The sequence below is a fragment of the Paenibacillus sp. 11B genome (assembly GCF_030487755.1).
Taxonomy (GTDB): domain Bacteria; phylum Bacillota; class Bacilli; order Paenibacillales; family Paenibacillaceae; genus Paenibacillus; species Paenibacillus vandeheii.
The window spans coordinates 1-115,343 of sequence record NZ_JAUKNS010000007.1; the positions used below are offsets into that span (position 1 = coordinate 1).

Below are 115,343 nucleotides of genomic sequence, written 5' to 3' on the forward strand. Positions count from 1 at the left end.
GATACATCGCAAGTTTCGTTTCGGATCTAGTTTTCAGAGAATAATCTCTGAAGCATATTCCCTGATAGCTCAGTTGGTAGAGCACTCGACTGTTAATCGAGTTGTCACAGGTTCGAGCCCTGTTCGGGGAGCCATATGGAGAGGTGTCCGAGCTGGCCGAAGGAGCACGATTGGAAATCGTGTAGGCGTCACAAGCGTCTCGAGGGTTCGAATCCCTCTCTCTCCGCCATAGTAAGGCCCGTTGGTCAAGGGGTTAAGACACCTCCCTTTCACGGAGGTAACAGGGGTTCGAATCCCCTACGGGTCATATTTAACTTCAAAAAATGAAGTTGATTTTCACAGCAGTTTTATGATAAGATCATAAATGTGTTGTTCGGAGGCTTAGCTCAGCTGGGAGAGCATCTGCCTTACAAGCAGAGGGTCGGGGGTTCGAACCCCTCAGCCTCCACCATATTACTTTTAATAACGACGCGGGGTGGAGCAGCCCGGTAGCTCGTCGGGCTCATAACCCGAAGGCCGCAGGTTCAAATCCTGCCCCCGCAATTATACTTTCTTTCAAGAAAGTGATCTGGAACCGTGGTGTAGTTGGCCTAACATGCCTGCCTGTCACGCAGGAGATCGCGGGTTCGAATCCCGTCGGTTCCGCCATTTTAATCTTTACATGAGGAAGCTGTTCACTAAATCTGCTATATGGCACCGAACGCCCTAGATAAAGTGTAACGTTTCAAGATTAAACTTTATTAAGGCTCGGTAGCTCAGTCGGTAGAGCAGAGGACTGAAAATCCTCGTGTCGGCGGTTCGATTCCGTCCCGAGCCACCATTTTTATCACAACTTAATACGCCGGTGTAGCTCAACTGGTAGAGCAACTGACTTGTAATCAGTAGGTTGGGGGTTCAAGTCCTCTCGCCGGCACCACTTATGGAGGATTAGCGAAGTGGCCAAACGCATCAGACTGTAAATCTGCTCCCGTACGGGTTCGGTGGTTCGAATCCATCATCCTCCACCAGTTTTTAGGGGCATAGTTTAAAGGTAGAACAACGGTCTCCAAAACCGTTGGTGTGGGTTCAATTCCTGCTGCCCCTGCCAATTAACTTTTAAGAACAATTTGTATTATGGCGATCGTGGCGAAGTGGTTAACGCACCGGTTTGTGGATCCGGCATTCGGGGGTTCAATTCCCCTCGATCGCCCTTTTGTTTTTTGGGGATTAGCCAAGCGGTAAGGCAACGGACTTTGACTCCGTCATGCATAGGTTCAAATCCTATATCCCCAGCCATTATGCGGACGTGGCTCAGCGGTAGAGCATCGCCTTGCCAAGGCGAGGGTCGCGGGTTCGATTCCCGTCGTCCGCTCCAAAATGTGGCGCCATAGCCAAGTGGTAAGGCACAGCTCTGCAAAAGCTTTATCCCCAGTTCGAATCTGGGTGGCGCCTCCAGTATATTTTCACAAAAACATCATATGCCGGCGTGGCGGAATGGCAGACGCGCTCGACTCAAAATCGAGTGGGAAACCGTGGAGGTTCGAGTCCTCTCGCCGGTATTCAAGCAAGTAAAAGCTCATTAGATGCAAAATCTAATGAGCTTTTTTTATTTGCAGATATTATTTGGATTATAGTTTGTAGAAGGAGAAGGAAATATTTTTGTTTATGTATTGACGCATACCACTAATAAGTATATTGTAGACATGTAAAGTCTTTTAATTTATTTCGTTTAATCGTGGATATTGAAGCTCCCTTAAATTCACATAAAGAAATGTTTAACCAAAAAGAAATTATTCTTTTTGAAATTTTATATTTTATACAAAGAAATGGAGTGAAGTAACATGTCCGAGGAAAAACAGGTATCTACGCATTCTGATATTTTATTTGATCTTTCTGTATGGGAAGAGGCGTGGAGAAATCAGTCCACAACTTTAAAATACAATATGAAAAACGCAGCGTTTTACGCGACAGAGGCATTTGAACAATGGGCCAGAGAATATCATCAACAGTCGTTTACTGAGAAGGGAAAGCAGCGAACCGACCGCATCATAGGCTGGATTGAAAATCAGGGAGTGGATTTTAACGATTTATCCATATTAGACATTGGAGCAGCATCAGGAATCTTTACGATCCCTTTTTCAATCAAAGGAGCGACCGTTACAGCTGTAGAGCCATCAGAACTGCTCAATTCATTAATGAAAGAAGCAATTCCTCCCTCCTTGCAATCCAGTATAGATATTGTGTCAGAACGGTTTGAGGAAATATCGATTCACGATAAGGGCTGGGAAAAGAAATATGACTTCGCATTTGCTTCCATGTGCCCGGCCATGTCAGATTGGGAAACAATTGAACAAGCAATCAGCACTGCTCGAAAGTATGTTTATATCAGCACAATGGCTGGGCCAAAAGAAGACACATTAGTAGATGAGCTTAAAGAGGTACTAGGTGTCTATCCGTCCTACAGTCAGGGGGACATGGTTTATATACAACAGCTGCTGTACCTGAAAGACTATTCCTACACCACCTTGATTACTAAAGAAACAAGTTATTTTGAGATGTCTGTGGAAGAAGTCGTTGATAAGCTTCAGGAATGGCTAAGCACGCACGAATTGCCAACGGATGAAGGTTCACTTGCCCTAGCTGAGCAATATATCAGAGACACGTATAAAGAGGGAGTGGTTGCATTCTCACGCGGAGGGAAGTTTGGTAAAATCCTGATTCAATTGGAGCAGCCGAATATGAAAGTGGTACGTACCAAAGACCAGTAAAATATTTGAGCAGTATATGTGATTCTTATTTATTACATTCAATAGTAGTTGCAAGGGAGCCGTTTTACAGGCTCCCTTTTGTATGATCATATATAGAACAACTTTCTATGGCTAAATTATAGCAGTACATCTTTCATAGTTAGATTAGATAATCCGTCTATTTCATCCTCATAAGAGCTGCTTACTGCTTCATGGATACATTTGACTTCTGCTTACGTTCCCGGTATTGGCCGGGCGTAATCCCTTCCCATTTTCGAAAAGAACGGATAAAGTTCTGCGGGTTGTTATAACGAAGCCGTGCGGCGATATCCTTGACCGTTAACTCGCTTTCGTCGAGCCACTTTTTAGCCATAGTAAAGCGGTATTTCGTCAGATACTCACTGAATGCACAGCCTGTTTCCTTGCGGAACACACTACTTAGGTAGTTCGCGTTGTAGTGAAGTCTGGATGCACATTCCTCCAACGTTAGATCTTTATCGTATTCTTGTTGAATCATGGCAATCATTTTCTCGGATATGTGCTGATATTGGGCGTACTGTCTTTCCTTCAAGATGAGAATGATCGGTATGATGATATGTTCTGTAAACCATTGCTCAACCTCAGCTGCGTACTGAAGACCATGAAGTTCATTGAAAATAGACCCATGGCCTTTGGAGATCTGCCCCAGTCGTATACCGGATTCCTGCATCATCTGTAAAATATGTGTTAACAATCGGGTAAGGGCTACCTGATATTCTTCCGGTGTGCATTCCAAGCCAAACAGCACTCCAAGCAACTGATGGAGATGAGAGAGGGCCAGGGCTTCATCGGCGTTTTGGATACTTTGAATCAGCGTATACTCCAGTGATTCGGGATAAGGCAGCGCCCAATGCGAAGTATGGTTATCTATTGTCTCAAATTGAATGATAATGCCTGCCCCCAGCTTCATTCGATGTTTAAGCGCTTCAAGGGCCTCCGTATAAGCCTGCGGTATGTGAAATGGGGAGGCGTGGGGCTGACTAAAGCCAATGCTTACCTGAAGACTAAGGCTCTCACTGATCTGATGTTGGAGTTGTTCCGTTAACGTATACAGATGCTGTGAAAAACGAACACGATCTTGTTCAGCGGTACCGATGATTGTAACTACAGCCTGCTCGTATACCACAGGAAGTAACTGTTGTTCCGCATGAATACTCTCCTCCAGTATATTCTGAACGGCAAACAGCAACAGATCACGATCCTTGGCATTATATTTGGTATGATTCACGAGATCGGCCTGGACTGCAATGACGGCTATTTGTTGCCACTCTTGAAGCTGCGAACCATAACCATTGTCTATGATCATGTCATGAAGAGTCGACGGTGCAATTTTGCCCAGGACCAGGTTAATTAGAAAATGAGTGCGGATCTGCAGCTTATATTGATTTAATTTGTTTTCAAGCTGGGATTGGGATGCGGATAGCTGGGAAACGCCGGCTCTGATTTGCTCGAATTCATCCATATGAAGTGCAGACTTGATTTCAAGGCGATCTTTAGGTAAGCGTTTGTCACCGAGTTGTATAAGAAGTTTGCGAATCGGAATATGCATTTGTTTCGAACCAATCCATGAGAGCAGCACTGAAAGCACTAACAAGGCAGCACTGATATATATGGTGTGTAACCCAATCCGAACATACTCGTGAGTTAGAATATTCGTAGGCGAAATGAGAATATATGTCCACCCTTTTAGAGCAGAATGCGTATAGAACAGCGAGTAATGTGTATCTGCAATACGTACCTCCCGTTGGCCTGAAGAGGCAGCAAATCCACGTATGGATAACAGCTCACTAAAATTGGTTCCCGATTCGCTATCTTTTATTCCTGCTGCAGCCACTGGTTGACCTATATATTTGGGATCGGGATGGACCATGATCCGTTGTTCACGATTCAAAATGATGAGTCCGGCGGCAGCGTTGTCTGGAGAATCCTCTTCCAGTGGTTTTTGCAGTGTACATGCAGGAATTCCCGCAATCAGGGCAGCATCAGAAGCATTTACATTGGGTATCGATCTGGCAAGTGCAATATGGTAGATGCAGCCTGAATGCACTGCGCGTTCATTATTGTTAAACACGGATGAAGGTGTAAGCTGCCAACCGGACGTAAGTGTGTTCGATAACAAGTCTTTCATAGGCAAAGCCATTGGAAAATCAGCATTAAGGTAAAGGCCAGCATGATCGATAAGCCAATCCTGTGTCTGATTTACGAGTGTAATATCCATTAGAGGCTCCCATGATCTCATATTCTTGAATTCAGTCTGTAACTTCTCGGCAAACAAAGGACCGGTGCCTTGTACCGACGAAGAGGAGGACAGAGAATGGAGCGTGTCCGGTGACCGAACGGCCTGATCGAGCATATAGCTTACGGTTGCAAGTTTGTGCTCCACATTGGTTTGCATTTGGATTAACAGTTGTTTATTGGCTTGAGCACGATGCAGCTCCGTTTGTTTCGAAGAATACATAAAAGCGGTGACTCCAGTCAACAGAATGGGCAAGGTACTTAACAGAATTCCGAAGACTTTCATTTTATGTAGATAGCTGAATGATCGCACAGGTCCACTCCTGACTTTTGGATTAGTAACACTTCCTATTTTAGAAAACGCTTACATATATAATAATCTAAATTTTGTTTATTTGGATAAAAAAGTAATAAAAATCTTTGGGGAATTGAGATGAGGAATAAGGTTCAAAAATGTATTTCGGTTTGTCTGACTTTTATGGAAGGTGTAATGGGAAACGTCAGTTGAGGAAGAACGTAGATAAGAGGTATAGACGTCATATTTATACGGGGTGAGACGGGTTCGAAGAAAGCTAATAGAGATATCTAAGGCATTTATTCGGTACAGTAGTCGTTGGTCTGATCCAGGGACAGTCAAAGGTCCAACCTGATCCCCGACCTGAGTCTAGGATGAAAAACCGTCCACGGTCTGTTTTGAAAAGTCGCAGTTTACCCTAGAATAAGGACATAAGGTTAAACAAGAAACAAACGAACTAACAAACACACAAATCAAAATTAATGAACCGAAAGGGTGGTGAACAATAATTATGAGATGGAATAAAGGAAATGGCTGGGCGATTGTACTGATCGCACTGGGTGCACTCCTCCTTTTCGGAAAGTTAACTCCTCTACTTGGACATTTAATGGGTTATCTCATTCCGATTCTGATGATTGCGCTTGGGTATTACGGAGTTAAACGAGGAAATGTACTGATTGGATGGATTGTTCTCTTCATCGGTATCCTCTCATTGCTGGGTAAACTGGCCTGGCTGATCGGACCGATCATCGCGATTGGGTTAATTATCTTCGGATTCTCCATGTTGAGTAATAATCGCAGTCGTCGTGGCCGTTACTAAGCTTTCACGATTATGAAAAGGAGGACAGAACAAAATGAGTGTATTTCGTCGAATGCGGGATATTACCGTAGCTAATTTGAATGAACATTTGGAGCAAAGTCAGGATCCAGTCAAACTGATTGATCAGTTTCTGGTCTCGACCCGCCAAGACATCGGTGAAGCCGAGAAGCTTCGTCATCAATATGCAACCCATACCAGACAAATGAAACAACAAGCGGATCAGGCAGCAGGTATGGTACACAAACGGGAAGAACAAGCTTCCATGGCTCTGAAAGCAGGCGAGGAGCATTTAGCTAAACTGGCTTTGCAGGAGAAAATCCTCCACGAGGAAAAAATGGAGCAATACAATGAATTGTATGCACAAAGCAATGCGGCCTTACAGGAGCTAGATGAACAGATCGACCAGCTGAAAGTGGAGTATCAGAATGTATACAGCAAGCGCCAATATTATTACGCTCGTATGCAGACGATCCAATTGCAGCAACGAATGAATCAGAGAGGTCATTACAACGGTCAGAATGTACCCCGTATGTTCAACCGACTGGACGACCAGGTTTCTGATCTCGAATATGAGGCACAAAGTCTCCGGGATTTACGGCGTATGAGTCAGGATGGGGCAGGAACTTCTGGCACTATGTCATCCTCTACGCTGGATAAAGAACTGGAGCGGCTGAAACAAAAGCTAAACAATGACAGAAAGGAGTAGACACATGAATAAACTTTACCGCTCATCGCGCAATCGTATGCTGACAGGTTTGATCGGCGGCATCTCTGAAAACCTTGGATTTAGTTCCACGCTGCTGCGTATCATTTTCTTCATCAGTATTTTCGCTACGGGGGGTACATCATTGCTGATCTACTTCATCGCTGCATTGGTAGTGCCAAAAGAATCCCAACACGCTGATCCATACACTTATGGTGCTGATCACGTAAGAGGATACAAGTAAACGAAAGGAGTAAGCACATGAGCAAATTATACCGCTCAACGCGTGACCGAATGATGACCGGCTTGATTGGCGGAATCTCTGAAGCCATCGGCATGGATTCCACGCTGCTACGGATCATCTTCGTCATCAGTATCTTCGTCACTGGCGGCACGTCGTTGTTAATCTACTTCATCGCAGCACTGGTGGTACCGAAAGAACCGTATCCACCTTATGATCCATACGGCCCGGGCCCCGGTCCTGGTAGAGGATACAACAACTACGATCATGAGCCGCCAAGAGGTCCTTTCCAAAACAACCGTAACCAAGGTCCTGGAAACTTCGGTCCGGGCCCAGGCTACAACAGCAGACCTCAGTCTGGCCCACGTTCTTACGACAATAACGCTTACGGAGCAGGGTCACAGCAAGAGAGTGAACTTGATTCCATGATGAAAGATATTGAGAAAAAAGCATTGAAAAAAGAAGTGGAAGAGCTTCGCCAAAAATTATCTCGTTACGAGAAGGGAGAAAAGTAAAATGGGAGTATTTAAACGGATTAAGGATATGACTAAAGCGTCGGTAAATGATATGTTGGATAAAGTGGAAGACCCGATTGTAATGTTGAACCAGTACTTGCGTGATATGGAGGCTGAAATTCATGAGGCAGAGGTAACCGTCGCCAAACAAATGGCGAACGAGCGTCGCATGAAACAACGTCTGGACGAAGCAGAGCGCACATCGGTACAACGTGAGTCTCAGGCAGAGGCTGCACTGGCTAATGGTCAGGAAGAAGTGGCACGTAAATTGCTGGAAGAGAAAATCTACTTCGATCAAAAAATCACGGAGTACAGAGAACTTCATGCACAGTCTGAAGCTCAAGCGAAAGATTTGCTGCAGCAGCTGCATGACATGAAAGATGAGTTCTATAAAATGCGTAACAAACGTAATGAACTCGTATCCCGTGCACAAATGGCGAAAGCCAAAAAACAAATGTCTCAAATCAACAGCTTGCACTCCATTGAGAGTGGTGGCGCATCCCTTGGATTCCACCGCATGGAAGAGAAAATCATGCAAATGGAAGCAGAAGCTGATGTGATCCGCGCACCTTATCGTAATACACAATCTACGTACACCAATCCTGTTGATACTGAAAAACAATTCAAAGTGGATCAACAACTGCAAGCTCTGAAAAACAAAATCGGCAATGGTGCCAAGAATGAAACGGGCGGTACTTCAAAAGAATAACTGTTCGCTCAGCAGACAATATGATATTCTATAAATCGTGAATAAAGAACGGTTTCTAGAACAAAGGTTAAGCCATACAGGTGTTCAATGCCTGATATGGCTTTTCCGTCGAATTGGGAAGATTAACTTACAGAGGAGGTGCGGCAGAGATGAATAAGAAGGGTCAATGGCTTGCTGTTGTAATCATTGTCATCGGCATGCTCATGTTACTGAACCGAAATATTAACCTGCTAACCGTCGCCGCACTGATTCTGTTAACGATAGGTATGGTACAAGTTCGAAAGGGTGACACACACAAAGGCTATCGATGTCTGGGTATTGGAGCCGCTCTGCTGCTGCTCGATAATCTAATGATTGTATTTTTGATGGTACTCGCTTCACTGGCCTATTTTTATTCCAAAAATAAAAAGATTCATCTGCATGGGAATGTCATGCGCAAACAAAATTTTATGGCTCGTTACTATTGGGATCAGACACCTTGGACATTGCGAAGCATGAGTCTATGGCATGCCTTGGGTGAAGTTAATGCGGATTTGTCCCTGTCCATTCCGGAAGAAAAACAAACGATTGTACTTTTGCAAGGTGTTATGGGAAATGTTCGTCTGACGCTGCCTGAAGATTATGGTGTTGAGATTGAGGCGACGGTACTTTTTGGGCGGATAAGTGTCAATGGCGAACAGGATAGTGGCATGATGAACAAATTGGTATGGAGAACTCCTGGATATGAGTCCAGTGAACATAAAGCAAAATTTGTCATTTCTTATATTGTTGGCGACCTAAACATCAGTAATCCGTAATAAGTTAAATAGGTGAAGAAGGAGGAGACCCGGATGAAGACAAAACGACATACCGACATGGTAACCCGAAGTATGGGTGAAGGGATCCTCCTTGTTTTCATTGTGCTCGTTGTAATCTTGTATGTATTGTATACATATGGTTATCTTGCCCCGTTTGCAGGGTGGAGGCATCTGATTCAATCGGGCCTGGCCTTGCTGCTACTCTTGATCGGTATGGGTGCGGCGTTTGGATTCTATCAGAGTTATCGGGTCAAACGAAGGCTTGAACTGTTGCGAGAGACGCTGCTGCAATGGGAAAAGGGGTCACTCTCACGTACTGTGCCGGACCTCGGCATTGATGATGTCGGCCGATTAAGTGAACAGCTTGGACGAATCGGCAAAAAGTGGGAAGATCAGGTCTCTTCTCTGCAAAGACTGTCTACCAATAATGCGCAGCTGGCTGAACAGGCCAGAATAACGGCCATTGTGGAGGAACGGCAGCGGCTGGCACGGGAGTTGCATGATGCGGTATCGCAGCAGCTATTCGCTATTTCAATGACCGCTACAGCGGTTGGACGCAGAATGGAAAAGGATTTTGCACGTGCCCAGCGCCAGGTGGCCCTGATTGAAGAGATGGCGTCGGTAGCCCAGTCCGAGATGCGAGCGTTGCTGTTGCATTTACGACCTGTCTATCTGGAGGGCAAACATCTGGAGCAAGGTTTGCGTGATCTGGTGATGGAGTTAAAAACAAAAGTACCTATGGATATCGTGCTCGAAATGGATGAAGAGATTCATTTGATCAAAGGCATTGAAAATCATCTGTTCCGTATTATTCAGGAAGCGATGTCCAATACATTACGTCATGCAAAGGCGGAAAAGATGGAAATTCGGATTCAGCGCCGGATGGATGCCATTCGGGTACTGATTCGTGATGATGGTCAGGGATTTGATCTCGACGATCAGAAACAGGCTTCCTATGGTCTGACCAATATGCGTGAACGTGTAACTGAAATTGGCGGAGCCATTCAATTTGTAACGGCGCCGGGCAAAGGGACACGAATTGAGATTACAATACCTTTGATGAACGATGAAAGCGAGGAAGAACATGTCAATGGAGATGGGAATAGAGACGGAAGCGGAAACGTCGATCAAAGTGTTGCTCGTGGATGATCATGAGATGGTACGCATTGGCCTCGCTGCGGTACTGGATACCGAAGATGGTATTGAAGTGGTGGGGGAAGCTGGCAGCGGTGAGGAAGGCATCCGACTGGCACAGGAGTATAAACCTGATGTAGTCCTGATGGATCTTGTGATGGAAGGAATGGACGGGATTGAAGCCACCCGGCAGCTGCTCAAAATGTATCCGGAATGCAAGGTCATTGTGCTGACCAGTTATCTGGATGATGAAAAAATGTATCCGGTCATTGAGGCAGGAGCTTTCAGCTATCTGCTGAAAACATCCAGAGCCAATGAGGTAGCAGATGCGATCCGTGCTGCAGCTCGGGGGCAGTCGGTTCTGGAGTCACAAGTGGCTTCCAAAATGATGAATCGTTTCCGACAGCCACAGGCAGCCACACCTGCTCATGAGGAATTGACTGATCGGGAGATGGATGTACTTCGGTTGGTTGCCAAAGGTAAGTCAAACCAAGACATCGCAGATGATCTGATTATTGGAATCAAGACGGTCAAGTTCCATGTGACGAACATACTTGCCAAACTTGGCGTGGATGACCGTACACAGGCAGCCATTTATGCATATAAGAATGGACTTGCGGAGTAGGACGTGAAGTGCTCGTTTTAAGCATGCTCCATTGGATATTAGAGTAGTTCAGGGAACGAAGTGAACCGAGGGAAATCGCATGCGGAAGCATTGTTCTACCCATGCTTTGTTATTAGAGGTCCGATCAGCCAGGAAAGAGGGGTGATGGGGCTTTTTTTGTATGTCAAAAAGAAGTTTAGCAAATGAGGAATGGGGGCATGCTGTTGATAGATTCATAGAATGCAAGAAAGAGCGGAGGATTCGAATGTTAAATCGATGGATGACGGCAGGCATACTGGCATTGGCAATCATTATACTTGTAGGCATGACTCATGTGTACGCTGAAAAGACGGAATCCGAAGCAGACAAGCTGGAGCAATTGATAAAGACCGCAGATACAGCCATTGATTATGTGGAGCGTCTAGTCATCAAATGGCAAGGTGAAGGCCATGGAGACGCAAAGGAGCAAGCGGAACTGCTCGCTCACCAGCTGGGCTTGCAACAGCCTGAACGCGTTCTTCAGACAGGGCATGATGTGTATCGCAGTGAGCGGGTTGCTGATGCTCATCAGGCAGGTATTCTGGTCAATGTTGTCGTTACAGGGGAAAACGAATATTACGCTATCGTTCAGTTATCAGGCAATGAATATACAGACCGGCGTTTATTGACCGCATTACATGAACAGGTATCCCAGTTGCTTACAGACTCAGGAATGAAGGCAGCATGGAATTTCGCTGTACAAGGCACAGAGGCAACAGTAAGTGACGCCAGCGGTCAAGTGCAGCATATCGAGGAACAATTGTCTGGAGATATGGACATGCGAGCGTTAGAACGTTATACGGATAACAGCACTGCCAGCGTATCTTATGAGGCATCGGATCTGCCCATAGCGATCAGGAGCGGTTCGCATCACTTGAACATGCAGCTGGCGGTACACCAGGATGACGAGCAAGGAATTAATCGAGTTACAATAGGTTTCCCGGTAATCACGATTGAATATTAATACCATATTAAAGCGAATTTATAAGCTTGATCATGAATTTTTATAGATGAAATTTCCATGAATAGTGGAAAAATATTGATAAAATTTCTCGGGAAAATTAGTGCAAGCCTGTGGGCTTTATGCTAAAATGGCATCACATCCAAGAAGGAAATTTGCTGGTAATTGACGGTTGTATGTTGCGTATATAACACCATTACATAGCTCGGGGAGAGTATGGAGATGTCTTCCCGGAAAGAAAGAGGAGCCCATGGTCGAAAAACAAATGCAAGATGAAGTGCAGACACCAGGTGCAGTATTTTTCATTTTTGGAGCAACGGGTGATTTGGCCCGCCGGAAGCTGTTTCCGGCGATCTACAGTCTCTACCGCGAAGGCAAGTTAGCCGAAGACTTTGCGGTTATTGGCGTAGCACGTCGTCCGAGGTCACCAGAAGAATTCCGGGAAGACATCTATGAATCCATTAAAGAGTTCTGTCGCTATCCAGCGGGGGAACCTGATGAATGGAATGCTTTTGTCGAACATTTTGAGTATAAATCACTAGATATCAAGAACGTGGACGGGTTCAAAGAATTGCGTGAGCAGACTGAGCGTCTGGAAGCGAAGTTTAATACACCGGGTAACCGCCTGTTCTATCTGGCGCTGGCACCTGAGTTGTTTGGTAGCGTCTCATATAGTTTACGTGATGGCGGAATGCTGGAGAGCCACGGATGGAATCGACTTGTGATTGAGAAACCATTTGGATATGATCTGCAATCTGCAGAGCATCTGAATGAGCAGATCCGTGAAGTGTTCCGTGAGGAAGAGATTTATCGGATTGACCACTATCTGGGCAAGGAAATGGTGCAGAATATCGAAGTGATACGCTTTGGAAATGCCTTTTTCGAGCCGCTTTGGAACAATAAACATATTGCCAATGTTCAGATTACCTTGGGTGAGACGGTCGGTGTGGAAGAACGCGGTGGGTACTACGATCACTCGGGTGCATTGCGCGATATGGGACAGAACCATATGCTGCAGATGCTGACGATGATTGCTATGGAGCCGCCAAGTCGTCTGTTCCCGGAGGACATTCGCGATGAGAAGGTCAAAGTACTGCGTTCTCTGCGTGCGTTTACCTCTAACGAAGAAGTGAGCACTAACGTTGTGCGCGGGCAGTATACCGAAGGGGAGTATCGCGGAAAGCAGCTTCCCGGTTATCGTCAGGAGGACAAGGTTGATCCGGAATCCAATACGGAAACGTACTTTGCCGCACGTGTATTTGTGGATAATTTCCGCTGGGCCGGTGTGCCATTCTATATTCGGACAGGCAAGCGTCTGCCGGTGAAAACGACGGAGATCGTGGTTGAATTCAAATCCATGCCGAGCAACGTCTATCTGGGCAAAAAGTACAAGCTGGAGCCGAATTTGCTCGTGATTCGGGTAAATCCGATGGAAGGCATTTATATTAAAATCAATGCCAAGAAGCCGGGTTCGGATTCCGAGATTCAGCCGCTTGCAATGGACTTCTGTCAGAGCTGCATGATTGGAATCAACTCGCCGGAGGCGTATGAACGTCTACTGCATGATGCAGCAGAAGGAGACTCCACTTATTTTACCCGTTGGGATGAAGTTGCTACAGCATGGTCCTTCGTTGACCGGATCGCGGCGGCTTGGGCAGAGAACCACGGAGAGCTGCGCACGTATCCAGCAGGTACGTGGGGGCCGGAAGCGACTGGAAAACTACTCGAGCAGGACGGGTTCCACTGGTGGCCGGTGAACGGTCAGGACGAGGACAGCGTCGTCTGGCAAGTGAACAATTAAATGCTGAGTTAAGGCTTGGGAAGGACGCGATAAGCGAACTTTCCAGGCTTTTTTTGTGATGGAGACATGAGAGTATAAAAAGGTTAAAATAATTAAAATTAAGTTGTTGACAAAAAGTAAGTATATAACTTATACTCAACAAAGAGATAAAGAAATTACGCAAAGACATACGAAACCCGATGAATCCATCGGCTAAGTAATCATTCATGAGATAAAGTGTGAACCAGGTGAAGGGGTTACGAACTACATCATGAGGAAAAAAATTTAGCATAATATCTTTAATCTAAGAATACTATTTTGTATATATTGAATGGAGGAAAAGAAAATGTTGGATGTAGGATTGTTGTTGATTCGTTTGGTGATTGGATTGTCGTTCATGGCGCACGGGGCTCAGAAACTGTTTGGATGGTTCGGGGGATACGGCATCAAGGGAACAGGTGGATGGTTTGAATCGATGGGGATGAAGCCCGGCGCATTGGTAGCACTGCTGGCAGGTTTGGCTGAATTCGGCGGTGGATTGCTGTTGGCTCTGGGTCTGCTTACACCGGTAGGCGGCATTCTGATTGCTCTGACTATGGTCATTGCCATTGTGAAGGTTCATGGTGCGAATGGATACTGGTCCACACAGAACGGGTTTGAATATAACCTCGCAATTCTGGTAATTGGTGTAGCACTGGCTTTGACAGGTGGAGGACAATACGCACTGGACGCATTAATTTTCTAAGAGTGAGAAGCGAAATGAATAATGAGTACCTGGATGCCATAATGATGGCGGAAGGGTGCTCTTTTTTTGCAATCGGAAAAGAGATGAATCTGCTGTACGTAATCGGTTATTTTCGGTAAAGATTATGGTACAATAGGAAAGTTGGATTATAATTCAGGTCTACGGCATGAATGGAAGCACAATGCTTAGGGAGGATGAACTCCGTTGTAAATGTGTAAAATTAACATAGGATGCTAAATGCCTAGTGAGCGAAATGCGAAATGTACAATCAACCGGCATAGCCGGATTGCATAAAGATTGAATGGCAGACCGGCCTCGCCGGATTAACGTGAATGAACGGACGAAAGGGATAGAATCTATGAGCAAAGCTGCAGATAACCTTCTTCAACAGGAAGTGGACAAACGCCGGACGTTTGCCATTATCTCTCACCCGGATGCGGGTAAAACGACATTGACCGAGAAACTGTTGCTGTTCGGGGGCGCGATTCGCCTTGCCGGTACAGTAAAAGCTCGGAAAGCAAGCAAACATGCAACAAGTGACTGGATGGAAATTGAGAAACAACGGGGGATATCGGTAACCTCTTCCGTTATGCAGTTTGATTACCTGGGTCATCGCATTAATATCTTGGATACACCGGGTCACCAGGACTTCAGTGAAGATACGTATCGTACACTGACAGCTGCCGATAGCGCGGTCATGTTGATTGACGTGGCAAAAGGCGTCGAGGCGCAAACGATCAAATTGTTCCAGGTTTGTGCGAAGCGCGGTATTCCGATCTTTACATTCATCAACAAGCTGGACCGTGAAGGACAAAGTCCATTTGATCTGATGGAAGAACTCGAAAACGTACTGGGGATTCGCTCCGTACCGATGAATTGGCCGATTGGTACAGGTCGTGAGCTGTGTGGTGTGTATGACCGGATGAAAAGTCAGGTGGAGTTGTTCCAAGGGGACGATCACTCGACGATTAAAGTTCAAAAGGTAGAAGGTTATGAAGATCCGATCATTCGTGAGATGGCAGGAGATTATCTGCATGATCAACTGTGTCAGGACCTGGAGCTTCTGGATGTTGCAGGAGACCAGTTCGATATGGAGAAGGTACAGCGCGGTGAACTGACCCCTGTATTCTTCGGTAGTGCGATCAATAACTTCGGCGTGCAGACGTTCCTGGAGAACTTCCTGCAGCTCGCACCGAAGCCGGAACCACGTCGCAGCACAGCGGGTGAGATTGAGCCGACGAATGAGAAATTCAGCGGTTACGTCTTCAAAATCCAGGCAAACATGAACCCGGCACACCGGGATCGTATCGCATTCCTGCGGATCGTATCCGGTAAGTTCCAACGCGGTATGAGTGTGAAGCATAATCGTGTGGGTAAAGAGATCAAACTGTCACAGCCACAGCAATTCTTGGCACAGGATCGGGATATTATAGAAGAGGCTTATGCAGGGGATATTATTGGTCTATTCGATCCGGGTATCTTCCGGATTGGCGATTCATTGAGCCAAGGCAGCGAGGTTATTTTCGACGAATTGCCTACGTTCTCACCTGAGATTTTTGCCAAAGTTACCGTTAAAAATGCATTGAAACATAAACAGTATCAAAAAGGGATTGACCAGTTGACCGAAGAAGGTACGATTCAGGTGTTCAACACGGTGAGCTTCGACGAGACATTGCTCGGCGTAGTAGGTCAGCTGCAATTCGAGGTATTTGAATACCGGATGAAAGGCGAATATGGGGTAGACGTGCAGTTACAGCGTATGCCTTATCAATTCGCTCGCTGGATCGTGGACGAGAATCTGGACCCAAGTAAATTCCGGATCAACTCCGCTCTGGTGAAAGATAAAAAGGGGAACTATGTTGTACTGTTCGAAAATGAATACGCGATGAGAACCGCAATGGACAAAAATCCGACAGCGAAATTCCTGGAGACAGCTCCATAAGCCGATTTTTCCTACAATACTAAAGACAGCAGAAGAAAATGACCTAAATTCCTGATTCGAGGGGGTTAGGTCATTTTTGTCGTTCAATTTTAGCTCTATGTATTACTCAGGCTTCAAGTAAAAGGGAGAAGAGAGAATAACATTCAGTCATCATTCAGTCTGCTCTCAGGTTAAATTCAGTTTGGCTGCCGATGAAATTGGAGTGTACGGTACGGCTACTCATTTATGTACACAGAGAGAGGAGAACTATTTGTCACTATCCATTAACAGGCATGCGATCACAACGTCCTATGATCATTCAGTAAAGGCAAACGAAAACAAGTTAAATAGCCTGGACTACGACACTGCACAAAGAAAGGCCGCTGATTCACTTGAATTAAGTAAAGAATTTGCAGAATATGCCGGAGGGGTACAGTCCCCACTCTCAACAGAAAACTACAGCAGAACGTACAATCGAAGCGAGGACGCGTTTATACTGACTACGGATCAACAGAAATCACTGTTATCTGATCTGCAAAGTTACCTGACTTCATCGGGCGCTTCAGCAGCAACAGATGACAGTGCTGACAGCACGGTGAACCCGTTGGTTTCAATATCTGACTTGTTATCCAGTCAGGATCTCTCAGCAGCAACGGACGAGGATATATCCGATCTATTTGATCAGGTAGCTGAAATGCTCCAAAGTCAACGTCCTGAACCTCCACCCGCAAATGATTCGTTGCGTTCGGATCGCAATGGAACACCTCCAATGATGCAAGCTATGGGAGGGATTATGCCGCCATTTGCATGGAATATTCAAGACACTGCTAACGAGGAAAATGAAGATAGCACATTGAACAATAAGCTTACTGTGGATGAACAGAAATCTTTGCTGCGTGAGTTGCAAAATCTCATTTCCAGCGTGGGATCAGAGTCAGCATCTTCGGGTGAGGATGAAGAAAATGATCTGATTTCTGCACTTAAGAACGTATGGGGAAATACGGACACCACCACTGCTGGGGATGAAGAAATATCGGCATTGTTTGATAAAATCGCTAAATTATTTAATTGATCATCTTTTTCCAGCGGCGACTGATTTTCTTAGGAGCATCAGACATATACAAACAAGGTACAGCTTCCTGAGTTTTTCTCAGTGGCTGTACCTTGTTTGGGTTAGGGGAGCCTAATTAGTCTACGGGGGATTAATTACCTTGCTCTTGGAGCAGGGTATGATCCAGACCAATGAGACAAAAGCTTTCTTTTGCAGACAGAACAACGTGATGATGGTACCTTTCCCTCCAAGGCTTCAGTTAACTGATGGGTTGAACGGGAATGGTGTGCAGATGCTCCTGCGCGATTTGGATTAATTCTTCCTGCTTCGCAGGTTCGGTGTTCTTCCAGATCATTTCGAAAATGGCACCAAGTCCGGGTAATGCTGCTTCCGGTCCATCTACAGAACCTTCGATCATCTCCCGGAGCTGATCATCACTTTTGTCATGAACCTTATGAACAATCGCTTCACGCAGGCTTAATGTAATTGGCATCGCAAGTCCCTCCTCGTATATTCGGCTGCTCTAATACTGTTCCCTAGGAAGCGTGAGCGCATTCAAGTTTATTGGGCTTTGTGGTATACTACGAAGGATATTTAAGTGAATATTCACCCCTTAATTGAAAAGCGACTAACAATAGATGCGTAATGCTGAAGTGCAGCGGGAGGTTAGACCCTAATGGCAAAGAAACAATATGCCGTAATTGGCATGGGACGGTTTGGTTCAAGTGTAGCCAATGCGCTGAGCGGTATGGGATTCGACGTACTGGCAATTGATGCGGACGAGCAGCGGACACAGGAAATGTCCAATGTGGTGACACATGCCGTATCGGCAGATTCAACGGATGAAGAAGCGCTGCGGGCGCTGGGCATACGGAATTTTGATGTCGTCGTTGTGGCGATTGGTGAAGATATTCAGTCGAGTATTCTTACGACCCTTATTCTGAAGGATATGGGTGTGCCTGTTCTCATCGTAAAAGCACAAAATGAGCTTCATGGTAAAGTATTGCAGAAGATCGGTGCGGACAAGGTCATTTACCCTGAGCGGGATATGGGACTGCGTGTAGCCCATCATCTGACATCTCCCAATATTCTTGATTACATTGAGTTATCTGAGGATTACAGCATTCTGGAGATGAGAGCGTCTGAGCAAATGATTGGTAAAAATCTGCTGGAGCTCAATATTCGTGCACGTTTTGGATGTAACGTAATGGCGATCCGCAGTGGAAATTCGATGAATATCTCTCCGTATGCCGAGGATCGGATCGAGGATGGGGATGTGCTGATCATCGTTGGTCACAAGGACCATTTGACGAAAATGGAGCTGGCGTATCCAAAGTGATAAGTCTAATGATGGGATGATGGAGCAATCTTTAGGCGGGAAATTTTAATTCGTCATGTAACATGTTGATAAAAAATCCCGCAGACGGGAAGGATGGAAAGATGGATATTGTATCACCGCAAAATACACGTGTGAAGGAATGGGCACAGCTGCTGGAGAAAAAGCATCGTACCCGTCAACATAAATATATTATTGAAGGCATTCATCTCGTACAGGAAGCGCTGCGTGCCGGGGCAGATCTGGAATGTGTCGTTTACGATGGGGAGCAGGGTGTACCCAAGGAACTGGCTGGACTGGAGGCTCCACTTCAGCGTGTGGAATGGGTCAGTGTATCTCCTGCGGTTATTGCCAAGTGTACGGATACGATGACACCCCAGCCTGTATTTGCCGTTGTACATAAAGGTCGTGAGCCGCTGCAAAGCTTGTTGTCTTCTTCCAAGGGGTTAGTCGTGGTATTGGACAATGTGCAGGACCCTGGTAATGTAGGAACGATCATTCGCAGTGCGGATGCAGCAGGAGCGGCAGGTGTAGTGCTCGGTGCGGGTTGTGCCGATGTCTATAATCCGAAAACGATTCGTTCGACGATGGGGTCATTGTTCCATTTGCCAATCGTAGAAGGACAGTTAGAATCATTGCTGCCTGAAGCGAAGGCTGCGGGTGTAAAGTTGGTTAGTACGTCTTTGCAGGCAGAGTATTCCTGCTACAGCTATGACTTTACACAATCAGTGTGGCTAGTGATCGGTAATGAGGGAAAGGGCATATCAGAATCCACGGCACGGCTGGTGGATGATGCGATTACGATTCCGATGCAGGGACAGGCTGAGTCGCTTAATGCCGCGATGGCAGCCACGATTTTGTTGTTCGAGGCGATGAGGCAGCGGATGGTTTAGCCCATGAATAATTTACTTCAATATCGTATAAGTGAAAGATATAAGCTTATTCCAACTCGAACGATGAGTGAGGAATAGGCTTTTTTTGCTTGGTCATGGAAAGTTGAAATAAATAAATCGAACGATATGGAGCTGGTATGCCAATATTATAGTGTAAGGAGGAAGGGGATGGATAATGAGTGAGGCGGAAAAGTACATAAAACTTGTGGATTTAACCCGGGCTGGGGACTATGAAGCTTATGGCGAGTTATATGAGCTGACGGTGATGGATGTGTATCGAACTGTTCGTTTTCTGATTCGTGACCCTTCTGAAGCTGAAGACTTGGTACAGGAAATCTATATTCAGGCATACAGGTCATTAGAGCGTTACGATTCGGAGAGAGCGTTTCGTCCATGGTTAATGGGTGTGACGATGCGGCAGGTCCGAAGTTACCGGCGTAGACGATTGACGCAGTTTCGTTTTAACAAGCGGATGGAGAAGTCTGATACGGGGCTGGAGTATGATTTTTCCGGTGAATTAATCAACAAACTCGCAAATCGTCCTCTGCTCGAACAGGTGCACCGATTGCCGTACAAGCTGCAGCAGGCCATCACTCTTCACTATTTGAACGAGTACACACAAGAGGAGATTTCATGCATATTGGGAATTCCACTAGGAACGGTGAAATCACGTATTCATGCGGCATTAACCAAGCTGAGGCAGAATCAGAAGTTAAATCCGGGTATTCGGGGAAAGGTGGAGGAACTGCATGAATCTAGATGAACAGTTGCGAGCATCCTTCCAGGAAGACACGAAAGATTGGAACATTCCTGAGAGAACAAAACATAAAGTCATGAATGCGATTCGAAGTGAATCACGTCTCAAAAACCATCGAAAAAAATGGCTAGTTACTATGCTGCTGGCTGCTGTACTCATCATTCCTACGGGAGCTTATGCGGGGTATACCTTTCTTGTTGACGGAATGTATGGTTCACAGCAGAATATATCAGCGGTGGGTGGAACATCAGAGGATTATATGAGACTGGAAGCAAAGCTGCAGACAGCCAAGGCATATTTAAGCGCAGAGGAATTCAATCAATTTATGGGTCTGATGAAGCAAATGGGGCAAATGGCTTTGAAGTATGCGGATCAAAAAGGTGAGCTGCACCCCGAGCAATGGAGTGTCACAGAACAGATGGAGTTTAAACGTCTTACTGCAGAACTGGAACCTTTTTTCGAAAAGTTGGAAGCAGCAAGTGTAGACTCTCCAAAAGAACCTTTAGCCCAAGAGCAATTTTGGGAGGAACAGTTAGCAATGGCAGAGACGAAGTTTTCCAAGGAGCAGTTTACCGAGTTCAAGCTGTTGTATGAACAGATGAAGCAATATGAAGCCATGGTGATGGATCAGGATGGAAGCATTCATGAAGATCGGTTGTCTGCAAAGCAGAAGGAAGAACTGCAGCAGGTACGCGAGCAGATTTATCCCTTCTTGGAGAAGTTGGGACTGGATGTACGCCAGCCGGGCGAGTAACTTAACAATGTTAAGGAAGCGGAGGAGCGAAGGAAGCCATTCCTTTTGCTCCTTTCGTTTTGTAGGATATCTTCTTATCTGCTCTGCACATTAAGTCGATACTGATGCGGCGTGGTGCCTGTTGCATTGCGGAAAACTTTGCAAAAGTAAGATGGGCTGGACATACCTACACGGTGGCCTATTTCCGGAACAGTATGTGTGGTGCTCGTGAGTAACACGCAAGCATGCCGAATACGGGTGGCCTGAGCGTAAGCAACGATGGTGGTACCGGTAGCTTTTTTAAATATATGGGACAGATGATAAGGCGAGAGATGCAGAGTGTCTGCGATATCTTCCAGACGAAAAGCTTCATTGAAATGCTCTTCAATCCACTGCATGACAGCTTCGGCATGAGGATGCAGAACGGGAGGACTTTTTGGGAGCGTATTAGAGCTGGGATACTGCCTGTCTTTCCAAAGGTAGCGAAGCTGTGCGAGCAGTGCAAGTAAAAAGAGTCGTGTATCTTCTTCCGCTTCATGTGGAAGCAACGTAGGCAGAATATCGGCAAATTGCTCAATCATCTGAACTAGCGGGGATGAAGCGGCAAGACGGATCGGTTGAAGCGGAGAAGTTTGCCCGAGAAGGTCCATTGTAAAACGATTGGAAACGGCAAATTGCCGAGAGTGGGGATTCAGCAGGTGCGGCTCATACATTAGTACGCTGCGAATAAAGGGATGCTCTTTCGTGACTTGAATCAGAATCTGATGCAGTTGAAATGGACGGAAAATCACCAGTGTACCCGGTTCGAGGTGGAATGCCTGTCCCTCTGTTATCAACTGTCCATATCCATCATGAATATACGTGATCTCTATCTGTGAATGAGCGTGAAAAACCTCTCGAAATGCAGTCGTGGAGGTACGACGGTATGCCAAATTAAATTGATCTTCGGTGATGATGGGCATTAGGAATGCCTCCTCTTCAAGAGCGCAATATAGTTTTATTTTATCACAAGATGAACGCATAAAAGCGCTTTATTATTGTGTATTGTGAAGGGAAAAGGGAGGTATGCATCGATGTTGAAAGTGGCCATTATTGGAGCAGGCGCAATCAGTACAGCGCATATTACAGCGTATTTGGCATTTCCTGAACGATGCCAGATCGTAGCTGTAGTGGATATGTACGCGGAAAAAGCACAGAAGCGAATTAACGATTATGGATTGGAGGGGGCACAAGCTGTTACCGATTACCATGAATTACTGGATCAAAACATTGATTTGGTCTCGATCTGTACCCCTCCGTACACACATGCACCGATCACATGTGATTTTCTTCATGGTGGTACGCATGTGTTGGTCGAAAAACCCATGGCCTCTTCCCTACAAGAAGCGGATATGATGCTGGAAGCGGCACAAGAGAGTGGTAAGTTGCTGTCAGTTGTGGCGCAGAATCGTTTTACGACACCGATGATGAAACTCAAAGATGTGCTGGATAGCAAACTTATGGGTCCCATTGTCCACGTACAGGTCGATTCGTTCTGGTGGCGAGGCCATAGTTATTATGATCTGTGGTGGCGTGGTACATGGGAAAAAGAAGGCGGCGGTTGTACACTTAATCATGCGGTCCATCATATTGATGCCATGCTTTGGATGATGGGTCCCCCTGTGGAATTGCAGGCCATGATGGCGAATACGTCACATGATAATGCCGAAGTAGAGGATATTTCCATGGCGATGCTTCGTTTCCAAGAAGGAGCACTTGGTATGATTACCAGCTCCGTGGTACACCACGGAGAGGAACAGCAGTTGATTTTTCAGGGCAAAGAAGCAATGGTATCTGCACCTTGGAAGGTCATTGCTTCAACGGCTCGGAGTAACGGATTTCCGGAATCGAATACAGAACTGGAACAACAAATTCAGAAACTCGCTGACGAATTACCTGATGTTATTCATGCAGGACATGCCGGGCAAGTGGAGAATGTGCTAGACGCGATTGTGACTGGATCACCCCTTTTGGTGGATGGACAAAGTGGTCGAAATACGCTGGAGTTGATCGTAGGGATATATAAATCGTCCAGTACTGGAGAGAAGGTAACTTTCCCTTTGAAGGTGGAGGATGCTTTTTATACAAGGGAAGGGATGATGCAACATGCGGTGCACTTTTATGAAAAAAAGAAGGCGGTGGAGAACTTCGAGGATTTGAGTATTACCCTGGGGGGCAAGTTCGAGTCTTAGTTGTATAACATCAAATGAGGCCAGATCCACAGATATTGTGAGATCTGGACTCATTTGATGGAATTCTACTCACAAAACAAAATCAATACACCCGATTTTTCCATCCATTCAACTTCGCGATGGCTTCCAGATAATAATAATCTCCATAGATCAGGGAAACATCGATGAAGGAATTGCCGCTGCCTGTGGCGTGCAGCAAAATCGATTCATGCTCTGGCTGATCCCAGACCGCATAGTTCTCTGTTAAGGAGCGCAGAATTCGTTCGGCTGCATCTGCGTAGAGGCGTTTTTCGCCTTCAGGAACGACGGCGGCCAGCTCCAGCAGACCGGATGCGGCGATTGCTGCGGCAGAGCTGTCCCGGGATTGACCATCCAGAGAAGGAAGTCTGAAATCCCAGTAAGGTACATGATCCTCTGGCAGCGCAGCAATAAAGTAATGTGCAATCCGTTTCGCTGTGTTCAGGAAACGCTCATCCTGGGTATAACGATACGTATTAGCGAATCCATATAACCCCCATGAGGTACCACGACTCCAAGAGGATTCAGGAGCATATCCCTGTCCGCCAAAACATTCAATATAACGACCATCCTCCGGGTCAAAGGAAAGGATATGTTTGGTTGATCCGTCTTCACGAACACCATATTGCATCGTCGTCTCTGCATGACTAATGGCAATATGTTTGTAGCGGGGGTCTCCCGTCACTTCTGAAGCCCAGAACAACAAAGAGATATTCATCATGCAATCAATGATTGCCCAGCCATATTTGTCTTCATTCCACGCATGAATGAATTTGCCTGCTGGATTATAGCGTCCTGCAAGGAAATTGGCTGCTTCCAGACCACGTCTACGTGCGTCCTCATCCCCTGTAATTTTGTGTTTGATGACAGCAGTTGAGAGAAACTGGAAACCGACATCATGATGAAGCTCTGCGGTCGGTTTTATAAACCATTGCTCCAACGTTTCATCCCACGACCATGCCGCCTCCCGATAGCTTTCCTCTCCTGTCATATCGTACATAATCCACAGCATACCCGGCCAGAAACCTGAAACCCACCAATCGGTATTGATGTTATCATACTTGCCATCATCGCCGGCAAAATGAGGACATTTATCCCTAATATTATTTTTCAACTCGGGCAATTTGTTTTCCAGCTTCTGCATGACTTCCTGCCAATATGTCGTAGTTACAGTGGATTCTGCCTTGGCCATGAGATAACCTCCTTAGGTTTAATTAGAAAGTAAAGATAACGCTTTCCTATAAGGAGATTATATCTTTTTAAAAACCTTAAAAGTTGTGTTAGGATATGAAGAAATGTTGCTCTGTTGTCATTGTGAAGAAGGGGGAACGAGAGTGTTTGAACGTGTGGAATTCGAAGGGAATACTTTGGTATGGGATTATCAAATTAAATCGGTGAAAGACTTCAAAGGATACTATCATTGGCATCAATGTGGGGAAATCCTCTATGTCCATGAAGGGCAAGGCATTGTGGTTTTGAATAATCATACCTATCCCATTCGTAAAGGCATGCTCTTCTTTTTTCAGCCATATCAGCTGCATCATGTCTATGCCGAGGTTCATCCAGATACTCCGTATGAAAGGAATATTTTCTATGTAGAACCGATTGTAATGGATCGATATTTGGAAGCGTTCCCCCATCGCCGTGCTTTTTTTTCGAGGTTGTGGAAAGGAAGAAATCAACAGCAGGTTTTTGATTTAAGTTCATCTATGGATCAGCTGGATTGGGTATACAGAAGTTATCACCAGTCACGCAGTCGGGTTGGGGGAGAATGGGAGGAATCGGTGCTGTTTTTGCTACAACTATTGAATGTTATGGATCAACAAAATGATGGGGAACAGGCGAGTCAACCACACTTGGTCGAATCACGTCAATTAAGGCATGCGGAGAAGATGATGCATTGGATTGAAGAGCACTACATAGATGAAATCAGACTGGATCATATGGCGAATGATATTCATTTATCCAAGTCTTATGCTTCCCGTATCTTTCAGCAAGAAACAGGAAGCAGTATTACGGACTACGTCACAGCCCGAAGACTCAAGCAGGCTTATCTTCTGCTGGAAACGACAACTCTTCCCGTTGATGAGGTTGGCAGACGGGCTGGATTTCCCAATGGATCTTATTTCATTCAATTATTTCGCAAGTCGGCGGGAACCACTCCGCTACAGTATCGGCAGCATTTTGAACGCAGCAGCAGACATTAAATCACATGAGGGTAACTGCTGATGTTAATAAAAGTTGCGTCAGTAGTGCTACAGCCACTTATCGGCCCATCGTTCCACGGCGCTTAATGCGCGCCCCAGTTCTGTGCCTTTGCGGGACAACATATATTCTGTCCGAACAGGGCGCTCCGTAACCACATGACGCACGACCAGTCCCTCTTCCTCCAGTTCCTTCATCCGTTCATTAAGTACCCGTTTGCTCAGGTCCGGGATATAAGCGTGAATTTCACTGAATCGTTTGGGTTCTTCCATTAATGTATGAATAATGAGGGCTACCCATTTCCGGCCAATGATCTGATAAGACTGTTCCACCTTTTCGCATATTTGCTTGGCATTCTCATCATCGCTCATAATAAGTGCTCCTTTGGTTTAGTTATGCTTATTATAGCATTAGTATACTTATTGTAACCTGAGTGTCCACAAGCCCTATGTGTAAAATGTCACATACCAATTGTTCTTAATGTTACCACATAAAGCGTTAACATTAAATAAAAACCCTATAAACACTGGTGTTCACAGGTTGGACACGATTGTTGACGAATTGTGACGACAGGTGTAATATGGGTAACGTCAATTCAATTGGTTACAATTTATAACCTTGATTAAGGTTGTGGAGAGAAGGAATGTTCCATGTTTAATTCAGGTCGGATACACAAGCGGAGGTAAGGCGGGGAACTCCCCCACTAATTCCGTCTTTTGTCATGCTTGGATTTGAACATTTTGCATCATCATATACTATACTGCACAGATCACAGGAGGCACTCCAATGGACGCAATGACATTTGTCCTCTTCGGGGCAACAGGCGATTTAGCCAAACGCAAGATTTATCCTGCACTATATAATTTGTACATCGATTCAAAAATGCCAAAATCCTTCTCCGTTATCGGTCTTGGACGGCGCGAATTGTCGGATGCTGACTTCCAAGCGAATGTTGAAAAGTCACTGCATACCTTCTCCCGTCAAACACCGGAAGAAGAAGCTCAGGTTCGCGATTTCATTGGAGCTTTCCGTTATTGTTCTTTAAATAATACGAAGCTTGAAGATTACACCAAATTGCTGGAACTGGTTCAGAAGCGTGAACAAGAGCTGAATATTCCCGAAAATCGCATGTTCTACATGTCGGTAGCACCGGAATTCTTTGAGCCCATCGCCCTGAACATTCAAGAAAGCGGCTTGGGTAACACCAAAGGCTGGAAGAAACTCATCATCGAAAAACCATTCGGACACGATCTGCAATCTGCGCGTGAACTGAATGAGAAACTCAGCAATACTTTTGCAGAAGAAGAAATTTACCGTATTGACCATTTCCTTGGTAAACCGATGGTACAAAATATTGAAACTCTTACCTACGCAAATCCGGTCATTCAGGCTTTGTGGTCCAACCGTTACATTGCCAATGTACAGATTACGGCGAGTGAAACGGTTGGCGTGGAAGAACGTGCCGCGTATTACGACCAAAGCGGTGCCCTTCGTGACATGTTCCAAAACCATATGCTTCAATTGCTGATGATGATTGGTTTGCATCTGCCAAAACGCTGCACACCTGAAGAAATTCAATTCAAAAAGCAGAAGATCGCTGAAGCTCTTCGTCCATTGACGAAAGAGAATATCGCATCCGAAGTCGTTCGTGCCCAATATGGAGCAGGCGAACTGCAAGGTACTCCTGTTGTTGGATATTTGGACGAGCCTGGCATTCCAGCTGGTTCTCAGAACGAGACATATGTTGCCGCAAGACTGTGGATCGATGATCCATTCTGGAGCGAAGTTCCAATTTACATTCGTACAGGCAAACGCCTGGCTGAAAAATCGACCAGAATTGTTGTTGAATTCAAGGCTCCACTCAAAACAGGTCATGAATCCGAAAATACAACGGAGCCTAACCTGCTGACGATTGAAATTGGTCCGAAGGAAAGTATCTCGCTTCAATTGAATGCGAAAAACCCACTCAACCAAGGCGAAGTGGAACCAATGCATATGAACTTCAACTCAGGTGAGCGCAACATTCCAGAAGCTTACGAAAACCTGATCTTTGACGCAATGCGTGGCGATTCTACATTCTTCGCTCACTGGAACGAAGTTGAACTGGCTTGGCAGTGGGTACAACCGATCCTGGAAGCATTCCAGGAAGGCAGTGTGCCACTGGATACGTACAGCGCAGGTTCGCAAGGACCTGAGTCAGCAGATCGTCTGATCGCAGAGAACGGCTACCGTTGGTGGTAAGTGAAACGAAAAAGTGAGCATATGAAAAAATAACGTACAATTCGTTTTGCTCGATAATATGCAAATTTTAATAAAGTACACCGTTCCAATTTTGCATAAGTCCTTCCGGTAATACCCGGAAGGCAGCGAAAATTTTTGATATAGATTAGCGGCTCAATCTAAATCAGTTCATAACAATTACGCGCGAGTAGTGAAGGGGACGAAATCGATTCTGAAGAAGCGAAGCGTTCGCCTTTGTCTCTATATTTTAAGAATTAACATTATTAATCAAAAAAAATGGAGACAACAGCGATCGAAAGAACGATTCGTAACCGGAACGGCTGCTGCGCCACATGGTTAAGCACTTATTTTGGAATTGGCCAGATAAAATTAGAAATGTTCATAACAGGAGGAACTTAGCAATGAAACTTGGACTTATTGGATTAGGTAAAATGGGATTGAACTTGGGTAGAAACCTGATTGACCACAAGCATGAAGTGGTTGCTTTTGACCTTAACGCTGAAGCTGTAAATGAAATGAAAGAATACGGCGCAACAGGTGTATCTTCCTATGCAGAAATGGTGGCTTCCCTTGAATCCCCACGTGTATTGTGGATCATGGTTCCCCATAACGTGGTTGACGCTGTACTGGCTGAAGTAAGCCCACTGTTGTCCCAAGGCGACATCATCATTGAAGCGGGTAACTCACACTACAAAGAGTCCATCCGTCGTTACGAAGAAATGAAACCTAAAGGCATTCACTACATGGATGCTGGTACATCCGGTGGTATGGAAGGCGCGCGTAATGGCGCATGTTACATGATCGGTGGCGATCCTGAGGCTTGGGCAGTAGTTGAGCCTGCGTTCAAGGATACTTCCGTTGAAAATGGTTACCTGTATGCTGGTAAAGCAGGTAGCGGTCACTTCCTGAAAATGGTTCACAACGGTATCGAGTACGGTATGATGGCTTCCATTGGTGAAGGCTTCGACGTATTGGAGAAAAGCGGCTTTGATTTCGACTTCGAAAAAGTGGCTCGTGTATGGAACAACGGTTCCGTTATCCGTTCTTGGTTGATGGAATTGACAGAGCGTGCATTCTCCAAAGATGCGAACCTGGATGAAATCAAAGGGGTTATGCATTCTTCCGGTGAAGGACGTTGGACAGTTGAAACAGCATTTGACCTGCAAACTGCTACGCCAGTTATCGCCTTGTCCCTGTTGATGCGTTATCGTTCCCTGGAAACAGACACATTCACAGGTAAAGTTGTCGCAGCATTGCGTAATGAATTCGGCGGCCACGCTGTAGAAAAAAATTAATTCATATATAACTGTTAACATATACGGATAATCGGGTAATGATAAGTATAGCTGTTTACAAAATTCATCAAGTGGAGGGAACATATCATGAAATTTTTCTTGGATACAGGTAATGTTGAAGAAATCAAACGGATCGAACGTCTTGGTCTGGTAGATGGAGTCACCACCAACCCGTCTTTGATTGCCAAAGAAGGTCGCGTATTTAAAGAAGTGATTCAGGAGATCTGTGGCGTTGTGAAAGGCCCGGTCAGTGCTGAAGTGATCGGACTTAAAGCCGAGGATATGTTGAAGGAAGCTTATGAAATTGCTGAGTGGGCACCGAATGTAGTGATTAAACTACCGATGACCGAAGATGGACTCTATGCTTGTCATGAACTGACTCAAAAAGGAATTAAAACGAATGTAACGCTGATCTTCTCTGCAGCACAGGGTCTGATGGCGGCGAAAGCTGGTGCAACGTACATCAGTCCATTTGTTGGCCGTCTGGATGATATTGCGGTGGATGGCATGAAGCTAATTCGAGATCTGCGTCTCATTCTGGATACGTACGATCTGCCTTCCGAAATTATTGCAGCAAGCATTCGTAATATCAAACATGTGGAGGATGCAGCACTTTCCGGTGCGCATATCGCCACTATTCCGGGCTCGCTCCTGCCAACATTGTGGAAACACCCACTGACTGACAGCGGCATTGAGCGCTTCCTCAAAGATTGGGAATCCGTTCCGAAATAATAAAATGTGGACAGTGGCCTGAATTTCTCAGAGCCATATTCCATAAAAAAGCCTTCCGTTTTGCAGACCAAATCTGCTGGCGGAAGGCTTTTTTGGTTGTGCATGATGATATCCGCGTACGAGCAGGTGCTGTCCTTCTTTTTCGGAACAACAGTGCATAAGGATAGTATATAGCCTATAGCTCATCCCGCAGGGGAGGGACGCCCGATGATGAGAAGACGATGGCGAAGCCGAAGACGCCGCAAGCCGCCAAGTGGCAGGCGCAAAATGTGGTTGATTATCGTATTGGTAACAGCGTTCTGTTTGATGCAGGGTTTTGCTTATGTCGATAAGAAAATGAAACCGCCCATCATGCATCTGGCCAAGATCAGAGTAAAGCAAATTGCAACGGAAGCGATCAACAAGGCCATTACAGCGCAGGTTTCCGAAGGCAAATCCACCGAAGGACTGATCGACTGGAAAACCGATACGGCTGGGAAAGTGTCCGGATTTATGCTGAATTACGATGAGCATATGCGGATCACCGCTAGTACGATGAACATTGTGCAGTCCACTTTGCAGAACGTGCATATGTTAAAAGAAAAAATTCCGCTGGGGCAGGCGTTGGGTAGTCCGGTACTGGCCTCCTTTGGTCCAAGTATACCGGTTCGTATTGAGCCTCAGGGAGCCGTTAAGGTGGATCTGAACACACGTCAGCAGAATGCGGGAATTAACATGATTCTGGTGGAAGTGTACATTCACATCATTGCCGAAGTAGCGGTGGTGGTGCCCTTTGACATGGAACCTGAGACCGTTGATACGGAAATTCCGATATCCTACCTGCTGGTAGTAGGCGATGTGCCAATGTACTACTACGATAATCAGGGCAAGCCGGTGGGCAGCAACGGCAGCAATGCACCCGCTATAGCACTGCCATCAGGTCAGACGGGTGTGTCCAGTGGTCATGGAGGGACGCCTAATTCAACCTCTCCCAATCAACAGCAGGCTCCAGCAAACGGTCTGAACGGAAATGGACTGGAGGTTGAGCCGGATTTGTCAGATCCAAATGCGGGATTGCAGCTTGACGTGGATGTGAACCACTAATGAATCAAAGGCAAATATTGAATAAAAAAACGGGGCCTCTATAATGGAGGTCCCGCTTTTCATTAAACATCATTTATTGTGAAATATGCAGTTTCATCATTTATCCAGATTTAGCTCATTGGTTTTTGTCTTTCTTCTGTTTACGTTCTTCCTGCTCCCAGTGCCTCAGATGCGGATAGGGGTCGAATGACCATTCGTGTAACCCACTGTCCCGATAGATGCCATAATGCAAATGAGGAGGGAACTTGCCCTGGGTACCCGGTTTTCCATACCCTGAGCTGCCTACCCAGCCCAAAATCTGACCAGGGGTAACCACTTCGCCGATATGAGCGTTTTTATCAAAACCCGATAAATGAGCGTAATAGTGGTAATGGTTGTTCAAATCACGAATGCCGATACGCCAGCCGCCAAACGGATTCCAGCCTTTGATTTCCACAACGCCGTAACAGGTGCTGCGCACAGGCAGTCCATGTGGTGCAAAAATATCCGTGCCTTCATGAATACGGTACCCGCCCCAGCTGCGTTTGGTGCCCCAAGTGCTGCGATACGAATAGTTGGTTCCGAGCGGGACGGGAAAGGCGTGTCCAAACAGATTGAGGCTGTCAAAATGCTCATATAATTTCGCGAATTGCTGAATGCGCTGCACAGCTCTGGAGTTATGATAATATTCCCACAGAGCGATGTTGAAGTCCTCCGGCTTGGTCCCATAATTCTGAATAATGGAGGCCATGCTGTAAAGTACATCCAGATCGTTATTGGCATCTGCTACACCGTCACCGGAACCGTCACGACCATACCCATTAAAAAAGACAATTGAACCCGGATGTTGATCCGTCTCGTCAGGATTTAGCCAGCCTCTCCAGGCTGGGGAGGTCATGAATATGCCAGTCAGCCTTTCCGGGTGTTTACGATCCTTCGGATGTGCACGCGAGATCGTTCGTTCATATTGATCGATTGCCGCGAGCCTGTACCAGGGAATGTGGGTCATCTGACCAATGCTTTCATACAGATGTCGGCGCGCAGCGAAAATGTCCTCTGGTTTCTGCTCTACAGCCTGAGGTTTGGAATCAGCGGCGGTGGGTTCACCGTAAACATCAACAGGCAAGAATGGGAGAAGCAGTGTGCCTGCAAGCAATGTTTTGATCCAAAAGGAATAAGTTAACCGCGATGTAAAGCCATCTTGCACAGGGAAGCAGCCCCCTTTCCATTGAGATGATGCACATGGTGCCCGATGAACCAAGCTATAACCTAGCGTTCTTCAAAAGTCTTCATTTTATCCATGTAAGACATGAATGCACAAGATGTGACAAATGGGGGTTTTTCCAACGCTTTCATGGTATAATATGTTCCGAGCAACAGCCTAACTTCAGTAGAAAGAAGGTTTATGCATTGGCTAAACGTGTTAAAGAACCGAAACCGGACTGGATTCGGATCAAATTGACAACCGGCGATAACTATCAGGAAATGAAAACGATGATGCGTTCCAAAACGCTGCATACAGTATGTGAGGAAGCACGGTGCCCGAATATTTACGAATGTTGGGCCAATCGGACGGCTACATTTATGATTTTGGGCGACATTTGCACACGGGCATGCCGTTTTTGCGCGGTGAATACCGGCTTGCCAACGGAACTTGATCTGCAGGAACCAGAACGCGTGGCAGAAGCAGCAGAACAGATGAATCTTCAGCACTGCGTAATTACGAGTGTAGCGCGTGACGACCTGAAGGATGGAGGAGCAACGATTTTTGCAGAGACGGTAAAGGCGGTTCGTCGTCGTTTGCCTTTATGCAGCGTAGAAGTGCTGATTCCGGACTTTTTGGGTGATCGGGATTCCTTGCAGATCGTGATGGATGCCAAACCGGACATCTTGAACCATAACATCGAGACAGTAGAGCGGCTATCGGACAAAGTCCGTGCCAAGGCGAAATACAAGCGTTCACTCGAACTGCTTGCTCGTGCCAAGGAAATGCAGCCAAATATCCCAACGAAATCGAGCATCATGCTTGGTGTAGGTGAGGAATATCATGAAATTTTGCAAACGATGGATGATCTGCGTGCTGTGGATTGTGATATTATGACGATTGGTCAATACTTGCAGCCATCAGAGAAGCATCTGTTTGTGGAGAAGTATTATCCGCCAGAAGAGTTCGCGGCATTGAAGCAGGAAGGACTGAAGCGAGGATTCAGCCACGTCGAATCCGGACCTATGGTCCGCAGCTCCTACCACGCCCATGAACAAGTGAAATCCGCTGCGAAAAATACGGAAAAATCAGCATCTCACGCATGATGGAGGAGACAGGTTTGGAAGAAGAAAAAAGTTCAGAACAGATTCAGGAATCGGTTCAGGAGCCTGTACAGGACAAACCCCAAGAACCGGTTATTGTTCAAATCGGCGGAAAGAATTATGAAATTGTGCAGAACCACAAAGACGGCTGGAATCCTGAAGTCTTCCGTGACCGTTACAGCGAAGTGCTGGAGCGGTACGATTACATTATTGGGGACTGGGGTTACAGCCAGCTGCGGTTGAAAGGTTTTTACCGGGACAACCATCCTAAAGCAACGAAGGATTCCACGATCTCCAGCATGGTGGACTATATCAATGAATATTGCAACTTTGGCTGTGCGTACTTTGTACTTCAGAAGAGCAAAGATCAGCCTCAAGCCAAAGCAAAAAGCGGTTCCTGAAAAGGACCGCTTTTTCTTTTGCATATGATTAGTCCAAAAAAGCTGTACGAACCCTGTTCCAAAACGGATAGGGACGGAAACGGGCAAAGCTGACCTTATGGCGGGCCACCTGACAGCGTACCGATATGAGATCTTCCACCATAACGTTTACGTGGTCAATGGTAAGCAATAACCGCTGATCCTTGCGTGAGAAGATATCACAGTGATGGTGCTTGGGCAAAATAACCGGTGAACCCAGCGTCCGATAGACGCGGTTATTGATTGAAGCGATCTCGGCGATTTGAATAGCCTCGATCGTGGGATGCACCATGGCGCCGCCAAGCGCCTTGTTGTATGCCGTACTGCCCGAAGGTGTAGATACACAAATTCCGTCTCCCCGGAACATCTCAAACGTAACGTCGTTAATGTCGACCTGCGCGACGACTGTACCGTCTACACCTTTTAACGTAAATTCGTTCAGTGCGATATAAGAGGTGTTGCCCGACTTTTTACGAATCTCAAGCTCCAGCAGCGGATACTCCACAATTCGGGGTTTGAGTCGTTCGGGGTCTCCTTTACCACTCATCAATCGAACCAATTCACGCAATTCTTCCTTCTTCCAATCGGCATAAAAGCCGAGATGGCCTGTATGAACCCCAACAAAAGCAATGTCCGGGATGCGGTCGATGAAATTGTGAAATGCTTGCAGCATCGTACCATCGCCTCCGATGGAGATGACAATCTCCGGCGATTCTGCATCCAGCTTAAACCCTTCCTCTTTGGCCAGCGCATGAAACTGCTGACTGAGATCAATCGATAACTGGTCTCCGCGGTCTTGAACATAGTATCTCAAGATGAAAGCTCCTTTGTGGTCATTATACTACCGATGATAATCAATTCCAGAGAAGAACACAATGTCGGATTGATATTCATTTGAATATAAACGCACTGGAAGGCTCATTTTTTCATACGTCGGGGTAAGAAAAAGGGACTCATCAGAGAAAGCATCAGCAGTAAAAGGATTATGCCTCCCCATACAGCCGCCCCTGAAAACAGGATCTGTCCCCAGTCTGGTGTATACAAAGATAATTCCGGCATGACACCGGTTTGGAACAAAACAGGCGATTCCAAATCACCCATCATCGGTATCCATAGCAAAAGTACAAGTATGGGTGCAATCAGAGCATGGATGGCTCTGGCAAACAGAAAGGGTCCATATCTCATTGGAGTGCTGCTCAGGACACTCATAATTTGGGCATGAACGGATAATCCTCCCCAGGAAAGGACGAAGGCAGCAGCAGCAGCTTTATACACGAGTGGAATGGATATGCCGGCCCCCCCTGCTTCTTTGGCTCCCAAAGTGACTTCGAATAATCCGCCTACAAGGCTATGGGATAAGGCTGGGGGAAATCCCGTATATAGAAGCAATTGTTCCGTAATCGCATATAATCCGCCGAGCCATCCGGTTTGCACGAGTAACTCCATCATGACGGAGAAGAATACAACTAACCCTCCTACGATAATAATAAGGCGAAGGGATGAGGAGATGGCTTGGCGCAACAATTCACCAAATGCCCGTCCATCCGCCTTTCTTGCCTCGTGCATTGCATAAATGGCTCGGATCAGCCTGTTTCTGTGAACCTCTTTGGAGGCGGAGGGAGAATCGATAATTGACGGTTGTTCCTTAACAGAGTCGCCGCCATGGAACCGCATAAGCAGGCCCACAAGAAAAGCAGCACCATAATGCGATGTGACCAGTATTGGAGCGATAGCAACATTATGAAAAAAACCGACCGATACGGCTCCAATCATGAAAATGGGATCGGATGATGTGGTGAAGGCAACGAGGCGTTCACCTTCTTCCCGAGTAACCAATTTTTGCTCCCACAATTGTGCGGTCAATTTGGCTCCAGTGGGATAACCGGAAGCACAGCTGACGGCAAACACAAAGCCGCCGCTCCCGGGAACACGAAATAGCGGACGCATAAGTGGATTTAAGAGGGTACCCAAAAAATGAACAATGCCGAATCCGAGGAGCAGCTCGGATAGCACCAGAAAGGGAAAAAGGGAGGGGAAAAGTACGTCCCACCAAATGGATAGTCCACGAACACCTGCATGCCAGGTTTCCGCCGGAAACAGCACCATCAGCACACACAGGATCAGGAGAGCTAGTGGGATCAGGACATGGGTGATTCGTTGTGAAGCGGCCATGAATTCTTCTCCTTTATTTTTGGAATGGTCAGTGTGCAGCAGAGCGTTCGTGCTTTTGCCATCAATATATGAGACAAAGCGGACAAACAGTACAAATTAATGTTTAGAAAGCGCTTGCAAAAGTGGCTGTGTTTTTAAGAGATGTATGCTAAAATAATAAAAACGCCTGAACGTCACCTCATATGTTCTAGAAGGTGGAATTAAATCGGATGGAGTGATGATTATGAGTCTTGTCACCGGAATCCTGGTTTGTGCTTTTGTTTATGTTATACGTGCCTCGCTTGTGCGCTCTGAAGAAGAGGACTGGCGAAGTTATTAATGAAATATCTGGTGCGCCAAACCTCACGTTTGGCGCTTTTTTTGTGCCTTCAGTACGAGATAGACCTGTACGAGTCATGGCTATGTGGAACCATAACCCTTTCATGTTATATAGGACTTTTGGGATTTTTTTGATAGAATGAAGATAAAGGCGTTCTTGGCCTTGTTCTTGAATCTCCTTTCATAATTAAGCATGGGAGTGTAATATATGTCAAAATTCGACACTGAAAGGAGGGGAAACAATGAATCCTAGTTTGAGCATCTACGACAATCTCGGTGGGGAGGCAGGCGTTCGCGCACTGGTTGAAGCTTTTTATCCGATTGTTCAGCAGAATGAGAAGCTGGCACCTCTTTTTCCAGAGAATATTCAGCCGGTAATCGACAAGCAATACATGTTTTTGTCTCAGTTCTTCGGTGGACCAGCATTATTTTCCGAGGCTTTTGGTCATCCAATGATGCGTGCCCGCCATATGCATTTTGAAGTGACGGTTGAACGGGCAGAAGCTTGGCTCGCATGTATGGATCAAGCGTTGACACAGGTCGGTGTGGAAGAACCGTTGCATTCTTTCGTCCTGCAGCGATTGTCGGGGCCAGCACATCATTTTGTGAATACACCTTAGTTCCGATTACACGCATATGGGAGAGGGATGGACGGAGTGGAATTAGAGCCCCTGTATAAGGTAAAGGTGAAATGTCATTATTGCGAGACCGAGTATGACACCTCACGCGTAAGACCAAGCTTGAAACGGCCATACCGGACGGATTCCGATTTTTGTGCTTACTACAAGCGGGAGAATCCGGATTTCTATGTTGTACGAATCTGTCCGACTTGTGGATTCGCTTCGACGGAGAATTCGACAGAACAATTAAACGATAAACAGCGCAAGGATTTTAAGGAGCAAATCGGCAATCGCTGGGTGAAACGAGACTATAGCGGTGCGCGGACACTTGAACAGGCGATGGATTCATACAAGCTTGGATTGTTGTGTGCTCAGGTTATTCAGGAGAAAGATCGTGTCGTTGCGGGTCTGCTGCATCATATTGCCTGGCTTTATCGGTATATGGAGGATCATACCCAGGAAAACCGCTTTCTCGAATTTAGCCTGGATGCTTACGTAAAGGTTTTTGAACGGGAAGGCACTGGCGGTAATGAAGCCAAGCTGTTGTATCTGCTGGGGGAGTTGAATCGCAGGGTAGGTCGTTTCCATGAGGCTGTAAAATGGTTCGGCCGAGTCATTCATGACAAGCGCATTACCGATGCTGCCATGATTCGTTCTTCACGGGAGCAGTGGGCATTGCTGCGGGAACAGATGATTTCGGGCAAAATGGAGCTGCCAGCTGAAATGATTGAAGCAGACAAAGAGGCTACGAAACGTAGCCCCATTTGATAAGTGACAGTTGTTCTCTAATTGCGGACAGGACGACTGGATAGCAAGTAATCACTATCGTTGTCGACGACAGTCATACTGGTATTACAACAAGGAAAGACCAGCAATTTCTTTTTGCCTTCACGAATGCGTACAAGCTCCTTCGGTTTGAGTGGCAGCAGTACATTGTTCGCATGGCAGTACGGACATTGCTGTACATAAATGTCCCCCATTACAATATCGTAAGGCCAGCTGTTTTCAAAGGGAATCATTCTTGCTCGCCTTCCGTAGAGGCAGGTTTAGCCGCTTCTTGTTTGGCCAGTTCGGCGATTTTCTGCATCAGGATATGCTGCGGCATATGCATCAGATGTTCGAGGGGAACACCCAGAGATTCTGCTAATTTGACGGCTGTGTCAGCCGAGACTTGTAAAGGTTTCATACGATGACCTCCTGAAATAGCTTAAACTATTTCTCTAGTATAGAGATATAGCGCTTATAAAACCAGTTCTAATTCAAGGTTAATTATACATTCTACTGAGAGAGGGGCCTTATTTAAATGAAAACACCATTACAACCCGTCTGGGATCTGGAGTCCATTTTTAGTGGAGGATCTGCCTCCGAATCTTTCGCTGCTTATTTAATTGAGCTGGAGCAGGATGTACGCAAGCTGCAAGTCCTTTTGAAGGAAACACCTGCGCCCAAGTCGCTGGAAGAAACAAATGCGTTCGACCCGATCCTGGAACTGCTGCAGAGCTGTTATATGCGAATTTCGGAAGGGTCTGCATTTGTCTCCTGTCTTTCTTCACAAAACCAAAATGATAAAAAGGCAATTCAGCTTCAGGGAACCATGAGTTCTCTTGGCGCGATGTTGAACAGTACCAAGTCCCAATTCGATAATGTACTTAGCCAGACGACAGACTCGGTGTGGGAAGCATGGATTGCCCGGGAGAATATTCAGCCGCTTGCCTTTGCACTGAACGAGAGCCGTACGCAAGCTCGTGAGAAGCTGTCTCCGGAGCTTGAAGGACTTGCACTTGATCTCGGCGTAGATGGTTACCATGGCTGGGGCAAATTCTATAACACCATTGTAAGCAAGGTTAACATTCCATTTGAACAAAATGGTGAAACGGTAATGCTGTCTGCAGGTCAGGCTGCCAACAAGCTGAGCGACAGTGACCGTAATGTACGCGAAACTGTATTCGCTAACTGGGAACAGGCTTGGACTGATGTCGAAGACTTCTGCGCAGATACATTGAATCATCTCGCTGGCTTCCGTCTCAAATTGTATGAGAAGCGTGGTTGGGATGACATTCTCAAAGAACCATTGGCGATTAACCGGATGTCGCGTCAGACGCTCGATACGATGTGGAACGTAATTAATGGTGCTAAACCTGCATTGGTTCAATATTTGGAACGCAAGGCGAAACTGCTCGGTGTAGAGAAACTCAGCTGGAGTGACGTTGATGCACCAGTAGGCAAGTCGGGTGGAAAAGTCACCTATGATGAGGCGGCCATCAATATTGTTGATCAATTCGCCAAGTTTAGTCCCAAACTTTCCAAATTTGCAGAGATGGCGTTTGAGAAACGCTGGATTGAAGCAGAGGACCGTCCTGGCAAGCGTCCAGGAGGATTCTGTACTTCATTGCCACTCAGCAAAGCAACACGTATTTTCATGACCTTCTCTGGGACGCCGTCGAATGTGTCGACACTTGCCCATGAACTCGGTCATGGCTATCATCAGCATATTATGGAAGAGCTGCCGGCCTTGAATCAACGATACGCCATGAATGTGGCGGAGACGGCATCTACCTTTGCTGAACTGATTGTAGCGGATGCCCTGGTTCAGTCCGCAACGGATGAGCAAGAGAAGCTCGCTCTGCTTGAAGACAAGATTCAACGAAGTGTTGCGTTCTTCATGAATATTCACGCTCGTTTCCTGTTCGAGAATCGGTTCTATGAGCAACGCAAAAAAGGTTTGGTGAATGCAGATGAGCTGTCCAAGCTCATGGTGGAGGCACAGCAGGAAGCGTTCTGTGGTGCACTTGCATCCGATCATCCGCATTTCTGGGCATCCAAGCTTCATTTCTATCTGACAGGTGTACCATTCTACAACTTCCCGTATACGTTCGGATATATGTTCAGTGCAGGCATCTATGCCAGAGCGCAGGAAGAAGGCACGGCATTTGCCGATAAATACGATGATTTGCTGCGGGATACGGGCCGAATGACGGTAGAAGAACTGGCTCAGAAACATCTGGGTACGGATCTCACGCAACCTGATTTCTGGCAAAATGCTGCGAACCTGGTCATTGCCGATATTGATCAATTTCTTAAGATGACAGAATCCGCTAAATAGGATGCCTATATATGTAACGGGGCTGCAAAACTGTGTAAACGCACACAGGTTTGCAGTCTTTTTTGTCCTTTTTTTATATTTGTCTTCTGCTAAATAATTTGTCGCAATTAAGAGAAATAACTCGCTTGAAGGACGCAAAATGGCAATTAATTGTGCAAATTATAGTTATATTTACCCAAGTTTGTTTGTCTTTGTTGAATGACCACATATGTTGTCATATAATGAGTCGTAAGTCCTTGTTTTGTAGGATGAAGTGCACAAAGGAGGAGCGTTATGGTAAAAATTGACCAGCTTTCATTAGCACGACAATTGGATTTGGTGTTCAAAGAGCTTGATCATGAATTATCAGGTTTAGATTCAGGTGTAGTTTTTGTGCAAATACGAAATAATGTTATTGGGAAGTTTGGAATTCGACATAATCCGATAACCGGACGTGATGGTCAAATGGAAGTGGAGGACGGTGGATTAAACGAAAACCAGCGCTCTTCTTTCCGTGCAATGGCACTGGAGACTTTAAAATTCAAGCGTAATTGGACTCATGGAGAAATTGCATATGACTTTACAGTAAGACAAGGGATGATTTTGGTTGATGCCACGATGGAGTCCAACTATAATATGGCGAACCTGATGATTCGTTATCCTAGAACCAATACATACATGGATTCAGGCATGGAGTCGACTTCTTAATTGTGATGAGCACACAGGAAAGCGGCACTTCCGAGGAAGGCCGCTTTTTGTTGTTGCATATACGAGCGCGAATTACGAGCTTACGAACGACCCGATAATTGCTGCTCAGCGATTTGGACCAGACGTTTAGTGATGTAACCACCCAGAGAACCTGTCTCACGGGAAGTGTAGTTACCGTAGTAACCGTCTTGGGGAATTGTTACACCCAGCTCTTGTGCAGCTTCCATTTTCAATTGTTGCAAAGCTGCAGTAGCTTGAGGAACAACCAAATTGTTTGAAGAATTTCTATTTCCTTGGTTTTGACCTCCGTACATGTGTGTCACCTCCTTATGGCTTGGTGATGTTAGTATGGTTAGAGAATAAGGAAATATGCATGATATGGAGTAAGGTAAAATTTGGATAAACAAGATGAGAGATAACATGAAAAAAGCCGACCCAGTATGGATCGGCTACGCAAATAAATGGTAAATAAAGGGGCAATATCCCATAGAAAAATCTTGAGAGTACAAGATTATTTCTCGGTTGGCGGAACAATCTCAATACGTGTAAAAAGCTCAACGGGCTGTTGAGGTTCCAAACGAATCAGTCCCGTTTGCTCATCTGTTAAATGCAAATTGGGTGCATCAGGGAGCCAGGTGTAGGGTTCAATGCACAGAAATTGATCGGATTCGCCCTTTGTGAAGAGGACCCAATGTTTGAAAAATGCTTCATCTGCTGAATATTTCAACATATATCCGTCCTGCCTGCGCAAGTGAGCTACCGCGGATTGTCCTTCTGCAGCTTTCAAAATAGTATCCCAGTTTCGTCCTTGCATGTTCATGGCTTCGTTCAAAGCTGACCATTCACCGAGAGGTTCAATCTCTCCTGTGGGAAGTTGCTCTTCATTCAGGCCGTAGATTCCGGAAACAGGAAGTTGAAGTGTCCATTCGGCAGGTTTGCCGTCAAGCAGAAACCATGTATGATATCCCATTCCAAAAGGAGCAGGAGTGGAGCTCAGATTGGTTACTCGCAGACGCTGGCTTAACACAGCGTTTTGCAGTCTGAACGTCATCTCAAGCTTCAGAGGAATTGGAAATTGAGCCATCCAATGCTCTTCATTTTCAGTTAATAATTCCGTTGTAATTGCACAACCGTCTTCATCTTCTTCGATGTCGCTGACACACCAGGACTGGCTGCGGTGGAGGCCGTGAATATGGTTGTCATTGGCCGTATTCTGATCGAATTGGTAATGGACTCCCTCATAATCGAATTGTCCTCGATGAATGCGGCCTGGCGGAACCAGCAGCGGAACGCCGAAGTGATACGGCTTCTGCAAGTAAAAAGCAAGTTCATCTTCTTTCGGACTGCGAACGACTTCGCGGCCCTGCACGAGATCGCGAATCGAAATAATATTGTTTCCAAGACGCGGCAGCAGGGTAATCTCCAATTCACGGCTATGTAGGATATACGTGTCGTAACCATTCCATTGGCCTTTGGTCACTTGTTTCATATCGATGCTCCTTTTCCCACTTGAAATCTGTCTGCAAACGGCTATGCCTATCTGCCGTTGCAGGCGTGTCATTGTGTACATGCCACTTATCCGATTAGCATTCCGAATGAATGCTGGTGATCAGGATAAGCAATTCCATCATAACAGATTTCGGCGGAGTGGGTAAAAAAAGCTCTTTCCATTTTGACATTCTGGTCTCGGCGCATTAAGATGGAATTCTGAAAGCTGTGTTTTATCCAACGAATAATAATTAAAACGATGACAGGGATAAGTAAGTCATGAGAACTCTCTTCAGAAAGCCGGTGGGTGATGTGAACCGGTGGGAACTCTTTACCGAATGGACCCTTGAGTGCTGATTTGAACAGGCGCAGTCTGATCTTAGACTATCCATAGTAGAATCGGACGTATCCTCCACGTTACGGAGAAATGAAGGCATTTCTTCCACATGATCTAATCAGGTCTAGAGGAATGGAGAAATGCGAATAAGGGTGGCACCACGGTCTCACGTCCCTTGCGGATGTGAGGCCTTTTTGCGTCCGCTGAGAATAGAAGAATAGCTGGATGCCGCCAAAGGTTTAGAAATATACCCATTTGGTCATCCATAACTAGACACAGGGAGGCGTTATGTGAAATGAAAACAGTACTTTCCGGAATTCAGCCAAGTGGCAAGCTCACATTGGGCAACTACATCGGGGCAATTAAAAACTTTGTGAAATTGCAGCATGACTACCAATGTCACTTTATGGTAGTTGATCTTCACGCTGTAACAGTAGCTCAAGAGCCGGCAGCGCTGCGTGAGCAGTCCGAGGCGGTAGCTGCATTGTTTATTGCAGCTGGAATCGATCCTGCGAAATCTAATGTGTTTCTGCAATCCCATGTACCCCAGCACGCGGAATTGGGCTGGTTGATGACCACTCTGACTTCGATGGGTGAACTCGAACGCATGACTCAATTCAAGGACAAATCCTCCGGTAAAGATTCCGTTGGCGCCGGACTATTCGTATATCCTTCATTAATGGCTGCTGATATTTTGCTGTATAATGCTGACCTTGTTCCAGTAGGCGAGGACCAGAAGCAGCATTTGGAACTGACACGCGATCTGGCAGGACGCTTTAACCACCGTTATGGGGAGTATTTCACGATTCCAGACCCTTATATTCCACAGGTGGGTGCTCGTGTAATGTCTCTGGACGATGCTTCTTCCAAAATGAGCAAAAGTAATCCCAATGCAGGCAGCTACATTGCCTTGCTTGATCCGCCGGATGTGATCCGCAAAAAAATTAGCCGTGCCACAACGGATTCCGGTACTGAAGTTGTATATGATCCGGCAAACAAACCTGAAGTCAGCAATCTGATGAGTATCTACGCTGAATGCGCAGGCCTGACCTTGAAGGAAGTAGCGGAACGCTATGAAGGCAAAATGTATGGTCCGTTCAAAAAAGAACTGGCTGAAGTGGTAGTATCCGTTATCGAACCTCTACAGGAACGGTATCGTGAGATTCGCGAGTCTGGCGAATTGGCCGATATTCTAGAAACCTCAGCTCGTCGTGCAGAAGCGGTGGCTTCTCAAACACTTCATGCAGTTAAAGATCGTATGGGGTTTGTTCCTAGACGTACGCTGTAGTAGAACGAGGCAAGTGGCCTAAAGTAAATGAATTGTTCACATACTAAAGAGGAGCCCTGACAGGGCTCCTCTTTAGTATCGTTTCGTACTACCTAACCTAGAAGTTTGAAGTTTACAGGGTCAAGAAGTGGTTTCCGAAGTGGTCCGACCTTCCCGACGCTCTTTCTTTGCGCGAATAACGAATCCCCAGCCGATGTTGGCAACGGATACGACAAACAGCAGCGAAGCCAACCAGCCAGAGTACGAGATCATGATCGCCGTAACCGCTAACAACATAATCGAAGAGAATGCAAACCATAATGATAAACCCTTGCTCATTGGGAAAAACCTCCATACAAATATTTAATGAGATTCCGTATAACCTGAAGCGTACGAGCCATAATAACCTTGCAAGCTTGCAATACATTACAGACACAGATTGAAGGGAGATTTTAAATATGGCTCAAGGATCTCGTTCTAACAACTTGGTGGTACCTCAAGCAAATTCAGCACTGCAACAATTGAAAATGGAAGCTGCACAAGAACTGGGTGTAACTATTCCACAAGACGGTTACTACGGTAACTACACTTCCCGTGAAACAGGATCTCTGGGCGGGTACATCACCAAACGTCTGGTACAAATCGCTGAGCAGTCTTTGGCTGGGTCTGGCAAATAATTCATTATAACCAAACAGCAACAAGCAGAAGCCCGGAGCGGAAACGCTCCGGGCTTTCTCGCGCATCAGTTCCTATGTCTGATTGTGCCCTTCCATGCACCTTTCGTCAAGAGCGTGCGGATAAAAGTTTTTTATCCATTTTCTCGTCACTTAACCATCCGACATACGTATCAATCGTCTCGAAATTTCGGTCCATAACGACCACAGCGACAAAGGGGTACTGTTTGCGGTGTCGATAACGCACATCTGCCCAGCGTACCTTATATCCTGCTGGTAATTCTTCCACCTCTGCGACAGCATAGGACGTGAAGTACAGAAATGCAGTGACTTCAGGAGATTTGCGTGAGGCGGCAACAGCGGCATGAGTGGAAGATGAAGCATGGAGATTCCAGGTTAGGACGGAATGATCCATCTTGCCAATCTCATAACTGCCGTCTGCATATCTTTTCACTACATGCCATCGGTTCCAGGATATCGTAGGGATCACCATATAATGAGCCTCAGCATTATATTTGTCGATTCGCTTCACCTGTCTAACAGCCATAGCACGTGCTATCGTGCGCCATACATAATACAAGCCAATCAAAATATACAGTGAAACAAAGAGTGGAGCAGGGGCGATCAGATCGAAGGCCCATAACAAAATGGCCAGCACATGTGTAGTAAACAGAAACGGATCAAAAATATGAATGATGTTCCAGGCAATCCAGCGTTCTGTAAAAGGTCGTGCTGCCTGGGTTCCATAGGTATTGAACAAATCCGTAAAAACGTGAACGCATACGGCGACAGCAGTCCAGGCCGCGACGTGTCCAACAGCGACACCGGGAAAGATCAGTGCAATGACGCCGGTGATGAGTAGAACCCATAACAGGAGAAATGGCAGTGAATGGGACATGCCCCGGTGATTCCGGATATAGAGCGAGTTGCTTTTGAGACGCAACGCAGTATCGATGTCAGGGGCCTGCGAGCCTGCAATGGTGCCAACCATGACCGCGGCTGCAAGCATGGGACTCGTCGCGACAACAGGATCGACATAAGCCAGACCGGCCAAACCAATCCCCATGACAAAATGTGTAGAAGTATCCATAAACGTCTCCTTTGTGTGGTGTATCGTTAATGCGTATTGCCTCTCTATCTAGGTGATACCCATATATAGTGTATATTATCCGCCTACCGGGAAGCAAAACACCTAATTTCCAAAGATATGACAAGAACCTGCTCAATTGACAGCAATTGTACGATCATTGTCAAACTCTTTTTCCTTTTCCTGTGATAAACTTTATATCGGAGGCAGAGAGAGAAACCTCCATGAGATCAAAAGCAAGGGGGATCTGCAAGCGTGGACAATCCATTGAGATACCAGGCTTCTTCCGATTCGGCATCACGATCTGCGCCTCCGACGAAATCGGGGACTTGGAAAGATTTTATCCATATTACGAAACCGGGCATTCTTCGAACCAACCTTATTGCGGTTTTTGGTGGCTTTTGGCTTGCATCCCAGTGGGACATCGACTATGGCAAATTGATGCTGACCCTGCTCGGAACGGTACTGATTATGGCTTCTTCTTGTGTATTTAATAATTACTTTGACCTTGAACTGGATCTCAAAATGGAACGTACTCGCAACAGGTCCTTGCCAACAGGACGTTTAACACCCAAAGTTGTTCTATCCTATGCCATTATATTGGGTGTGCTTGGATTATTCGTACTCTTTTCCTTTTCCGGGGCACTTGCCGGATTATGCGGCATGTTTGGCATGTTTGTCTATGTGATTATGTACACCCTCTGGTTGAAGCGTTCGTCGACATGGAGCACCTCCATTGGTGGTCTGTCTGGTGCTATGCCGCAGTCATCGGGTATGTCGAGGTAACCGGACGTTTGGATCTTGGCGCTTGGCTGCTTCTGGCCATGTTGTTTCTATGGCAGCCTCCACACTTCTGGGCGCTGGCGATCCGCAGGGTGGAAGATTATCGGGCTGGCGGATTTCCGCTATTGCCGGTTGTGAAAGGTATTGAACGGACCAAGATTCAGATGATTCCATATCTGGTTTTGCAGATCTTTGTCCCGATTCTCATGTATGCCTACGGGTACGCAGGAATCTTCTATCTTACCGTTTCACTGATACTTTCTGTGCTGTGGCTGTACTACGCACTCATAGGCTTTCGTGCAAAAAATACAGATGCTTGGGCCAAAAAGGTATTCCTTTACTCCATTAACTATCTATCCTTGAGTTTTATATTGATGATTCTGGATACAGTGCACAAATAAGCAGCATGAAATACTGTAAAAACAAATACATGGGCACATGTCCGCGGAACCGTTACAATAACATGGGAGCCCATTGTCGGTTGGGTTCTTCGTATACATATGCATCAGAGTGGTGTGGGAATGAGGAATTATCATAAAAATCAGGATTCAAGAGTCCATGAATTTTATCGAAAACCGTTAAAGTTTTATGTATGCGTATTCATATGATCTGATATCGGAAGGGACGATAATGATGCTGGAAAAGTATAAATGGACGTGGATGCTGCTAGGGCTTGCACTGATTATGGCAGTGTATTTAATGTGGGGCACCGTATTCGCCAGCAAGGAAAAATTACCCGAAATTCGGGAGATTCAATCCTTTTCAATGGAAAATGTGGATGGAAGCACAATATCTCTGGATGATACCAAAGGCAAGGTGCGTTTGTTCTACTTTTATTTCACCAGCTGTCCAGATGTGTGCCCAATTACGACGTTTACGTTATCTCAGGTGCAGGACCTGTTGAAAGAGGACGATACCTTTGGCAAGGATGTTTCGTTTGTGTCCATCTCGTTTGACCCGAAAGTGGATACCAAGGAGAAAATCAAGGAATTTGCAGATCGATTCCACGCGGATTATGAAGGCTGGTACTTCCTGCGGGGGGATATGGATAAAACGAAGCAGCTCGCCAAGGACTCATTCCAGATCCTCATTGAGGGTGAGAACAAGGATGATTTTGCCCATATGAACATGATTGGACTGGTGGATCGGAATAACCAGCTGCGGAAGGTATACAACGCGTTTAATACAGAGGATGTTGAACCCGCAGTCATTGCGGAGGATATACGCAATCTGATCAAGGAATAAATGTGTTCATCATGGACAAACCAAATAAAGAGGCTGCTTCTTGGGTTGAATGAATACCCAGGAGCAGCCTCTTTCTGTTTTTTCTAAAACGAGGGGAATTCAGGATATTGGATATACGATTCTAATCCTGCTTTCTCCAGCTGGGCGATAATGTATTCGTCAGGGGTTCCTTCCACACCCGCATAACCGCGGCGCGTATACATCTGTACAGCATCCGGGAAGGCATCTCGGAGAACACCTCTGATTTTCTTGCCTGAACTGTCATTATCCATAAATAAGTAGACCTCATCATAACCAACCTGTTTGCGCAGCGACTCAAGCTTGAGCGAATTCAGTGTTCCAAACGTGCACAAAATGTTGATTTCGGGTCCTACAAGACGTTTTAGTTTGCTGCGGTCATTCTTACCTTCCACAATGACATGAATAGGCATCATATTCACCTCTTGATCGAGAGCTTATGTCGACATTCCCCGGGAAATGTTGCAGCGAAAATCGACTGGATTATATAAAATGGACCTTCTAATTTTCACACGAGCGACACCTGACAGAAACACCTCTGATTTCTAACTTTTTTTCACATCTGAAGGGAATGCCTAACCAACAGTGGCCGTTCCGGTTACGGATCGTTCTTCCGATCGCTGTTGTCTCCAAATGTTCTGAATTTACTCTTCAAAGGTATAACATTTCGGAGACAAAGGCGAACGCTACCGCTTCTTCAGAATCGATTCCGTCCCCTTCACTACTATCTTCCACTGATCATCCATTCCTAATTTAAGAAAGAGAAATCTTGAAGATGAAGAAGGTTATGCTCCAGAAGTCACTTCGTTCGTGTGTAAAACATCAGTCCATTTTATATAGTTTAGCTGTAAATGGGGGAATGATGCAAAGCCAAGAAAAAACAAGCTTTTCTGTTGTCAAAGGGTCAGATATAGATCATCATCTTGATACGGTTAACCAAGTATGCTTTTGGGATCAGACAGGGAAGCTTCACGTCTGGCTGTGAAGTAAGGGAGCAGCATGATACCAATCATCAATAATACAAAGGCAATGAAATATGGAGACAGACCCACACGCAGCTGCCCTGCGGTGATCGGACCAATAAAAGAGCCGATGGAGGTAGCAATGGATTGCAATGAGAAGATGCGCCCCAGCTTGTTTCCCCCGCTTAAGCGGATAAAGAGTGTTGCCATGGCAGGGAAAATAATTCCTTTAGACATCCCCAGAACGAAGAGTACGGAAGACAACGGAATCTGTGGTATCGCCGCCATAGCAAAGAAACATAAAGACATCAGCAGCACACCCGCAATCAACCGCAGTTTGGGGGAATATCGGTTGAGAAACAGCATGCTTAGGGTAAATAATGCTCCAATGCTGATAATAGAAAACAAAAGTCCGGTAGACATCATGGACGAATGTCCGCCTCCGCGCAGAGGCAGTTCAAAAAATAGGATTCCTTGGGCACAAGCAATGACAAGAGGCAGAGCAAAGTATCGCCAGGATACAGGCAGGAACTTTCTTTTCTCTTCAACTGGGTTGCTAGGCTTGGCGGGCTCGGTCACTTTTTCATGTTGAACTTCAGGAACGCCTTTGGGCATGGATAACCATGCGATAACGCCAGACAGAATGAGCAGATAACCTAGACTTGCAAAGGTGGCGGAAAATCCAAGAGCTCCGACAATTAGTGCGCCTGCGGCGGGGGATACCACGGATGCGAGTGTATGTACAACGCCATGGCCTGACATATACTTGCCTTGCTTAATCGGATCACTTGATAATTGTGCAAGCAGTGCGAGACAGGCTGGAGACAGAAAAGCAAGTACAAATCCGCTGATGGCCCGCAGGGCGAGCAGCTGCCAAGGCGTGTGAATTTGTGCTTGAATAAGCAAAATGATCCCTGCGCCCAGCAAACTGAATACAATGTAACGACGACTGCCATGTTTGTCGATTTGGGTTCCGGCGATCAGATTGCCTGGGAGATGAGTCAAGGAATAGATGCCCATCATCCAGCCGATGAAGGTAGGGGCTGCCCCGAGCGAGATAGCGAAAGGGGTCAAAATTGGATACTGGGCGTGCAGATCAAAAACAGCAAGGAACAAAAATAGATATAGCCAGATGGCCGTTTTCACATAAGCCCCTCCTTGTTAAGCGATGCATATTCAATAACTGGTCATGACATGTTCCCCGTTCCTTGGACAGAACCTCATGGTACTACTTGTACGCCCGGCGGGACGAACTTAGACCGTTTATTTTTACATAGGAGGGCTTAGCTGACAGCAGCTTCGGAAATCATGTATAATATTCGGGAAGTGTTAATAATCAACTCTAATACGGAAGGTGTAGTCATGAACATAGAAGTAATCAAAGAGTTTGTGATGCAGAACTGGCTGGTGATCGTGGTTGCGTTGATCATTTTGTTCTTTGTTCTGAATGTGGTCAAAACCGTATTGAAATGGGCGATTGCCATCATCATTATTGCGGCTCTACTGATATACAGCGGCATCTCCATCGATCAGATCAAACAGACAGTTACTGATGTACAATCGAGTACAATGGACACATTGAAGAAGGAAGCGACCAGCATGATGCTCAAGGAAGCTTCCAAAGCGACATACATCAAAGGGCAGGATGGTGCATACACCATCACAAGCCCCAATGTGGAGATTAAAGGCAGAACGAATTCGGATAAAGTCGATGTTACATTTCGGGGGATCTCACTGGGTGAATGGAAGGTCGACAATGAAACGATACGAACTTTTGTCAAACAGGCACAGGAGAACGGAACAGCACCGACTTCGTAGTAAAGGAGGAATGGATACGTGCTGCAAAATTGGCTGGACAGTCTGAAAGAATTCAATGGCATAACGATTATGCTGTTGCTGATTGTGGCCGCTTCATTGCTTCAGGGATGGTCCAGAGGTGCTTCGCGTTCTGCGGGAAGACTCTTTGGATTCCTCATGGATGGCATTATGGCGGTCATCGGTATTCTATTATCCATCGGTTTAACATTATGGCTTGCGCCATATGTTCAGCAATGGTTGTCTGTGCATGTCGCAGACATGCCAAACCGTGAGCTGAACCGGTGGGAACAGATGTATTATACATTGATTACGGCCATCGCTGATTTTCCGCTCATGCGGTTTGCCGTGTTGTTTGTGCTTAGTTATGGCTTCATCCGCTTGCTTCTCGGCTTGCTCTCTTCCCTTATTTTCCGAAGAAGATACAGTTCAGCAGAGCAAGAGAGCAGACCAAAAGGATTTTTCAGCCGCTTTACGGGTGCTGTGATTGGTACAGTCATTGGCTCCGTGCGCGGGATGATTGTGATTGCCGTACTGTTCATGATAGTCAGTCTCTATCCGGGCAGCATGTTTAGTCGATACGTGGAGGCTTCGCCCATTTATATGCAAGGAGCCAAATCGGTCATAGAGCCATTATCCGGTACATTTATCAAGGACAAGCTGCCCGTGTTTACCCAAGCCGTCCAAAAGGAACTGGGCGCCATCCTGCAACGCAAGTATGAAGTCGTTGACCATAACATTCCTGCGGATATTGAATCTGCGGCAAAAGAAATTGTGAAAGGCCAAACGACAGATGAAGCCAAAGCCAGGGCATTATATGACTGGGTAGGTTCTCGCATTCAATATGACTATGGTAAAGTGGATGACTATGAGCAAAAGGGCATATGGCACGAGCAGACGCCGCAAAATACATTTGATACACGTGAAGGCGTATGTATTGATTACGCTCGTCTATATGCGGTCATGGCTCGTTCACAGGGGCTGGAAGTCAAAGTGGTTACAGGCCTTGGTTATAACGGGCAGGGTGGATATGGTCCACATGCCTGGAATGAAATATATTTGAGTGATTCGGAAAGCTGGATTCCGCTTGACCCCACGTGGGCAATCAGTGGCGATTGGTTCAATCCTCCTAACTTTGCCGATACCCATCTGAAAGATCAATCAGCTTAACATTACGCCGGACAGGGGTCCGGGAGATGACGACGTTGCCAGGTTATCATGCCGGGGCTGTATAGTCTGGACGGTATGCATCAAGTCATGAAAGAGGTAGGATGAATGAACAATCATTCAAAAGAGAAGGACGAACTTACGGACAAGCGGCGCTTCAGTTACCGGATGAACGTATTTTTCTTCGCTTCCTTTGTTATTTTTAGCGTTATTATTGTGCGGCTGGCATTTTTGCAATTCGTGGAAGGGCCTGAGCTGAGTCAGGAGGAAGCGAGCAACATTACCAAAGATGTACCGCTCGCTCCCGTGAGAGGCACTATCTATGATTCCACGGGCGAGGTGAAGCTGGCTTACTCCAAGCCGATTCAATCCTTGTATCTGACCTTATACAAAAATTATGGGGATGTGGATGGCAAGCCTAATCCGAATATAGCGGAAGTGGAGGACATCGCCACCCGGCTGCATGATGTTTTTGAGCAGTATAAGAAAAAAGATTCCGAGGCCCTTACGGTCGATAACATCTTAGAAGCCATGGATCTCAATTCGCGTAAAGCAAACGGGTTCATGCCACGTCTGATCAAGAGTGATCTGTCCGATGAGGAAGTAGCCTATTTTCTGCAGCACAAGGATGAATTCAAGGGAATTCAGATTGTAGAGGAAAGTGTGCGCTACTATGATCCGGATACGGTAGCTGTGCAGACGATTGGTTATCTCAAAAAGTTCAAAAGCTCCAAAACACTCAATAAATACAAAGAGGTCGATGAGGCCAATAAAAAGCAAACTGACCCAGGTCTTGTATATACCGAAAATGAGTTTGTTGGCTTTGATGGACTGGAACTGCAATATCAGGATGTTCTGCGGGGGAAAAGCGGTTATAACTCCGTTGATGTTGATTTGCGGAACTTGCCTGAAGGTGTAGCAGGCTCTACCCCACCCGAAAAAGGGTATGACCTAATTACAACCATTAACAAAAATGTTCAGGTGAAGACAGAACAGGCGATAATGGATCAACTAAGCTGGCTGCATACACATCAGGTCTCCGGTAAGCTGCATCCCAATGCAAAAACAGGTTTTGCAGTCGCAATGGAAGTGGATACAGGGAAGATTGTTGCTGCTGCCAGTATGCCAGATTACGACACTAATGTGTGGAGAACTGGCGGTATAAGTACTGAAGATTACGATAGAATAAAATATATTTATCAAAATGGTACCATTCGTGGCTTCCCGCCAGACGATTCGGGTAAACGGGCGGAATCTGTTGTATTGCTTGGTTCCACAATCAAACCGCTCAGTGTATTGATTGGTTTGAAGGAAGGTTTCTTCACTACAAATACAGTTTATTCAGACAGAGGTTCAACGACTTTTGGTGGGGATAACCGCAGAGTACAGAACTCCTCCGGTCACGTGTATGGTTCGTTAACTCCTCGTGATGCGATTCGTCATTCTTCTAACGTGTTTATGATTGACGAAATTGGTAAGAAGCTGTACTCCAAGTATGGCGCCAAGGGAATTGGCGTATGGGATAAGTACATGGAGCAATTCGGTCTTGGTGTGTCTACAGGGGTAGACTTGCCTAATGAGAAGTCTGGTCTCAAAGAATATGAGAATGAATTGGAGAGTTCTTTAACACGTCTGGTATATGCCTCCTTTGGACAACAAGGGAAGTATACAACAATGCAGCTGGCACAGTATGCTACGATGCTAGCGAATAAAGGAAAACGAATGCAGCCACAATTAGTCAGTGAGTTCCGTGATTCAGAAGGCAATGTGGTTGAGAAAATGAAACCGAAAGTGCTCAGCACAGTCGATTTTAATGATGCTTACTGGAATGAAGTACAGCGGGGCATGGCAACCGAAGTAACAGCGTTTAGTGGATTCCCTTATGACTTTGCAAGAAAAACAGGTACATCCACACAGTTAGTCGGAGGCAAATTGGTGGATAACGGGGTATTTATCGCTTATGCACCACGTAACAATCCGAAGCTGGCTGTAGCTGTGGTTATCCCTGAAGGGGGCTTTGGTTCGAGCAGTGCGGCTCCGGTAGCTCGTGCGATCTTCGATGCGTATGACGAGGAGTTTGGTCTGGACGGTGTACCAAAAAAAGATAAAAATAAAGAATCAAATACACAGTAATGTGAGTCTTTGAATCCAAAGAGAGGACCCTTTCGAGGGGCCTCTCTTTTACGTTTTCCAGGACTGAGAGTCCTTTTGCTCATAAGCTGATGCAAATCAATATGTAACAAACATCGTGCATGCCACGTTTTTATAATAGAATGAAAATTTATTTCAGGATTAAAGAGATTAACGATATGTCTGTATTGACATCGTCTCGAAAGAATCCGCATATGTCTCTTCTGTTTACGAAAATGTAACCAAAATCTGGAGGACATGGCAGTTGACCTTTGATAGACTTGTATGAAGAAAGGATGTTATTTGAGTTGAATGATGCAAAACGTGCTGATCGATTAATCTACTTTTACATAAGAACGGAGAGGTTTATCCCATGTTTAACCGATTGAGGAAAAGGAAAATGTCCAATGAAGATCCGCCGGTCAACAAGCCGTCTAGTGTAAGAATGAACATGTTTTTTTTCGCTGCGTTTGTTATATTTAGTATCCTTATTTTCAGGCTGGCTTTTGTGCAATTTGTCGAGGGACCTGAACTGACTTATATGGAGACCAGCCGTAATACTAAAGATATTCCGCTTGCACCTGTGCGTGGCCCCATCTATGATGCGACAGGGAAGGTCGCGCTCGCTTATTCGGAGCCTGTGCAGTCCCTTTATGTGTTGTTGTATGAGGATTATAGAAATGATGACCGCAAGCAGGAAGCGCAGGAACTTGCTGATGAACTGGCGGCTGTATTTAAGAAGTTTAACCCGGGGGACAAAGAACAACCAGATGCAGAAGAGATTGTGAGGCGACTGGATTTGGATTATCAGAAGACATTTGGATATGTACCAAGGTTGGTCAAATCCGATTTAACAACCAAAGAGATCGCCTATTTCATGGAGAAAAAAGCGGAATTTCCGGGTGTTATGGTCCTTGAGGAAAATGTCCGAAAATACGATCCGGATGGGGTAGCCGTTCAGGTGGTCGGCTATACAAGAGAATTCAAGCGGGCACCGGACACCCTTAAAAAATATAAAGCCATTCGTGAATCTGCAAGTACCCTGCGTGACCCGGGTCTTGTTTATCACGAAGAAGAGAAGGTAGGCTTTGACGGATTGGAACTGCAATATCAGGAGGAACTTCGTGGACGTAGTGGCTACCAGTCCATTGATATTGATGCACGCAATTTGCCAGACGGAACGATGAATCTGACCCCACCTGAAAAGGGGTATAGTCTAATTACAACCATCAACAAGGAGATTCAGATGGTTGCACAACAAGCTATTACAGATGAATTGAGGAAGTTGCCTAAGGCCATTACGGGATATGCGGTAGCCATGGAAGTGGATACAGGCAACGTAGTGGCTATGGCGAGTATGCCGGACTATGATCCGAATGATTGGGACTATGACAAGATCAAGTATGTATTCCGCAACGGAACCACGGAGTCGTTCCCTCCTAATGAATCAGGTAAAAAGGCCGAGTCCGTTGTTTTGTTGGGTTCCGTTATTAAGCCTCTTAGTGTACTAATTGGATTGAAAGAAGGTTTGTTCAGTACAGGGCAAACCTATTATGACCAAGGCTATGCTACATTAGGTAAAGATGGAAGAAAGGTTAGGAATTCACACTCGGCATTTAACGGCTCTATTACGGCTAGAAGAGCGATTGAAAAATCTTCCAATGCTTTTATGATCGATATGGTGGGTAAGGGCCTTTATAACAAATATGGGGCGACCAAGGGTGTAAAAGTGTGGGACGAACATATGAAAGAGTTCGGTTTGGGAGTATCTACAGGAGTGGATCTTCCGAAAGAGTATCTAGGTACTTTGGAATATAATAGTAAAAATGACGAATCAGGTCTTACACGTCTCGCGTTTGCCTCATTTGGACAGCAAGGTAAATATACAACGCTTCAACTCGCGCAATATACCACAATGCTTGCGAATAAGGGTAAACGGATGGAACCTCATTTGGTAAAAGAAATTCGTGACGCTGATGGCAATGTGGTCAAGAAAATCAAACCAAAAGTGTTAAACGAGGTTGATTTTGCTGATGCATACTGGAATGAAGTGCATAAGGGCATGGTCACCAGAGTAAGTTCGTTTGAAGGTTTTCCCTACGATTATGCGAGAAAAACAGGAACCTCGGAGCAGGGAACAGGACCGAACAAGAAGGAAAACGGGGTGTTTATCGCATTTGCACCACGGGATAATCCGAAGCTGGCTATAGCCGTTGTTGTACCCGAAGGTGGTTTTGGATCGGTCAGTGCATCTCCGATTGCACGCAAAATTTTCGATGCATACGATGAAGTTTATGGCCTTGATGGGACTCCAAAAGGGAAGAAAGATCAGGCGAAAGATACAGAGTAACGTGAAGCAGCGCAGAAGAATTAGGACAGATAAGCAAAAAAGACAAACAAGCTAATTAAATGGCCATCATACTCATTTGGACAGGCAGGGGAAATTATCCCTTGCCTTTTTTTTTTGCATCAGCTAAAATTTGCACAAGGGAAACATTATTAGTCGTGTATAAATTTTAATACCTTGTACAACAAAATTAGATTAGGACAATTATGTTAGTAGAGGGAAAGGGGAGATTTAGATTGTTAATGGTGAAGATGAGGAGCATTCAGAGAGGTTTGATGACGCTTGCTGCTGTTGTATTGGTGATCGTACTAACGGCCTGCTCAAGTACAGCGGAAACGGAAGGCAGTGAGGGGAAGGTACAGGTTACAGCCACAACAGGCATGATTGCGGATGTAGCGCGTGAGGTCGGAGGGGCATATGTTGACGTAACCGGGCTGATGGGCCCCGGTGTCGATCCTCACTTGTACAAGGCTTCGCAGGGAGATATTCGGAAGCTGGAGCAAGCGAAAGTCGTTTTTTACAACGGACTGCACCTCGAAGGTAAAATGACAGACATTTTGGAGAAAATGTCCAAGAGCAAAATAGTAACGGCTGTATCGGAGAAAATTCCGGCGGATGAATTGCGATCAGGAGAAGATACAGGCGGCACCGAATACGATCCACACGTTTGGTTTGATGTCAGCCACTGGATGCATGCGGCAGAGGCTGTGCGCGATACACTCGTGGAAGCAGATCCGGAACATGCAGAGGAGTACAAGACCCAGGCAGAGCAATATCTAGCGAAACTGGAAGCATTGGATAACGAAGTGCGGGAAAAAATCCAGGAGATTCCGGAAGCCAGTCGAGTATTGGTTACGGCGCATGATGCCTTTAGTTACTTTGGCCAAGCCTATGGCATGAAAGTGATGGGGCTTCAAGGAATCAGTACAGCAGCCGAGTATGGTGCGAGGGATGTTAGTGAGCTGCGGGATTACCTCGTGGATAACCATATCAAGGCTGTATTTGTAGAATCCAGCGTACCGGCAAAGGCAATGGAAGCGATTATTGCCGGGGCAGCCGAAAAAGGACATACGGTAAGCATTGGTGGAGAACTGTTCTCGGATGCAATGGGTGCTGAGGGAACGGAAGAAGGAACGTATATCGGCATGATTCGCCACAACACTAAGACGATTGTAGAAGCATTAAAGTGATAAATCATATAAGAGAGGAGTAAAAGAATATGAGTGAAGCAATTTTATCGGAAAAATCTCAGTCACAACCTAGTGCTAACCATTTGCAGGGAACGCAACCTACATCAGCTCCTCTTAGTGTTCGGGATCTGGCGGTAGCTTACCATAAAAAACCGGTGCTTAGTGGGGTATCTTTTGACATTCCAGAAGGTCAGTTGATTGGCATTTTGGGTCCCAATGGGGCCGGGAAATCAACCTTGATTAAAGCCGTTCTGGGACTAGTTCCTAAAATGCACGGTAAGGTGAAAATTTTTGGTCAGTCCTACCGAGAACAACGTCGCCGGATCGGCTATGTGCCTCAGCGGGAATCCGTGGATTGGGATTTCCCGACTCACGCGCTCGATGTTGTCATGATGGGGCGATATGGACATCTGGGCTGGTTCCGTCGTCCAGGCAAAAAAGAACGGGATCTGGCAGCTCACTGCCTGGAGCAAGTGGGAATGGGCGACTATATGCACCGCCAGATCAGTCAGCTGTCCGGCGGACAACAGCAGCGTGTCTTTCTGGCACGGGCACTGGTACAGGATGCCGATCTGTATTTCATGGATGAGCCATTTGCAGGCGTGGATGCCACAACGGAAAAAGCCATCATTTCACTGTTGGAACAGTTGAAGAAGCAAGGCAAGACCGTACTGGTTGTTCACCATGATCTGGCGACAGTAGAGGAATATTTTGATCATGTGTTACTCCTCAATGGACGGCTGGTTGCAGGTGGACCAACGAATGAAGTATTTGTACCGGATACTTTGCAAGAGACGTACGGAGGCCGGATCGCGATGATCGGAAGCCGGACGGAGAAAGGCCAGGTGTAGTGCATGTGGAACTGGATTGTAGCTATCGTGTCCGACCCCAATACACGCTGGATATTGCTTGGCTGCTTATTGCTTGGATTCAGTAGTGGAATTATAGGTTCCTTTACATTTTTGCGTCGTCAGAGTCTTATGGGGGATACGCTGGCTCATGCAGCTCTGCCAGGGATTTGTATCGCGTTTATGTTGACGGAAACCAAATCCGTAGGATTATTTCTGTTCGGTGCGCTCGTCGCTGGAATTGTGGCGACCTTCGGCATATCGTGGATTACACGGAATTCCCGGATCAAGCAGGATGCGGCGATGGGGATTGTGCTGACTGTATTTTTCGGAATTGGCGTAGTGTTGCTTACTCGGATTCAGCACAGTGCCAGCGGTAGTCAAAGTGGACTCGATAAATACTTGTTTGGTCAGGCCGCATCCATGGTGATGACGGATGTGTATGTGATGGGCGGTGTCTGTCTTGTATTGTTGATTGCCTGTCTTGCATGGTTCAAGGAATTCAAGCTGGTGAGCTTTGACCCGGGCTTTGCACGGGGGATGGGACTGCCAGTTGGCATGCTGGAACAACTGATTCTGCTGTTGACCGTTATAGCGGTTGTTGCGGGGATTCAGGCGGTGGGTGTGGTGCTTGTCGCTGCTTTGCTGGTGACCCCTGCAGCAGCGGCCCGCTGCTGGACGGACTCGCTCTCGCTTATGGTAGTGTTGGCCGGCGTATTTGGAGCACTGAGCGGTGCGACAGGTACGATCTTCAGCACACTTGTGCCTAATCTGCCAACTGGGCCTGTGACGGTATTGGCAGCTACAGTATTATTTGCCGGCTCCGCACTGCTTGCCCCGCGTCGTGGAATATTAGCTCGCCGTTTGCGCAGCATTCAGGCGAAGTCCACTTATTTGAGAGAAGAGCGTGCTACACTCCAGACACTGTCTGCACAGCGAGCACAGCAGGAACGGGGTGAACTGTAATGGCAACGTTCTGGATTATATTAACGGCCATTCTGGTATCCTCTGCCTGCGCTATTCTTGGCTGTTTCCTGATTCTGCGGCGGATGGCTCTGGTCGGAGATGCGATCAGTCATGCGGTTCTCCCGGGTATAGCGATTGCTTTTCTGTGGAGCGGGTCACGTGATTCACTATGGATGCTGCTCGGTGCAACGGTATTTGGATTACTGACGGTATTCTTCATTCAAAGCTTGCAGGCTGGAGGACTATCGTCTGATGCTTCCATTGGGATTGTGTTTACGGCGCTCTTCGCAGTGGGTGTCATTCTCATCAGTCTCAACGCCCAGCATATCGACCTGGATCTGGACTGCGTATTGTTCGGTGAGATCGCTTATGTGCAGTGGGATACCCTGACCTTTGGGGGAACGGATGTAGGACCTAGGGCGGTCTGGATGCTTGGCATCACGCTGCTGGTGATCCTTGTTGTGATCGGATTGTTCTACAAGCAATTCAAGCTGTGTGCCTTCGATCCGGCGCTGGCTGCGGCTTGCGGCATTCCGGTGGTGCTGTTTCACTATCTGCTTATGGGGCTCGTCTCCATGACATCGGTGGCTTCATTTGAAAGTGTAGGTTCCATTCTCGTTGTTGGCATGCTCATTGTACCCGCGGCGACGGCTTACCTGCTCACGGATCGACTGGGCAAAATGATTCTGTACAGCGTGCTTGTAGGAGCAGCTTCCTCGGTTGGAGGCTATATCATGGCTTACGCACTGGATGCTTCTATTGCAGGCTGCATGGTGGCGGTAGCCGGCATTCTGTTTGTCTTGGCCCTGCTGTTGTCACCCAAGCATGGTATTGTTTTCCGATATGCTCGTCGCAAATTCGCGGCACGTTAATGGATAAAGCGTAGAAGCCGCCTGCATTGCAGGCGGTTTTTTCATGGATTCCGACACTATTTATCTTGTGGGGGACAGGTCTACGACATGGAACAGACACCTGCTGCAATGTTGCAAAGGTTCACCCACATCGCGGGTTACTTTGTTGCAGGCCGACGATCTGTGGTAAAATGTCGTTAGCTGTGACGTCCGGAGCATCCGCCTACGCGAATGCCGGGCGATCTTTTTGTGAGAGTATGTTAGATAGGGAGAAGTAGAGAGACCATTAAGGAGGTAATACAGCATGAGTGAACTAAAATACAAATTGCTTGCATTGGATATGGATGGAACACTGCTCAACGATAATCACGAAATTACACAGGAAACCGCCAAATGGATTCAGATCGCCATTCGCCGGGGAGTGCATGTGTGCCTTTCAACAGGAAGAGCTGTTTTTCATGCGATGCCTTATGCGGTACAGCTTGGGCTGGAGACCCCGATGATTACGGTCAATGGCAGTGAAGTCTGGAAAGCTCCGCATGATTTGCATATGCGCCATCTAATGGACCCGTCACTGATCCGCAAAATGCAGGAGATTGGCGAAAAATATAATAGCTGGTACTGGGCATACTCCGTTGAAGAGCTGTTCAACCGTGATCGCTGGACAGACAATATCGAAGGTCTGGAATGGCTGAAATTCGGATTCAATACCGAAGTGGATGAAGTCCGTCACCAGATTATGATGGAGCTGCAACAAATGGGCGGCCTGCAAATGACGAACTCCTCACCTGTTAATATTGAGATTAACCCTGGCGGTGTATCCAAAGCGAGCGGTGTAGCTGAAGTCTGCAAGCTGCTGGGCATAGAGATGTCCGAAGTGGTCGCTGTTGGAGACAGCTTGAATGATCTGGCTGTCATTGAAGCTGTGGGTCTTGGGGTTGCCATGGGCAATGCGCAGGAGCAGGTGAAGGAAGCGGCTGACCTGATCGTAGCGAGCAATAACGAAGATGGCATTGTCGAAGTCATCCGTGAACATATTTTGAAGGGGGAATAACCTTTGCTTGCAACCGTTGGCTGGATTTTAATTGTACTGCTGTTTGCGGTAGGCATGGCCGGAACGGTATATCCCATACTGCCTGGTGCTATCGCGATTTTCTTCGCGTTTCTGGTCTATGGCTGGTTCTTCAGCTTTGATCCGTTCGGTGTATGGTTCTGGATCATCCAGATATTGATCGTAGTTGTGTTGTTCGTGGCTGATTATGTCGTCAGTGCCTGGGGTGTGAAGAAATTCGGCGGCTCCAAATTATCAACGACACTCAGTACGATTGGTGTCATCATTGGTCCATTTGTCATTCCGGCGTTCGGACTGGTATTGGGCCCGTTTATCGGTGCTTTTATCGGGGAACTAATCGGTGGGTCTTCACCTTCCAAAGCTTCCAAAGTCGGATTTGGTTCCGTGGTGGGGCTGTTTACAAGCACCGTCATGAAAATTATTTTGCAAATCGTCATGATCGTCCTGTTTATTATCTGGGTCGTAAGATTCGCATAGACGTTCGGGAGTCGTTTCATCTGGATGCACGTCGGTGTGGGGGAAAGAAGGGGAATTGGCTTGTCTAAGAAAGAAACATTCATTAAGGGGACGCTCATTCTGGCGGCCGCTGCACTGATCGCGAGGGTACTCGGATTGGTACAACGGGTGCCGCTCGAGCATATCCTCGGCGATATCGGTAACGCATCGTTTACCATCTCCAATACGGTATATTTAATGCTGTTAACTGTAGCTACAGCGGGTATACCAAGCACGCTTAGTAAAATGGTGTCGGAACGTTATGCGCTGGGACGCGCAAGTGAAGCACAACAAATCTACCGTGCAGCCCTGATCTTTGCGGCTGTAGCCGGGGTAGTCATGTCTGCTTTATTGTGGTTCGCGGCACCTTATTATGCGACGTACGTGTCCAAAGTGCCGGAATCGGTGAGCGCCATTCGAGCCCTGGCTCCAGCGCTCCTGCTCTTTCCAGCCATCGCCATGATGCGAGGATATTTCCAGGGTCGCGGCAACATGACGGCAGGCGGGATTTCACAGATTGTGGAGCAGTTTGCACGCGTGGGTACAGCGATTATCGTGGCGTTTGTTATGCTGCAATGGAATTACGATGATCAAACGATCGCCGCGGGGGCTTCATTTGGGGGCGTATTCGGAAGCATCGGTGCGTTTGGCGTCATGCTGTACTTCACCTTAAAGCTTCGCAAAAATGACCGTGCAGCGCAATTGAATTACGAGCGTGTAGAGCAACTGCCTATGCGGGGCATCTACAGTGATATATTCAAACTTTCGATTCCAATTGTATTATCTTCACTCGCTGTTCCGGCAATTAACTTTATCGATTCATCGCTGGTAGTTCCGCTCCTTAGCGGTCGTATTGGACTGGAAGAAGCGACAGGTGTACTTGCGATCCTCGGTGCTAAGGCCCAAAGTATCGCAGGCATCCCGCCGATTCTGGCTATCGCTCTGAGTCAATCGCTTGTGCCAGTCATTTCAGCAGCTTTTGCACGTAAGGATGAGGTTCATCTGAAAAATCAGGTGACGCTTGCTTTGCGCATTTCGATTCTGACAGGAATGCCAATCGTTATCGCGCTGTGTGCGGCGGCGTATTCCGTTAACGGCTTACTGTTCACCAGTCCAGACGGGACACCCATCATTACATTGCTGACGTTCGGTACCATTTTCCAAATTACGATGATGACTACCAACTCTATTTTGCTTGGGGTGGGCAAACCACGGATCACCATGATCAGTGTGGCAGCAGGTATCGTGGTCAAACTTGTAGCGAGCCTGATTCTGGCTCCGATCTTTGGCATCTACGGGATCATTATTGCGACCGCATTGTGTTTCCTGGTTATTACGTACCTGAACCTGCGGGTGCTTCGGAAAATTGTTGATTTCTCAATCATGGGAGATCGCTGGAAAGGGTTCATCATTACCGTACTGCTTGCGGCGGGTGTTGGTTTTGCGGCCAACTGGGCCGGGAACTCCATCTTTGATTTATTCCTGCCAACACGTGTATCTTTCCTCGTTACCTGTCTGTTTGTGGGTGCTCTTGTGGTGGTTGTGTATCTGGTACTCATGGTTGTTCTGCGTGTGCTCCGTAAAGACGAGCTGGGCAGTTACCCTCGTATTTTGCAAAAAATACTCCGTCCGCTCATGCGTCTTCAACGTGGAGCCGGGCAACGTGGATAACTATTCAGCATACAATTCACAACTTCGTTATCTGTTTGAAATAAGTACAAGCTCTGTCTGCTATTATAGTGGACAGGGCTTTTTTGTATGTCCAAGATGGCTGAATTAAGAACCTAATCGATAAGGGTACGCGTTCCACTTTCTAGACGATGTCCTTGTATGGGTGACCGCACTTAATGCGTCAAGGTTTGGGCATCATGGGCCAACGCGGTTTTCAGCATCCCATACCGATGTTCATGGCTCATCTCGAACAACCATGGGCGGCGCGGGATTGTGAGATGACCGAGACAGTCGCGATTTTGCAGCCAATCCTGCCTTGTTATCGGTTCATATGGCGTATCACCCCATACGGCCAGCAGTTCAGGACTATATAACCGTTGTCCTTCCGCCAGCCATTCTTGATCCAGCAGCTCCTGGCTATATAACTCATCTTCTCCGGCTTCATCTTCATGTGCGGTGAACAGACCGGGCCAATATTCAGCACGTGAACCATGGTGAGGAACCGAGCGCGCAAACTCCAGCACCTGTGTGAAAACTTGCTCGACTCCAAACAGCATCGCATATAAACCTTTGCCAAACATAATTCGCTCATCCAGCTTGCCAAAATGTTCAATTACCCGGCCTGCAAGCCCCTTTTCTCGTCCTAGTGGGAAAACGATATGATTCAACCCAGCCAGATTATGCAGATGAAATGAGGGTTTGGAGAGCACTTCTTTTTGAAAATAGGGATGCTGCACCACCCGGCTCTCGATATAGTTCTGCTCATTAATAATTAACGCCACACACAGCAGCGAGCTGCATCGCTCCAGCCAAAATCGTTCCCAGAACGGTGTCATGAACGCCGATACATGAAAATGGGACAACAAATGAAAACAGCTTCGGCCGATCCGGCGGCTGTTCATATACAACAGAAGCTGGGGATACGCATCCTGGAAAATGAGTGCATTACAACGCTCAAGTAATCGGTACATGTGCTCACGGTCGGTTTGATTTTGCAGATTGTGCATAAGATCACTCTGAAGATCGGTCATATGATATCCGCCGTTGCGGGACACCATATGGGCAAGCAGGGCCCAATGCAGCTCTGGATACTGTTCATAACATTCCAGATATGCTGCTGTGCGAGTAATGTTACTGCGGTTGTTTTCCTGCGTTAAGGTTTTAATCTCTTCCAGAATAATGCAGTCCTCTTCACAGACCAGTGCACTGAGCTTATTTCGGGCAAAAGTACTCTCGTTGCCAGGCAGAAGGCGCTCCACCTCAGTTTGTAAGGCAGCAGCCATGTCAGAGTCCCAAGCCATATCACGCAAGGGATGACGAAGCTGTGCAGAGGCCTGCCAAGCCGCCTGTTTACCCCGCCACACTTCCCGGGCCGCACCTGGGATGGATCGAACCATATGCAATATCGACCCGTGATGGGCAGACTCGGAGGCATTCGTTTTAATGGAAGTCATGACATGACATCCTTTCCTGATCATCTGTATACAGTTTGTTTTTTAATGCTGTTGATTTAAGTATGCGCTGAATATTTGACTTCCACTCCGCAATTTGCTTCACTTAGAGAATAAGACAAGGTATAGAAAGGAAGATGCTGTGATGGAAAAGATAACATCCAAACCGGAATTCGATGTGGCGATCCAATCTTCGCGTTTAACTGTAGCCGTATTTAAGGCGGATTGGTGTGGTGATTGCAAGTTCATCGATCCCTTTATGCCTGAAGTTGAAGAGCAGTTTGCACGTGAGCTGACACTGGTTGAGGTCGATGTGGATCAGGTGGGGACAGTGAGCGAAGAGCAAAATATCCTTGGTATTCCAAGCTTTGTAGCTTACACGGATGGCCGTGAACTCGTTCGATATGTGAACAAACTGCGCAAGTCGAGAGAAGAGATTGAGCAATTCCTGCAGCGTGCAGTTGAGGTATATAACACGATTCATCAATAAAAAGTATGACAGCTTCACTATGTAAAAGGTTATAATTAAAGGAACGCCATTTCTCTTGAAATAGGGAAGTGGCGTTTGTATTTTTAACATTTTTCGGGGAAGCTAGTGATGTACATAGGTCCTAATAAATGGAGGGTCAGTTTTTCGACAGACGTTAACATTTTGTCACAAAGCGCGACGTCAATGACACATTTATCCGGTATAATGAATTTAGTTGTGAAATAAGTGTCAAAGTATCGAATCAAGCGGAGGATGTAGTTCTTCGCCATCTTAAACCAACAGCGGGTGAGAAAAAAATTGAAGCACTTAACCTTGTTTAAATGGTTAACCGTATTAACCTGTCTTGTCATGTTTCTGGCTACATTTGGCGGAGGCGTTGTAACCCGAACGGAATCAGGCCTCGGCTGCGGTGCAGAATGGCCTTTATGTAACGGAAAACTTGTGCCTGCGCACACTGTTGCCTCACTTATTGAATTTTCCCATCGCGCTGTAAGCGCACTGGCAGGGCTGTTGTCCATAGCCTCTTTTGTAGCATTTTTACGGTTTGGCAAATCACGCCGTGACCTGCAATTGTTTTCATTGTTAACGCTGATATTTGTTATCGTCCAGGGAATTATGGGGGCCTTTGCCGTCGTTTTCTCCCAATCTTCCGCAGTCATGGCACTGCATTTCGGCTTTGCACTGATCGCCTTTGCCAGCTCCTTGATGATGGCGCTTGGTATTCGGCAGGAGGTTCGCCACGGTGGATTGGAACGACTCAATCGATATCCGCGGGTCAGTAAAGGTTTTCGTAATCTGGTGTGGTTCTCTACGATCTATACGTACCTCGTGGTATATACTGGGGCATTCGTGAGCCATACGGATTCGGCAGGAGGCTGTTCCGGCTTTCCGCTCTGTAACGGACAGATTATTCCCGAGCTCTCGGGAGGCGTGGCGGTTGCTTTCGCTCACCGGGTTGCGGCTGTTTCATTAGTGATTGTCATTGCAATCCTCGGTCATTTTGCGTATCGCAAACATCCGGATAACACAGAGCTAAGAGCGTTAGGTGTCATTTCTGTTGTGCTGGTTCTGTTGCAAGTGGTCATTGGTTTTGGACTGATGCTTACGATGAATCGCCCGGAAGTGTACATGTTCGTGGCGCTGGCGCATATGCTCGATATTGCCATTTTATTCGGTGTACTAACCTATATGAGTTTCCTGGTGTACAAGTTGCATCGGCCCGTTAACCGGTTCTAATATATCCGAATTATTGTCGTTCAGGGGATGAATCCAGTGAAGTTCACCATCCGATGATGTACATCATTGGACAGGTGAACTTTGTTTGATGTCAGGCGTGTCAGGGCACCCTATTGTAAGCAGCGGTCATACGTTTACTCTGATTCCGATTTTGTTTAAATATGATGAATTATGATTATTTTGATGATCTGCAGAGTGGAAAGAGGAGGCTATATATGCTGCGAACGTTGCTGGGTGAAAAGCCGCGTAAAAACGAAGGGATACTGAAGGATGCAATAGAAGCGATGGCGGATACGCTTGAGTTATTTCAGCGACAGATGCATGTGGACCATGATCCAACCCATGATTATCGTAAACTGTATGTGTGGACCCAGGGACTCATCTCCTCGCTGGATGAGCTGGAACAGAGCTGTTTTGCTGCTTCCCATTTTCGTCAGAAAGTCAAAGCAGGCTCTACGGATGATATGACGTTACCCGAAAAAGCGGAATATGCCCGTTATGTCTACTTCTATAAGGATGGCTTCATCCGATGTTTTGCCATTCTGGATAAGTTAGGTACAGTGTTGAATGAAATATTTGAGCTAAATACGACCAATGTTAAAACCCATTTTTCTTATTTTACCGTATTAAGACAGTTCGGATATGACAAACTGCATCATGATCTTGCCAACGAACTGATCCAGATTAAAGACTCTTACCGTGAGCCAATGAGCAAATTGCGCAAACGACGAAACATGGAGATTCATTACATGAACTCCGAAATGCAGGATGATCTGTGGCAGCTGCACCAGACTCTGCAAGGGAAAGTGAAGCTGGAGGATCTGGATCAGCATCTCTTGGAACTCCGCCAGGGTGTGGATATGGTATGTGAGACGTTAAAAGCAGCCTATGGCTACATCAACAAGAAGTGGCATAAGCAAGGAATAACTCAATCCGGAAAGTAATTAGTTTGAAATATTTCCCTTTGACAAATCGGAATACTTGGATTATACTGAGTTCCTGATCGACAGTTAGATGGAATTAACATTTATGACATTAACATTATAACTACTGAACTTATAAATTAAATATTTCTTATCGAGAGCGGCGGAGGGACAGGCCCGATGAAGCCCGGCAACCGATTTATAACTGCATGACAGCTGTGTCATTCTTTATAGATGTTAGGTGCTAATTCCTACAAAATGTGTGCAAGGCACAATTTTGGCAGATGAGAAGGTATAATCTTTCACGTGAAGAGCCCTTTTTGTTTCTGCAAAAGGGGCTCTTTTTTGTACATCGAAGGGGAGTTTTCCTTTCATTCGGGTAAAGATACATGTAAGCAGTGGGAAGGAGCAAGTAATTTTGATTGAATTAAAAGGTTTAACCAAGACGTACGGTAAAGGTTCAAAAAGTACGACGGCCTTATCGGATCTAAATTTGAATATCCGCAAGGGTGAAATATTCGGAGTTATCGGTCATTCCGGTGCAGGCAAGAGTACATTGATCCGTTGTATCAATTTGCTCGAACGCCCGACGGCCGGCGAGGTTTGGGTGGATGGAATCAATTTAACCAGTCTGGGCAAGACCGATTTGCAACAACAACGGCGTAAGATCGGCATGATTTTTCAACACTTTAATCTGTTATCCTCAGCTACGGTATATGACAATGTGGCTTTTCCTTTGAAGCTGGTCAATACTCCCAAGGATGCAATGGATCGGAAAGTGAAGGAAATGCTCGCATTGGTTGGACTGGAGGACCACAGCAATAAATATCCGGCCCAACTGTCAGGTGGACAGAAACAAAGGGTGGGTATTGCGAGAGCACTCGCGAGTGATCCAAACGTGCTGCTGTGTGATGAAGCTACATCGGCACTTGATCCCCAGACAACTGATTCGATTCTCAAGTTGTTGCTGGATATTAATGAAAAGTACAACCTCACCATTGTTCTGATCACCCATGAGATGCACGTGATTCAGAATATCTGTGATCAGGTGGCGGTTATCCATCAGGGAGGCATCGTGGAGCAAGGGCCGGTGACGGAAGTATTCCTCAAGCCGCAGCATGCAATTACGCGTGACTTTATGATGCGGGACCATGAGGTGGGGATAGCATTGGAAGAGACTGCTCTGGCGAGTGCAGATGTTTCATTGCAGACGGACGGATCTTCTAAGCTTGTGAAAATATCCTTCCTGGGCAATAAAACCTATGAGGCGATTTTGTCCAGAACGGTTCGCAAAACAGGAGTGGATTTCGCCATTTTGCAAGGCACCATTTCGACGATCAAACAAGTTCCTTATGGGCAGCTGACCGTTCGGTTTGAGGGACAGTCGGATGAGATTAACCTCACCATTCATGAGTTAATCGCCCAGGGACTTGATGTGGAGGTGCTTCGTTAAATGGATTTTTCAACAGTGCGTTGGGAAGAAATCGGTAAGGCTTCAATTGAAACACTGCAAATTCTGGGAGCATCGGGACTGTTCACGATCATCATTGGTTTGCCGCTGGGCGTATTGCTGTTCATGACAGCAAGGTCGGCTTCAATCAAGTCTCAAGTGGTGTACACTATACTTTCGTTTATTGTAAACATTCTGCGATCCGTGCCATTTATCATTCTGATTGTTGCACTCATTCCGTTCACGCGTTCACTGGTCGGCACAGCTACAGGCGTACTGGGTGTTATACCACCGCTCGTCATTGCCGCTGCTCCATACTTTGCCCGGTTGGTGGAAACTACACTGCGTGAAGTGGATCGAGGCGTCATCGAAGCGGCGCAGGCGATGGGAGCTTCAACCGGACAGATTGTAAGGCGTGTGCTTCTGCCAGAGGCACTGCCGGGTCTGTTAGCCGGAATTACCATTACCATCGTTACCCTTGTCTCCTACACGGCGATGGCGGGCATGGTTGGTGGTGGAGGGTTGGGAACATTGGCAATAAATTATGGCTACTATCGATATCAGAATGAAATTATGATTATAGCTGTTGTATTTATGGTTATTCTGGTGCAAGTGCTTCAGATGGCTGGCGATCGTTTGGTTAAATGGTTCACCAGGAAATAACACATATATAGCATTTGCCTGATTCGGTATCGACTTGGTGCAAAATGCAAAAAAATTATTGGAGAAGGGGTTTTACACATGAAAAAATGGTCTTTTGCTCTACTAAGCATTATGCTGATTGCGGTTCTTGCGGCTTGCGGAAACAACAAGGATTCCGACAGCGGCGCTGACAATGCTGGAGGCGCACCGCGCACCGTCGAATTGAAAGTGGGAGCATCACCTACACCACATGCGGAAATTTTGGAAAGCATCAAGCCTGAACTCGAAGCTGAAGGCATTCGCTTGCAAATCGTGACTTTCAATGACTATGTTCAACCTAACCAACAACTTGAAGATAAACAGTTGGATGCGAACTTTTTCCAACACCAGCCTTACCTGGATACAGAGAACAAAGAACGTGGTTTTCACCTCGTTGCTGTAACACCTGTGCATGTTGAGCCATTTGCTGGCTACTCCAAAAAAATCAAATCATTGGATGAGCTGAAAGACGGTGCCAAAGTAGCGATTCCGAATGACCCGTCCAACGGTGGACGTGCACTGTTGTTGCTGGCCAAAGAAGGCTTGATTACGCTCAAAGATGACACCAATATCGTTTCAACGATTCAGGATATTACAGCCAATCCAAAAAACCTGGATATTATCGAGCTGGATGCAGCCATGATGCCTCGTCAACTGGATGAAGCAGACCTGGTATTCATCAACGCCAACTACGCGCTGGAAGCCAATCTGAACCCGGAGAAGGATGCGTTGTTAATCGAGGACCTGCAAGGTAACCCATATGCAAACATCCTCGTATCCCGTGAAGATAACAAAGATGCAGATGCCATCCAAAAACTGGCTGCAGCCCTACATTCCGAAGAGGTTAAAAAATTCATCAAAGAACGTTATCAAGGTGCTGTAGAACCTGCGTTTTAAGCTAAACGATTAAGTTGAAATTTAATGGTAGACCCGGCTCCACTTCTTATGGAGCCACTACAAAACGCCCTGCCTTCTCTTTGTAGAGAAGGCAGGGCGTTTTGTTTTGTACGTTATGTTAAGCGCTTCGATGTAGAGCACTTTAAGTACTTTACTTTATAAGATTTAACGTTTATTCGGATCAGTATCCGAACGTCCATCTGTCTGTTGGCTGTCATAGTCTGTGGACTCCTGTCCGGCAGCATGCTGTTGGTAAGCTTCTTCAGCAGGAGATAGCGAATTCTGATCTCCTGGGTCAGTATCCTTTTTGCGGCCAGTCAGCTTGCGACGAATCCATCCAAAAGCGCCAACAATGGCGGCTACGATGACAAACCACCCCTTTTTAAGCAAGAGCAATAAACCGACTTTCTTGGCTACAGCCACACCAGCACCACCGAGAATCAGACTGGTTAGGCCAAGTTCAGATTTTTTGTCTACGGATGCATCAAACTCTTCATACGTGTTTCCTTTGGTCACGTTGAGCTGATTAAGCACGGAGCTTTCAAACTGTTTGCGGTTTTCTTCAAAATTAGCACTATCCGTAACGAGAATAACACCGATGTACCCTTCGCGGGTGAGTACGTTCACATTGTAATTGACGAGTTTTGCCTGCTCTGCATCCTCAAGACCAAGAGAATAGATCAGTTGATGCTTGGTGCTGTCATAGGCGGGCTCAATCTCCCATCCGGTAATAAACAGCTGATTTTCGGGTGTGGTTTTCTCATTTTGCTCTTCTGTACCTCGTTTGTAGCTATCGAGCAGTTCATCAGCATCCAGATCGTCCTTTTCACTGTCATCGACATGGCCGGTATCGTTATATTCAAAGATAACATACCAGTTGGAGTTTTCACCGGCGCCATAGATACTTCCAATTTCCGTTCCGTTGGGGAAGGAGTCCGTGTCCTTCAGAAACCTTTGGGTGTTAGCTGCATCGAGATAGGAGAGATTTTCAGCTACGGTTAATGTTGCTTTGTTATCAAGTACTACATTTGACGGCCCATCAATCCATTGATAATCTTCGGTGGAACTATTGCTTTCACTTTCTGCAGATGCTGTGGTCGAGAATGGAGCTTGAAATGAGGCGACAAGCAAAATTGCGAGTAGAGAGGCTAACCATCTTTTCATTTACGTTATATCCCTTTCGAAGGTGTCATGCAATGTAGTCATTTACATGAACATATGTATTGTGTCGTTATATTCATAAGAAAATAAGGACTTATCGACATTACCATAGGCATCCGGGCCAGACAAGGGAAATATGGATATAAAGGGTTAATTTTGCTTCAAAAGACCTAATTCAATTTATTTAAGTTATTTGAAAGATAAGTATTTAGTCCTTAAATTACACTTTCTTGCAAATGGTACAGATTGGTGGGAAACGCGAGTTGTGGGGGAATGATAAATCTTTTATACTGGATGAGTGACTGCTCTTTGAAGAGGGGGATGAACGTGAAGGGAAAGATTGCCCTCATAACGGGAAGTGCCAAAGGTCTTGGTAAAATGACAGCTCTCCGTCTGGCGGACCAGGGGTGCCATATTGCCCTGAATTACGTACACAGTCGTACGGAAGCCGAGGCATTAGAGGCTGAAATTATAGCCAAGGGTGTGCGGTGTATTGCCGTCCAGGCCGATATTTCCAAGACAGAAGAGATCACCATGCTGGTTGCACAGGTCGAAGAGAAGTTAGGCAGCATTGATATTCTGGTGAACAACGCCGGTCCGTTTGTCCGTGAACGTCGACTATTTGCCGAGTATTCGGAAGCTGAAGTTCAGATGCTTGTGCAAGGAAACCTGCTTGGACCGATGCTGCTGGATCAGCGTGTATTGCCGGAAATGCGGCGCAAGCAGTGGGGCAGAATTATACATTTTGGCTTCAGTCATGCGGGAGAAGCAAGATCATGGCCTCATCGAGCGGTGTATGCTGCGGCGAAGGTAGGTCTCGTTTCATTTACAAAGACACTTGCTGTGGAGGAAGCTCCTTACGGCATTACGGTTAATATGGTATGTCCGGGTGATATTCGCGGTGCCAACAAGGAAAAAACGATTGATGAGATGGCAGGAATTACCGACGAGGAAACGCCAAGAGGACGTCCCGGAAGTGGTGAAGATATTGCGCGAGTGATCACCTATCTGTGTCTCGATCATTCCGATTTTATAACAGGCAACATTATGGATGTATCTGGAGGACTTGATCCGATTCGTCCCAACATCCTGCGTGAGGATGGCGAAGTGCGGACTTAGGCGTGAAATGCAAGGATAAGGCATAATCAGGTTCGATGAAAAAAGGGACTGCCTTCATTTGCACAAAAAAGAGCCCTCCGCTTCATGCGAAGCGAAAGGCTCTTGAAGTTTATTTCGTGAAGGATTGATTAGAATACTTGTACGACTTCTTCGACACCTTCAACTTCTTCAAGAAGGGCGCGTTCAATCCCGGCTTTTAAGGTAATGGTGGAGCTTGGGCAGCTGCCGCAGGCACCGACCAGTTTCAGCTTAATGATGCCGTCCTCCACGTCGACCAGTTCCACGTCACCGCCATCGCGTTGCAGGAACGGACGAAGTTTGTCAAGCACTTCAGATACCTCATCGTACATGGTGCTTTGTGCGTTTTCGCTCATTTTTTTCAACTCCTTTCCTCACTATATTATATTACAAATGGCCATAAAATAAAATGGTCAAACAAAGCAGGTGAACCTACATGAGACCGATTATTGAATTTTGTGCCAATAATATGCATTTTGGCACAGATGAAGTCATGGATCAACTGGAAGAAAATCCAGACTATGATGTGATAGAATACGGCTGCCTCAGCAATTGCGGCCAATGTTACATGACTCCATTTGCACTGGTGAATGGCGAGCTTGTCATTACCGACAAAGTGGAGGATTTATATAACGCAATATTGGCCAAAATTGCCGAAGCTGATGCCTGGAGCGAGCTTGATCTCGATTAACCGAGATGACGCTTGGACATCCAGAGCACGCCACTTTTTAAAATACGAGGCACACGTCCCATCATAGACGTTTTGCCCATCAGCCCAAACCCAGCCTTCTTGCCGAGTGCACCGAGTGTGCCACGAAGCTTGAGTGGCTGCGGATTGGGCTTTTCGCCTTTCCAGAGGGCATGCTGAATATGAGCGATTTGTTCGCCCTGTACTTCGGCAGCTTGACCGCTTGGTGCATAAGGCACGCTGGCGCAGTCACCTACAACATAGACATCAGTATATTCTGGAATTTGATAATATTCGTTCAGTACGACACGACCTTGTGGGTCCTTTGTCACATCGAGATCCTGTACGACTTTTACGGGCTGAATTCCGGCAGTCCAGACTACCGCATCCGTTAGAATTTCTTCATCCCGGTTGAAAATGGCATGTGGTTCAACATGTGAAATGGCGATATGTCCACGTGTCTCGACCTGGTGTTCGTTAAACCACTCATGAACATAAGCGGACAAACGCTGCGGGAAAGCGGATAATACACGTTCACCACGGTCCAGGATGCTAATGTTCAGATCCGGTCTGCTCTCACGAAGCTCGGCAGCCATCTCAACGCCGCTCAATCCACCGCCGACAATATGCACGTTACCATACGCTTTGACTTCGTTAAGACGAAGGTAGGTTTCCCGTGTTTTGCTGAAGCTTTGAATGGTACAGCTGTATTCCTCGGCTCCCGGCGTATTGTGGAATCGGTCTGTACATCCAAGTCCAATTACGAGCTTGTCATATTCCAGCGGGTCCTGGCCTTCAAATTCAATCTGACGCTGTTCCAGGTCAATCGAAGTTACTTCTCCGTAACGGTAAGTGACTTTGTCGCTCACTGGAAACTGGATGCGCAGGTCATAGTCGGATACGGTCCCTGCTGCGAGTGCGTAATATTCTGTCTTCAATCCTTGGAATGGGCTCCGGTCCACCAACACGATTTGTGTATCTGACGGGATTTTGCCTTCCAAAAGTTCTTTAATAATTGTGAGGCCACCATAGCCGCCTCCGAGAATGACGAAATTTTTCATGACTTGGCTTCCTTTCTGCATCAGTCCCATGTGAACGGGGCTGTAACCTGTGGAGCAGCTATGCAATAACATAGCTGCTCCTTTTGTTTTTTATTTGAAATGATTGAAAATAGGAATTTAAAATTACGGATATGCTCCAGCAATTCGCACCCCTCCATTCCAAACGGCTCCCCGGGTAGCTTGAAAGTCGACTGCTGGAGTGATGCTCTTGTTACATGCTACTCGTACACTTGAATTTCATTGTAGAACGTATCGCGCTCCACAGGAATACGCCCAGCACCCTTAATTAACCATATAAGCTCTTTGCGGGTGAGACCTTCAGGCGTTAGTGCGCCTGCTGCATGACTAATCCGTTCGCGAACGATCGTGCCGTGTGCATCCGAAGCACCGAATCCAAGGGCAACTTGAGTCAGCTGTGGACCGATGTTGATGAAGTAGGCTTTGATATGATCGATGTTATCAAGCATCAGACGGCTGATCGCAATCGTTTTGAGATCCTCGTAAGCGGAGTTACGACGCATGATACTCGCGTTTTTGCTTTTCGGCTGCATGGATAGAGGGATAAAGACCATGAATCCGTTCGTCTCATCCTGAAGCTCGCGAATTTGTGCCATATGGTTTACACGGTCCTCATAGGACTCAATGGATCCATAAAGCATTGTAGTGTGCGTGCGCATGCCCAGATTATGAGCAGTACGGTGCACTTCCAGATAGCGGTCAACGTTCGCTTTGTCCACACGCATTTTTTTACGGTATTCATCGGACAAAATCTCTGCGCCGCCGCCGGTCAGTGATTTCAAACCTGCCTTTTGCAGCTCCTGTAACACTTCCTTGATGCTCAGTCCGCTGATACGAGTGAAGAAATCAATCTCGGCAGCCGTGTAGGCTTTCAGCGTAACATCCGGATATTTTTCGTTTAAAGCACGCAAGGAATCGACATAATATTGAAAAGGAACATGGTTGTTATGTCCGCCTACAATATGGAACTCGCGTACACCTGGGTGAATATGCTGTTCTACGTAATCGATCATTTCCTGACCGGACAACGTGTAAGAACCATCTTCGCCTTGATCTTTGCGGAAGTTACAGAAAGCACAGTGGGCTTCGCATACGTTGGTAAAATAAAGGCTCATGTTTTCAATAAAGTAAACCTTCTTGCCATTCTTACGCAGGTTGACCTCATTGGCCAATTGGCCCAAAGTCAGCAGATCATCCGATTCATACAGATAAACGCCATCTTCTACGTTCAGCCTTACGCCGTTCTGTACCTTCTCAACGATTTCAGCCATTCTTTTGTCTGTGAACGGTGTTACCAATGTAGACATGTTGTATCCTCCTATTCTTAACCGGAATCGAGTTGGGTTGTAGGACTTACTTACAGAACTACATAGAAAAGATGCGGTCATCTGCCGCCATCTTATGTGGACTAACTCTTATTTACCCGGTGCAGCTTGTGCTGCGTACGTAAAACTAATTTTTTCATGTAAACGAGTCTTGTGACTCTATATGCATTGGGGACTGCGTGCAGTCTCGAAATGTGAAAAAAATTACAACTCCATATATGCCCATCACCTGAATAAGTCATGACAAAATATCGACATTTCAAAGCGATCACCTACCCATTATAAACCTCGTGTCCCGGGGGTTCAATACACTGGGAAGAAAAAGGAGATAAGGGGGAACGCGGAAACAGGCAAAGATGACTTGAGCCCCTTGACGGGGTGGAGTATAATTTAAGGGAGAGTTAACGAAAAGGAGAGTGACCTGGCATGATTAGCATCAGCGAAACGGCTGCAGACCGATTGAAAGAAATGCTTGCACAGCAAGAGGCACCTGGTATGTTCTTGCGTCTTGGCGTAGCACCGGGCGGTTGTACCGGATTTTCGTACGCCATGGGCTTTGACGATAAAGAGTCCGATGAGGACCTCTATATGGATATTCAGAATATGAAGGTTGTTGTAGAGAAGGAAAACCTGAAATATTTGAATGGACTCGAAATTGATTTTGAAGAATCCGGCATGTCCGGCGGTTTCACCATCCACAACCCGAACGCAGTGGCAACCTGCGGCTGTGGATCATCCTTCCGTACACGTGAAGAAGCGGGCGTACCTGATAAAGATTGTTAATCATGGTGAATCAAGACCTCTATAGCGGATTAGTCTCGTACTAATCACGTTATGGAGGTTTTTTTGTAAGTTGACAAGTTATGTTGTAACTAATATAGTTACATTATAAAGTTTATAAATACGAACCCAAAGGAGAGATTAAGATGAAAATTGGAATTATTGGCGCGACAGGCAAAGCGGGAAATTTGATTTTGAAAGAAGCGTTGGATAGAGGGCATGAAGTGACAGCAATCGTTCGGAATGCATCCAAGGTGGAAGATAAAAGTCTGAATGTACTTGAAAAAGACGTATTCGACCTCACGGCAGAGGATGCCAAATCATTTGACGTCATCGTCAATGCATTCGGTGCGCCAGCCGGGAAAGAGAATCTGCATGTGGAAGCAGGACAAGCCTTGATTAATACTCTGAAAGATGCTCCGAATACTCGACTGATCGTTGTTGGCGGAGCAGGAAGCCTGTTCACGGACGATTCGAAAACACTGCGTGTAGTGGACTCTCCAGGATTCCCTGATGCGTACAAAGCAACTGCGACGAATCAGGGGAAAAATTTGCAGGATCTGCAAGCTTCCTCTGGGATTCAATGGACATTCCTGAGCCCGGCGGGCTTCTTTAATCCAGAGGGTGTTCGGACAGGGAAATACCAAGCAGGTAATGATGTCATTCTGGTCAATAGTGAAGGCAACAGCTACATCAGCTATGCTGACTATGCTATTGCTTTGGTGGACGAGATCGAGAACCCGCTGCATAAAAACGAGCGCTTTACGGTTGTAGGCGAAGCGAAGTAATTGATTCGAACTAAAAGAGATGGAAAATGGACGCCAATCCTTACGAGATTAGCGTCCATTTTTTTGTATCGTTATGAAGTTGGTGTACGTAATCCGGATATACTGAACGTAGTCCTCTTCAGACTGCCTAGTGTGGTGTAATATCATCTGTATTTGGATTCTCTATTAGTTCTGCCGACTCTACCGACTCTATACTTTCCATACCATCCATGGCATCTACGAGTCCTACAGCCAATGTAGTGACTGCCGCAGCGGCAATCAGATTCTTGGCCCCGAGCTTTACTCTTTCCATGTCCTCGTCTTTCATGCCGACAAAAACATCTTTGCCACCGTTATACACATACTTCGCTGATACCACTACACCTTTCGCTGTATTGGTAACGGCTCCTCCAATATCGGAAAGTCCAGCGTCTAATGCTGTATTGTCTTTTCTGATCACACCACTGGCCATATCATATGTACCGCTGGCAAGTTGGCCTACTGTCTTCCCTGTATTAATCGTAGCTTTCTCTACGCCATTCCCAATTTCTTTGATGAATGGGCTTCCTGCAAGTTCCCCAGCCACTCTGACGGTGCCGCCCAGTACTTTCCCAGTAACTTCCCCAGCAAACTGACCCAGTTCTTTTAAAAATCCCATACGTTTCCCCACCTTTAGAATAAGTGTGCTGTCTGAATCTTTTATCTTATTATATAAGTATATGAGCGAAAAGACTATTTACGTTCAGACCACATTGAAGTGTTAAACAACACATGAAGCCTTCAAGAGGGCTTTCTAGACCAAAAAAAGATGCTGCTCCTATTAGAAGCAGCACCTTTATCATTTATTACCCCAAATTCCTACTAAACACATTTTAGAAGTATCCTACAAGCAGCGAGCGTAGTGGAGGGGACGGAATCGATTCTGAAGAAGCAAAGCGTTCGCCTTTATCCCCGGATTTTGTCCTATGGAATAGGACATTCAAAAAAATCCGGGGATAACAGCGATCGAAAGAACGATCCGTAACCGTAACGCCACCCGCTGCTCATCAGATACTTATCTCCGTGTTAGTCGACAAATCCTTCCAACATTACGGTCGGCAAGCCATTAGACTGCCATGCACCTTTGCTGTAACCGCCGTTGTAACCCGGCGTTGCTTCAGGCTCCCAGTAGAATACACCTTTACCTTTGCTGCTCGGCAGATTGCGGAATTGCGTTTTCATCGCTGCGACAAAACTTTTACCAGCTGCCGGTTGGGTGTTATCCATCCCGATCTCCGATACGATAATCTCTTTGCCATACCGGTTGATCAGATCCTTGGCATTGTTTACCGCATTGGTGACAGCCGTGTTCCAGCCGGAGGCGGAAGGATAGAGGGACATGGCAATCATGTCAAAGTTGGCACCGTTATCGATCAGGCCACCGATATTCCATACAAAGAGGGCATTATCATCCCCGCCTGCTAGGTGAACGATCGTTTTGGTGCTGGTGCTGATGGACTTCACGGCATTATGACCCGTGTTCACCAGCCACGCATAATTTTTCATGTTGGTGGATGCTTTCCCATCTTCCCATAACATACCGTTGCTTGTTTCGTTACCGATTTGTACCCAGTCCGGGGTTACGCCTTTACTCTGCATGGCTGTCATAACTTCACGCGTGTGATTCCATACAGCATCCATCAGCTGCTGGAACGTGTAGTTTTTCCACGCCGCAGGTTTGGTTTGTTGACCCGGGTCAGCCCAGGAATCACTGTAGTGCAGAGTGAGCATGACGCTCATGCCTGCATTTTTGGCACGCAGGGCCAGAGCTGCTGCACGATCCTTGTTCATGTAACCGTTACCATAATCATTCGAAGGATTAACAAAGACACGAATACGAACGGAGTTGATCTGGTAATCATTTTTCAAAATATCAATAATATCACGCTGTACGCCGTTTTTGTCTTTCCATTTGTAACCTTGCGCTTCCATTCCGGGAACCCAACTGATGTCGGCCCCTTTGGCGAAGCTTGGTGCTGCATTGGCATGCTGGCCTGTGGGCAGCATAATAGAGGTGAATAACAAAACAAAGACCAGAGCGATGGATGTATTGAAACCCCTTACATTTTTGAACATTACAATATGCCTCCTCGAATATGGGTTGAGTTGCAACCTAATTATATCGGGCATCCTTTGCTCAACTACAGGGTTCATTTCCAATATTTTGGTTGTTTTTTCAACCTCTGCGAAAAAAGACAAAACAAAAAGCCGTCCGAAGACGGCTTTTCTACCCGTGGCGCTTTTTGAAACCTTGATCCGTATCCCGCGCCTCCACCAGCATCAGTTAAATTAAGCTAGTGGATCGGGTAAGGGACACGTTCAACATGTGATTAGATATGTTGACGCACCTCCTTTCCTTGTGCCAAGAGTATACAACACTCTTTTCCGGAAAGCTAGTCTTTTTTCATATTTACGTAAAATTATTTTTCGGTTTGGAACATCGTAATATCCCGGTCATAATGACTTTTCGTACCGTTATCGTTGCGAATTCTTACGCTGTCTTCGCTGATCCGCTCCACGATGCCACGGCCTACTTCACAATAGACGCCCGCTGGATCTTCCTGCCATGCGGTTACCGTGCATTGGGATAGTGCAGCCGTGAAAAACTCTATATTTTTTTGTAACGTTCTAGGTTTGTTCGATTTCATTATATACTCCTTTAACAAATGCAATTTTGGATGATGGATAGCAACCGGACAATTTACACTGTACATCACTTTACTCTGTCTCCTGCTCTTTGTAAAGGGATGGAAAAAGTTATCGCTATGAGGTATCATTTACATAAATTTTACATAGCGTTTACACTTTGATGACGCTTGTAACCAATCACGAATAGTACAATTAATTATATCAGAATATTGATTCAAAAAAGATATGCAACACATTCGGAGGCCATACATGCATAGAGATGTCAAAACAGGTAACTACGTTAACCGTGATTTAAGTTGGGTTGAGTTTAATCGTCGTGTGCTCCAGGAGGCGCAAGATCCAACAACACCACTGCTGGAACGCATGAGGTTTCTTGGCATTGTCGCCAGTAACCTGGACGAGTTCGTAAGTGTAAGGGTAGCGGAGACGAAAGAGAAGATCAAGGCTGGATTTACGCAAAAGGATTTTACAGGTTACACCCCTTCGGGTTTGTACCGCAGATTGATTAAACGAACGGGGACCATGGTCGCCGAACAATATAAAACCTATCGTGAGCTCATTCGTCTTCTTGCCAAGAAAGGCGTCAATTTTCAGGAATACACAGATCTGAATATGACCCAGCAGCGAGCAATGGACCAGTATTTTCATGAGATCATTTTTCCGGTATTAACACCGATGGCTATTGATCAGAGTCGCCCATTTCCACTGGTACACAACAAATCTGTATATCTGTCCGTGATGCTGCAGAAGGAAGAAGAGCAGGAGGGGGAGCCGTTTTTGGCTATTGTGCAGGTGCCTTCCAATATTCCTCGGGTTATTCCTGTACCTCTTCGGGCGAATAGTAAAAAGAAAACGTTCATTTTGATCGAAGATCTCATCAAACATCATATTCATACCCTTTTCAGCGGATATGTTCCACTGGCTGTACAGGAATTCAGGGTGACCCGCAATGCGGATCTTTTCATTAATGAAGAAGAAGCGGAAGATTTACTTGAAGCAATTGAGAAGGAATTGCGGCGCAGACGCCGGGGAGCACCGGTACGACTGGAAGTGTGTACGGATTTCCGGCCGGATGCATTGCTTGAACTGCGGGAAGAGTTCGATATTCAAGATCCTGTGTACGAAATTGATGGACCTTTGGATCTGAGTTTTCTGGCCGGGTTTGTGGATAGTCTGGAAGGCTTCTCTCATCTGAAATACAGTCCGGTGCAGCCTGTCTATCCTCTGGAGTTCCTTCCACGGGAAAGTCACTTCGAGCTGCTGCGTAAACGGGATGTGCTCGTTCATCATCCATATGAATCCTTCGAACCGGTAACGGACTTTATTGTAGAGGCTTCGGAAGATCCGCGCGTCATGGCGATCAAAATGACGTTATACCGGGTGAATGGGGATTCCCGTCTCATTCCTGCACTGGCTCATGCTGCCGAGAGCGGTAAACAAGTGACCGTTGTGGTTGAATTGAAAGCCAGATTTGATGAAGAACGAAACATTGCATGGGCCCGCACGCTGGAGAAAGCAGGCTGTCATGTGGTTTACGGATTGGTTGGATTAAAGACTCATGCCAAGATCATTCTTGTCGTACGCAGAGAACAGAGTGGTCTAAGAAGGTACGTGCATGTTGGAACAGGTAACTACAATGAAAGCACAGCCAAAGTGTATACCGACGTGGGACTGTTCACCTCCAATCCCATCATTGGCGAAGATGCATCGGAACTGTTCAATGAGATTACCGGATATTCCGGACCCAAAGCATTGCAGGCATTCCGGGTCGCCCCAGACGGCATGAAGGACGAACTGTTCGCGCTTATTCGACGGGAAGCAGAGCATGCCTTGAAGGGAAGACCATCCAGGATTATTGCCAAAATCAATTCCTTATCCCATCAAGATATCATTGATGAATTATATCTGGCATCTCAAGCCGGAGTACAGATTGATCTGATCGTGCGCGGTGTATGCTGCTTGCGTCCTGGTGTAGAGGGACTTAGTGAGAATATTCGTGTGATCAGCATCGTGGACCGGTTCCTGGAACACTCCAGACTGTTCTATTTTGAAAATAGTGGGAACCCGGATGTGTATCTGTCCAGTGCAGACTGGATGACCCGCAATTTGAAGCGAAGAATTGAGCTGATGTGTCCCGTGTTTGATCCAGAGCTGAAGAAGATGCTGGTGGACATTCTGAACCTGTCTCTGAACGATAATGTGAAAGCAAGAGAGCTTATGCCTGGCGGCAATTATGTATTTGTACAAAATGAAAAACCCCCGCTGAGAAGTCAGACGGAGGCGATGGGGATTATCCCTTGGAAGCCTGCTGAATGGAGTGTGTTAACGTAACTCCCCAAGCTTCCTGCAAATCTTTGACGGCCTCTTCGAGGTCGCTCAGTTCCAGTAACGGCTCGGCTGTACAGATGAATTGCATCTGCAGCGAGTCGTTTTCTTTTGCTGCCTTTATGGCAGTGATACTTTCAGCTCGATTGATCGCTTCAGTTACGCGCAGCAGTGAGCCCAGGCGATGGGCATGCCGTTCATCTGAATCCTTTAGAATGTCCTTGTGCTTTTGAAGCAGCTGGGGCGTTCTTTTTTTTGGATGATAATCGGCTGCAATGGCACTAAGGATCGTCTCCCGGTGAGAGAGTCCGTAGATACTCGCATTCATAATCCAATAGGCCGAGTGCTGGGGATAACGGAAATAGTTAATCTGTTTTCCAGCCATGTGCAGCATACAGGTCGTATACAGGATCCGGGCATCTGCTGGATCGGGGGAACTACCTTGTAAAGCAGTATACAGGGTAAGCGCATCCTGGTGGATCCGATTTAGACGTTTCTCCGGAATCGGTGGGCCAAAATGGATGAAGTTGCGAATGCTGTCCTTCAGCGCGTCTGGCACGACCGGCTGACCTGCAGCCAGGAGATCCCTTAGCAAACCATCCCGTAACCCCGCTCCGCTCACGACATAACGATCTCCCTGGATGATCTGGAAGACCGTGCGCAATATGAGAACACCTGGCACAATAATGTCTGCACGATCCTTGGCAAGACCGGGTACTTTCTTGCGTTGTGCCGAGGTGAGATGTGGCAAAGAACGAGCGATATTTTCCATCTCTTCTGCACCGATTTCATAATGATGTGTAACCGGCAATGAATACTGCGTTCTCTTCTGTTCAACTTTGGCTAGGGTACGCATCGTGCCGCCAAGTCCTATGAGAGGTAGTCCGGGATGTTGTCTGACCCAGTCCTGGTCACTTAATGCCTGGATAACTTCATTACAGAGGGCGGTCGCATTAGCTTCAGTCCACTGATCTTCTCCGCCATAACGGGCGTGTGAGTTCACAGCTCCGATAGGCAGAGAGATGCTGTGCAGTCGTTTTCGATCGCGGAATACAGTGATCTCGGTACTTCCTCCGCCAATATCCACGACATAACCATCCGCCAGATCAATCGATTGAGTGACACCTAGGAAGCCGTAATAGGCTTCCTTATCGCCGGATACACATTCAATCGTAAGTCCCGTCTCGGCTTCCAGCCAACCTATAATTTCTGAAGCATTGCCTGCATTCCGAATGGCCGCTGTTGCTGCCGCACGGATGAGCTTGGCTTGATAAGCTTCGCAGGTAGCCCTGAATTGTCGCAAAATTGTGATAGCCTTGTCCAGTGAATGTCGCAGAATCGTTCCGTCTTGTTCAACCACATTGCTTAGACGAGCTGCATATTTGTCTTCATGAATGATGCGATAGGCTCTATCCGAATCGAGTTCATAAATAACCAGACGTATGGAATTGGAGCCGATATCGATGATTCCGAGTATTTCGTTATGTGTCATAAGCATCTCCTTCTACAGAGGTTAATCTACCCGATTCTCAGCAAGGCTGCCATGGCTTCTGGTGAACCCGGAGGCGTCGAGGTGAAGGGCGTGGTCAGCATGACCACTATAATGAAGACGATAAAGCAGGCAAACAGAATACAACTTACAGCAAAACCGCGATTGCTTTTCTTCATAAACAGTCGAATACCTGTAACGAATAGAAGCACCGTAATGGCTACCAGAACGATAGAAATGGCAAAATAGGCTACACCATACAGTGATTTGAAAAATGATTCCATGTCTTCTGAACGCTCCTTAGATCCTCATATTTAAGCCTCTCCAAACCATTCCTTAGTAGCATACGATAGATTGATGCGTTTGAAAAGCAAACCAGGCGCTTGTTCCCGCCTTGAAACAAGCTTATGGACTTTTTCCACGGAAAAGGGGCCCCAGCCTTGGACAGACATCCAAGAAAGCACGGCTCCAGTTGAGTATGTATAAGGAAGGACTATTGTTCAGGAAAGGAGATCAACCCATGTCGAGACAGCTTGCAAGCAAATGGCTGAAGACAGCGGCGCTGTTGAAATATCCGGTAGCCGCTGTCCACATTCCACAGACGAAGACGTTCAACTCGGGGAATCTGCTAAACATGCTTAGTCATTACGGAATGGTGTATATCAAACCTGTTGTCGGTGGTGGAGGTTACGGTGTCATTAGAGTATCAGTAAGTGGAGGAGCCTACCGGTACACTCATATGAAAATAACCCGTTCTTTTACTCATTTTAATCAAATGTACCGCTCTCTAATCCGCGTAAAAGCTAGACGGAGATACTTGATCCAGCAAGGCATTCATTTGGCGACCATTCAAGGCAGACCTGTCGATTACAGAGTCAAAGTCGTCAAGACAGAAAGAGGCTGGGTATTCCGTTCGATGGTGGGACGGCTCGCTCGTCCGGGATTGGTCGTGACCAATCTTAGCAAAGGAGGAACGATGCTGTCCGGCAGAAGAGCACTCGCTCTGTCACTGCCTCATATTTCCGGAAAATATAAACGTCGAGAGATGCGTTCATTGACACTCACATGTACACGGATCATGGAAAGTCAGTTCCCTGGTGTGGGGCAGCTCGGTTTCGATTATGGACTGGATCATTCAGGCAAGATATGGATTTTGGAAGTGAACACCAGACCACAATGAAAATGGTGAAAAAAGCTAAAAAAATCCAAAGAAAATCCGATAGTAATATAGAAGGAAACTAGGTGGAAAACGTTTGGAATTTAACAATTAAGGGTAATTTACTCGCATCAACTCTTGAAACTATGAATTTATTCTAAAAAAAATGCTATGATAATCGTTCTGTTCGATAAGCTTCGATCCTGTGTATAAATACTATCCACACTATCCACGTTGATCAATCAACATTTTTACCATTTATCAACAAACTATACACAGGATTTCCACATAACGTTGTGGATAACAAGAACGCTTGTTCTCTTTATAAATCTCTGATATGATAGTTTTGAGGAAAAAAAAGGAAAGGTTGTGGCGGGAAATGGCTATGTTATCCGATGAGATGTTATTGGACTCCTACCATAAGGCGATTGAGTTGGATCTCGAACGAGATTTCATCGCACTGCTGTTGGCAGAAATCCATAAGCGCAAACTGGGTACCGACGTATCTGCCATTCTTCACTAGAGATCCTCATTTGCAGGCAATGCTACAGTTTTCCGGACATGTCCCATAGATTTACAGGCCATAGTGTGCTTGTCTGACATTGGTGACAGTACATCATATGATTGCAAACGTTTTCGGATTCGTCTGCCGTGTCAGAGGAAGTGTGAATGGCGTAGGGGCTGTATGGTCCGGTGTAATCGTCCAATTTGCCGCATTCTGACAGTCCCTGAAGGCAGTGGGGACAAGCCTGCTCCGGTACAACCAGACCGTTACACAGCGGGCATATATAAGACAAGGGTATCCCTCCTGATGTTGAATTCATTCAGGAGTAAGATACCCTTTTTTGTGTCTTTTATATTCTATAAGATTCCATAAGGAATTAGCGCTTCATGTTACTGCTGTGTCCTGGAGACAGCTTGGCGTCTGGATCGAAGTATACCTTGGCATTGTTGACTGCGGTTGGCGCTTCACCGAATCCGACAGCAATCAGCTTCAGCTTGCCTGGATATGTTGTAATATCTCCGGCAGCATAGATACCCGGAATCGAGGTTTCCATGCGGGAATCGACCACGATGGAATTGCTGTCAATTTCGATGCCCCATTCTGCGATAGGTCCCAGGGAAGAGACAAAGCCAAAGTTGACGATGACATCATCCACTTCAATTTCCTGTGTTTCCTTGGTTTTGACGTGAGCCAAAGTAACCTTGGTAATACTGTCCTCACCGTGAAGTTCGGTAATTTCGGTAGGTGTAACGATGTTCACCTTGGAATTCATCAGGTTTTCGACACTGTGCTCATGCGCACGGAATTTGTCGCGGCGATGGATCAGGGTTACTTGCTCAGCGATCGGCTCGAGCATGAGCGCCCAGTCTACAGCGGAGTCACCGCCACCGCTGATCAGTACTTTTTTGCCGGCAAAGGCGTTCAGATCACTGATGAAATAGTGCAGATTGGTTTTTTCGAATTTGGCAGCACCCTCAAGCTCCAGACGACGGGGTTCGAATGCACCCACACCGGCAGTGATAATTACGGCTTTGGCGTGATATTCATTCACATCGGTTTTTACGACGAAGTGACGTTCTTCTAGTTTCTCTACCGAAACAACCTTTTCCTCAAGACGGATGTTCGGGTTAAAATGGCTCATTTGCTCCACCAGATTATTCACCAGTTCCTGAGCGGTCACCTTCGGGAAACCGGCTACATCATAGATGAATTTTTCGGGATAGAGGGCGGCAAGTTGTCCACCAAGTTGTGGCATACTTTCAACCAGAGTAACGGATGCCTGACGCATCCCTCCGTAAAACGCGGCGAACAGACCCGCAGGGCCGCCACCAATAATAAGTAAATCGGTCATGTCATGACCGGCAGTTTGTGCAGTCAAGAATCAACAACACCTTTCTTATTTTAATAGGTAGTTAACAGAAATAATGAAGCCGGGTACGTTTTTGTACCCAGCGTTTGTTGCTGAACTGTCTTTCTCATTATAAACGGTGTAAACTGGGTTGCAAAGTTGGCAGTATGATGAAACTGGGAACAATAGATGAAGATCAGGTGAGAATAGGATGAAATTGGAAATGAAAGGTTATGAAAAATAACAAAAAAAACCTTGATATTTGCCAGAAATACAGATATCCTTGACCTGTACTATGTGTTTTTTTGTCTAATTTAGCCCCAATTTGTAATGTGAAGACAATACCCGCGTTTTGTTGAATCTTGTGTATAATTTCACAATTTTAATCGATAACTTGCATGCAAAAAGTTCAAATAAATTCGCGAAGTTAACATTTGTCGTCATAATGGATAAGACCTCATCAATATGGGTAAGTAAGAGCCTTTTTACAACAAAACAAACGAACGGTTGATGCGAACGAAACCGGAAGGGGTACAGACATGAGCAGCATTCCCAAAATCGTCATCCTCGGCGCGGGCTATGGCGGGATTCTGACAGCCCAGCGGCTGCAGAAGGAATTGAACTATAACGAGGCCGATGTCACATTGGTGAACCGGCATGATTATCATTATATCACCACACATCTACATATGCCGGCAGCCGGCACAGATACGATTGAACATGCAAGGGTCCCGATATCGAAGCTGATTGACGAGTTCAAGATTGATTTGGTCAAGTCTTCGGTGAAGGAGATCCGGCTGCAGGATCGGAAGATCATTCTGGAGGACGGCACGTTATCCTATGATTATCTGATTATTGGATTGGGCGGGGAACCGGAAACCTTCGGTATTCCGGGTATGCTCGATCATGCGATGACCATTCGCAGCATTAACTCGGTCCGAATGATTCGCGAGCATATCGAATATCAGTTTGCCATGTACAAAAACGATAATAAACGTAACCGCATTCGTTTTGTCGTGGGTGGAGCTGGCTTCAGTGGTGTCGAATTCGTGGCGGAACTTGCGGATCGCATTCCTCAGCTTTGCAAGGAATTCGACGTGAATCCGAAAAACGTACACATCTATAATGTCGAAGCAGCACCTTCAGCTTTGCCGGGCTTTGACCCGGAACTGGTTGAGCATGCAATGAACGTGTTGAAGAAAAAAGGCGTTACTTTCAAAATCGGTGTTCCGATCAAGCAATGTCTGCCAGACGGTGTCATTGTGGGTGAAGGTGAAAAACTCGATGCAGCAACGGTCGTATGGACCGGCGGTATTCGTGGAAACGCCCTGCTTGAGCAGGCAGGCCTTGAAGTGATGCGTGGACGGGTGAAGGTTGATGAGTTTTTGCGTGCCCCAGGGCATGAGCACGTCTATGTTATCGGTGACAATTCACTGGTGTTCAACAATGAAGGGCGCCCATATCCACCAACCGCGCAGATCGCAATGCAGCAGGGTGTTAACTGTGCCAAAAACGTTGTCGCTGCCATCCGCAAGAAGCAGCCAAAACCTTTTGTATTTACAAGTAAAGGTACGGTCGCGTCATTGGGGAAAGGTGAAGCTATCGCTGTCGTAGGCGGTAAGAAGTACAAGGGCTGGAAAGCGGCTCAGCTGAAAAAGCTGGTGGATCTCCGGTACTTGTTTATCATCGGTGGCATTCCTTTGGTACTGAAGAAAGGGCGGTTTTTTGGATGAGACATTGCAGTGTTCAGGTCAGAGGACTACTCACGCGAGAAGAACTGGATCGGTACAACGCCCTGATGCAAGTCGGTGGTTATCTGGAGGAACAGGATCAGTATGATCTGGCTTACATCGTTCAGAAGGAAGTGGATATTCTCATTTTGCCTGCCATCGAGCGGCTTAAGGAGAAGGGACGTGACCGTGACAGAGCAACAGCTGAATTTCTGGAGTCTCTGAAAGCGGTTGATGAAGAGGATCAGGATTAAGAGGATTAAGCAATCACGTTATCCCAAAGAACCTGAGTCATCCATTTAATATTGAACATTTCATATTCATTCGAAAAAAATAAAGCACCGCTGACCCTGTTCTTGGAGGGATCACGGTGCTTTTTGTGATTTATACGATTACAGCTTGAGCATGTCTTCCAAAGTTTCTTCGTTCAGGAGGCTTCCCACATAGAAAGAGCCGAATTCGCCATAACGGGCACTGACTTCATCAAAGCGCATCTCGTAAACGAGCTTCTTGAACTGAAGTGCATCATCCGCAAACAGCGTAACGCCCCATTCCCAGTCGTCAAAACCAACGGAACCGGTAATGATCTGTTTCACTTTGCCTGCATAGCTGCGACCAATCATGCCGTGACTGCGCATCATTGTACGACGCTCATCCATGGACAGCATGTACCAGTTGTCGTTCAACTCGCGTTTTTTGTTCATCGGGTAGAAGCAGATGTACTGCCGCTGTGGCAGTACGGGTTTGAGACGGGCGATAATTTCCGGGTTCTGCATCGGGTCTTCGCCCTCTTTGCTGAGATAGTTACTCAGCTCCACTACGCTGACGTAAGAATACGATTTGGTCGTGTACTGGGCAAACATCGTTTTGTTGAAGGCATTCTCAACGGCCTTCAGATCTTCCAGCGTTTCACGCAAATGCATCATGACAAGGTCGGCTTTTTGGCCCACAACCGTATACACGACTGTGCTCCCTTGGGAGGAATTCTCGACTTCCTTCCATTCTTTCCAGAATTCCTCCAGCTCGTCCAGTGCTACGGCACGTTCCTCATCATCGGCTGCTTTCCAGGCGGCCCAGTTAATCGAGCGAAAATCATGCAGGGCGTACCAGCCCTCCAGTGTTGATGCGGCTTCGTTCATGAATTGTATTCCTCCTGCAATGTATATTTCCAAATCCGGTAAGGGACGGTTGAATGCGTTATCGTCTTTATTGTATCCCAACAGGAAGCAGAAGGGCAAATGAAGTGAAGCTGATTATAGGGAAATTTGTCCAGAAAGTTCGTTGCTTCGCCACATTTTTTGCGGTACACTATCTACTATCCGTAGTAAGAGAAACCCGAGTCAGTGAAAGAAGAGGTGAACGTCACCCGATGCAGTTTATACCTGTGCTGGTTTTGATGGTGTTATTTTTCGTTATGATGTTTGGTATCGGTTTCATTCTGAATATGCTGATGAAGACAACCTGGTTTCCTTCCTATCTGTTCATTATTGTTATTTTGCCTGTTGTCGTGTATTCCTTATGGGATCATACGGCATCACTGATGTCGCATCTGGGTTCTTTCCATATTGTTGACTATATGACGGGCATAGCTGGACTTGCTGGAGCGGTCATCAGTGGCTGGGCCATTCGCAAACTTCGTCTCGGCGGGTACAAAATGTTTTAATCAGCTAGCCAGAGGGCAGCAAATGCTGGGCTGCATTGTCCGTAAAGGTCTTGCCTTTGTCGTAAACGCTTACGAGCGCAAAGGGAAGGCTTTTTGCCATGCAGCAAAAAAAGTGTGCATTATTTTTCGGACATGTCTCATATATATCTGGATAACATTTCTCCATAGATTTACTTGTTTTCTATGGCTGTAGCTTTTATAGTAATCTAGCAACTCTGCGAAAACGTGAATGCTGTCGACCTAGGACGAAACGGAACGAGAACAGGTCCGTTTTTTACCTGTTTTTGAACATTTGAGGATCCGACATTTATGATAGAATAGATAAACATACTTTTGGGGAGAAGGAGATCAAGCTATGCGCATGAAGAATTTGCATCATTATACTGAACATCATCGCTACTGCGTGTACAGGGAGTTTGGACTTAGCGCCCTGGATGACCGTATGCTTACCGGAGCGTATCAGCCAATGGTAGGTGCCTTTGCGGTTGGCTTGTATCGACTGCTGTTTCAGCATCTTCCCGGTGAACAGGTCGGTTATTCGCCACTTGAACAGCAACGGAGGCTGTTCATGACGCTTGGACTCGAGCCAAGCGAGAAAGGACGCAAGTATTTAGTGGAGCAGGCATCCAAGCTGGAAGCCGTGGGATTATTGCAGACTTCACGGCTGTATATTCCGGAAAATGACGATTACATTTACGAGTATGAGCTGCAGCCCCCGCTCTCCCCGGCAGAATTTTTCCGCACACAGCATTTGACACTGCTGCTTCGTGACAAAATCGGCAAGTTCGCCGTACTTTCACTACGTTCCGGTTTTTCGGCGATAGAGAGTGGTGACGCGCCTTACCCAGCAGCGAATAAAGAGAATATTTCCGTTCCTTTTTACGACATATTTGAATTGAACACCCATGTCATTGATTACGAACTGGAACAGGCCTTGTCGGAAGTGTCAACTTCGGCACAGCGCAACGGGCTCAATGGGGCAGCCGAAGAGAACAGCCTGAATTATGCCGACATTATATTGCGTTTTCCGCGTGAGTCGGTCAATCGTCGTCATGTGGAGCAATTACGGTTCGATCATGAACAGCTCGGCATTGTGAATTATGTGGTGAACAAGTTCAATCTTAGCGTACAGGATGTGTGTCGTTTGCTGGATGAGGATGATATCTTCAACCCACAGGGACAGCTCGTGCTGGATGATCTTCAACACAAGGCGAGCCTGCAGTTCAGACAAACCAAGAAGCGACATGAGCAGCAGACCGTACAGGCAGCGAAGGTTGTTGCCCTAAGACAGCACATGGAGGAGCCTGAGCGGAAAGAGGACTCCGGTGAACCGCCTGTCGAACATGTGGTACAGATGGAATACTACGTCGAAGTGCCTCCGCAATTTTCGACCAAGTGTGATATTCATCAATACAATATGATGCTGCGTAATGAGCCCTATACCCGATTGCTTCAGACGTTTTTCCCTGGTGCCGTACCGGACAATCTGGTGGACATCTTTGAGAAAATCGACCTCAGCTACAAGCTGCCTGGTGAAGTGATCAATGTACTGATTCACTATTTGATGGCATTGCTTGTATCCGGCGGTGAGCAAAGAATTAACCGTAACTTCGTTGAGGCCATTGCCTCTAATATGCTGCTAAAGCAGGTGAATTCCTACGAGAAGGCGGTACAGTACATTCGTGACCAAGCCAAGGTCAAAGGCAAGCAGGCTGCTGGTGCAGCTGGAACCCGTTCCCGTACATACGGCAAAGGAACCAAAGCCAAACCCGAAATTCCGATTGTACAAGACATAGGTGCCGAAGGCGATGCAGTGTCCGAAGAAGAGTTCGAAGAGATGATGAGGTTTGCCCAACAGATGCAGGCAAGCAAACAAAAGGGAACTTCATAACTTTCATAATATAGAATCAAGAGGCGAGTCCCTAAATCAGGGAGACTCGCCTTTTTTGCTAAATGATCATTTTTTACGTAATGGGACAAGGTGTAGATGAGTTATATTTTCTCAAGGAAAAGAGGAGGACTCCCGATGGCGAAATGGGATAACATGCTTTCCATGCTCTGGATGCTTCGATCCGGAAGAAAGCTCACCGCCGCGCAAATCGCGGACAGTTTGGAGATCAGCGTCCGCACGGTGTACCGATATATCGACGCGTTATGCGCCAGTGGCGTGCCGGTCGTTGCAGAATCGGGCCATGATGGTGGCATTCGTATACTGGAAAGTTTCAAAGAAACGCCATTGTTCTTCAACTCCGTAGAGTTGAAGGCGCTTGTGGATGCCTTCAAATTTGCCCAAGGCGCTGGCTATCCGTATGTGCAGGAACTTGAATTGGCGTTGAAGAAGGTGGAGAACGGACTACACGAGGAGCAACGCTACGATCTATCCCGCCAGACGAGCAGCTTGGATGTGGTTTCTTCAGCGCGTCCGCCTTCAGTCGTTCCGTTGTTGCGGGACTTGGAACAGGCGGCAAATGACGGGCGAACAGTTCGGATTACCTATCGCAAAGCAAACGCGGAACAGGTCAGCGAACGTGAAGTTGATCCGTATGGGTTAGCGTATAACAGAAACGATTGGTACGCTGTTGCGTTCTGCCATCGGTCACAGGCGATGCGGACGTTTCGCGTCGACCGTATTGAGCGGCTGGAGGCAACCGAGGCGAGGTTTGACAAGCCGGAGCGCTTCTCTGCGTCCGACTTTTTTGGCGAACAGTCCAACCAGAGACGGGAGGCGGACGGACCGCTGGCTGTGATATGCATTGAGGGAGAGCCCGACACGTTGAATGCGGTATGCGGCCACTGGCATCTGCGTCACTATTTGACGGAACGGACCGATCGGGAGGCACGGTTCCTGCTCGATGTTCCGACAATGAACAAGTACCTTCCGACATATCTGATGTCATTCGGTACGTCCATTCGCATCCGGGAACCACTTGAACTGAAGCAGCGGATTCAGGAAATGGCATACCATATCGCCAAACATCATGAAGACGATCCCAATTGAGATTTGTTTTAGAAGAATGGAGGGGGAAAATGGGGGGATATATCAAGCTGGATCAGATTAAAGCTAAAAGCGAGACAACCACAAAACAAAAAGTTTTATCAATCGGGTACATAATGCTAATCGGAATTATTATGGGTGTAGCAGCCAAACTTGTTGATGCTCCAGGAATCAATCCTATATTTGACGATATCGGTGGCCGCTTGGCTGTATGGGTATTTGTTGCAACACTTATATCAGTTTTTAGCTACTCGCCTAAATGGGCCGCTGTTCACATATTTGCTTATTTTGGGTCGATGCTGACGGTGTATTATGTGTACACAGTGCTCTTCCTACATTTTTCTCCTGAGAGGGCTATGGTTTTCTGGGGGATATGTGCGGTGGGATCTCCGATCTGTGGTTATATCATGTGGCATGCACGTGGAAATGGTCTGTTTTCTAATGTTGTTGCAGCACTTCCAATTACCTTAATACTGTCAGAAGGATTTCAATTACGTCACGCGTACTTACCCATTCATACTCATTACTATTTAATTCCATACCTTATGACAATATATCTAATCATGAGTGTTGTTTTGCTGCTGGTCATTCCGACCAACAAAATACGACTTTTACCGATTCTATCCATAGCGCTCATAATTTCTTTTATTATGATCTATTTTAATGTTTTGGGTCGGATATTTGGTGGAATGAACGGCGTATTGTAGGGTAGTATGCTTTCCATCCTTTACCATGACCTTTTCCTTGGCGTATGGTGTAATCTGAGTATCTGCCAGTGATGACTGGATTCTGCTGGCCAATGGCAAAATCAAGAACGTAAATAGGGTGAAATTAAAGAAACACAGGTATAAACTAAAGAAAAGTTCCGGGTGACAAGTTAATGTCAGAAGGCAGATGATATACTTTAGACAGGAAAACAGCATCGGGGGGAACATGCGACTTGAAAATTGTTAGCGTTTACAAAAATTTCTTTAAAAATAATATGTTTATGAAGATGCTGTTCATCTTCTCCATGATATCAATTGTAACGATTATTACCTTGTCCTATATCATTTTCCTGTCAGTGTCCGACGCCACGATTCGCCGAGAGCTGGCGATCCAGAAAGCGGCCATGGAAAGTGTCGACCGTTATATTCACCAGCAGTATGAATCGGTGCAGAACATGGTAAGGGACATGCATCAGAATGAGGCGCTGTCAGCCAATATTACCTACTTGATGAATCACACGTACGCCGAGTATGTACAGCATCTGACAAATGGCTATTATGCGAATCAGGATGATTACTCAGCTGATGTATTGAAACATTTTCAGAACATCATGGATCGCAATTCGGATATCAATCAAGTGATGTTATACAGTGCAGAGCAGCAGGATCTATCCACCTTCAACCAACATAAACAGTTCAGAAAGCTGGATACCAATGTGGCTCATTCCTACATTCCTGACGTGATGGCGATGGAGACACCGAATATTAGCGCGCCAAACTATTGGATACGTAAAGAAATCAATCAATGGGACCCGGCGCTGTATGCGATTCGTGTGCCTATCAACAATACACAGACCCTTCGAAATTTGGGACAGTTCCTCGTTTTCTTCGACTCTGCGGGCATTGGCAATGCTCTTGATAGCTATGAAAGTAACCTCAAGGGAGAGATTGTGGTGCTGTCAGCCAAAGGTACGGTATTGTTTGATTCCAACAGTAACTATTACGGCAAGAAGTACCCATATATAGATGTGGCCGATTCCCTGTTTGATCAGACCGACATGGATTCGATGAAAAAGGAACGGAACATGTATGTGAACAAGTTTGTCTCGGCGGATCAGGGGTATGTGGTTGTTGGCACGGTTCCTGTGGATGAGATGGCCGAGGCCTATGCAGGTACTCGGAATACCATCGTTTCGATTAGCATCATATGTATCCTGTTTGCGGTATTGGTTCCGGCATTTTTCATTATTAATTTTGCCAAACGTACCCGCAGAATCATTCGTTTCACGCAAAAGGTGAAATATGGAAATCTGACAGCACGCATCGATGATACCCGTGACGATGAGCTGGGACAGATCTCGCACAGCTTCAATGATATGCTGGATGAACTTAATCAGTATATTGAACGCGTCTACAAAGCCGAGATCAAACAAAAGGAGACTGAACTGGTTGCACTCCAGGCTCGAATTAATCCCCATTTTCTCTATAATACGCTTGAGGTCATTCGGATGAGGGCAATCTCTCAGGGGGCGAAGGATGTTGGAGAGATGATTTACAGTTTATCCGTGTTATTCAAGAGCCTCGTTCAGCAAAAGAAAAACTATACACTGAAGGATGAGATGGAAGCTTGCCGTTTATATCTGGAGTTGTTTCGAATCCGGTATAAGGACATTTTCATGTATTCGATTCAGTTGGACCCCGTTCATAATCAACATCCGGTGGTCAAGCTATCCCTGCAGCCGATCATTGAGAATTATGTGGTGCACGGCATCCAGACAGAACGTTCGGATAATCAATTATCGATCGTTGTTGAAGAGCTGGATGATGTGTTGCAGGTTGAGGTCAGAGATAATGGCAAAGGTATTGAACCTGCACGTCTGACTGAAATTCTCGAAGAACTGGAGCGTCCGGAAGAATCGGGCCAGATGTTCGGACTGCGAAGCGTGCACACCCGTTTGCGTTTCCTCTATGGACCGGAATTCGGCATCACGATCGAGAGTACACTCGGAGAAGGAACCCTGATCAGGGTACGTTATCCTCATACAGAAGGGAAAGGTATTTAATATGTACAAGGTATTTATTGTGGATGATGAACCGTTCATCATTGAAGGGTTGTACGATATTTTGGATTGGTCGTCTTTTGATATGGAAATTGTGAGCCATGCCGGTAATGGACAGGCCGCTTTAAACGCCTTGTCGGCGCAGCCTGTTGACATTCTGATTACGGATATATCCATGCCCTTCATGAATGGTCTGGATCTGATTCGGGCAGCAAGGCAAGTGCAGCCTGATATCAAGGTGATTATTCTTAGCGGTTTCAATGAGTTTGAATATCTGAAAGAAGGCATGCAGCTGGGGATCGAAAATTACCTGCTCAAACCGATCAATGTGGAAGAGCTGGAATCGACGCTTCGAAATACGGCTTCGAAGCTGGACCATGCGTTGTCTCCTCAAACGGATGATGCTTATGGTGTTCAAATTCTGAAAGACAATATTCTTCACCGATGGCTGACGGGACAGATCGCGGCTACGGAATTCGAGGAACGAGCACAGTTCTTGAACCTTTCGCTGGATGCACCAGATGTTGCAGTAGCTGTATTGCGAGCAAAAGGGGAAACATCCGGCATGTTCGAGCGAGTGGAGGAAATGCTGAAGGATAAGTCCTATGTGAATATATTTCATGACATCGATGGAGATATCGTCATGGTTGCCAATGTGCATGCAGGCGAGGACGAGAAAAAGGAGTTTATGGGTTGTCTTGAGGCATTGTCCGCTGCGCTGTGTGAGACACATCCTACTGTTCTGATTGGGGCAGGAAGTCTGAAGCGCGGACTTCACCATGCTCCTGCAAGCTATCAGGAGGCAAAAAAGGCACTCCAGTATGTGATGATCTATCCCGACCTTAAAGTGATTGATCATGCCATCTTGGACAAATGCGGAAGCTCTGCCTCTTCCTTCTCCATTGATTGGAAGGAGTACGCGAAGCTCATTCTGTCTCGCAATACAGAGCTGCTTGCTGAGCGAATTCGGCTTGATTTTGAACAGCATCGCGACGGGGTCACTCCGGCTGAGTTGCAGAACATCGCATTGGAAGTGGTCATTCGCTTCAAGATGGAGCTGGAAGGTATCAAACATTCGGATGAATCAGCCATTTACCAACGGGGACTTCGTCTTGTGCTGGACAGCGGAACCTTTGATGAACTTGTGCAGGCGTTGCAGCAGGTGGGTACGGAGACGATTCAGTCTCTGCTTCAGGATCTAAAGAATCCAATCGTCAACCAGGTGCTTCAACATATTGACAAACATTACGCAGAAGAGCTTTCCCTGAAGCTGCTGGGTGCTCACTATCATTTGCATCCGGTATATTTGGGACAATTGTTCCACAAGGAGACGGGTGAGACGTTTGCCGAATATATCAACAAATACCGGATTGAACGTGCCAAGGAACAGCTGCGCAATTCGAATCTGAAAGTACATGAGATCGCAAGGAATGTCGGGTACTGGGAGACAGGATATTTCTATAAACAGTTTAGGAAATATGTGGGAATATCACCTACCGATTTTAAGGTTTTTGGATAATTTCCAGTGGAGTATCAATTGGACCATTGGACTGACATGGATGAGACATTCTGAGGACAGAAGGGCATGCAGTGCGTTGGTGCCAAATGTTACTCAGCATGTCTTTTTTATGTAAGCGATTTATTCAAATAGGTACTAATTAATGAATTCGTACTGATTTCTCTTTAATTTGTACCTCGAAAACTTAAGTTTATCTTCTTTTTGAAAATGCTTTCATTCGATAAGGTTAAAGCAGTTAGTTTGTAGAGCTAAAGGGAACACGAAAAGGGAGGATCAAGGAAATGAGTAAACAAAGAAAAAGTTTTTCTCTCGTACTTGCATTATTGATGGCGGTTACACTTGTTCTTAGCGCCTGTGGAGGAAGCAAGGATGCGTCAGAATCAGGGGGAGCAGGTGAGGATCCTGTCGAGCTGATCTGGTATACCATCGGTACTCCTCAGAAAGATGTTAATAAAGTGATGGAAGAAGTCAGCAAGTACACCAAAGAAAAAATCAATGCCACAGTTACGATGAAGATGGTTGACTGGGGCGACTATCCGCAAAAGATGCAAGTTAACGTGGCATCCGGCGAGCCAATGGACATTCTGTTTACTTCATCCGGCGGATTCGATTATGTTCAAAACGCCAGAAAGGGTGCATTCCTGGAACTGGATGACTTGCTCCCTAAATACGGACAGGATCTCATTAAAACCATTGATCCTGCATTCCTGAGCGGTTCAAAAGTAGACGGACACAACTACGGAATTCCAGCTAACAAGGAGCTGCCTCAACAAGAGGTATGGCGTTTCAACAAAACGCTGCTTGAAAAATACAAAATGGACATCTCCAATATTCGTACGTTAGACAGTCTGGAGCCTTTGCTCAAAACAATCAAGGAAAATGAGCCAAGCGTGACTCCATTTGGAATGGATAAAAATTTCGTTCCTTATGTCCCTTATGACTACGTCATTCAGAATTTGCCAATGGCAATCAAACTGGATACAACGGATTACAAGATTGTGAACATTCTGGATACTCCGGAAATGAAAGCAGCTCTCAAAACGATGAGCAAGTACTACAAAGCTGGTTATGTATCGCCAGAGGCTGCAACAACAGGTTCGACCAACGACCTGACTACATCAGGCAACTGGTTCCTGGACCGTGCACAGACACAACCGCTCGCGGACAATCAATGGTCGGCAAGTTACGGATATCCGGTAGTTTCCACACCAGCGAGTGACGCGATCATCACGAACACGTCTGTACAAGGTTCGATTATGGCTATCTCAGCCAACTCCGAATATCCGGAGAAAGCAATGGAGTTCCTGAACCTGTTGAATACAGATCCAGTGCTGCGCAATATGGTTGATTCCGGTATTGAGGGCGTTCACTACAAAAAAGTGGATGACACGCACATGGAAAATCTGGCTGAATCCAAAAACTATGATATGCCTTCTTACTCCCTTGGTAACAACATGTTGTTGTATCTGAACAACAATGACCCGGATAACAAATGGGATGAGTTCAAGAAGTTTAATGCAGAGGGTGTAAATTCTCCAATTCTGAGCTTTAACTTTGACTCAAGTAACGTGTCGTCGGAACTGACTGCCGTACAGAATGTCAAAGAGCAATACTGGGCCGCATTGATGACAGGTACGCTGGACCCAGAGAACAATTTGGAGCAAGTGATTGAGAAGTTCAATCAAGCCGGACTTGAAAAAGTGATGGCTGAAGCCCAAACCCAGCTTGATGCCTGGAGAGCGGCAAATAAGTAAGGGTAAATTCAGGGATCGGGCCGCTGCTTGTTGCGCCCGATCCTTTTTCATTCAAGCCTGAAGGAGGATCTCCATATGACCGCATTTTTGAAAAATCTGATTAGAAACCGAGTCATGCTGTTCATGGTGCTGCCAGGCGCCATCTGGTTCTTCTTCTTCTCCTACTTGCCATTGGTGGGTACAGTAGCAGCATTTAAGCAATATCGCTTTAGCCGCGAAGGCTTCTGGGCAAGTCTGATGAAGAGTGAATGGGTGGGTTGGGATAACTTTAAATTCCTGTTCAGCACGAACGATGCCTGGCTTATTACCCGCAATACGCTTTTTTATAACATCGCCATTATTGTTCTGGGGCTGGTATTCGCTGTAGGTTTGGCAATTCTGCTCTCGGAGCTGGTTAATAAACGGTTGGCCAAATTGTATCAGACAGGTATGTTCCTACCGTATTTTCTATCCTGGGTCATTGTTGGATACTTCGCGTTCAGCTTCCTGAGCATGGACCGGGGGATGTTGAACCAAATTATTGGATGGTTCGGCGTGGAGCCGATTCAGTGGTATTCGGAAGCGAAGTACTGGCCGTATATCCTGGTGTTCGTCGCTTTATGGAAAACCATCGGGTACAACAGCATCGTCTATCTCGCTTCAATCCTGGGGATTGATCGGTCACTGTATGAGGCAGCGATGATCGACGGTGCAAACAAATGGCAGCAGATTCGCAATATAACGATTCCATTGTTATCCCCTATCATCATTATTATGACCTTGCTGGCCGTTGGCCGTATCTTCTATGCCGACTTTGGTCTCTTCTATCAGGTTCCGAGGGATTCAGGTACGTTGTATTCTGTCACAAATGTTATTGATACGTATGTGTATCGCGGCTTGAAAACGAGCGGTGAGATTGGCATGAGTACAGCTGCCGGATTGTATCAATCCGTTGTGGGCTTTGTACTTGTTATCATTTCCAACTATGTTGTACGCAAAATCGATAAAGATAGCAGCCTATTCTAGGATAAGGGAAAGGAGTGAACCACTGTGGCTCAACTCGTAAAAAAACGCGACTTCCATCATGTATCCAATGGCTGGAACGTAATTATGAACATCATAGCGGGTCTATTCGCTTTAATTTGTGTATTTCCTTTTGTGTTTGTGGTCATCATCTCGCTCACGGACGAGAAGGTACTGGCCCGTGACGGGTACCGACTTATTCCCGCGGAGTGGAGTCTCGCAGCCTATCAGTTTGTCTGGCAGAGTGGAGATACGCTGCTGCGAGCGTACGGGGTAACTATTCTGGTCACGGTACTGGGTACCATTGTCAGTTTAATTCTAATGTCATTGTACGCCTATGCGATTTCCCGCAAGAGCTTCCGTTATCGGAGATTTTTCTCCATATTTGCCATCCTGACCATGTTGTTCAACGGCGGGATGATTCCAACCTATATGGTCGTATCCCAGCTTCTTGGATTGAAAGATACCTTATGGGCACTGATCCTGCCACTTGCAATGAATGCCTTCTATATCATGATCCTGCGTACGTTCTATTCAACCAGTGTACCGGATGCGGTCATTGAATCGGCAAAAATCGATGGAGCCGGAGAATTTTATACGTTTTTGAAAATTGTCATTCCATTGTCTCTGCCGGGGCTGGCGACGATCGGTTTGTTTAGTACGCTCGGTTACTGGAACGATTGGTTCAATGCGCTGTTATATATCGATAATCCGAACCTCGTACCGCTGCAATCCATGCTGATGCGGATCGAATCCAGCATCCAGTTCATCCAGCAGAACTCGGCGAACAGCTCGATGAGTCTGGCGGCGATGCAATCCATTCCGCAGGATACTTCACGGATGGCTATGGTGGTTCTCGCCACATTGCCGATTATTTTCGCTTATCCGTTCTTCCAGCGTTACTTTGTACAGGGTCTAACGGTCGGAGCCGTTAAAGAGTAACCGAATCACTTCTACAGATGGAGGCATCGAAGGATGATGATATATAAGGATAAAAGCAAATCGGTGGAAGAGCGAGTAGAACATCTGCTGAGCTTAATGACGACGGAGGAAAAAGCGGGTCAACTCATCCAGCCCTTTGGCTGGCAGACCTATACGAATGATGAGGGAAACATCACGCTGAATGAATCCTTTAAGCAGCAGGTGGAAAACGGGGGCGTAGGCTCCCTGTATGGTGCGCTTCGTGCAGATCCATGGACGGGTGTTACGCTTGAAAATGGACTGTCTGCCAGAGAAGGGGCAGAAGCCGTAAACCTCATTCAGCGTCATGCTGTAGAGCATTCCAGACTGGGGATTCCCATTCTGATCGGAGAGGAATGCTCACACGGACATATGGCGATTGACGGTACAGTCTATCCGGTTCCCCTGCTCTTGGGCAGTACCTGGAACGTGAACCTGTACCGTGATATGTGCCGGGCGGTTGCCCGTGAGACACGTGCTCAGGGCGGTGCGGTAACATATTCCCCGGTACTGGATGTTGTACGTGATCCACGCTGGGGACGTACCGAGGAATGCTTTGGTGAAGACCCATACCTTATTGGCGAACTGGCTGTTGCATCCGTGCAAGGACTTCAGGGCGAAAGTTTGGACCAGGAGGATGCGGTAGCGGCTACACTGAAACACTTTGTCGGTTATGGAAGCTCGGAAGGTGGACGCAATGCGGGACCGGTGCACATGGGCTGGCGTGAACTGCTGGAAGTAGACCTGTATCCGTTCCGAAAAGCTGTTGAAGCAGGCGCTCAATCCATTATGCCGGCCTATAACGAAATCGACGGTATCCCGTGTACGGTTAATACGGAATTGCTGGAGGATGTTTTGCGAAAAGGCTGGGGTTTTGACGGTCTGGTCATTACGGACTGTGGTGCTATCAACATGCTCTCCAATGGGCATGATGTGGCAGCCGATGGATTGGAAGCATCCGTACAGGCCATCCAGGCAGGTATTGATATGGAAATGTCCGGTGAGATGTTTGGACAATATCTGGTGCAGGCGATCTCGGAAGGCAAGCTTGAAATGCATGTACTGGATCAGGCTGTCCGCCGCGTGCTGGCGCTGAAATTCAAGCTGGGACTATTCGAGAAGCCTTATGTGGATGCTGATCGAGCAGCAGAAGTCATCGGCAGCGCAGAGCATATTCAACTGGCACGCCAATTGGCAGCAGAAGGTGTGGTCCTGCTCAAAAATGAAGCTGCAGCTCTGCCTCTGTCGACGGCAACAGCAGGCCGAATTGCTGTCATTGGTCCTAATGCAGACCAAGCCTACAACCAGTTGGGCGATTATACATCCCCCCAACCAAAATCCAAAGTGGCTACGGTGCTGGATGGCATCCGCAGTAAGCTTGCCGTTAGTAAGAATGGGCACGTAGGGGAAGGCTCTGATGGAAATTCGAATGGTGAAGTTGAAGTGCTCTACGCACCGGGTTGCCGCATCAAGGGCGATTCAAGGGAAGGGTTCGAGCACGCGATAGAAACTGCACGTCAGGCCGATACAGTCATCATGGTCGTTGGGGGCTCAAGCGCCCGTGATTTTGGTGAAGGAACGATCGATCTGAAGACCGGTGCTTCCAATGTGTCGGATAATTCATGGAATGACATGGAGTGCGGGGAAGGCATTGACCGTATGATGCTTGGACTTGCAGGAGTACAACTGGAGCTGATTCAAGAGATTCACAAGCTCGGCAAAACACTTGTCATTGTTTATATTAACGGTCGTCCGATTACCGAGCCTTGGGTAGATGAACATGCCGATGCCATTCTGGAAGCATGGTATCCAGGCCAGGAAGGCGGACATGCCATTGCGGACATTTTATTTGGCGATGTGAATCCGTCCGGTAAATTGACAATCTCCATTCCGAAGCATGTGGGTCAATTACCGGTCTACTACAATGGTAAACGATCACGCGGCAAGCGATATTTGGAAGAGGATTTGGAGCCTCGTTATCCATTCGGATATGGCCTTAGTTATACTACGTTTGATTACAGCGAGCTGAAGCTGAGTACGAAATCGATGACAGCAGACGAGATGGTTACCGTATCCGTGGATGTCACCAATACAGGGGCTTGCAGAGGTGCAGAAGTTATTCAGATGTACGTATCCGATGTGGTCAGCCTAGTGGCTCGTCCAGCCAAGGAATTGAAGGGGTTTGCTAAAGTGAAATTGGAACCCGGAGAGACGCAGACTGTAACCTTCCATATTGGAGCTGAGCAGCTGCAATATATCGGTCGTGATCTCAAGCCTGTCGTTGAGCCAGGACAATTCCATATTCATATCGGAAGACATGTGAATGATACGCAGTTCACCGAGCTGACGGTAGAGGGGGCGTAAGGAAATGGAACGCATCAGACGATTTATTCGCGAGTTATCCGAACGTCAGTGGCTGGAGCAAATGGAGCTGCGAAGCTGGGACATCACTCGCGCTTATTATAAAGTACCAGGACAATATGAAGATCAGAAGGCCTATCCGGAAGGAGAGGGATTGGATCGTTTCCCGAGCGAGCAGGGAACGACCTATTTCTTCCGTACGCGTCTGGAAGTTCCTGCCTCCTGGCAGAAGGAACCTTACGGACTTGTATTTGAATCCGGTGGAGAAGGCTTGCTGCGGGTGAATGGACACTCCTATCAGGGGCTGGATCGCAATCATACGTATGTAACACTCGATCCTTCCCGAATAGGGGCACAGCCCGACCTTGAGATTGAGTTATTTGATCCGGTGCCTGAGCCTGTCGATCCATTAAATCAGCAAGCGGTTATTCAACCGCCGATTACATCGATCCACAGCTTGTTGGTGCGACCGAATGAACCTGTCCGCAGCCTGATGTACACGGTCACGATTGTGCGTGATTCCGCGGTGCTGCTGCCAGAAAGTGATTTCCGCCGTGTGCGCCTGCTGGAAGCGATCTATCGAGCGATGGATCAATTTGTTGGACTGACTGAAGAGGCTGTCAAGCAGGGAAATGGCATCTACAGTATCGAAGAAAGATTGATTCATGAAGTGCGTGAGATTGGTGGAAACGCCGAAGGCTTGGAGCATATGGTGGGGCAATCGCACATCGATATTGCCTGGCTATGGCCTGTACGTGAGACGGTGCGGAAGACCAGTCGTACATTCTCCACGGTGGATGCACTTATGAATGAATATCCCGATTATATGTATTCACAGAGCCAGCCTTTGCTCTATGCTTTTCTGAAGGAACATGATCCCGAGCTGTATGAACGGGTGAAGAAGCGCATTGCTGAAGGACGATGGGAACTGGTTGGCGGTATGTGGGTTGAGCCGGATCTGAACATTCCGAGCGGGGAATCTCTGATTCGTCAGATGTTATACGGTCAGCGCTTTTATATGGAGGAGTTCGGCAAAACATCCCAGATTGAATGGCTACCAGATACATTTGGTTATTGTGCTTCCCTGCCTCAGATTTTGAAGCATGGGAATGTCGAGTACTTTATGACGACCAAGCTCGGATGGAATGATACGAACGTGTTCCCATATGACCTTTTCCACTGGGTAGGCATTGATGGAACGGCTATCCTGTCGTATCTCAATCATGGTGTCAACGAGCACACGCTGCCGAAGGATATTCATGATCATTGGCAGTCTTACCGCGAGAAGGCGGCGCATCCTGAGCATATGCTTCTGTATGGGCATGGCGACGGCGGTGGTGGCGTAACACGAGAGATGCTGGAGTATGTGGACCGTTCGGAGTTGATGGTGGGACAGCCGAAGAATGGGTATAGCACGGCCGGAGCCTTTTTTGCCGGAATCGAGAAGGCACAGCCTGATCTTCCAAAATGGCAAGGCGACCTGTATTTGGAGCTTCACCGGGGTACCTATACGACTCATGGCCGCAATAAGCGCAACAACCGGAAGGCTGAGGTGCTTTATCGTGAAGCGGAGCTCTGGAACACCCTTGCACTATCGAATATGGATGCACAGCAGGAAGCGGAAGTACGCTCTTCCCTGCATGATGGCTGGAAGCTGATCTTGCTGAATCAATTCCATGATATTATCCCTGGTTCGGCCATTACGGAATCCTATGTAACTTCGGATGAGGAGTATGTTCAGGTATTTGAGTTAGGTAGAGCAGGATTGAATCAAGGGGTTGCGGCATTGACGAAGGAGATTAACACGCAGGGGCCTGAGGGTTCTGTTCCCTATGTTGTGTTCAACAGTCTCGGCTGGACTCGAAGTGCAGTCATTCAACTTCAAATGCATGATGGATTTGATCGTTACGTCATAGATGAAGAGGGCCAGCGTTTGCGAATGGATCGGGAGGATGGACAAATTTCGATCCTGGTAACCGACATTCCAGCGTTTGGGCATAAGACGATTTGGCTTGTACTGGAAAATGCAAGAGAAACGAATGTACGGGAAATGGCGAGCATTGCCGGCCAAAAGAATTTTACAGATACATGGGAAACCGCGTATTACCACGTGCAGTTTAACGATCGAGGCGAGATATCTCGCTTGTGGGACAAGACAGCAGAACGCGAGATCCTGAAGCCGGGTGAACGCGGCAATCAATTTCAATTTTTCCATGACCGTCCGACGCTCTGGGATGCTTGGGATATCGACAGCCGTTATGAGGCCCAGGTTGCTGGAGAAGCGGAGCTTGTGGAGAAGAAACTGGTGCTGGCAGGCACGACGAAGGATGTACTTCGCTTCCGCTGGAAAATCCATCAGTCGGAAATCACGCAGGACGTTATATTCTATCATGACCATCGACGGATCGATTTCAAGACCCATGTGAGCTGGAATGAAGATCATAAATTGCTCAAAGTAGGTTTCCCGATCGATGTAGTGACTTCCAAAGCAACCTATGAAATTCCATTCGGTGCATTGGAGCGTCCGACCCATCGCAACACGAGTTGGGAGCAAGCTCAGTATGAAGTGTGCGGACACCGCTTCGCAGATGTCGCGGAGCACGGATATGGCGTCAGTTTGCTTAATGACTGCAAATACGGATACGACGTACAGGGAAGCACGATTCGCCTCTCCTTGCTGCGTGCACCGAGATGGCCTGACCGAACTGCGGATCTTGGAGAACATCACTTTACCTATTCCCTGTATCCACATGAAGGTGACTGGAGAAGTGCACATACCGTGCGTCAGGCAGCTGAATTGAATCATGAAGTGCCAGTGCAGCAGGTGGACCAGAACGAAGGTGTACGCCCGGCAACTGGAGCATGGATTAAATTCGATGGCAGCCATGTCATCTTGGATACGGTGAAACCGGCTGAGGGAGGACACGGTACAGTGCTCCGTTTCTATGAATCTTCAGGCATACGTGAACGGGTGACGCTGCAATGGCCGCATGCATTTGAGCAAGCCTATCACTCCAATGCTTTGGAAGAAGCAGGCGAACCGCTGGCCAGTACCAATGGTCAGATTACTTTGTCCTTTAAACCTTACGAAATAAAAACCGTGCTACTACGGTAAACCTTTTTGAAATACTCTGAGCTATGTATGTTCAGCTCTTTATTCACACGTTAACGGAGAGGACAGAAATAACCTGAAGAAGTGAAGCTAAAAGCTTTCTGAAAGAAAGCTACATCGAAAGCATATGCTTCGCCTTTATCCCCGGATTTTACCTTCTGGAGAAGGGAATCAAAAAAATCTGGGGATAACAGCGATCGGAAGGTTATTCTGTCATCGTAGTGGTTAGTGTGAATGTTCTCAGCTGATCTTTTACAGCTACACCATTCAATTTGTTAAGGAGTGCACTCATTCATGGAACAATTCAGACTACCCAAAATACCGATGCCACCTGTTGCATTGCCACAAGCCGTTCAGGCTGTAATGGAAGAAGCGGAGCAGAAGCTGGCGCACAGACCGAAGCTGCTTCAACTATTCAAGAACTGTTTTCCCAATACGATTGAAACGACAACGAAATTAATGGATGACGGCACGACCTTTATCATCACTGGCGATATTCCAGCTTCCTGGCTGCGTGATTCCGTGGAGCAAGTGGTGCACTATATTCCGTTTGCGAAGGAAGATGCAGATCTGCAACGTATCATTGGCGGTTTGATCAAGCGCCACATCCAGTACGTTCATATTGATCCGTATGCCAATGCCTTCAATGAGACAGCCAATGACTGGCACTGGAACACAACCGACGTGACGGAGATGTCACCTTGGGTATGGGAGCGCAAATTCGAGATTGATTCCCTGTGCTTTGTTATCCGTCTGGCTTATTTATATTGGAAAGAAACCGAATTGACGGATATTTTTGATTCCAGCTTCAAAGCAGCAATGCTCAAAATCGTGGAGTTGTTCCGCGTGGAGCAGCATCACATGGAGCAATCACCATATAGCTTTACCCGCAATAACGGCATTGCTACGGATTCGATCCGCAATAATGGACGAGGCATGCCTGTCAATTACACAGGTATGATCTGGTCTGGATTCCGTTCCAGTGACGACGCGTGTGATTTTCACTACAACATCCCTGGCAATATGTTTGCCGTTGTTGCCCTGCGTCATATGCAGGAGTTCGCGGAGTGGGTGTTCCGTGACATGGCACTTCTGCAGGAGCTTAAGGATCTGGAAGCTGAAGTAGATCATGGTATTCAGCTTTACGGGATTTACCGTCATCCTGAATTTGGCCCGATCTACGCGTATGAGACGGATGGCTTCGGCAACTACTGCCTGATGGATGATGCGGGTACACCTGGACTGATGTCCATTCCTTACCTTGGCTATGTCACAGCGGATGATCCGATCTATCAGAATACGAGACGTTTTGCGCTCAGCAAAGAGAATCCGTTCTATTATGAAGGCAAAGTTGCCAAAGGAATCGGCAGCCCGCATACACCGCCGGATTACATCTGGCATATGGGTCTGTCCATGCAGGGGTTAACGGCCCAGTCTGCTGAAGAAAAGCTGGAGATTATTCGGATGCTGGAAGCAACAGATGCGGATACAGGGTATATGCATGAAGGTTTCCATGCAGACGATCCGACGATATTCACAAGAAAATGGTTTGCCTGGTCCAACAGCCTGTTCTCCCAGTTGGTCTATAAATCCATGAAGGATGGCCTGCTATGAGTAGCGCACAGGTGAAGGGAACCAAGCTGATTATTTTCTCTGATCCAGCGTTTCCGGTGCAAGGCACGTTGCCAACGCAAGATGCTCTTGATTCATGGAATGCGTCCGAAGAAGTCATCGTTGCAGGCGCGGATGAATTGGCTTCGGTTTTGAGCAGGGCGGCAGGCGAAGGGTGTTTCGTGAATCTGCATGCACCCTATTTTCCAAAATCGGCTTGGACCGAAATTGCAGCTTTTCTTCATCAGGGCGGAAGCCTGATCAGCGTTGGTGGCGCACCATTTAAGCGTCCTGTTCGTCAGGAGAATGGGACATGGGTTTCCGAGTCGGAACAAACGGCATATCACCAGGAACTTTACATTCATGAGGCGTTACAGGTATCCGCAGCCAAAGTGGATTCACTAACTTCATCCGAAGATATTCCGCTCCTTGCAGGTAAGGAAGGAATGTTCGAAAGTGCGGATACGTGGAACCTGGTACCTCATACAACCAAAACTAGCGATTTACCACATCAGATGGGTTCTTCAGGTCCGATGAGCACGCAGATTTCTTCGCTGCTCCGAGGCTATAGCAAGGATGGTCGCAGCATCGCTGCCCCGATCGTATTGTGGGAAAACTCCCGCAGTACGTTTGCCAGTTCCCGCTGGTTGTTTGTGCACCTGCCTCTGACAGCTATCTTCTGGGAACAGAACGGAGCAGCTGAAATGGTGAATTGGGCACGGTATTGCGCCAAAGGTGTAACCGAGCTATCTCTGAAGCCGAACTATGCTTCGTATGAACCGGGTGAACGAGCTTCACTGATTCTCCAAACCCAAATTCTACAGCGTGCGGGCAGCAGACGAAGTGAGCCTGAGGTGTGGACGTTTGATTTGACGGTTGAACGGGAGAATCGCACCAATGGCACGGTAGAGAAGGTATGGAATCATCACCTGGAGATGGAAATTTCCGGCGAGCAGCGTTTTGAACGCATTCTTCTTCCGGTTTCAATCGAGAGCGGGCTGTACCGCATCGTGAGTCGTGTTCAGGCACCAGATGGAGAAGTTCGCATAATGCGGCAGGGTTTCTGGGGGCAGGACGCGGCCTTGTTGGCAGAAGGTGAAGTTATTACACGCAGCAGAGATTATTTTATCAAAGACGGGCGTCCGCTGCCTGTTGTTGGTATGACCTACATGACCTCTGACGTGGCACGGAAATTTCTGTTCTTGCCCAATGCAGATGTGTGGGATCGGGATATGGCACAGATGGCGAAAGCGGGCATTAACTGGATTCGGACCGGGATCTGGACTGCCTATCGCAACATGATGCAGGTGGATGGACACATGTCCGAGGATGTACAACGCGCCATTGATGCGTTCCTGTTAACGGCAAAACGGCATGGCCTTCAAGTGACGTTTACCTTTTTCTCCTTTACACCTGAGACGTGGGAAGGAACGAATCCGTATCTGGACCCGCAGAGCGTAGATGCACAGAAACGATTCATCCGCAGCATTGTCAGTCGTCACAGACATTCCACACATGTGGACTGGGATTTGATTAATGAACCGTCGATGTTTGATCCGGTGCGCATATTCTCGAATGGTCCACGTTCGGCACGAGATTTGTATGAGCAGCAGGCGTTTATCGAGTGGCTTCAGCAGCGTCATCAGACGATTGAAGCGCTGCAAGAGGCATGGAACATGTCACCTAAGCAGCTCCCGGACTTTACGGCAGCAGTCATTCCAGAGCCGGAAGAGATCAATTTCGATGTTCAGGATATGCACAAGGCTAAAAAGGGAACACGCTGGCTGGATTACTGTCTCTTCTCGATGGAGATGCATAATGTTTGGGCAAGAGAGCTTGTAGGCACGATCAAGGATCTCGTTCCTGATCACCTGGTTACCGTGGGACAGGATGAAGCTCTTGGAGCACAGCGGCCTTCACCGTTCTTCTATGAACAGGAAGTGGATTATACAACGGTGCATTCCTGGTGGCTCAATGATGATCTGATCTGGGACGGTATTTTTGCCAAAACACCACATAAACCGAATCTCATTCAGGAGACAGGCATCATGTATGTGGAAACGCCGGATGGCCGGGCCAAACGCACAGAGGAAGAGCTTCACAGCATTCTGGAGCGTAAATACGCTTATGCCTTCTCAACAGGTGGTGCCGGAGCCGTGCAGTGGATCTGGAATACCAACTTCTATATGGATAATGCCAATGAATCTCATATCGGGGCGCTGCGAGCGGACGGTACGGAAAAACCTGAGGCCGATGTGTCTTATGACTATGGACGATTTATGGAACAGATTCGGGACTTGTTTACCGATCGTGAGCTGGAGGAAGTTGCAGTAGTCTTCCCGTATTCCAACGACTTCTCGAACCGTGCCCTTGCTTACGATGCAACAACGAAACTTACCCGTGTGATGGCTTATGAGTTAAAGCTGCCGTTCCGGGCTGTATCCGAGTATCATCTGGAAGCTTTGAAGCAGCAGCCACCGAAGCTGATCATGGTTCCGAGTCCGCACAACATGGACAACGGTGCGTTAAGCGAGCTGCTGAACTTCGCGGAGAAGGAAGGAGCTACGCTGCTTATTACCGGACCGCTCGGTTTGGATGCCTATTGGAAGAGAAGTGAACGGGCAGATCACCTTGTAGGCGAGCGCAGTCTGGGCAACGTACAGCGAGAAGAAATGCTAAATATTAACGGGGTGAATCACCGCGTCACGTATGGTCGTCGCCGGATTGCCGAGGTGGCAAAGGAAACGTTGCTTCATGCGGAGAATCATACACCTGATGAAGTAGTATTACTGCCATTAGGCAAAGGCAAATTGATCTGGAGTCCGCTGCCGCTGGAGTTGAATGGCCGGGATGAGCCGCTGGCAGACCTGTATCGATATGCGTCAGAAGTGGCTGGCATTGAACATGAGCTAGAATGGATATCTGGCGGTGATCTGGCAGGGATTTATGGCCGGAAGCTGAGCTTCCCGAAAGGAAATCTGTACGTATTCGTGTCAGAGTTTGCTTGGGATCATGAGGTGAAAGTCAGAGATAAGCGTACAGGAGTTCTGTATACGTTCCTGTTGGAGAAAAATCGCTCTGTGCTGTTTGCCACAGATGCTGCCGGACAGCTGCAAGCTGTGTATCGTCCGGATGAGGTAGAGATTGTACAACAAGAGGTAGAGGGGGAATAATTCAATGACTAAACCGACAAGCAAATCGAAGAGAGCACATATTATTTCTCATACGCACTGGGATCGGGAATGGTATCTGCCGTATGAGAAGCACCATATGCGATTGGTTCAACTGGTGGATTCATTACTGGATCAGCTCGATCAGGGCCCTGATTTCAAAAGCTTTTATCTGGACGGCCAAACCATCATCATTGAGGACTATCTCCAGGTTCGACCTGAGCAGAAGGAGCGGCTGGAGAAGCATATTCGTGATGGACGAATTGTCATTGGACCATGGTATATCCTGCAAGATGCCTTCCTGACCAGTGGTGAAGCCAACGTTCGTAACATGCAGGTCGGGCATCGGGATGCAAAGCGTTACGGAACACCTTCAAAGATCGGATATTTCCCCGATACCTTTGGACTGGTGGGACAGACACCACAGCTTATGCTGCAATCGGGCATCGATAATGTCTTCTTCGGGCGAGGCGTGAAGCCAACGGGCTTCAACAACACGGTGTCTGACGCTGGATACGAATCCAGTTTCTCAGAGCTGATGTGGGAAGGCCCGGATGGATCGAAGGTGCTCGGTGTTTTATTTGCCAACTGGTACTCCAACGGGAATGAGGTTCCGGTGGACGAAGCTTCGGCTCGCAAATTCTGGGAAACCAAGCTCGCAGACGCAGAGAAATATGCATCGACAAATGAATTGCTGTACATGAACGGATGTGATCACCAGCCGATTCAGAAGGATCTGCCTGAAGCCATCCGTATGGCTGAACAGTTGTATCCCGATATCGAGTTTGTTCACTCCAACTTCCCTGACTATCTGTCCGCCTTGAAAGAATCTGCGGTTCAAGAGCTGTCTGTTGTAAAAGGAGAGCTGCGCAGCCAACGTACCGATGGCTGGGGCACTCTGGTGAACACAGCTTCGGCTCGCGTTTATCTGAAACAAATGAATCAGTTGGGACAGGCCATGCTGGAAAAGGTGGCTGAGCCACTGGCTTCGTTCGCGCACCTGTTGGGTCATCCTTATCCTCATGATCAACTCACTTATGCCTGGAAAACGTTGATGCAGAATCATCCGCATGACAGCATCTGTGGCTGTAGCGTAGACGAGGTGCATCGCGAGATGGTTACACGCTTCGATAAGAGCCGTCATGTCGCTGAGGCCCTGATTGAGGACAGCACCAGCCAAATCGCAACAGCGGTAGATACTTCAACCTTTGAACGCTTTGGTGAAGAAGCGCGGCCTGTGGTTGTGTTTAACACATCGGGATGGGAGCGCAGCGGTGTGGTTCAGGTAGAACTGGATGCGGCCCGTCTGTACTTCCGTGAAGGCTTCTCATTGGAGGATATGGCTGCCAAAATGAACGCCATTGACCTGTCAGGCCGTATATTGGTGGATGAAGAAGGTAAACCAGTTCCTTGTACGGTAGAGGATTTGGGTCTGCAGTTCGGCTATGATCTGCCAGATGACCGATTCCGTCAGCCCTATAGCTGTCGCCGGGTCAGCATTACGTTTGAAGCAGGGAACGTGCCTGCACTTGGTCTGAGGACGTATGCTTTGGTTCGCATGAACAGCAATGCTTCGAGTGATTTAAATGCTGTCGCTGGAGAGTCTGTAGATACCAATGCGACTTCATCTACACTGCTGCGTGGTGAACGTGGCATGGAAAATGAATATTTGATCGTAAATATTGCAGACAACGGTTCATTTACACTCACAGATAAACGGACAGGACGGACGTACAAGGATCTTGGCGTGTATGAAAATGTCGGCGATATCGGCAATGAGTACATGTTCAAACAGCCAGAGAATGAAGTGGCATTGACTACGAAGGATCTTCAGGCAGAGATTCGGGTCATCGAAGATGCGCCTTACAGAGCATCCTACGAAATTGTTCATCATTGGGAGATTCCTGAGTCCGCGGACGAAGTGCTTGATCGTGAGCAGCGGGAACTGATCTATTACCCGCATCGCAAAGCGCAGCGTTCCAAGCAAATGGTGACGCTCAAGATCCGAACCATTGTGTCGTTGAGTCGCAGTGGAAAAGGCGTCAAGCTCGAAACAACCTTCAACAATCAGGCGAAGGATCATCGGGTGCGGGCACTCTTCCCGACGGATCTGACAGCGGCTGTTCATCACGTGGACTCGATGTTCGAAATTGCTGCTCGTGATAATACGCCTGCACCGGAATGGCAGAATCCGAGTAACACTCAGCATCAGCAAAGTTTTGTTGATGTGAGCGAGGATCAGGCTGGATTGGTTGTAGCCAATCTGGGTCTGAATGAATATGAGGTTCTTGAGGATGGACGGAATACAATTGCCGTAACATTGCTTCGTGCGGTGGGAGAGCTTGGAGACTGGGGATTGTTCCCGACACCGGAAGCTCAGTGTCTCGGAGAGCATTCCTTCCAGCTGGAGATCATCCCTCATGACGGGAACGGAGCTACCTCCGGAGCATACATTGAAGCATACCAGTTCCAGATTCCATGGACTATGGCTCAGACGGACGTACACCCGGGTTTCCTGACGCCAAGCAACACACCGTTTGAGTGGCAAGGGGACGGTCTTGCGTTTTCTTCACTGAAGGTGAACGAGGATTCGGGTGATCTGATGTTACGTTGGTATAACATGAGATCTAATACGACGGAATTGAAATTTGCTGCTTCGGAGTCCATCCCGCAAGCATTGGCAGACGCATATCAGAGCAACATTCTGGAGGAAGAGACAGGCAAGCTGAATGCTTCTATTATAAATGAATCCTCGGCTGCTATGATTAGCAAGGAATGGGCTTTGCAGGCGGGACCTTGCGAGATTGTTACCGTGGGGTTGCGTCGTTAATTTGGCAAGCGTGATCGGATCCATTCTTTGTGTAGAGTCTACCTGAAGTTCAACGGACTGTCATGGAATGGATAATGTTTTTTCCAGCTGAAAATGTTGAGTTATTCCTCAAGTTTATATAGAATGAACAGTAGCATTACAAGCGATCGAAGGTTACCCTGCCATCATGATGGTCATCGTAAAATTTAATTGTTCATTCTATATTGAAACTATTAAGGAGGCTTGAAGCCATGGAATCCTTGGGAGGACTGCTTCAGCAGCTGAATCCTTCCTTTCGTGAACAGTCGCGGCGGATTGCGGCGGAATTGATGGAAGATCCGTACGTACGCGAATTCCGCGCAGGTCATCCTGAACTGAAAGATGCACAGCTTATGACCGATCTGAGCAAGCTGTATCAGTATGCCAAAGATTCGAAGAACTGTGCGAATTGTCCGGGGCTCGACAACTGTCCTAACGATTTCCAGGGTCACTTTTGCAAACTGGAAGTAGAGCATTTTAACGGTAAACCCGAAATTATAGATAAAAAAGCACCTTGTTCCAAACATATCGCCCGGCAAAACGAGCATGTTATCAAGCAGAGAATCCGCAGTTTCTATGTGGACGAGCGTGCGCTCAATGCAGGATATAACGATGTGGAAATTATGGGCAAGGATCGGATGCGTGCTCCGGCGGTGAACCAGGTTCTGCGTTATATTAACGAGACCAAGGAGAATGGATTGTCTCCGCAAGGACTGTTTTTGGAAGGATCATTTGGAACGGGCAAGACGTTTCTGATGTGTTATCTGCTGCATGAACTCGCGGTTGTGGGCCACACAGGTGTCATTATCTACATGCCTGACTTTGTGGAGGATCTGAAATCCATGATCAGTGAAGGAAACAAGCTGAAGGAAACGACGGATATTCTGAAAAGCTGTGATCTGCTCATCTTTGATGATATTGGGGCAGAGAATCTGAACCCATGGGTTCGGGATCATGTGATGGGTTCCATTCTGAATTATCGTATGAATCGCAAGCCTACATTTTATACGTCCAACTACAACTTGGATGGGCTGGAGAAACATCTTAGCTTCACCAGCAGGGACGGCGAGGAAATGAACAAAGGCCAGCGTTTGATGGACCGGATTCGTCCGTTTGTGGATGTCATCTCGGTTCGGGGTGAGAATCAACGGGGCAAACGTTAATCCCTATTATGTCACCGATCTGATCTGATTATTTTTACTCATACAGTCCCAAAAAAAGCCTGGCTTTCGCATTGTCGCGAAAACCGGGCTTTTCTGGCCTGCGTGCAGCCTGAAGATCCTATTCGGTAATAAATTTGAAGATAACCATTCCGAAAAAGATGACCGTCATCAGGCCGGCCATGCCAGTAACACCCGCTATAAGATCAAACAGATCGTTACGGGGTTCCTCGTTCACATGTTCACGCGGGTCGTTGA

Annotated in this window: 104 protein-coding genes, 15 tRNA genes, 1 pseudogene, 1 riboswitch and 1 other annotated feature (1 of these 122 running past the window's edge); of the genes and pseudogenes, 90 read left to right on the top strand and 30 right to left on the bottom strand. The window is 46.8% G+C overall.

Annotated elements, in window-relative coordinates:
• Positions 1 to 58: 58 nt before the first annotated feature.
• The 16 genes from Q0V21_RS25745 to Q0V21_RS25820 all read left to right on the top strand — a co-directional run bounded on the left by Q0V21_RS25745 (position 59) and on the right by Q0V21_RS25820 (position 2,747).
• A tRNA-Asn gene (locus Q0V21_RS25745) sits at positions 59 to 134 on the top strand.
• A 3-nt stretch (positions 135 to 137) separates the two neighbouring features.
• Positions 138 to 229 (top strand) — tRNA-Ser (locus Q0V21_RS25750).
• A 6-nt stretch (positions 230 to 235) separates the two neighbouring features.
• Positions 236 to 307, top strand: a tRNA-Glu gene (locus Q0V21_RS25755).
• A gap of 68 nt (positions 308 to 375) precedes the next feature.
• Positions 376 to 451, top strand: a tRNA-Val gene (locus Q0V21_RS25760).
• 18 nt (positions 452 to 469) lie between these two features.
• Positions 470 to 543, top strand: a tRNA-Met gene (locus Q0V21_RS25765).
• Between the two features lie 27 nt (positions 544 to 570).
• Positions 571 to 648 (top strand) — tRNA-Asp (locus Q0V21_RS25770).
• 96 nt (positions 649 to 744) lie between these two features.
• A tRNA-Phe gene (locus Q0V21_RS25775) sits at positions 745 to 820 on the top strand.
• Positions 821 to 840: 20 nt separating this feature from the next.
• Positions 841 to 916 (top strand) — tRNA-Thr (locus Q0V21_RS25780).
• A gap of 5 nt (positions 917 to 921) precedes the next feature.
• Positions 922 to 1,007, top strand: a tRNA-Tyr gene (locus Q0V21_RS25785).
• Positions 1,008 to 1,013: 6 nt separating this feature from the next.
• Positions 1,014 to 1,087 (top strand) — tRNA-Trp (locus Q0V21_RS25790).
• A 29-nt stretch (positions 1,088 to 1,116) separates the two neighbouring features.
• Positions 1,117 to 1,189, top strand: a tRNA-His gene (locus tag Q0V21_RS25795).
• A gap of 11 nt (positions 1,190 to 1,200) precedes the next feature.
• Positions 1,201 to 1,275, top strand: a tRNA-Gln gene (locus Q0V21_RS25800).
• Positions 1,276 to 1,279: 4 nt separating this feature from the next.
• Positions 1,280 to 1,354 (top strand) — tRNA-Gly (locus Q0V21_RS25805).
• A 6-nt stretch (positions 1,355 to 1,360) separates the two neighbouring features.
• Positions 1,361 to 1,434 (top strand) — tRNA-Cys (locus tag Q0V21_RS25810).
• A gap of 25 nt (positions 1,435 to 1,459) precedes the next feature.
• Positions 1,460 to 1,538 (top strand) — tRNA-Leu (locus Q0V21_RS25815).
• A gap of 282 nt (positions 1,539 to 1,820) precedes the next feature.
• Positions 1,821 to 2,747, top strand: coding sequence for a class I SAM-dependent methyltransferase (locus Q0V21_RS25820; RefSeq protein WP_301881211.1), 927 nt, complete (start codon positions 1,821 to 1,823; stop codon positions 2,745 to 2,747).
• A 181-nt stretch (positions 2,748 to 2,928) separates the two neighbouring features.
• Here Q0V21_RS25820 and Q0V21_RS25825 read toward each other — a convergent pair whose 3' ends face one another.
• Positions 2,929 to 5,313, bottom strand: coding sequence for a helix-turn-helix domain-containing protein (locus Q0V21_RS25825; RefSeq protein WP_301881212.1), 2,385 nt, complete (start codon positions 5,311 to 5,313; stop codon positions 2,929 to 2,931).
• A 493-nt stretch (positions 5,314 to 5,806) separates the two neighbouring features.
• Between Q0V21_RS25825 and Q0V21_RS25830 the strand changes: the two genes are divergently transcribed.
• The 13 genes from Q0V21_RS25830 to Q0V21_RS25890 all read left to right on the top strand — a co-directional run bounded on the left by Q0V21_RS25830 (position 5,807) and on the right by Q0V21_RS25890 (position 17,336).
• Positions 5,807 to 6,115 carry a LiaF transmembrane domain-containing protein gene (locus Q0V21_RS25830; RefSeq protein ID WP_079348972.1) on the top strand — a complete coding sequence of 103 codons (309 nt, stop codon included), beginning with the start codon at positions 5,807 to 5,809 and terminating at the stop codon, positions 6,113 to 6,115.
• 34 nt (positions 6,116 to 6,149) lie between these two features.
• A complete protein-coding gene (locus Q0V21_RS25835; RefSeq protein WP_024634155.1) occupies positions 6,150 to 6,821 on the top strand; it encodes a PspA/IM30 family protein in 672 nt (223 codons plus the stop codon).
• A 4-nt stretch (positions 6,822 to 6,825) separates the two neighbouring features.
• Positions 6,826 to 7,062, top strand: coding sequence for a PspC domain-containing protein (locus tag Q0V21_RS25840; protein ID WP_079348971.1), 237 nt, complete (start codon positions 6,826 to 6,828; stop codon positions 7,060 to 7,062).
• A gap of 17 nt (positions 7,063 to 7,079) precedes the next feature.
• The gene (locus Q0V21_RS25845) at positions 7,080 to 7,574 is read left to right on the top strand and encodes a PspC domain-containing protein (RefSeq protein WP_024634153.1); all 495 of its coding nucleotides are present in this window, start codon (positions 7,080 to 7,082) and stop codon (positions 7,572 to 7,574) included.
• A gap of 1 nt (position 7,575) precedes the next feature.
• Positions 7,576 to 8,283 carry a PspA/IM30 family protein gene (locus Q0V21_RS25850; protein WP_024634152.1) on the top strand — a complete coding sequence of 236 codons (708 nt, stop codon included), beginning with the start codon at positions 7,576 to 7,578 and terminating at the stop codon, positions 8,281 to 8,283.
• A gap of 149 nt (positions 8,284 to 8,432) precedes the next feature.
• The gene (gene liaF / locus Q0V21_RS25855) at positions 8,433 to 9,080 is read left to right on the top strand and encodes a cell wall-active antibiotics response protein LiaF (RefSeq protein ID WP_024634151.1); all 648 of its coding nucleotides are present in this window, start codon (positions 8,433 to 8,435) and stop codon (positions 9,078 to 9,080) included.
• A 33-nt stretch (positions 9,081 to 9,113) separates the two neighbouring features.
• Positions 9,114 to 10,229 (top strand): sensor histidine kinase, encoded by a 1,116-nt coding sequence (locus Q0V21_RS25860; protein WP_024634150.1) that lies wholly within the window; start codon positions 9,114 to 9,116, stop codon positions 10,227 to 10,229.
• Positions 10,171 to 10,839 (top strand): response regulator transcription factor, encoded by a 669-nt coding sequence (locus Q0V21_RS25865; protein WP_173405263.1) that lies wholly within the window; start codon positions 10,171 to 10,173, stop codon positions 10,837 to 10,839. The genes Q0V21_RS25860 and Q0V21_RS25865 overlap by 59 nt, the downstream gene beginning before the upstream one ends.
• 244 nt (positions 10,840 to 11,083) lie before the next feature.
• Positions 11,084 to 11,821 carry a YwmB family TATA-box binding protein gene (locus Q0V21_RS25870; protein ID WP_301881213.1) on the top strand — a complete coding sequence of 246 codons (738 nt, stop codon included), beginning with the start codon at positions 11,084 to 11,086 and terminating at the stop codon, positions 11,819 to 11,821.
• A 247-nt stretch (positions 11,822 to 12,068) separates the two neighbouring features.
• Positions 12,069 to 13,619 carry a glucose-6-phosphate dehydrogenase gene (gene zwf / locus Q0V21_RS25875; protein ID WP_301881214.1) on the top strand — a complete coding sequence of 517 codons (1,551 nt, stop codon included), beginning with the start codon at positions 12,069 to 12,071 and terminating at the stop codon, positions 13,617 to 13,619.
• Between the two features lie 325 nt (positions 13,620 to 13,944).
• Positions 13,945 to 14,343, top strand: coding sequence for a DoxX family protein (locus Q0V21_RS25880; protein ID WP_024634146.1), 399 nt, complete (start codon positions 13,945 to 13,947; stop codon positions 14,341 to 14,343).
• Positions 14,344 to 14,701: 358 nt separating this feature from the next.
• Positions 14,702 to 16,285, top strand: a complete 1,584-nt coding sequence (locus Q0V21_RS25885) for a peptide chain release factor 3 (protein WP_024634145.1) — start codon at positions 14,702 to 14,704, stop codon at positions 16,283 to 16,285.
• Positions 16,286 to 16,535: 250 nt separating this feature from the next.
• A complete protein-coding gene (locus tag Q0V21_RS25890) occupies positions 16,536 to 17,336 on the top strand; it encodes a hypothetical protein (RefSeq protein ID WP_301881217.1) in 801 nt (266 codons plus the stop codon).
• 238 nt (positions 17,337 to 17,574) lie between these two features.
• On the opposite strand, the gene sspI is transcribed toward Q0V21_RS25890, so the two are convergent.
• A complete protein-coding gene (sspI, locus tag Q0V21_RS25895) occupies positions 17,575 to 17,808 on the bottom strand; it encodes a small acid-soluble spore protein SspI (RefSeq protein WP_024634144.1) in 234 nt (77 codons plus the stop codon).
• A 183-nt stretch (positions 17,809 to 17,991) separates the two neighbouring features.
• Here sspI and Q0V21_RS25900 point away from each other — a divergent pair, with 183 nt between their 5' ends.
• The 4 genes from Q0V21_RS25900 (at position 17,992) to Q0V21_RS25915 (ending at position 21,055) form a co-directional block, all read left to right on the top strand.
• Entirely contained in the window at positions 17,992 to 18,654 is a 663-nt protein-coding gene (locus Q0V21_RS25900; protein ID WP_192270703.1) for a potassium channel family protein, read from the top strand.
• Positions 18,655 to 18,755: 101 nt separating this feature from the next.
• Entirely contained in the window at positions 18,756 to 19,544 is a 789-nt protein-coding gene (locus Q0V21_RS25905; RefSeq protein ID WP_301881220.1) for a TrmH family RNA methyltransferase, read from the top strand.
• A 175-nt stretch (positions 19,545 to 19,719) separates the two neighbouring features.
• Entirely contained in the window at positions 19,720 to 20,307 is a 588-nt protein-coding gene (locus tag Q0V21_RS25910) for a sigma-70 family RNA polymerase sigma factor (protein WP_301881223.1), read from the top strand.
• The gene (locus Q0V21_RS25915; RefSeq protein ID WP_301881224.1) at positions 20,294 to 21,055 is read left to right on the top strand and encodes a DUF3600 domain-containing protein; all 762 of its coding nucleotides are present in this window, start codon (positions 20,294 to 20,296) and stop codon (positions 21,053 to 21,055) included. Before Q0V21_RS25910 ends, Q0V21_RS25915 begins: the two co-directional genes overlap by 14 nt.
• Before the next feature lie 74 nt (positions 21,056 to 21,129).
• Here Q0V21_RS25915 and Q0V21_RS25920 read toward each other — a convergent pair whose 3' ends face one another.
• A complete protein-coding gene (locus Q0V21_RS25920; RefSeq protein ID WP_301881226.1) occupies positions 21,130 to 21,996 on the bottom strand; it encodes an AraC family transcriptional regulator in 867 nt (288 codons plus the stop codon).
• Between the two features lie 111 nt (positions 21,997 to 22,107).
• Here Q0V21_RS25920 and Q0V21_RS25925 point away from each other — a divergent pair, with 111 nt between their 5' ends.
• Complete coding sequence (locus Q0V21_RS25925) at positions 22,108 to 23,265, top strand: Gfo/Idh/MocA family protein (protein ID WP_301881227.1); 1,158 nt, start codon at positions 22,108 to 22,110, stop codon at positions 23,263 to 23,265.
• An 82-nt stretch (positions 23,266 to 23,347) separates the two neighbouring features.
• Here the strand turns inward: Q0V21_RS25925 and Q0V21_RS25930 are convergent, their stop codons facing one another.
• Positions 23,348 to 24,475, bottom strand: a complete 1,128-nt coding sequence (locus tag Q0V21_RS25930; RefSeq protein ID WP_301881228.1) for a glycoside hydrolase family 88 protein — start codon at positions 24,473 to 24,475, stop codon at positions 23,348 to 23,350.
• A 142-nt stretch (positions 24,476 to 24,617) separates the two neighbouring features.
• Here Q0V21_RS25930 and Q0V21_RS25935 point away from each other — a divergent pair, with 142 nt between their 5' ends.
• The gene (locus Q0V21_RS25935) at positions 24,618 to 25,490 is read left to right on the top strand and encodes a helix-turn-helix domain-containing protein (protein ID WP_179132773.1); all 873 of its coding nucleotides are present in this window, start codon (positions 24,618 to 24,620) and stop codon (positions 25,488 to 25,490) included.
• Positions 25,491 to 25,538: 48 nt separating this feature from the next.
• On the opposite strand, the gene Q0V21_RS25940 is transcribed toward Q0V21_RS25935, so the two are convergent.
• Positions 25,539 to 25,859, bottom strand: a complete 321-nt coding sequence (locus Q0V21_RS25940; protein WP_024632671.1) for a winged helix-turn-helix transcriptional regulator — start codon at positions 25,857 to 25,859, stop codon at positions 25,539 to 25,541.
• Positions 25,860 to 26,274: 415 nt separating this feature from the next.
• Between Q0V21_RS25940 and zwf (Q0V21_RS25945) the strand changes: the two genes are divergently transcribed.
• The 4 genes from zwf (Q0V21_RS25945) to yunB all read left to right on the top strand — a co-directional run bounded on the left by zwf (Q0V21_RS25945) (position 26,275) and on the right by yunB (position 30,839).
• Positions 26,275 to 27,729, top strand: a complete 1,455-nt coding sequence (zwf, locus tag Q0V21_RS25945) for a glucose-6-phosphate dehydrogenase (protein ID WP_285078490.1) — start codon at positions 26,275 to 26,277, stop codon at positions 27,727 to 27,729.
• A gap of 401 nt (positions 27,730 to 28,130) precedes the next feature.
• Positions 28,131 to 29,024 (top strand): phosphogluconate dehydrogenase (NAD(+)-dependent, decarboxylating), encoded by an 894-nt coding sequence (gnd, locus tag Q0V21_RS25950; RefSeq protein ID WP_301881233.1) that lies wholly within the window; start codon positions 28,131 to 28,133, stop codon positions 29,022 to 29,024.
• An 87-nt stretch (positions 29,025 to 29,111) separates the two neighbouring features.
• A complete protein-coding gene (gene fsa, locus Q0V21_RS25955) occupies positions 29,112 to 29,756 on the top strand; it encodes a fructose-6-phosphate aldolase (RefSeq protein WP_024632668.1) in 645 nt (214 codons plus the stop codon).
• Positions 29,757 to 29,963: 207 nt separating this feature from the next.
• A complete protein-coding gene (gene yunB / locus Q0V21_RS25960; RefSeq protein WP_301881234.1) occupies positions 29,964 to 30,839 on the top strand; it encodes a sporulation protein YunB in 876 nt (291 codons plus the stop codon).
• Between the two features lie 115 nt (positions 30,840 to 30,954).
• On the opposite strand, the gene Q0V21_RS25965 is transcribed toward yunB, so the two are convergent.
• On the bottom strand, positions 30,955 to 31,974 hold the full coding sequence (locus Q0V21_RS25965) for a M23 family metallopeptidase (protein WP_443146352.1): 1,020 nt from the start codon (positions 31,972 to 31,974) through the stop codon (positions 30,955 to 30,957).
• Positions 31,975 to 32,228: 254 nt separating this feature from the next.
• On the opposite strand from Q0V21_RS25965, the gene lipA reads away from it, so the two are divergent.
• A complete protein-coding gene (gene lipA, locus Q0V21_RS25970) occupies positions 32,229 to 33,128 on the top strand; it encodes a lipoyl synthase (protein WP_024634402.1) in 900 nt (299 codons plus the stop codon).
• A gap of 14 nt (positions 33,129 to 33,142) precedes the next feature.
• Positions 33,143 to 33,526 carry a YutD family protein gene (locus Q0V21_RS25975; RefSeq protein WP_236642253.1) on the top strand — a complete coding sequence of 128 codons (384 nt, stop codon included), beginning with the start codon at positions 33,143 to 33,145 and terminating at the stop codon, positions 33,524 to 33,526.
• 28 nt (positions 33,527 to 33,554) lie between these two features.
• Here Q0V21_RS25975 and Q0V21_RS25980 read toward each other — a convergent pair whose 3' ends face one another.
• A complete protein-coding gene (locus Q0V21_RS25980; RefSeq protein WP_024634403.1) occupies positions 33,555 to 34,358 on the bottom strand; it encodes an NAD kinase in 804 nt (267 codons plus the stop codon).
• A gap of 104 nt (positions 34,359 to 34,462) precedes the next feature.
• Positions 34,463 to 35,716, bottom strand: a complete 1,254-nt coding sequence (ylbJ, locus tag Q0V21_RS25985) for a sporulation integral membrane protein YlbJ (protein WP_079348955.1) — start codon at positions 35,714 to 35,716, stop codon at positions 34,463 to 34,465.
• A gap of 560 nt (positions 35,717 to 36,276) precedes the next feature.
• Between ylbJ and Q0V21_RS25990 the strand changes: the two genes are divergently transcribed.
• Together Q0V21_RS25990 and Q0V21_RS25995 are read left to right on the top strand one after the other, a co-directional pair.
• Complete coding sequence (locus Q0V21_RS25990; protein WP_024634405.1) at positions 36,277 to 36,654, top strand: globin domain-containing protein; 378 nt, start codon at positions 36,277 to 36,279, stop codon at positions 36,652 to 36,654.
• 36 nt (positions 36,655 to 36,690) lie between these two features.
• On the top strand, positions 36,691 to 37,422 hold the full coding sequence (locus Q0V21_RS25995; protein ID WP_079348977.1) for a DUF2225 domain-containing protein: 732 nt from the start codon (positions 36,691 to 36,693) through the stop codon (positions 37,420 to 37,422).
• Positions 37,423 to 37,439: 17 nt separating this feature from the next.
• Here Q0V21_RS25995 and Q0V21_RS26000 read toward each other — a convergent pair whose 3' ends face one another.
• Both Q0V21_RS26000 and Q0V21_RS26005 read right to left on the bottom strand, forming a co-directional pair.
• Positions 37,440 to 37,673: a hypothetical protein gene (locus tag Q0V21_RS26000; protein ID WP_024634407.1), complete on the bottom strand. Its 234-nt coding sequence runs from the start codon at positions 37,671 to 37,673 to the stop codon at positions 37,440 to 37,442.
• Positions 37,670 to 37,840 (bottom strand): YycC family protein, encoded by a 171-nt coding sequence (locus tag Q0V21_RS26005; RefSeq protein ID WP_079348954.1) that lies wholly within the window; start codon positions 37,838 to 37,840, stop codon positions 37,670 to 37,672. Before Q0V21_RS26005 ends, Q0V21_RS26000 begins: the two co-directional genes overlap by 4 nt.
• A 117-nt stretch (positions 37,841 to 37,957) precedes the next feature.
• On the opposite strand from Q0V21_RS26005, the gene Q0V21_RS26010 reads away from it, so the two are divergent.
• A complete protein-coding gene (locus tag Q0V21_RS26010; protein WP_301881242.1) occupies positions 37,958 to 39,757 on the top strand; it encodes a M3 family oligoendopeptidase in 1,800 nt (599 codons plus the stop codon).
• A gap of 273 nt (positions 39,758 to 40,030) precedes the next feature.
• Positions 40,031 to 40,444 (top strand): O-methyltransferase, encoded by a 414-nt coding sequence (locus tag Q0V21_RS26015; RefSeq protein ID WP_079348952.1) that lies wholly within the window; start codon positions 40,031 to 40,033, stop codon positions 40,442 to 40,444.
• Positions 40,445 to 40,524: 80 nt separating this feature from the next.
• Here Q0V21_RS26015 and Q0V21_RS26020 read toward each other — a convergent pair whose 3' ends face one another.
• Both Q0V21_RS26020 and Q0V21_RS26025 read right to left on the bottom strand, forming a co-directional pair.
• Entirely contained in the window at positions 40,525 to 40,758 is a 234-nt protein-coding gene (locus Q0V21_RS26020; RefSeq protein WP_079348951.1) for an alpha/beta-type small acid-soluble spore protein, read from the bottom strand.
• 197 nt (positions 40,759 to 40,955) lie between these two features.
• Positions 40,956 to 41,933: an aldose 1-epimerase gene (locus tag Q0V21_RS26025; RefSeq protein WP_301881245.1), complete on the bottom strand. Its 978-nt coding sequence runs from the start codon at positions 41,931 to 41,933 to the stop codon at positions 40,956 to 40,958.
• 249 nt (positions 41,934 to 42,182) lie between these two features.
• Positions 42,183 to 42,448, top strand: a binding site (T-box leader).
• Between the two features lie 116 nt (positions 42,449 to 42,564).
• Here Q0V21_RS26025 and trpS point away from each other — a divergent pair.
• Positions 42,565 to 43,557 carry a tryptophan--tRNA ligase gene (gene trpS / locus Q0V21_RS26030; protein ID WP_024634308.1) on the top strand — a complete coding sequence of 331 codons (993 nt, stop codon included), beginning with the start codon at positions 42,565 to 42,567 and terminating at the stop codon, positions 43,555 to 43,557.
• 120 nt (positions 43,558 to 43,677) lie between these two features.
• On the opposite strand, the gene Q0V21_RS26035 is transcribed toward trpS, so the two are convergent.
• Positions 43,678 to 43,875 (bottom strand): hypothetical protein, encoded by a 198-nt coding sequence (locus Q0V21_RS26035; protein ID WP_079348948.1) that lies wholly within the window; start codon positions 43,873 to 43,875, stop codon positions 43,678 to 43,680.
• A 119-nt stretch (positions 43,876 to 43,994) separates the two neighbouring features.
• Here Q0V21_RS26035 and Q0V21_RS26040 point away from each other — a divergent pair, with 119 nt between their 5' ends.
• Positions 43,995 to 44,213 carry an alpha/beta-type small acid-soluble spore protein gene (locus Q0V21_RS26040; protein ID WP_024634589.1) on the top strand — a complete coding sequence of 73 codons (219 nt, stop codon included), beginning with the start codon at positions 43,995 to 43,997 and terminating at the stop codon, positions 44,211 to 44,213.
• Positions 44,214 to 44,319: 106 nt separating this feature from the next.
• On the opposite strand, the gene Q0V21_RS26045 is transcribed toward Q0V21_RS26040, so the two are convergent.
• Positions 44,320 to 45,300: a metal-dependent hydrolase gene (locus tag Q0V21_RS26045; RefSeq protein WP_301881248.1), complete on the bottom strand. Its 981-nt coding sequence runs from the start codon at positions 45,298 to 45,300 to the stop codon at positions 44,320 to 44,322.
• Positions 45,301 to 45,552: 252 nt separating this feature from the next.
• Here Q0V21_RS26045 and cyoE point away from each other — a divergent pair.
• Together cyoE and Q0V21_RS26055 are read left to right on the top strand one after the other, a co-directional pair.
• Positions 45,553 to 46,481 (top strand): annotated as a pseudogene (gene cyoE, locus Q0V21_RS26050) (heme o synthase).
• 232 nt (positions 46,482 to 46,713) lie between these two features.
• Positions 46,714 to 47,325 carry an SCO family protein gene (locus tag Q0V21_RS26055; protein WP_483312389.1) on the top strand — a complete coding sequence of 204 codons (612 nt, stop codon included), beginning with the start codon at positions 46,714 to 46,716 and terminating at the stop codon, positions 47,323 to 47,325.
• Positions 47,326 to 47,408: 83 nt separating this feature from the next.
• Here the strand turns inward: Q0V21_RS26055 and Q0V21_RS26060 are convergent, their stop codons facing one another.
• The gene (locus Q0V21_RS26060; protein WP_024631255.1) at positions 47,409 to 47,756 is read right to left on the bottom strand and encodes a toprim domain-containing protein; all 348 of its coding nucleotides are present in this window, start codon (positions 47,754 to 47,756) and stop codon (positions 47,409 to 47,411) included.
• Positions 47,757 to 48,275: 519 nt separating this feature from the next.
• Positions 48,276 to 49,451: an MFS transporter gene (locus Q0V21_RS26065; RefSeq protein ID WP_301881250.1), complete on the bottom strand. Its 1,176-nt coding sequence runs from the start codon at positions 49,449 to 49,451 to the stop codon at positions 48,276 to 48,278.
• Between the two features lie 216 nt (positions 49,452 to 49,667).
• Between Q0V21_RS26065 and Q0V21_RS26070 the strand changes: the two genes are divergently transcribed.
• From Q0V21_RS26070 to Q0V21_RS26120, 11 genes are all read left to right on the top strand, one after another.
• Positions 49,668 to 50,123, top strand: a complete 456-nt coding sequence (locus tag Q0V21_RS26070) for an ATPase (RefSeq protein ID WP_301881251.1) — start codon at positions 49,668 to 49,670, stop codon at positions 50,121 to 50,123.
• A 69-nt stretch (positions 50,124 to 50,192) separates the two neighbouring features.
• Positions 50,193 to 51,290, top strand: a complete 1,098-nt coding sequence (locus Q0V21_RS26075; protein ID WP_443146353.1) for a transglutaminase domain-containing protein — start codon at positions 50,193 to 50,195, stop codon at positions 51,288 to 51,290.
• Between the two features lie 105 nt (positions 51,291 to 51,395).
• A complete protein-coding gene (locus Q0V21_RS26080) occupies positions 51,396 to 53,420 on the top strand; it encodes a peptidoglycan D,D-transpeptidase FtsI family protein (protein WP_301881254.1) in 2,025 nt (674 codons plus the stop codon).
• 397 nt (positions 53,421 to 53,817) lie between these two features.
• A complete protein-coding gene (locus Q0V21_RS26085) occupies positions 53,818 to 55,767 on the top strand; it encodes a peptidoglycan D,D-transpeptidase FtsI family protein (RefSeq protein ID WP_301881256.1) in 1,950 nt (649 codons plus the stop codon).
• Between the two features lie 239 nt (positions 55,768 to 56,006).
• The gene (locus Q0V21_RS26090) at positions 56,007 to 56,954 is read left to right on the top strand and encodes a metal ABC transporter solute-binding protein, Zn/Mn family (RefSeq protein WP_301881257.1); all 948 of its coding nucleotides are present in this window, start codon (positions 56,007 to 56,009) and stop codon (positions 56,952 to 56,954) included.
• A 29-nt stretch (positions 56,955 to 56,983) separates the two neighbouring features.
• Positions 56,984 to 57,805 carry a metal ABC transporter ATP-binding protein gene (locus tag Q0V21_RS26095; protein ID WP_024631248.1) on the top strand — a complete coding sequence of 274 codons (822 nt, stop codon included), beginning with the start codon at positions 56,984 to 56,986 and terminating at the stop codon, positions 57,803 to 57,805.
• A 3-nt stretch (positions 57,806 to 57,808) separates the two neighbouring features.
• Positions 57,809 to 58,768, top strand: coding sequence for a metal ABC transporter permease (locus tag Q0V21_RS26100; RefSeq protein WP_301881258.1), 960 nt, complete (start codon positions 57,809 to 57,811; stop codon positions 58,766 to 58,768).
• Complete coding sequence (locus Q0V21_RS26105; RefSeq protein WP_301881260.1) at positions 58,768 to 59,640, top strand: metal ABC transporter permease; 873 nt, start codon at positions 58,768 to 58,770, stop codon at positions 59,638 to 59,640. Before Q0V21_RS26100 ends, Q0V21_RS26105 begins: the two co-directional genes overlap by 1 nt.
• A gap of 283 nt (positions 59,641 to 59,923) precedes the next feature.
• On the top strand, positions 59,924 to 60,673 hold the full coding sequence (locus Q0V21_RS26110; RefSeq protein ID WP_079347710.1) for a Cof-type HAD-IIB family hydrolase: 750 nt from the start codon (positions 59,924 to 59,926) through the stop codon (positions 60,671 to 60,673).
• Between the two features lie 54 nt (positions 60,674 to 60,727).
• On the top strand, positions 60,728 to 61,168 hold the full coding sequence (locus tag Q0V21_RS26115) for a DUF456 domain-containing protein (protein WP_052016655.1): 441 nt from the start codon (positions 60,728 to 60,730) through the stop codon (positions 61,166 to 61,168).
• 60 nt (positions 61,169 to 61,228) lie between these two features.
• Entirely contained in the window at positions 61,229 to 62,857 is a 1,629-nt protein-coding gene (locus Q0V21_RS26120; protein ID WP_094937506.1) for a putative polysaccharide biosynthesis protein, read from the top strand.
• Positions 62,858 to 63,030: 173 nt separating this feature from the next.
• Here Q0V21_RS26120 and Q0V21_RS26125 read toward each other — a convergent pair whose 3' ends face one another.
• On the bottom strand, positions 63,031 to 64,311 hold the full coding sequence (locus Q0V21_RS26125) for a DUF2515 family protein (protein ID WP_301881262.1): 1,281 nt from the start codon (positions 64,309 to 64,311) through the stop codon (positions 63,031 to 63,033).
• Between the two features lie 142 nt (positions 64,312 to 64,453).
• Between Q0V21_RS26125 and Q0V21_RS26130 the strand changes: the two genes are divergently transcribed.
• The 6 genes from Q0V21_RS26130 (at position 64,454) to Q0V21_RS26155 (ending at position 69,985) form a co-directional block, all read left to right on the top strand.
• Positions 64,454 to 64,798 (top strand): thioredoxin family protein, encoded by a 345-nt coding sequence (locus tag Q0V21_RS26130; protein ID WP_301881263.1) that lies wholly within the window; start codon positions 64,454 to 64,456, stop codon positions 64,796 to 64,798.
• Positions 64,799 to 65,095: 297 nt separating this feature from the next.
• Entirely contained in the window at positions 65,096 to 66,034 is a 939-nt protein-coding gene (locus tag Q0V21_RS26135) for a COX15/CtaA family protein (RefSeq protein WP_024631240.1), read from the top strand.
• Between the two features lie 215 nt (positions 66,035 to 66,249).
• Positions 66,250 to 66,978, top strand: coding sequence for a Cthe_2314 family HEPN domain-containing protein (locus tag Q0V21_RS26140; RefSeq protein WP_301881264.1), 729 nt, complete (start codon positions 66,250 to 66,252; stop codon positions 66,976 to 66,978).
• A 127-nt stretch (positions 66,979 to 67,105) separates the two neighbouring features.
• Positions 67,106 to 67,248, top strand: a riboswitch (SAM riboswitch).
• A 127-nt stretch (positions 67,249 to 67,375) separates the two neighbouring features.
• Positions 67,376 to 68,410, top strand: coding sequence for a methionine ABC transporter ATP-binding protein (locus Q0V21_RS26145; RefSeq protein WP_024631238.1), 1,035 nt, complete (start codon positions 67,376 to 67,378; stop codon positions 68,408 to 68,410).
• Positions 68,411 to 69,070 (top strand): methionine ABC transporter permease, encoded by a 660-nt coding sequence (locus Q0V21_RS26150; RefSeq protein WP_024631237.1) that lies wholly within the window; start codon positions 68,411 to 68,413, stop codon positions 69,068 to 69,070. It abuts the gene before it with no gap.
• A gap of 78 nt (positions 69,071 to 69,148) precedes the next feature.
• Positions 69,149 to 69,985 (top strand): MetQ/NlpA family ABC transporter substrate-binding protein, encoded by an 837-nt coding sequence (locus Q0V21_RS26155; protein ID WP_024631236.1) that lies wholly within the window; start codon positions 69,149 to 69,151, stop codon positions 69,983 to 69,985.
• A gap of 165 nt (positions 69,986 to 70,150) precedes the next feature.
• Here Q0V21_RS26155 and Q0V21_RS26160 read toward each other — a convergent pair whose 3' ends face one another.
• Complete coding sequence (locus Q0V21_RS26160; RefSeq protein ID WP_301881265.1) at positions 70,151 to 71,149, bottom strand: DUF2167 domain-containing protein; 999 nt, start codon at positions 71,147 to 71,149, stop codon at positions 70,151 to 70,153.
• Between the two features lie 324 nt (positions 71,150 to 71,473).
• Between Q0V21_RS26160 and Q0V21_RS26165 the strand changes: the two genes are divergently transcribed.
• Positions 71,474 to 72,265 (top strand): SDR family oxidoreductase, encoded by a 792-nt coding sequence (locus tag Q0V21_RS26165; protein WP_301881266.1) that lies wholly within the window; start codon positions 71,474 to 71,476, stop codon positions 72,263 to 72,265.
• Positions 72,266 to 72,393: 128 nt separating this feature from the next.
• Here Q0V21_RS26165 and Q0V21_RS26170 read toward each other — a convergent pair whose 3' ends face one another.
• Positions 72,394 to 72,639 carry a NifU family protein gene (locus Q0V21_RS26170; RefSeq protein WP_024632664.1) on the bottom strand — a complete coding sequence of 82 codons (246 nt, stop codon included), beginning with the start codon at positions 72,637 to 72,639 and terminating at the stop codon, positions 72,394 to 72,396.
• An 80-nt stretch (positions 72,640 to 72,719) separates the two neighbouring features.
• On the opposite strand from Q0V21_RS26170, the gene Q0V21_RS26175 reads away from it, so the two are divergent.
• Positions 72,720 to 72,974 (top strand): YuzB family protein, encoded by a 255-nt coding sequence (locus Q0V21_RS26175; protein WP_053783252.1) that lies wholly within the window; start codon positions 72,720 to 72,722, stop codon positions 72,972 to 72,974.
• Here the strand turns inward: Q0V21_RS26175 and Q0V21_RS26180 are convergent.
• Together Q0V21_RS26180 and mqnE are read right to left on the bottom strand one after the other, a co-directional pair.
• Entirely contained in the window at positions 72,971 to 74,032 is a 1,062-nt protein-coding gene (locus tag Q0V21_RS26180; protein WP_301881267.1) for an NAD(P)/FAD-dependent oxidoreductase, read from the bottom strand. The genes Q0V21_RS26175 and Q0V21_RS26180 overlap by 4 nt on opposite strands.
• A gap of 218 nt (positions 74,033 to 74,250) precedes the next feature.
• Positions 74,251 to 75,357 carry an aminofutalosine synthase MqnE gene (mqnE, locus tag Q0V21_RS26185; protein WP_301881268.1) on the bottom strand — a complete coding sequence of 369 codons (1,107 nt, stop codon included), beginning with the start codon at positions 75,355 to 75,357 and terminating at the stop codon, positions 74,251 to 74,253.
• 444 nt (positions 75,358 to 75,801) lie between these two features.
• On the opposite strand from mqnE, the gene Q0V21_RS26190 reads away from it, so the two are divergent.
• Positions 75,802 to 76,158, top strand: coding sequence for a HesB/IscA family protein (locus Q0V21_RS26190; RefSeq protein WP_024632660.1), 357 nt, complete (start codon positions 75,802 to 75,804; stop codon positions 76,156 to 76,158).
• 143 nt (positions 76,159 to 76,301) lie between these two features.
• The gene (locus Q0V21_RS26195) at positions 76,302 to 76,943 is read left to right on the top strand and encodes an NAD(P)-dependent oxidoreductase (RefSeq protein ID WP_301881269.1); all 642 of its coding nucleotides are present in this window, start codon (positions 76,302 to 76,304) and stop codon (positions 76,941 to 76,943) included.
• Between the two features lie 127 nt (positions 76,944 to 77,070).
• Here the strand turns inward: Q0V21_RS26195 and Q0V21_RS26200 are convergent, their stop codons facing one another.
• The 3 genes from Q0V21_RS26200 to Q0V21_RS26210 all read right to left on the bottom strand — a co-directional run bounded on the left by Q0V21_RS26200 (position 77,071) and on the right by Q0V21_RS26210 (position 79,609).
• Positions 77,071 to 77,580: a hypothetical protein gene (locus tag Q0V21_RS26200; protein WP_301881271.1), complete on the bottom strand. Its 510-nt coding sequence runs from the start codon at positions 77,578 to 77,580 to the stop codon at positions 77,071 to 77,073.
• A gap of 407 nt (positions 77,581 to 77,987) precedes the next feature.
• Positions 77,988 to 79,037, bottom strand: a complete 1,050-nt coding sequence (locus Q0V21_RS26205) for a glycoside hydrolase family 53 protein (RefSeq protein WP_443145331.1) — start codon at positions 79,035 to 79,037, stop codon at positions 77,988 to 77,990.
• A 344-nt stretch (positions 79,038 to 79,381) separates the two neighbouring features.
• Positions 79,382 to 79,609: a hypothetical protein gene (locus Q0V21_RS26210; protein WP_024632656.1), complete on the bottom strand. Its 228-nt coding sequence runs from the start codon at positions 79,607 to 79,609 to the stop codon at positions 79,382 to 79,384.
• Positions 79,610 to 79,859: 250 nt separating this feature from the next.
• Here Q0V21_RS26210 and ppk1 point away from each other — a divergent pair, with 250 nt between their 5' ends.
• Entirely contained in the window at positions 79,860 to 81,941 is a 2,082-nt protein-coding gene (gene ppk1, locus Q0V21_RS26215) for a polyphosphate kinase 1 (RefSeq protein WP_301881272.1), read from the top strand.
• On the opposite strand, the gene Q0V21_RS26220 is transcribed toward ppk1, so the two are convergent.
• Together Q0V21_RS26220 and Q0V21_RS26225 are read right to left on the bottom strand one after the other, a co-directional pair.
• A complete protein-coding gene (locus Q0V21_RS26220; RefSeq protein ID WP_301881273.1) occupies positions 81,901 to 83,427 on the bottom strand; it encodes a Ppx/GppA phosphatase family protein in 1,527 nt (508 codons plus the stop codon). The two genes, ppk1 and Q0V21_RS26220, sit on opposite strands and share 41 nt — an antisense overlap.
• A gap of 26 nt (positions 83,428 to 83,453) precedes the next feature.
• Positions 83,454 to 83,708, bottom strand: coding sequence for a hypothetical protein (locus Q0V21_RS26225; RefSeq protein WP_285078467.1), 255 nt, complete (start codon positions 83,706 to 83,708; stop codon positions 83,454 to 83,456).
• Positions 83,709 to 83,944: 236 nt separating this feature from the next.
• Between Q0V21_RS26225 and Q0V21_RS26230 the strand changes: the two genes are divergently transcribed.
• Together Q0V21_RS26230 and sda are read left to right on the top strand one after the other, a co-directional pair.
• A complete protein-coding gene (locus Q0V21_RS26230) occupies positions 83,945 to 84,604 on the top strand; it encodes a YheC/YheD family protein (protein WP_301881274.1) in 660 nt (219 codons plus the stop codon).
• Positions 84,605 to 84,959: 355 nt separating this feature from the next.
• Positions 84,960 to 85,103 (top strand): sporulation histidine kinase inhibitor Sda, encoded by a 144-nt coding sequence (gene sda, locus Q0V21_RS26235; protein ID WP_024632651.1) that lies wholly within the window; start codon positions 84,960 to 84,962, stop codon positions 85,101 to 85,103.
• Positions 85,104 to 85,125: 22 nt separating this feature from the next.
• Here the strand turns inward: sda and Q0V21_RS26240 are convergent, their stop codons facing one another.
• Together Q0V21_RS26240 and Q0V21_RS26245 are read right to left on the bottom strand one after the other, a co-directional pair.
• Complete coding sequence (locus tag Q0V21_RS26240; protein WP_285078465.1) at positions 85,126 to 85,377, bottom strand: hypothetical protein; 252 nt, start codon at positions 85,375 to 85,377, stop codon at positions 85,126 to 85,128.
• An 84-nt stretch (positions 85,378 to 85,461) separates the two neighbouring features.
• Positions 85,462 to 86,436, bottom strand: a complete 975-nt coding sequence (locus tag Q0V21_RS26245; protein ID WP_211754064.1) for an NAD(P)/FAD-dependent oxidoreductase — start codon at positions 86,434 to 86,436, stop codon at positions 85,462 to 85,464.
• Positions 86,437 to 86,972: 536 nt separating this feature from the next.
• Between Q0V21_RS26245 and Q0V21_RS26250 the strand changes: the two genes are divergently transcribed.
• The gene (locus tag Q0V21_RS26250; protein WP_301881276.1) at positions 86,973 to 88,166 is read left to right on the top strand and encodes an NAD(P)/FAD-dependent oxidoreductase; all 1,194 of its coding nucleotides are present in this window, start codon (positions 86,973 to 86,975) and stop codon (positions 88,164 to 88,166) included.
• The gene (locus Q0V21_RS26255) at positions 88,163 to 88,417 is read left to right on the top strand and encodes a hypothetical protein (RefSeq protein ID WP_024632648.1); all 255 of its coding nucleotides are present in this window, start codon (positions 88,163 to 88,165) and stop codon (positions 88,415 to 88,417) included. The genes Q0V21_RS26250 and Q0V21_RS26255 overlap by 4 nt, the downstream gene beginning before the upstream one ends.
• Before the next feature lie 138 nt (positions 88,418 to 88,555).
• Here the strand turns inward: Q0V21_RS26255 and hemQ are convergent, their stop codons facing one another.
• Positions 88,556 to 89,302, bottom strand: coding sequence for a hydrogen peroxide-dependent heme synthase (hemQ, locus tag Q0V21_RS26260; RefSeq protein WP_285078464.1), 747 nt, complete (start codon positions 89,300 to 89,302; stop codon positions 88,556 to 88,558).
• A 230-nt stretch (positions 89,303 to 89,532) separates the two neighbouring features.
• On the opposite strand from hemQ, the gene Q0V21_RS26265 reads away from it, so the two are divergent.
• The 15 genes from Q0V21_RS26265 to dnaI all read left to right on the top strand — a co-directional run bounded on the left by Q0V21_RS26265 (position 89,533) and on the right by dnaI (position 115,088).
• Entirely contained in the window at positions 89,533 to 89,826 is a 294-nt protein-coding gene (locus Q0V21_RS26265; protein WP_024632646.1) for a YuiB family protein, read from the top strand.
• Positions 89,827 to 90,181: 355 nt separating this feature from the next.
• On the top strand, positions 90,182 to 91,717 hold the full coding sequence (locus Q0V21_RS26270; protein WP_024632645.1) for a replication initiation and membrane attachment family protein: 1,536 nt from the start codon (positions 90,182 to 90,184) through the stop codon (positions 91,715 to 91,717).
• 135 nt (positions 91,718 to 91,852) lie between these two features.
• Positions 91,853 to 92,824: a helix-turn-helix transcriptional regulator gene (locus tag Q0V21_RS26275; RefSeq protein ID WP_301881279.1), complete on the top strand. Its 972-nt coding sequence runs from the start codon at positions 91,853 to 91,855 to the stop codon at positions 92,822 to 92,824.
• 29 nt (positions 92,825 to 92,853) lie between these two features.
• Positions 92,854 to 93,528: a hypothetical protein gene (locus Q0V21_RS26280; RefSeq protein ID WP_301881280.1), complete on the top strand. Its 675-nt coding sequence runs from the start codon at positions 92,854 to 92,856 to the stop codon at positions 93,526 to 93,528.
• Between the two features lie 233 nt (positions 93,529 to 93,761).
• Entirely contained in the window at positions 93,762 to 95,591 is a 1,830-nt protein-coding gene (locus tag Q0V21_RS26285; protein WP_483312388.1) for a sensor histidine kinase, read from the top strand.
• Between the two features lies 1 nt (position 95,592).
• Positions 95,593 to 97,107 (top strand): response regulator transcription factor, encoded by a 1,515-nt coding sequence (locus Q0V21_RS26290; RefSeq protein ID WP_285078462.1) that lies wholly within the window; start codon positions 95,593 to 95,595, stop codon positions 97,105 to 97,107.
• A gap of 281 nt (positions 97,108 to 97,388) precedes the next feature.
• Entirely contained in the window at positions 97,389 to 98,861 is a 1,473-nt protein-coding gene (locus Q0V21_RS26295) for an ABC transporter substrate-binding protein (RefSeq protein WP_285078461.1), read from the top strand.
• A gap of 75 nt (positions 98,862 to 98,936) precedes the next feature.
• Positions 98,937 to 99,866: an ABC transporter permease gene (locus tag Q0V21_RS26300; RefSeq protein ID WP_024632639.1), complete on the top strand. Its 930-nt coding sequence runs from the start codon at positions 98,937 to 98,939 to the stop codon at positions 99,864 to 99,866.
• An 84-nt stretch (positions 99,867 to 99,950) separates the two neighbouring features.
• Positions 99,951 to 100,805, top strand: coding sequence for a carbohydrate ABC transporter permease (locus tag Q0V21_RS26305; RefSeq protein ID WP_236642230.1), 855 nt, complete (start codon positions 99,951 to 99,953; stop codon positions 100,803 to 100,805).
• 33 nt (positions 100,806 to 100,838) lie between these two features.
• Positions 100,839 to 103,187 (top strand): glycoside hydrolase family 3 N-terminal domain-containing protein, encoded by a 2,349-nt coding sequence (locus Q0V21_RS26310; protein WP_301881282.1) that lies wholly within the window; start codon positions 100,839 to 100,841, stop codon positions 103,185 to 103,187.
• Between the two features lie 4 nt (positions 103,188 to 103,191).
• Positions 103,192 to 106,299, top strand: a complete 3,108-nt coding sequence (locus tag Q0V21_RS26315) for an alpha-mannosidase (RefSeq protein ID WP_301881283.1) — start codon at positions 103,192 to 103,194, stop codon at positions 106,297 to 106,299.
• Positions 106,300 to 106,590: 291 nt separating this feature from the next.
• Complete coding sequence (locus Q0V21_RS26320) at positions 106,591 to 107,910, top strand: glycoside hydrolase family 125 protein (protein WP_301881284.1); 1,320 nt, start codon at positions 106,591 to 106,593, stop codon at positions 107,908 to 107,910.
• Complete coding sequence (locus Q0V21_RS26325; protein WP_301881285.1) at positions 107,907 to 111,080, top strand: beta-galactosidase; 3,174 nt, start codon at positions 107,907 to 107,909, stop codon at positions 111,078 to 111,080. Before Q0V21_RS26320 ends, Q0V21_RS26325 begins: the two co-directional genes overlap by 4 nt.
• Before the next feature lie 4 nt (positions 111,081 to 111,084).
• On the top strand, positions 111,085 to 113,907 hold the full coding sequence (locus Q0V21_RS26330) for an alpha-mannosidase (protein ID WP_301881287.1): 2,823 nt from the start codon (positions 111,085 to 111,087) through the stop codon (positions 113,905 to 113,907).
• A 230-nt stretch (positions 113,908 to 114,137) separates the two neighbouring features.
• A complete protein-coding gene (gene dnaI, locus Q0V21_RS26335; RefSeq protein WP_079347662.1) occupies positions 114,138 to 115,088 on the top strand; it encodes a primosomal protein DnaI in 951 nt (316 codons plus the stop codon).
• 118 nt (positions 115,089 to 115,206) lie between these two features.
• Here the strand turns inward: dnaI and Q0V21_RS26340 are convergent, their stop codons facing one another.
• Positions 115,207 to 115,343: the 3' portion of a YqzM family protein gene (locus Q0V21_RS26340; RefSeq protein WP_094937839.1), read on the bottom strand. 19 nt of this gene lie beyond the right edge of the window; only the last 137 of its 156 coding nucleotides appear in the window; its start codon lies off the right edge, out of view; the stop codon is at positions 115,207 to 115,209.

What these genes read in the sequence shown, in the direction of transcription:
- Q0V21_RS25820 (WP_301881211.1), top strand. Translation starts at nt 1,821, where the DNA reads ATGTCCGAGGAAAAACAGGTATCTACGCATTCTGATATTTTATTTGAT.
- Q0V21_RS25830 (WP_079348972.1), top strand. Translation starts at nt 5,807, where the DNA reads ATGAGATGGAATAAAGGAAATGGCTGGGCGATTGTACTGATCGCACTG.
- Q0V21_RS25835 (WP_024634155.1), top strand. Translation starts at nt 6,150, where the DNA reads ATGAGTGTATTTCGTCGAATGCGGGATATTACCGTAGCTAATTTGAAT.
- Q0V21_RS25840 (WP_079348971.1), top strand. Translation starts at nt 6,826, where the DNA reads ATGAATAAACTTTACCGCTCATCGCGCAATCGTATGCTGACAGGTTTG.
- Q0V21_RS25845 (WP_024634153.1), top strand. Translation starts at nt 7,080, where the DNA reads ATGAGCAAATTATACCGCTCAACGCGTGACCGAATGATGACCGGCTTG.
- Q0V21_RS25850 (WP_024634152.1), top strand. Translation starts at nt 7,576, where the DNA reads ATGGGAGTATTTAAACGGATTAAGGATATGACTAAAGCGTCGGTAAAT.
- liaF (WP_024634151.1), top strand. Translation starts at nt 8,433, where the DNA reads ATGAATAAGAAGGGTCAATGGCTTGCTGTTGTAATCATTGTCATCGGC.
- Q0V21_RS25860 (WP_024634150.1), top strand. Translation starts at nt 9,114, where the DNA reads ATGAAGACAAAACGACATACCGACATGGTAACCCGAAGTATGGGTGAA.
- Q0V21_RS25865 (WP_173405263.1), top strand. Translation starts at nt 10,171, where the DNA reads ATGGAGATGGGAATAGAGACGGAAGCGGAAACGTCGATCAAAGTGTTG.
- Q0V21_RS25870 (WP_301881213.1), top strand. Translation starts at nt 11,084, where the DNA reads ATGTTAAATCGATGGATGACGGCAGGCATACTGGCATTGGCAATCATT.
- zwf (WP_301881214.1), top strand. Translation starts at nt 12,069, where the DNA reads ATGGTCGAAAAACAAATGCAAGATGAAGTGCAGACACCAGGTGCAGTA.
- Q0V21_RS25880 (WP_024634146.1), top strand. Translation starts at nt 13,945, where the DNA reads ATGTTGGATGTAGGATTGTTGTTGATTCGTTTGGTGATTGGATTGTCG.
- Q0V21_RS25885 (WP_024634145.1), top strand. Translation starts at nt 14,702, where the DNA reads ATGAGCAAAGCTGCAGATAACCTTCTTCAACAGGAAGTGGACAAACGC.
- sspI (WP_024634144.1), bottom strand. Translation starts at nt 17,808, where the DNA reads ATGCCAATTACATTAAGCCTGCGTGAAGCGATTGTTCATAAGGTTCAT.
- Q0V21_RS25900 (WP_192270703.1), top strand. Translation starts at nt 17,992, where the DNA reads ATGGCAAAGAAACAATATGCCGTAATTGGCATGGGACGGTTTGGTTCA.
- Q0V21_RS25905 (WP_301881220.1), top strand. Translation starts at nt 18,756, where the DNA reads ATGGATATTGTATCACCGCAAAATACACGTGTGAAGGAATGGGCACAG.
- Q0V21_RS25910 (WP_301881223.1), top strand. Translation starts at nt 19,720, where the DNA reads ATGAGTGAGGCGGAAAAGTACATAAAACTTGTGGATTTAACCCGGGCT.
- Q0V21_RS25915 (WP_301881224.1), top strand. Translation starts at nt 20,294, where the DNA reads ATGAATCTAGATGAACAGTTGCGAGCATCCTTCCAGGAAGACACGAAA.
- Q0V21_RS25920 (WP_301881226.1), bottom strand. Translation starts at nt 21,996, where the DNA reads ATGCCCATCATCACCGAAGATCAATTTAATTTGGCATACCGTCGTACC.
- Q0V21_RS25925 (WP_301881227.1), top strand. Translation starts at nt 22,108, where the DNA reads ATGTTGAAAGTGGCCATTATTGGAGCAGGCGCAATCAGTACAGCGCAT.
- Q0V21_RS25930 (WP_301881228.1), bottom strand. Translation starts at nt 24,475, where the DNA reads ATGGCCAAGGCAGAATCCACTGTAACTACGACATATTGGCAGGAAGTC.
- Q0V21_RS25940 (WP_024632671.1), bottom strand. Translation starts at nt 25,859, where the DNA reads ATGAGCGATGATGAGAATGCCAAGCAAATATGCGAAAAGGTGGAACAG.
- zwf (WP_285078490.1), top strand. Translation starts at nt 26,275, where the DNA reads ATGGACGCAATGACATTTGTCCTCTTCGGGGCAACAGGCGATTTAGCC.
- gnd (WP_301881233.1), top strand. Translation starts at nt 28,131, where the DNA reads ATGAAACTTGGACTTATTGGATTAGGTAAAATGGGATTGAACTTGGGT.
- fsa (WP_024632668.1), top strand. Translation starts at nt 29,112, where the DNA reads ATGAAATTTTTCTTGGATACAGGTAATGTTGAAGAAATCAAACGGATC.
- yunB (WP_301881234.1), top strand. Translation starts at nt 29,964, where the DNA reads ATGATGAGAAGACGATGGCGAAGCCGAAGACGCCGCAAGCCGCCAAGT.
- ylbJ (WP_079348955.1), bottom strand. Translation starts at nt 35,716, where the DNA reads ATGGCCGCTTCACAACGAATCACCCATGTCCTGATCCCACTAGCTCTC.
- Q0V21_RS25990 (WP_024634405.1), top strand. Translation starts at nt 36,277, where the DNA reads ATGAATCCTAGTTTGAGCATCTACGACAATCTCGGTGGGGAGGCAGGC.
- Q0V21_RS26000 (WP_024634407.1), bottom strand. Translation starts at nt 37,673, where the DNA reads ATGATTCCCTTTGAAAACAGCTGGCCTTACGATATTGTAATGGGGGAC.
- Q0V21_RS26005 (WP_079348954.1), bottom strand. Translation starts at nt 37,840, where the DNA reads ATGAAACCTTTACAAGTCTCGGCTGACACAGCCGTCAAATTAGCAGAA.
- Q0V21_RS26010 (WP_301881242.1), top strand. Translation starts at nt 37,958, where the DNA reads ATGAAAACACCATTACAACCCGTCTGGGATCTGGAGTCCATTTTTAGT.
- Q0V21_RS26015 (WP_079348952.1), top strand. Translation starts at nt 40,031, where the DNA reads ATGGTAAAAATTGACCAGCTTTCATTAGCACGACAATTGGATTTGGTG.
- Q0V21_RS26020 (WP_079348951.1), bottom strand. Translation starts at nt 40,758, where the DNA reads ATGTACGGAGGTCAAAACCAAGGAAATAGAAATTCTTCAAACAATTTG.
- Q0V21_RS26025 (WP_301881245.1), bottom strand. Translation starts at nt 41,933, where the DNA reads ATGAAACAAGTGACCAAAGGCCAATGGAATGGTTACGACACGTATATC.
- trpS (WP_024634308.1), top strand. Translation starts at nt 42,565, where the DNA reads ATGAAAACAGTACTTTCCGGAATTCAGCCAAGTGGCAAGCTCACATTG.
- Q0V21_RS26035 (WP_079348948.1), bottom strand. Translation starts at nt 43,875, where the DNA reads ATGAGCAAGGGTTTATCATTATGGTTTGCATTCTCTTCGATTATGTTG.
- Q0V21_RS26040 (WP_024634589.1), top strand. Translation starts at nt 43,995, where the DNA reads ATGGCTCAAGGATCTCGTTCTAACAACTTGGTGGTACCTCAAGCAAAT.
- Q0V21_RS26045 (WP_301881248.1), bottom strand. Translation starts at nt 45,300, where the DNA reads ATGGATACTTCTACACATTTTGTCATGGGGATTGGTTTGGCCGGTCTG.
- Q0V21_RS26055 (WP_483312389.1), top strand. Translation starts at nt 46,714, where the DNA reads ATGCTGGAAAAGTATAAATGGACGTGGATGCTGCTAGGGCTTGCACTG.
- Q0V21_RS26060 (WP_024631255.1), bottom strand. Translation starts at nt 47,756, where the DNA reads ATGCCTATTCATGTCATTGTGGAAGGTAAGAATGACCGCAGCAAACTA.
- Q0V21_RS26070 (WP_301881251.1), top strand. Translation starts at nt 49,668, where the DNA reads ATGAACATAGAAGTAATCAAAGAGTTTGTGATGCAGAACTGGCTGGTG.
- Q0V21_RS26075 (WP_443146353.1), top strand. Translation starts at nt 50,193, where the DNA reads ATGCTGTTGCTGATTGTGGCCGCTTCATTGCTTCAGGGATGGTCCAGA.
- Q0V21_RS26080 (WP_301881254.1), top strand. Translation starts at nt 51,396, where the DNA reads ATGAACAATCATTCAAAAGAGAAGGACGAACTTACGGACAAGCGGCGC.
- Q0V21_RS26085 (WP_301881256.1), top strand. Translation starts at nt 53,818, where the DNA reads ATGTCCAATGAAGATCCGCCGGTCAACAAGCCGTCTAGTGTAAGAATG.
- Q0V21_RS26090 (WP_301881257.1), top strand. Translation starts at nt 56,007, where the DNA reads ATGGTGAAGATGAGGAGCATTCAGAGAGGTTTGATGACGCTTGCTGCT.
- Q0V21_RS26095 (WP_024631248.1), top strand. Translation starts at nt 56,984, where the DNA reads ATGAGTGAAGCAATTTTATCGGAAAAATCTCAGTCACAACCTAGTGCT.
- Q0V21_RS26100 (WP_301881258.1), top strand. Translation starts at nt 57,809, where the DNA reads ATGTGGAACTGGATTGTAGCTATCGTGTCCGACCCCAATACACGCTGG.
- Q0V21_RS26105 (WP_301881260.1), top strand. Translation starts at nt 58,768, where the DNA reads ATGGCAACGTTCTGGATTATATTAACGGCCATTCTGGTATCCTCTGCC.
- Q0V21_RS26110 (WP_079347710.1), top strand. Translation starts at nt 59,924, where the DNA reads ATGAGTGAACTAAAATACAAATTGCTTGCATTGGATATGGATGGAACA.
- Q0V21_RS26115 (WP_052016655.1), top strand. Translation starts at nt 60,728, where the DNA reads ATGGCCGGAACGGTATATCCCATACTGCCTGGTGCTATCGCGATTTTC.
- Q0V21_RS26125 (WP_301881262.1), bottom strand. Translation starts at nt 64,311, where the DNA reads ATGACTTCCATTAAAACGAATGCCTCCGAGTCTGCCCATCACGGGTCG.
- Q0V21_RS26130 (WP_301881263.1), top strand. Translation starts at nt 64,454, where the DNA reads ATGGAAAAGATAACATCCAAACCGGAATTCGATGTGGCGATCCAATCT.
- Q0V21_RS26140 (WP_301881264.1), top strand. Translation starts at nt 66,250, where the DNA reads ATGCTGCGAACGTTGCTGGGTGAAAAGCCGCGTAAAAACGAAGGGATA.
- Q0V21_RS26150 (WP_024631237.1), top strand. Translation starts at nt 68,411, where the DNA reads ATGGATTTTTCAACAGTGCGTTGGGAAGAAATCGGTAAGGCTTCAATT.
- Q0V21_RS26155 (WP_024631236.1), top strand. Translation starts at nt 69,149, where the DNA reads ATGAAAAAATGGTCTTTTGCTCTACTAAGCATTATGCTGATTGCGGTT.
- Q0V21_RS26160 (WP_301881265.1), bottom strand. Translation starts at nt 71,149, where the DNA reads ATGAAAAGATGGTTAGCCTCTCTACTCGCAATTTTGCTTGTCGCCTCA.
- Q0V21_RS26170 (WP_024632664.1), bottom strand. Translation starts at nt 72,639, where the DNA reads ATGAGCGAAAACGCACAAAGCACCATGTACGATGAGGTATCTGAAGTG.
- Q0V21_RS26175 (WP_053783252.1), top strand. Translation starts at nt 72,720, where the DNA reads ATGAGACCGATTATTGAATTTTGTGCCAATAATATGCATTTTGGCACA.
- Q0V21_RS26180 (WP_301881267.1), bottom strand. Translation starts at nt 74,032, where the DNA reads ATGAAAAATTTCGTCATTCTCGGAGGCGGCTATGGTGGCCTCACAATT.
- mqnE (WP_301881268.1), bottom strand. Translation starts at nt 75,357, where the DNA reads ATGTCTACATTGGTAACACCGTTCACAGACAAAAGAATGGCTGAAATC.
- Q0V21_RS26190 (WP_024632660.1), top strand. Translation starts at nt 75,802, where the DNA reads ATGATTAGCATCAGCGAAACGGCTGCAGACCGATTGAAAGAAATGCTT.
- Q0V21_RS26195 (WP_301881269.1), top strand. Translation starts at nt 76,302, where the DNA reads ATGAAAATTGGAATTATTGGCGCGACAGGCAAAGCGGGAAATTTGATT.
- Q0V21_RS26200 (WP_301881271.1), bottom strand. Translation starts at nt 77,580, where the DNA reads ATGGGATTTTTAAAAGAACTGGGTCAGTTTGCTGGGGAAGTTACTGGG.
- Q0V21_RS26205 (WP_443145331.1), bottom strand. Translation starts at nt 79,037, where the DNA reads ATGTTCAAAAATGTAAGGGGTTTCAATACATCCATCGCTCTGGTCTTT.
- Q0V21_RS26210 (WP_024632656.1), bottom strand. Translation starts at nt 79,609, where the DNA reads ATGAAATCGAACAAACCTAGAACGTTACAAAAAAATATAGAGTTTTTC.
- ppk1 (WP_301881272.1), top strand. Translation starts at nt 79,860, where the DNA reads ATGCATAGAGATGTCAAAACAGGTAACTACGTTAACCGTGATTTAAGT.
- Q0V21_RS26220 (WP_301881273.1), bottom strand. Translation starts at nt 83,427, where the DNA reads ATGACACATAACGAAATACTCGGAATCATCGATATCGGCTCCAATTCC.
- Q0V21_RS26225 (WP_285078467.1), bottom strand. Translation starts at nt 83,708, where the DNA reads ATGGAATCATTTTTCAAATCACTGTATGGTGTAGCCTATTTTGCCATT.
- Q0V21_RS26230 (WP_301881274.1), top strand. Translation starts at nt 83,945, where the DNA reads ATGTCGAGACAGCTTGCAAGCAAATGGCTGAAGACAGCGGCGCTGTTG.
- sda (WP_024632651.1), top strand. Translation starts at nt 84,960, where the DNA reads ATGGCTATGTTATCCGATGAGATGTTATTGGACTCCTACCATAAGGCG.
- Q0V21_RS26245 (WP_211754064.1), bottom strand. Translation starts at nt 86,436, where the DNA reads ATGACCGATTTACTTATTATTGGTGGCGGCCCTGCGGGTCTGTTCGCC.
- Q0V21_RS26250 (WP_301881276.1), top strand. Translation starts at nt 86,973, where the DNA reads ATGAGCAGCATTCCCAAAATCGTCATCCTCGGCGCGGGCTATGGCGGG.
- Q0V21_RS26255 (WP_024632648.1), top strand. Translation starts at nt 88,163, where the DNA reads ATGAGACATTGCAGTGTTCAGGTCAGAGGACTACTCACGCGAGAAGAA.
- hemQ (WP_285078464.1), bottom strand. Translation starts at nt 89,302, where the DNA reads ATGAACGAAGCCGCATCAACACTGGAGGGCTGGTACGCCCTGCATGAT.
- Q0V21_RS26265 (WP_024632646.1), top strand. Translation starts at nt 89,533, where the DNA reads ATGCAGTTTATACCTGTGCTGGTTTTGATGGTGTTATTTTTCGTTATG.
- Q0V21_RS26270 (WP_024632645.1), top strand. Translation starts at nt 90,182, where the DNA reads ATGCGCATGAAGAATTTGCATCATTATACTGAACATCATCGCTACTGC.
- Q0V21_RS26275 (WP_301881279.1), top strand. Translation starts at nt 91,853, where the DNA reads ATGGCGAAATGGGATAACATGCTTTCCATGCTCTGGATGCTTCGATCC.
- Q0V21_RS26280 (WP_301881280.1), top strand. Translation starts at nt 92,854, where the DNA reads ATGGGGGGATATATCAAGCTGGATCAGATTAAAGCTAAAAGCGAGACA.
- Q0V21_RS26290 (WP_285078462.1), top strand. Translation starts at nt 95,593, where the DNA reads ATGTACAAGGTATTTATTGTGGATGATGAACCGTTCATCATTGAAGGG.
- Q0V21_RS26295 (WP_285078461.1), top strand. Translation starts at nt 97,389, where the DNA reads ATGAGTAAACAAAGAAAAAGTTTTTCTCTCGTACTTGCATTATTGATG.
- Q0V21_RS26300 (WP_024632639.1), top strand. Translation starts at nt 98,937, where the DNA reads ATGACCGCATTTTTGAAAAATCTGATTAGAAACCGAGTCATGCTGTTC.
- Q0V21_RS26305 (WP_236642230.1), top strand. Translation starts at nt 99,951, where the DNA reads ATGAACATCATAGCGGGTCTATTCGCTTTAATTTGTGTATTTCCTTTT.
- Q0V21_RS26310 (WP_301881282.1), top strand. Translation starts at nt 100,839, where the DNA reads ATGATGATATATAAGGATAAAAGCAAATCGGTGGAAGAGCGAGTAGAA.
- Q0V21_RS26315 (WP_301881283.1), top strand. Translation starts at nt 103,192, where the DNA reads ATGGAACGCATCAGACGATTTATTCGCGAGTTATCCGAACGTCAGTGG.
- Q0V21_RS26320 (WP_301881284.1), top strand. Translation starts at nt 106,591, where the DNA reads ATGGAACAATTCAGACTACCCAAAATACCGATGCCACCTGTTGCATTG.
- Q0V21_RS26325 (WP_301881285.1), top strand. Translation starts at nt 107,907, where the DNA reads ATGAGTAGCGCACAGGTGAAGGGAACCAAGCTGATTATTTTCTCTGAT.
- Q0V21_RS26330 (WP_301881287.1), top strand. Translation starts at nt 111,085, where the DNA reads ATGACTAAACCGACAAGCAAATCGAAGAGAGCACATATTATTTCTCAT.
- dnaI (WP_079347662.1), top strand. Translation starts at nt 114,138, where the DNA reads ATGGAATCCTTGGGAGGACTGCTTCAGCAGCTGAATCCTTCCTTTCGT.